This window comes from Bacteroides caecigallinarum, from assembly GCF_016901995.1.
Lineage (GTDB): Bacteria > Bacteroidota > Bacteroidia > Bacteroidales > Bacteroidaceae > Phocaeicola > Phocaeicola cellulolyticus.
On sequence record NZ_JACJLE010000009.1, the window covers coordinates 1 to 86296 of the forward strand.

69 protein-coding genes and 1 pseudogene are annotated in these 86296 nt (G+C 41.0%); 40 read left to right on the top strand and 30 right to left on the bottom strand.

Going from position 1 to position 86296, the window contains the following annotated elements; genetic code table 11:
* Positions 1 to 97: 97 nt before the first annotated feature.
* From pflB to H6A61_RS03550, 3 genes are all read left to right on the top strand, one after another.
* Positions 98 to 2320 carry a formate C-acetyltransferase gene (gene pflB, locus H6A61_RS03540; protein ID WP_204391035.1) on the top strand — a complete coding sequence of 741 codons (2223 nt, stop codon included), beginning with the start codon at positions 98 to 100 and terminating at the stop codon, positions 2318 to 2320.
* Positions 2321 to 2454: 134 nt separating this feature from the next.
* Positions 2455 to 3183, top strand: a complete 729-nt coding sequence (gene pflA / locus H6A61_RS03545) for a pyruvate formate-lyase-activating protein (RefSeq protein WP_204391036.1) — start codon at positions 2455 to 2457, stop codon at positions 3181 to 3183.
* A gap of 115 nt (positions 3184 to 3298) precedes the next feature.
* Complete coding sequence (locus H6A61_RS03550; RefSeq protein ID WP_154042975.1) at positions 3299 to 3532, top strand: hypothetical protein; 234 nt, start codon at positions 3299 to 3301, stop codon at positions 3530 to 3532.
* A 147-nt stretch (positions 3533 to 3679) separates the two neighbouring features.
* On the opposite strand, the gene H6A61_RS03555 is transcribed toward H6A61_RS03550, so the two are convergent.
* Both H6A61_RS03555 and H6A61_RS03560 read right to left on the bottom strand, forming a co-directional pair.
* The gene (locus H6A61_RS03555; RefSeq protein WP_154042976.1) at positions 3680 to 4285 is read right to left on the bottom strand and encodes a response regulator transcription factor; all 606 of its coding nucleotides are present in this window, start codon (positions 4283 to 4285) and stop codon (positions 3680 to 3682) included.
* The gene (locus H6A61_RS03560; RefSeq protein ID WP_204391142.1) at positions 4282 to 4977 is read right to left on the bottom strand and encodes a hemerythrin domain-containing protein; all 696 of its coding nucleotides are present in this window, start codon (positions 4975 to 4977) and stop codon (positions 4282 to 4284) included. The genes H6A61_RS03555 and H6A61_RS03560 overlap by 4 nt, the downstream gene beginning before the upstream one ends.
* 193 nt (positions 4978 to 5170) lie before the next feature.
* Here H6A61_RS03560 and uvrA point away from each other — a divergent pair, with 193 nt between their 5' ends.
* From uvrA to H6A61_RS03580, 4 genes and pseudogenes are all read left to right on the top strand, one after another.
* Entirely contained in the window at positions 5171 to 7945 is a 2775-nt protein-coding gene (gene uvrA, locus H6A61_RS03565) for an excinuclease ABC subunit UvrA (protein WP_204391041.1), read from the top strand.
* Between the two features lie 229 nt (positions 7946 to 8174).
* A complete protein-coding gene (gene xyl3A / locus H6A61_RS03570; protein WP_204391042.1) occupies positions 8175 to 10769 on the top strand; it encodes a xylan 1,4-beta-xylosidase in 2595 nt (864 codons plus the stop codon).
* A gap of 65 nt (positions 10770 to 10834) precedes the next feature.
* Positions 10835 to 12288, top strand: a pseudogene (locus H6A61_RS03575) (RapZ C-terminal domain-containing protein).
* On the top strand, positions 12285 to 13022 hold the full coding sequence (locus tag H6A61_RS03580) for a nucleotidyltransferase family protein (RefSeq protein ID WP_204391044.1): 738 nt from the start codon (positions 12285 to 12287) through the stop codon (positions 13020 to 13022). The pseudogene H6A61_RS03575 and the gene H6A61_RS03580 overlap by 4 nt, the downstream one beginning before the upstream one ends.
* 42 nt (positions 13023 to 13064) lie before the next feature.
* On the opposite strand, the gene metH is transcribed toward H6A61_RS03580, so the two are convergent.
* From metH to H6A61_RS03605, 5 genes are all read right to left on the bottom strand, one after another.
* Positions 13065 to 15824: a methionine synthase gene (metH, locus tag H6A61_RS03585; protein WP_204391046.1), complete on the bottom strand. Its 2760-nt coding sequence runs from the start codon at positions 15822 to 15824 to the stop codon at positions 13065 to 13067.
* A gap of 9 nt (positions 15825 to 15833) precedes the next feature.
* Complete coding sequence (smpB, locus tag H6A61_RS03590; protein WP_154042982.1) at positions 15834 to 16295, bottom strand: SsrA-binding protein; 462 nt, start codon at positions 16293 to 16295, stop codon at positions 15834 to 15836.
* A 35-nt stretch (positions 16296 to 16330) separates the two neighbouring features.
* A complete protein-coding gene (locus tag H6A61_RS03595; protein ID WP_154042983.1) occupies positions 16331 to 16900 on the bottom strand; it encodes a YIP1 family protein in 570 nt (189 codons plus the stop codon).
* Positions 16901 to 17130: 230 nt separating this feature from the next.
* A complete protein-coding gene (locus H6A61_RS03600; RefSeq protein WP_204391048.1) occupies positions 17131 to 17907 on the bottom strand; it encodes a hypothetical protein in 777 nt (258 codons plus the stop codon).
* Positions 17908 to 17990: 83 nt separating this feature from the next.
* Positions 17991 to 18500 (bottom strand): DMP19 family protein, encoded by a 510-nt coding sequence (locus tag H6A61_RS03605; protein ID WP_204391050.1) that lies wholly within the window; start codon positions 18498 to 18500, stop codon positions 17991 to 17993.
* A gap of 214 nt (positions 18501 to 18714) precedes the next feature.
* Here H6A61_RS03605 and H6A61_RS03610 point away from each other — a divergent pair, with 214 nt between their 5' ends.
* From H6A61_RS03610 to H6A61_RS03640, 7 genes are all read left to right on the top strand, one after another.
* Positions 18715 to 19755 (top strand): IS630 family transposase, encoded by a 1041-nt coding sequence (locus H6A61_RS03610; protein WP_239469094.1) that lies wholly within the window; start codon positions 18715 to 18717, stop codon positions 19753 to 19755.
* Positions 19756 to 20049: 294 nt separating this feature from the next.
* Positions 20050 to 22401 (top strand): DUF4922 domain-containing protein, encoded by a 2352-nt coding sequence (locus H6A61_RS03615; RefSeq protein WP_239469095.1) that lies wholly within the window; start codon positions 20050 to 20052, stop codon positions 22399 to 22401.
* Entirely contained in the window at positions 22383 to 23699 is a 1317-nt protein-coding gene (locus tag H6A61_RS03620; RefSeq protein ID WP_204391054.1) for a SpoIID/LytB domain-containing protein, read from the top strand. The genes H6A61_RS03615 and H6A61_RS03620 overlap by 19 nt, the downstream gene beginning before the upstream one ends.
* A 61-nt stretch (positions 23700 to 23760) precedes the next feature.
* Complete coding sequence (locus H6A61_RS03625; RefSeq protein WP_204391056.1) at positions 23761 to 25035, top strand: MFS transporter; 1275 nt, start codon at positions 23761 to 23763, stop codon at positions 25033 to 25035.
* A gap of 111 nt (positions 25036 to 25146) precedes the next feature.
* Positions 25147 to 25938, top strand: coding sequence for a hypothetical protein (locus tag H6A61_RS03630; protein WP_204391058.1), 792 nt, complete (start codon positions 25147 to 25149; stop codon positions 25936 to 25938).
* Positions 25938 to 30215, top strand: a complete 4278-nt coding sequence (locus H6A61_RS03635; RefSeq protein WP_204391059.1) for an AAA domain-containing protein — start codon at positions 25938 to 25940, stop codon at positions 30213 to 30215. The genes H6A61_RS03630 and H6A61_RS03635 overlap by 1 nt, the downstream gene beginning before the upstream one ends.
* Before the next feature lie 9 nt (positions 30216 to 30224).
* On the top strand, positions 30225 to 30965 hold the full coding sequence (locus H6A61_RS03640) for an SDR family NAD(P)-dependent oxidoreductase (RefSeq protein WP_204391062.1): 741 nt from the start codon (positions 30225 to 30227) through the stop codon (positions 30963 to 30965).
* Position 30966: 1 nt separating this feature from the next.
* On the opposite strand, the gene H6A61_RS03645 is transcribed toward H6A61_RS03640, so the two are convergent.
* The 12 genes from H6A61_RS03645 to H6A61_RS03700 all read right to left on the bottom strand — a co-directional run bounded on the left by H6A61_RS03645 (position 30967) and on the right by H6A61_RS03700 (position 46083).
* Positions 30967 to 32334, bottom strand: coding sequence for an MATE family efflux transporter (locus tag H6A61_RS03645; protein ID WP_204391064.1), 1368 nt, complete (start codon positions 32332 to 32334; stop codon positions 30967 to 30969).
* A 191-nt stretch (positions 32335 to 32525) separates the two neighbouring features.
* Positions 32526 to 34271, bottom strand: coding sequence for a phospho-sugar mutase (locus H6A61_RS03650; protein ID WP_204391066.1), 1746 nt, complete (start codon positions 34269 to 34271; stop codon positions 32526 to 32528).
* A 204-nt stretch (positions 34272 to 34475) separates the two neighbouring features.
* Complete coding sequence (locus H6A61_RS03655) at positions 34476 to 35168, bottom strand: response regulator transcription factor (protein WP_204391067.1); 693 nt, start codon at positions 35166 to 35168, stop codon at positions 34476 to 34478.
* A gap of 4 nt (positions 35169 to 35172) precedes the next feature.
* Complete coding sequence (locus H6A61_RS03660) at positions 35173 to 36495, bottom strand: sensor histidine kinase (RefSeq protein ID WP_204391069.1); 1323 nt, start codon at positions 36493 to 36495, stop codon at positions 35173 to 35175.
* Positions 36496 to 36547: 52 nt separating this feature from the next.
* On the bottom strand, positions 36548 to 39091 hold the full coding sequence (locus H6A61_RS03665; RefSeq protein ID WP_204391079.1) for a carboxypeptidase-like regulatory domain-containing protein: 2544 nt from the start codon (positions 39089 to 39091) through the stop codon (positions 36548 to 36550).
* 31 nt (positions 39092 to 39122) lie between these two features.
* On the bottom strand, positions 39123 to 39932 hold the full coding sequence (locus H6A61_RS03670; protein ID WP_204391081.1) for a GLPGLI family protein: 810 nt from the start codon (positions 39930 to 39932) through the stop codon (positions 39123 to 39125).
* A gap of 103 nt (positions 39933 to 40035) precedes the next feature.
* Complete coding sequence (locus H6A61_RS03675; RefSeq protein ID WP_204391083.1) at positions 40036 to 41601, bottom strand: ATP-binding protein; 1566 nt, start codon at positions 41599 to 41601, stop codon at positions 40036 to 40038.
* 295 nt (positions 41602 to 41896) lie between these two features.
* Complete coding sequence (locus tag H6A61_RS03680; RefSeq protein WP_154043000.1) at positions 41897 to 43261, bottom strand: PFL family protein; 1365 nt, start codon at positions 43259 to 43261, stop codon at positions 41897 to 41899.
* A 44-nt stretch (positions 43262 to 43305) separates the two neighbouring features.
* Entirely contained in the window at positions 43306 to 43578 is a 273-nt protein-coding gene (locus tag H6A61_RS03685; RefSeq protein ID WP_154043001.1) for an ACT domain-containing protein, read from the bottom strand.
* 90 nt (positions 43579 to 43668) lie between these two features.
* Entirely contained in the window at positions 43669 to 44457 is a 789-nt protein-coding gene (mazG, locus tag H6A61_RS03690; RefSeq protein WP_204391148.1) for a nucleoside triphosphate pyrophosphohydrolase, read from the bottom strand.
* A gap of 14 nt (positions 44458 to 44471) precedes the next feature.
* Complete coding sequence (locus H6A61_RS03695) at positions 44472 to 45374, bottom strand: LysR substrate-binding domain-containing protein (protein WP_204391085.1); 903 nt, start codon at positions 45372 to 45374, stop codon at positions 44472 to 44474.
* 127 nt (positions 45375 to 45501) lie between these two features.
* Positions 45502 to 46083 (bottom strand): DUF6621 family protein, encoded by a 582-nt coding sequence (locus H6A61_RS03700; RefSeq protein ID WP_204391087.1) that lies wholly within the window; start codon positions 46081 to 46083, stop codon positions 45502 to 45504.
* 261 nt (positions 46084 to 46344) lie between these two features.
* Between H6A61_RS03700 and clpB the strand changes: the two genes are divergently transcribed.
* On the top strand, positions 46345 to 48933 hold the full coding sequence (clpB, locus tag H6A61_RS03705; RefSeq protein WP_204391099.1) for an ATP-dependent chaperone ClpB: 2589 nt from the start codon (positions 46345 to 46347) through the stop codon (positions 48931 to 48933).
* A 35-nt stretch (positions 48934 to 48968) separates the two neighbouring features.
* On the opposite strand, the gene H6A61_RS03710 is transcribed toward clpB, so the two are convergent.
* From H6A61_RS03710 to H6A61_RS03730, 5 genes are read right to left on the bottom strand one after another with little or no spacing between them, the layout of a single operon-like run.
* Positions 48969 to 50615 (bottom strand): C69 family dipeptidase, encoded by a 1647-nt coding sequence (locus H6A61_RS03710; RefSeq protein ID WP_204391100.1) that lies wholly within the window; start codon positions 50613 to 50615, stop codon positions 48969 to 48971.
* A gap of 24 nt (positions 50616 to 50639) precedes the next feature.
* Complete coding sequence (locus H6A61_RS03715; protein WP_239469097.1) at positions 50640 to 52274, bottom strand: M23 family metallopeptidase; 1635 nt, start codon at positions 52272 to 52274, stop codon at positions 50640 to 50642.
* 22 nt (positions 52275 to 52296) lie between these two features.
* The gene (gene tatC, locus H6A61_RS03720; RefSeq protein WP_235340414.1) at positions 52297 to 53097 is read right to left on the bottom strand and encodes a twin-arginine translocase subunit TatC; all 801 of its coding nucleotides are present in this window, start codon (positions 53095 to 53097) and stop codon (positions 52297 to 52299) included.
* Between the two features lie 2 nt (positions 53098 to 53099).
* Positions 53100 to 53306 (bottom strand): Sec-independent protein translocase subunit TatA/TatB, encoded by a 207-nt coding sequence (locus H6A61_RS03725; protein ID WP_154043008.1) that lies wholly within the window; start codon positions 53304 to 53306, stop codon positions 53100 to 53102.
* A 14-nt stretch (positions 53307 to 53320) separates the two neighbouring features.
* On the bottom strand, positions 53321 to 53830 hold the full coding sequence (locus tag H6A61_RS03730; RefSeq protein ID WP_204391101.1) for an ECF transporter S component: 510 nt from the start codon (positions 53828 to 53830) through the stop codon (positions 53321 to 53323).
* A 373-nt stretch (positions 53831 to 54203) separates the two neighbouring features.
* On the opposite strand from H6A61_RS03730, the gene H6A61_RS03735 reads away from it, so the two are divergent.
* The 7 genes from H6A61_RS03735 (at position 54204) to H6A61_RS03765 (ending at position 59749) form a co-directional block, all read left to right on the top strand.
* A complete protein-coding gene (locus H6A61_RS03735) occupies positions 54204 to 54488 on the top strand; it encodes a LysO family transporter (protein WP_154043010.1) in 285 nt (94 codons plus the stop codon).
* Entirely contained in the window at positions 54478 to 55104 is a 627-nt protein-coding gene (locus H6A61_RS03740; protein ID WP_154043011.1) for a lysine exporter LysO family protein, read from the top strand. Before H6A61_RS03735 ends, H6A61_RS03740 begins: the two co-directional genes overlap by 11 nt.
* A gap of 103 nt (positions 55105 to 55207) precedes the next feature.
* Positions 55208 to 56236 (top strand): PhoH family protein, encoded by a 1029-nt coding sequence (locus tag H6A61_RS03745; RefSeq protein ID WP_204391102.1) that lies wholly within the window; start codon positions 55208 to 55210, stop codon positions 56234 to 56236.
* 39 nt (positions 56237 to 56275) lie between these two features.
* Positions 56276 to 57220, top strand: a complete 945-nt coding sequence (locus tag H6A61_RS03750; protein WP_204391103.1) for a phosphoribosylaminoimidazolesuccinocarboxamide synthase — start codon at positions 56276 to 56278, stop codon at positions 57218 to 57220.
* Positions 57221 to 57288: 68 nt separating this feature from the next.
* Positions 57289 to 58029, top strand: a complete 741-nt coding sequence (ubiE, locus tag H6A61_RS03755; protein WP_204391159.1) for a bifunctional demethylmenaquinone methyltransferase/2-methoxy-6-polyprenyl-1,4-benzoquinol methylase UbiE — start codon at positions 57289 to 57291, stop codon at positions 58027 to 58029.
* 18 nt (positions 58030 to 58047) lie between these two features.
* Positions 58048 to 58791, top strand: a complete 744-nt coding sequence (locus H6A61_RS03760; protein WP_154043014.1) for a shikimate dehydrogenase family protein — start codon at positions 58048 to 58050, stop codon at positions 58789 to 58791.
* 7 nt (positions 58792 to 58798) lie between these two features.
* Positions 58799 to 59749, top strand: a complete 951-nt coding sequence (locus tag H6A61_RS03765; RefSeq protein WP_204391104.1) for an alpha/beta hydrolase — start codon at positions 58799 to 58801, stop codon at positions 59747 to 59749.
* Between the two features lie 187 nt (positions 59750 to 59936).
* On the opposite strand, the gene H6A61_RS03770 is transcribed toward H6A61_RS03765, so the two are convergent.
* A complete protein-coding gene (locus H6A61_RS03770) occupies positions 59937 to 61874 on the bottom strand; it encodes an NAD(+) synthase (protein ID WP_204391112.1) in 1938 nt (645 codons plus the stop codon).
* Between the two features lie 176 nt (positions 61875 to 62050).
* On the opposite strand from H6A61_RS03770, the gene H6A61_RS03775 reads away from it, so the two are divergent.
* Both H6A61_RS03775 and H6A61_RS03780 read left to right on the top strand, forming a co-directional pair.
* A complete protein-coding gene (locus H6A61_RS03775; protein WP_204391114.1) occupies positions 62051 to 62473 on the top strand; it encodes a Fur family transcriptional regulator in 423 nt (140 codons plus the stop codon).
* 48 nt (positions 62474 to 62521) lie between these two features.
* Entirely contained in the window at positions 62522 to 63073 is a 552-nt protein-coding gene (locus H6A61_RS03780) for an NADH peroxidase (protein WP_154043018.1), read from the top strand.
* Positions 63074 to 63166: 93 nt separating this feature from the next.
* Here H6A61_RS03780 and H6A61_RS03785 read toward each other — a convergent pair whose 3' ends face one another.
* Positions 63167 to 63907 (bottom strand): UDP-2,3-diacylglucosamine diphosphatase, encoded by a 741-nt coding sequence (locus tag H6A61_RS03785; protein ID WP_204391116.1) that lies wholly within the window; start codon positions 63905 to 63907, stop codon positions 63167 to 63169.
* A gap of 130 nt (positions 63908 to 64037) precedes the next feature.
* Positions 64038 to 65819 carry a translation elongation factor 4 gene (gene lepA / locus H6A61_RS03790; RefSeq protein ID WP_204391120.1) on the bottom strand — a complete coding sequence of 594 codons (1782 nt, stop codon included), beginning with the start codon at positions 65817 to 65819 and terminating at the stop codon, positions 64038 to 64040.
* Between the two features lie 228 nt (positions 65820 to 66047).
* Between lepA and H6A61_RS03795 the strand changes: the two genes are divergently transcribed.
* The 10 genes from H6A61_RS03795 (at position 66048) to H6A61_RS03840 (ending at position 75035) form a co-directional block, all read left to right on the top strand.
* Positions 66048 to 66509 (top strand): hypothetical protein, encoded by a 462-nt coding sequence (locus H6A61_RS03795; protein WP_204391122.1) that lies wholly within the window; start codon positions 66048 to 66050, stop codon positions 66507 to 66509.
* A gap of 5 nt (positions 66510 to 66514) precedes the next feature.
* Positions 66515 to 67501 carry a DNA/RNA non-specific endonuclease gene (locus tag H6A61_RS03800; RefSeq protein WP_204391124.1) on the top strand — a complete coding sequence of 329 codons (987 nt, stop codon included), beginning with the start codon at positions 66515 to 66517 and terminating at the stop codon, positions 67499 to 67501.
* A 123-nt stretch (positions 67502 to 67624) separates the two neighbouring features.
* Positions 67625 to 68215 (top strand): imidazole glycerol phosphate synthase subunit HisH, encoded by a 591-nt coding sequence (gene hisH / locus H6A61_RS03805; RefSeq protein ID WP_154043028.1) that lies wholly within the window; start codon positions 67625 to 67627, stop codon positions 68213 to 68215.
* 15 nt (positions 68216 to 68230) lie between these two features.
* Positions 68231 to 68968: a 1-(5-phosphoribosyl)-5-[(5-phosphoribosylamino)methylideneamino]imidazole-4-carboxamide isomerase gene (gene hisA, locus H6A61_RS03810; RefSeq protein WP_204391126.1), complete on the top strand. Its 738-nt coding sequence runs from the start codon at positions 68231 to 68233 to the stop codon at positions 68966 to 68968.
* 2 nt (positions 68969 to 68970) lie between these two features.
* Positions 68971 to 69726, top strand: a complete 756-nt coding sequence (gene hisF, locus H6A61_RS03815) for an imidazole glycerol phosphate synthase subunit HisF (protein ID WP_154043030.1) — start codon at positions 68971 to 68973, stop codon at positions 69724 to 69726.
* Positions 69727 to 69764: 38 nt separating this feature from the next.
* Positions 69765 to 70376, top strand: a complete 612-nt coding sequence (gene hisIE, locus H6A61_RS03820; protein ID WP_154043031.1) for a bifunctional phosphoribosyl-AMP cyclohydrolase/phosphoribosyl-ATP diphosphatase HisIE — start codon at positions 69765 to 69767, stop codon at positions 70374 to 70376.
* Between the two features lie 3 nt (positions 70377 to 70379).
* Entirely contained in the window at positions 70380 to 71060 is a 681-nt protein-coding gene (locus tag H6A61_RS03825; protein WP_154043032.1) for a cell division ATP-binding protein FtsE, read from the top strand.
* Between the two features lie 115 nt (positions 71061 to 71175).
* A complete protein-coding gene (locus H6A61_RS03830; RefSeq protein WP_154043033.1) occupies positions 71176 to 72495 on the top strand; it encodes an aspartate kinase in 1320 nt (439 codons plus the stop codon).
* 103 nt (positions 72496 to 72598) lie between these two features.
* Positions 72599 to 73759, top strand: coding sequence for a diaminopimelate decarboxylase (lysA, locus tag H6A61_RS03835; protein ID WP_154043034.1), 1161 nt, complete (start codon positions 72599 to 72601; stop codon positions 73757 to 73759).
* Positions 73760 to 73874: 115 nt separating this feature from the next.
* The gene (locus tag H6A61_RS03840) at positions 73875 to 75035 is read left to right on the top strand and encodes a glycosyltransferase (protein WP_204391128.1); all 1161 of its coding nucleotides are present in this window, start codon (positions 73875 to 73877) and stop codon (positions 75033 to 75035) included.
* Between the two features lie 15 nt (positions 75036 to 75050).
* On the opposite strand, the gene H6A61_RS03845 is transcribed toward H6A61_RS03840, so the two are convergent.
* Positions 75051 to 77186, bottom strand: coding sequence for a DUF5686 family protein (locus H6A61_RS03845; protein ID WP_239469098.1), 2136 nt, complete (start codon positions 77184 to 77186; stop codon positions 75051 to 75053).
* Between the two features lie 181 nt (positions 77187 to 77367).
* On the opposite strand from H6A61_RS03845, the gene H6A61_RS03850 reads away from it, so the two are divergent.
* Complete coding sequence (locus H6A61_RS03850) at positions 77368 to 78069, top strand: Crp/Fnr family transcriptional regulator (protein ID WP_154043037.1); 702 nt, start codon at positions 77368 to 77370, stop codon at positions 78067 to 78069.
* 86 nt (positions 78070 to 78155) lie between these two features.
* On the opposite strand, the gene H6A61_RS03855 is transcribed toward H6A61_RS03850, so the two are convergent.
* On the bottom strand, positions 78156 to 79400 hold the full coding sequence (locus tag H6A61_RS03855; RefSeq protein WP_204391130.1) for an ABC transporter permease: 1245 nt from the start codon (positions 79398 to 79400) through the stop codon (positions 78156 to 78158).
* A 3-nt stretch (positions 79401 to 79403) separates the two neighbouring features.
* A complete protein-coding gene (locus tag H6A61_RS03860) occupies positions 79404 to 80606 on the bottom strand; it encodes a pyridoxal phosphate-dependent aminotransferase (RefSeq protein WP_204391132.1) in 1203 nt (400 codons plus the stop codon).
* Positions 80607 to 80774: 168 nt separating this feature from the next.
* Here H6A61_RS03860 and H6A61_RS03865 point away from each other — a divergent pair, with 168 nt between their 5' ends.
* From H6A61_RS03865 to H6A61_RS03885, 5 genes are all read left to right on the top strand, one after another.
* The gene (locus H6A61_RS03865; protein ID WP_154043040.1) at positions 80775 to 81254 is read left to right on the top strand and encodes a DUF4494 domain-containing protein; all 480 of its coding nucleotides are present in this window, start codon (positions 80775 to 80777) and stop codon (positions 81252 to 81254) included.
* Between the two features lie 14 nt (positions 81255 to 81268).
* Entirely contained in the window at positions 81269 to 81937 is a 669-nt protein-coding gene (locus tag H6A61_RS03870; RefSeq protein WP_204391134.1) for a YggS family pyridoxal phosphate-dependent enzyme, read from the top strand.
* A gap of 13 nt (positions 81938 to 81950) precedes the next feature.
* Positions 81951 to 82925, top strand: a complete 975-nt coding sequence (locus H6A61_RS03875) for a dihydroorotate dehydrogenase-like protein (protein ID WP_204391136.1) — start codon at positions 81951 to 81953, stop codon at positions 82923 to 82925.
* Between the two features lie 188 nt (positions 82926 to 83113).
* A complete protein-coding gene (locus tag H6A61_RS03880) occupies positions 83114 to 84772 on the top strand; it encodes an AMP-binding protein (protein ID WP_204391138.1) in 1659 nt (552 codons plus the stop codon).
* Between the two features lie 3 nt (positions 84773 to 84775).
* Positions 84776 to 86026 carry a hypothetical protein gene (locus H6A61_RS03885; RefSeq protein ID WP_204391140.1) on the top strand — a complete coding sequence of 417 codons (1251 nt, stop codon included), beginning with the start codon at positions 84776 to 84778 and terminating at the stop codon, positions 86024 to 86026.
* The last annotated feature ends 270 nt before the right edge of the window (positions 86027 to 86296 follow it).

The window sequence follows — 86296 nt, forward strand, 5'->3', positions numbered from 1 at the left end:
ATAATATACCTAATTATAGGTATTGTATAGTATAACAATTATTAGTACCTTTGCAGTGCTTAAAAATCATTTTTAAACATATAAAATATAAATCACTATGGTAATGAATTTCAAAGAAGGTCGTTGGAACCATGAAATCAATGTCACAGATTTTGTAAAGACAAACATCACTCCTTACGAGGGTGACGCTTCATTTCTGGCAGGTCCGACAGAACGCACAAAGGCAGTTTGGAACAAATGTTTGGAAGCTTTGGCCGAAGAACGCGCTAACAACGGAGTACGCTCGCTTGACCCTTCGACAGTTTCTACCATCACATCATTCGCTCCAGGGTATATAGATAAGGATAACGAGGTAATTGTAGGTTTGCAGACAGACGAACTGTTGCGCCGCGCAATCAAGCCTTTCGGAGGTATTAAGGTTGTAGAAAAAGCATGCCGTGAAAACGGTGTAGAAGTAGATCCAAAGGTTAAGGATATTTTCACTCACTATCGCAAGACTCATAACGACGGTGTATTCGATGCTTACACTGAAGAAATACGCTCATTCCGCTCACTGGGATTCCTTACTGGTTTGCCTGACAACTATGCACGCGGACGTATAATCGGTGACTACCGCCGTCTTGCACTTTACGGTATCGACCGTCTTATCGAATCAAAACAGGATGATTTACGCCATCTGACAGGTCCTATGACAGATGCCCGCATCCGCCAGCGTGAGGAAGTGGCAGAACAGATAAAGGCCCTGAAGGAAATCAAAGTTATGGGCGAGCAATATGGTCTTGACCTCAGCCGTCCGGCTACTAACGCTCAGGAAGCTGTTCAGTGGGTATATATGGCATATCTTGCTGCCGTTAAGGAACAGGACGGTGCTGCAATGTCTCTTGGTAACGTTTCATCATTCCTTGATATATATATTGAATATGATATGGCTCACGGTCTGTTGGACGAGATACATGCACAGGAATTGATTGACCAGTTCGTAATCAAATTGCGTATGGTTCGTCACTTGCGTATGCAGGCTTACACAGATATCTTCGCAGGTGACCCTACATGGGTAACTGAAGCTATCGGCGGACGCTTCAACGACGGACGTACAAAGGTTACAAAGACTTCATTCCGTTTCTTGCAGACTCTTTACAACCTCGGCCCATCACCTGAACCAAACTTGACAGTTCTTTGGAGCCCTGAACTTCCGGAAGGATTCAAGAACTTCTGTGCTCAGGTTTCAATCGATACATCATCTATCCAGTACGAAAACGACGAACTGATGCGTGAAGTACGTAACTCTGACGACTACGGTATCGCATGCTGCGTATCTTATCAGGATATAGGCCGCCACATCCAGTTCTTCGGTGCACGTTGTAACCTTGCAAAAGCTCTTCTTCTTGCAATCAACGGTGGTAGATGTGAGAACACAGGTACACTGATGGTTAAGGACATTCCTGTATTGAGCGGTGACGTTCTTCAGTTCGAAGAGGTTCTTGCCAACTACAAGAAGGTATTGAAGGAAATGGCTCGTGTATATAACGAAGCTATGAACATCATCCACTATATGCACGACAAGTATTACTACGAAAAGGCTCAGATGGCTTTCGTTGATACTGACCACGTGATAAATCTTGCATACGGTGTGGCTGGTATGTCAATCGCTGTTGACTCACTTTCTGCCATCAAATATGCAAAGGTTAAGGCTAAACGTAATGAAATAGGTCTGACTGAAGGTTTCGAAATCGAAGGTGAATTCCCATGCTTCGGAAACGATGACGACCGTGTTGACCACTTGGCTGTTGACCTGATTTATTATTTCGACGAGGAATTGAAGAAACTTCCTGTATATAAGAATGCAAAACCTACCCTTTCTATACTTACTATCACTTCAAACGTGATGTACGGAAAGAAAACAGGTGCTACTCCTGACGGTCGTGCCAAAGGTGTCGCTTTCGCTCCGGGTGCAAACCCAATGCACGGACGTGACAAGAACGGTGCTGTAGCTTCATTGAGCTCTGTAGCAAAACTTCGTTACCGTGACTCACAGGATGGTATCAGTAACACTTTCTCTATCGTTCCTAAATCACTTGGTGTAGATATGGAAAACCGTATCGAAAACCTTGTTACAATGATGGACGGTTACTTCGTGAAAGGTGCTCACCACTTGAACGTAAACGTTCTGAACCGTGAGATGCTGGAAGACGCAATGGAACATCCTGAGAAATATCCACAGCTTACAATCCGTGTTTCAGGATATGCAGTGAACTTCATCAAGCTGAGCCGTGAACATCAGTTGGAAGTAATCTCACGCAGCTTCCACGAACGCATGTAATAAACATACTTGTTTCTCGTCATTCAGACAAGAAAGATTGGCGAAGACATGACAAATACAGTAGCAGAGACCGCCAGTCAATAAGGTGGTCTCTGTTTATTTTTTCACCAACACAAATAATAAAAAATCTCATCATGATAAGAGTACATTCATACGAATCACTTGGAACTTACGACGGACCGGGCATCCGTTTGGTTGTTTTTCTTCAAGGATGTAATTTCCGCTGCCTGTATTGTGCAAATCCTGACACAATAGATGCCAAAGGCGAAAGCAAGGAAACAAGTCCAGAAGAGATACTGAAGATGGCAGTGAGCCAAAAGCCTTTCTTCGGCAAAAAAGGAGGTATAACATTCAGTGGAGGTGAACCTACTTTCCAGGCTAAAGCTCTTGTTCCTTTATTCAAAATGCTGAAAGAAGCAGGCATACATATTTGTGTAGATACAAACGGAGGTATCTGGAACGATGACGTAAAAGAGATGCTTTCACTGGCTGATCTGGTTCTGCTTGACGTAAAGGAATTCAATCCTTCAAGACACAAAACTCTGACAGAGCGCAGCAACGAACAGACACTTAAAACAGCCGCATGGCTTGAAGAGAACGGAAAGCCTTTCTGGCTAAGATATGTATTGGTTCAAGGTTATAGCGCATTCAACGATGACATGGAAGCCCTTGGTGAACATTTCAAAGATTACAAGCAGATTGAAAGAGTAGAGATACTGCCATACCACACGCTTGGAGTACACAAGTATGAAGCCATGAACATGGAATATAAGCTCAAAGGAGTGGAATACAACACGCCTGAACAGCTGGAAAATGCAAGGAATATCTTTCAAAAATACTTCAAGACAGTTTACGTAAACTGATTTTTCTAAAAAAATCTGCTTTTGGGTGCAGTAATATCGTCTATCAGCCATTTACTTAGTACAACAGCTCCATGGAACGATTAAAGACACAACCCAAAATAAATGAATAAAAAACATGAATAGAAGAACAGTGAACATTTCAAGCAAGAAGATTGAGCGCAAAATTACTACTGTAACCTCAATCCTGGGTTTCATAATAATGAACATCATCTGGATTGTTGGAAATGAAAATATGAATGAACAGCCACACACATCAATAACACAGACAAAAGAGAATGTGGGTAACGACAAGAAAATTGCAAACAACCAGTTGTTTGTGTCCTACCCTCAGGTAAAACTTGACTATTAAATGCGTGCACCCCGCGAATCACTTCGCAGGGTGCGCCCAACTAATAACTAACTTTTTTACTTTTGTGGTTTACGTAATTTCTATATGACTAACACTGCAAAGGTAATCACTCCAGCCATAACAGGCAATACCTAAAAATAGGTATTTTCAGAGTTTCATTTTCACCTCGCTTATATCTACAAGTTTGTTTACTATGGCATAAATTGTAAGTCCGGCAGCCGAATGTACCTGAAGTTTGCGTGTTATATTCCTTCTGTGAGTAATGACTGTATGTACGGATATATATAGCTTTTCCGCTATTTCCTTGTTCGTCATACCTTTCACCACACACCCCAGTATCTCCTTTTCACGCTGGCTCAATGAATCGGTATCACCGTCATCTTCTTCGACATTCATCATCAAGGATATTTTTGCCGACAGAGTCTCTATATTGTCAAAAAGGTTTATACTTTCATCATAACCTTTAAGTACATTTGAATCCACAACGGTACATATAAGTGAAATGAACTTCATTTCATGAACGTTATACTGCTGTTTCAGTTCCTCTACATTAAACCATCCGTCGAACATAGGATTTACAATGAGTATGTCCGGCCGGTGAGATTCCATACATAAATGAAGTCCCTCAGTGGAAGATATCTCCAGCGTTTGTATATTCAAGTCGGGCAAATGCCTTAATACTGATATTAAGCCGCTCCTGACTATCATAGACGTCTCTGCCACTGCAACATTTATAACATCATGCGATTTCATTTTGCCTCCTTTTCCAATTCTTTTATAGCCGGTACGAACAAGAAGTCTTCCACCCTGTTATGAGATGCCAGATCTTCTTCACAACTGAAAATATCGAATAATGTCGCGTTAAGCAGACGGTTGTTTCCGCCTGCAGGGAAATATTTGATAATAATGTTCTTGAGCTCTGTCAGTTTGGTATCTATATGCTCATGATGGCTGGCAAACACACTTATATTATATTCTTCCGAATGTTCTCCGCGCAAAAGTTTCTCTACATACGTAAACACGTTTTCGTTTTCATGTTCCATATGTTTCTTTACCTCGTCAACGTACGCATCGAAGAAACGTAATATAAGGAATGTAACATCTTTCTCTTTCGAGTCACCTATTGCCTCTATCAGTTTCTTTCTTATAGAAGGAAGCTGGAAATCAAGGAAATAGCTGTGTGCTTCTCTCAAATAATTCATTAGCGAAGGTATTGAAATGCCTTCCAGGTGGTCGTGCACTCTGTTGCCGTCTTCCACAAGGAAATTTACAACGGTGAGAAACGTATTACAATCCACATCGTTGATCTGGCAAACTTCGCGTACATTCTTGTCACCAAACCCTAAAGATATGCCAAAACGGCTAAGGACCTGAAGGAGACTGTAATTCTCGCATATCAAATCGCTCATCTTATCAGTGGGTTTGTATATTTTTGGTCTGTACATATCTAAAACATTATTCATAATTCTAATTCGGTTACAAAATAATACATAAAATATGAAGTTGAAAATACCTACTTTTAGGTATATTTCACTCTGACAAACTTAAAGAAAATAGACGAAAAAATCTAATTTCATACATTAATTTTCAAATTCTGATTGAATGTCCTATCTTTGCATATATCAAAAATGAAACAGAATGTCCGACAGCAAATACATTTCAATAAAAGGTGCAAAAGTAAACAACCTTAAAAACATAGACGTTGATATACCACGCAACAAACTGGTGGTAATTACAGGTCTGTCCGGCTCCGGAAAATCATCACTGGCTTTCGATACTCTGTATGCAGAAGGCCAAAGAAGATATGTAGAGAGCCTTTCTTCATATGCAAGGCAGTTCCTTGGAAGAATGGGAAAACCGGAATGCGACTTCATCAAAGGTATTCCGCCTGCTATAGCCATCGAACAGAAGGTTATAAGCCGAAACCCACGCTCCACAGTAGGAACATCTACCGAAATATACGAATACCTGCGACTGCTGTTTGCCAGAATCGGAAAAACATACTCGCCTGTAAGCGGTGAGCTTGTGAAAAAAGACAGCCCTGAAGATATAGTGAACTGTATGCTTTCCTACCCCAAAGGAACGAAATATACAGTACTGACTCTGCTCCTGCCGCGCGACGGACGCACACATCAGGAACAGTTGAACATGGATCTGAAACAAGGCTTTACGCGTCTGGAAGTTGACGGCGAAATAGTAAGGATAGAAGATTACAAATATGACGAAAGCGACAAAGTATATCTTCTGATTGACCGTATGAGCTGTAACGACGACAAGGATTCGATAAGCCGACTGACGGACTCTGCAGAAACAGCCATGTATGAAGGCGACGGCACATGTATGCTGCGTTTCTATATGCCCGACGGCGAAAGCAGGCTTCACTGTTTCAGTACAAAATTCGAAGCTGACGGCATAAAGTTCGAGGAGCCTACGGACCAGATGTTTTCGTTCAACTCCCCTATCGGCGCATGCCCAACGTGTGAAGGTTTCGGAAAAATAATCGGTATAGACGAACATCTTGTCATTCCAAACAGGGCATTAAGTGTTTACGACGGTGCCGTAATGTGCTGGCGAGGTGAAAAAATGGGCGAATGGCTTCAGGAATTCCTAAGAGAAGCACCTAAACACAATTTCCCTATATTTACGCCATACTACGAACTCACCGAAGAACAGAAGGACTATCTGTGGCATGGCCCGCGCGATAAAGTATGTATAGATACATTCTTCAAAATGCTGGAAGAAAATCAGTACAAGATACAATACAGAGTGATGCTGGCACGCTACAGAGGCAAAACAACATGTCCTACTTGCAAAGGCGGAAGACTGAAAAAGGAAGCCACATACGTAAAAGTAGGCGGGAAAAATATATGCCAGCTTGTTGACATGCCGGTATCGGAGCTGAAAGAATTCTTCCGTACACTACAACTTAACGAACATGACACACTGGTTGCACAAAGACTGTTGAATGAAATAAACAGCCGACTTAATTTCCTTATGGATGTGGGACTGGGATATCTTACACTGAATCGTTTGAGCAATACCTTGTCAGGTGGTGAAAGCCAGCGTATAAACCTTGCCACATCATTGGGTAGCAGTCTGGTTGGTTCGCTTTATATCCTTGACGAACCGAGTATCGGTCTGCACAGCCGCGACACAGACAAGCTTATCAAAGTGCTCAGACAACTTCAGCAATTGGGTAACACTGTAGTAGTGGTGGAACATGATGAGGAGATTATACGTGCGGCCGACTATATCATCGACATCGGTCCAAAAGCCGGACGTCTCGGTGGTGAGGTGGTATATCAGGGCGACATGAAAGACTTGCAGAAAGGAAGCAACAGCTATACGGTGAAATATCTGCTGGGCGAAGAGACCATCCCTCTCCCATTGAGCCACCGTTCATGGAACAACTATATAGAAATTAAGGGAGCAAGGGAAAACAATCTGAAAGGAATCGACGTCAAATTCCCGCTCAATATAATGACAGTGGTTACCGGCGTTAGCGGATCCGGAAAAAGTACACTGGTACGCGACGTGTTCTATAAAGCACTGAAAAGAGAATATAGCGAGACAAGCGAGCGTCCGGGTGAATTCGTTTCTCTGGAAGGAGATATAAAGATGATAAACGATATTGAGTTTGTCGATCAGAATCCTATCGGAAAATCATCACGCAGCAATCCTGTGACATACGTCAAGGCATACGACGAAATCAGAAAGCTGTTTGCAGAACAGCCATTGTCAAAGCAGATGGGATATACGGCAGGATATTTTTCTTTCAACACTGAAGGCGGAAGATGCGAAGAATGTAAAGGTGAAGGTACTGTAACTGTAGAAATGCAATTTATGGCAGACCTTGTTCTGGAATGTGAGTCATGTCATGGAAAACGCTTCAAGAGCGATGTGCTTGAAGTGAAATTCGAAGGAAAAAATATTTACGATATTCTGGAAATGACAGTAAACCAGGCCATAGAATTCTTTACTGAACATAATCAAAAGAAGATTGTAAAGAAACTTCAACCGCTACAGGAAGTAGGGCTTGGATACATCAAACTAGGGCAATCATCATCAACCCTGTCAGGAGGAGAAAACCAGAGAGTAAAACTGGCATATTTTCTAAGTGTGGAGAAATCGCAACCTACGATATTCGTATTTGACGAACCTACCACAGGTCTGCATTTCCACGACATAAAGAAACTGCTCGAAGCCTTCGACTCTCTGATAGCTAGAGGACATACCATAGTAATTATCGAGCACAACATGGATGTGATAAAATGTGCGGACTATGTTATCGACCTCGGACCTGAAGGTGGAGACAAAGGAGGAAATCTGGTAATAGCCGGAACACCTGAAGAGGTAGCCAAATGCGGAGCCTCTTATACAGGACAGTTCCTTGCCGAAAAAATAAACCAATAAGAAAAATATAATGAAAGAACGTGAAAAGGTTGTGTAACCAATAAGAGCGGTTACACAACCTTTTTCATTATAAATCAGCCCAAAATGGCAGAAAAATGAAACATACATATAAGAAAATGTTACATATGAAAAAAACATTATCGGTCAATAAAACTAAATTTGCGTCTGTTATTGCATAAGACACGATGCACAACAATTACCATGAAAAAACATAAAAACATTAACCGTTATGAATTTTAAAATCTTATTACGAACAGGCATCTTCTGCGCCTTAGTATCATCATGCGCACAAGAAAACAAATTCCCTTATCAAGACACATCATTATCTCCTGAAGAAAGAGCCGAAGACTTATTGAAGAGACTCACCCTTGAAGAAAAAGCCCTGCTGATGCAAAACGAATCGCCGGCAATTGAAAGACTTGGCATCAAGGCTTACGACTGGTGGAACGAGGCACTTCACGGAGTGGCAAGAGCAGGACTGGCAACCGTCTATCCGCAGGCTATAGGTATGGCGGCATCGTTCGATGATGAACTTCTGTACGATGTATTTACATCTGTATCGGATGAAGCCAGAGCCAAATCAACAGAATTCAGTAAATCAGGAAAGCTGAAAAGATACCAGGGACTTACGATGTGGACTCCTAATGTAAACATATTCAGAGACCCTCGTTGGGGAAGAGGACAGGAAACATATGGCGAGGATCCATATCTTACATCAAAAATGGGTGTAGCAGTAGTAAAAGGACTGCAAGGACCTGACGACAGCAAGTACGACAAACTGCATGCCTGCGCCAAACATTATGCAGTACATTCAGGTCCGGAATGGAACAGACATAGTTTTAACGCAGAGAATATTTCTCCGAGGGACTTATGGGAAACATATCTTCCTGCCTTCAAGGAACTGGTGCAGGGGGCTGACGTAAAAGAAGTGATGTGCGCCTATAACCGTTACGAAGGCGAACCTTGCTGTGGAAGCAACAGACTTCTTACACAAATTCTGCGCGATGAATGGGGATTTGACGGTATTGTAGTTTCAGACTGCTGGGCTATCAATGACTTCTGGACAAAAGGAAATCATGAAACACATCCGGACAAGAATCATGCCATAGCTGATGCTGTTTCAAACGGAACTGACCTTGAGTGCGGACCTAACTACTCATCTCTTCCTGAAGCTGTAAAAGCAGGACTTATAACGGAAGAACGTATAGACAAGTCACTGAAAAGACTTCTGAAAGCCAGATTCGAATTAGGAGAAATGGACGACAGGACTCCATGGAGTGAAATTCCTTATTCCGTAGTAGATTCAAAAGAGCATAAGGAACTGGCACTTAAAATGGCAAGAGAGACGATGGTACTTTTACAAAACAAGAACAACATCCTCCCACTGAAAGGTAATGAGAAAATAGCGCTTGTTGGTCCTAATGCAAATGACTCCATCATGCAATGGGCAAATTATAACGGTTATCCATCGCATACGATTACACTTCTGGAAGCTTTGCAGAATGCTATACCGGCAGGAAAGCTGATTTACGAACAGGGATGCGACCGCACAGAAACCACCACACTTGCAAGTACTTTCAACCAATGCAGCAACGACGGCAAACCGGGTTTCAAGGCTACTTATTGGAATAATACCGAAATGAAAGGCGAACCGGCTACAGTAACACACGTAAGTACACCTTTCCACTTCATCACCACAGGTGGAACGACTTTTGCGTCAGGAGTAAACATACAGGATTTTTCAGCCAAATATGAAAGTGTGCTGAAACCTGAAAAAGACACAGACATGAACTTCTGTTTCACTGCTCACGCACAGATCAAACTATACATTAATGGTGAAAAAGTGGGAGAAGGAAGATTTATCAAAAACAATGAAAGTCTTTATACCCTCAAGGCAAAGGCTGGACAGGAATACAATATAGCCATTGAGTACATTTTCAACAGTAACGACCGTGCCGCATCTCTCGACTTCGATATGGGTTACTATGTACCTGTAGATTTGCAGAAGAGCATAGACAAGGTAAAAGATGCTGACATCGTAATTTTCGCGGGAGGTATTTCCCCTACTCTGGAAGGTGAGGAAATGTCTGTCAAGATTCCAGGATTCAAAGGTGGTGACAGAACTGATATAGAATTACCTGAGATACAAAGAGAATTCATCAAGAAACTGAAGGCGGCAGGAAAGAAAATCGTTTATGTAAACTTCTCCGGTTCCGCAATGGGACTTGTACCGGAATCACAGAATTGTGATGCCATTATTCAGGCATGGTATCCGGGACAGGCAGGCGGACAGGCCGTGGCTGATGTTATCACAGGTAAATATAATCCGGCAGGAAGACTTCCTATAACATTCTACAAGAATGTAAATCAAATCCCTGATTTTGAGGATTATTCAATGAAAGGACGTACATACAGATATATGACTGAAAAGCCTCTGTTCTGCTTCGGACATGGGTTGAGCTATACAACTTTCGAATATGGAAATGCAAGTGTAAGCAGCAATACTCTTGATGATGACGATGAGATAAAACTGACTGTTCCTGTGAAAAACTCAGGAAAAATGGATGGAGATGAAGTTGTACAAATATATCTGAAATACAACGGCGACAAGGAAGGTCCGTCTCACGCGCTGAGAGCTTTCAAGAGAGTCAACATCGGAAAGGGAGAAACACAGAATGTAGAATTCACTCTTGATGACGACGATTTCGAATGGTTTGACACTCAGAACAACACAATGAATACCCTAGAAGGCAAATACACCATTTACTATGGTGGTACATCTGATTTGTCCAAACTGAAAAAACTCACTGTGGAAGTGAAATAAGAGATATTTCTTGCATTCAACGAAAAAGAGTTGTACTTTTGAATTCAAAGAATACAACTCAAGAAATGAATACAGAAACAATAAGTACATTATACAAACAAGTTACCGGTCAGCAGCACGATAATATCGAGCTGCTGACCGGTTCCGGTTCAAACCGTCAGTATTTCCGTATGACAGGAATACGCAACCTGATAGCCGTGCGTGGTGAGTCGATTGCCGAAAACCGTGCTTTCATATATATGGCACGCCACTTTCACGAAAAAGGAATACCTGTTCCTGAAGTCCTTGCCGTATCAGATGATGAAAGTTGCTACATACAGGAAGACCTTGGCGACACGTTGCTTTTCAATGCCATAGCCAATGGCAGAAACACAGGCATATTCAGCAATCATGAAAAAGAACTTATACGCAAAAGTATAACAGTTCTTCCGTCAATACAGTTCAAAGGTGCCGAAGACATGGATTTCGGGATGTGTTATCCATTGTCGGATTTCAACCGACGCACGGTGATGTGGGATCTGAACTATTTCAAATACTGTTTTCTGAAAGCCACAGGAATAAATTTTAATGAAAGTAATCTGGAAGACGATTTCGAAGAAATGACAGACATTCTGCTCAGTGCCTCGTCCGACACTTTCATGTACCGTGATTTCCAGAGCCGCAATGTAATTATCAAAGATGAAAGGCCTTACTTCATTGATTTCCAGGGAGGGCGCAAAGGTCCTATATATTACGACGTAGCTTCATTCCTATGGCAGGCAAAGGCTAATTTCAACAGCGAAATCAGAGAAGAAATGATTGAAACATACATTTCGGAAGCGAATAAATTCACAGAAATAAACTCTGAAGATTTCAAAAAAACATTACACCATTTCGTGGTTTTCCGCACCATGCAGGTACTTGGCGCATACGGATTTCGCGGACTGTTCGAACGCAAGACGCACTTCATAGAAAGCATCCCATATGCCCTGAATAATCTTCATGCACTATTCAAGGACCATTCAAACGAGTATCCTTACCTGAGCAAACTACTCATGCAACTTTCAGAAATGGATATAAACGATATAACAACATTAAAACAATGAATACAGACAAACAGCTTACAGTAAAAGTGATGAGTTTCTCCTACCGTAAAGGCATTCCTGAAGATACATCCGGCAATGGCGGAGGATACGTTTTCGACTGCCGGTATGTACACAATCCTGGAAGATATGACGAATACAAACCTCTGACAGGACTTGACAAACCAGTTATAGATTTCCTGGAAAATGACGGTGAGATAACAGAATTCCTTACTCACGTATATGCACTTACAGACGCACACGTAAAACGCTATATCGAAAGAGGATTTACCAGCCTGATGATATGCTTCGGCTGTACAGGCGGACAGCACCGTTCCGTATATTCGGCACAACATACGGCTGAACATATCCACAACAAGTTCGGCGTGAGAGTAGAGCTTCTTCACCGCGAACAGAACATAGAACAAATATTCGAAGCAAATAATACAGAAGTATGAAAGCAATGATATTCGCGGCCGGTTTGGGAACCAGACTCAAACCTCTGACTGACACCATGCCAAAAGCACTCGTACCTGTAGCGGGAAAACCGATGCTGGAGCATGTCATCATGAAGCTGAAATCATCCGGATTTGACGACATTATCATAAACATACATCATTTCGGAGAACAGATTATAGATTTCCTCAATGCCAACAATAACTTCGGAATAAATATCCATATAAGCGACGAAAGGGATATGCTACTCGATACAGGCGGAGGAATCAGACATGCCCTTGAACTCTTCCCTACCGACGAGCCTGTGCTGATTCATAATGTTGACATCCTGTCAGATGTAAATCTGAAAGAATTTTACAGTTTCCATCTCCAGTCCGGCAATGATGCCACACTTATGGTAAGCGAAAGAAAGACATCACGCTATCTTATATTCAATAAGGAAGACAGACTCTGCGGCTGGATAAACAAAAACAGCGGTGAGACGAAACCGGAAGGCTTCGTTTATGACTCTTCTGAATACTCAGAATATGCTTTCAGCGGAATACACGTGGTTTCGCCATCAATGATGAAATACATGGATGATAAATGGAGCGGAAAATTCCCTATAATGGATTTCTATCTCGGAACATGCCATAAGGCTAAATTCGGAGCATGCATAAGACCAGAAATCAAACTGATAGATATAGGTAAACCGGAAACACTTGAGAAAGCGAATGAATTTATAAATTCATTATAATATTAAAGGCGGTCTTCAAAAAACCGCCTTTAATGTTTATTATCAATCCCAAAGTTTAAGTCTGTTCTCGCGAGCCTCATCCAGAGATACCACATTCACCTTCTTTTCCTGATGGGCTTCAGTCAGAGCTTTATACTCGTCATACAGTTCTTTAACGAATATATCTTTCTGTTCCGGATTTAGCAGTTTTGCCGCTACAGGAGCATTTAGAGACGCATCCTTCAGATGAACTACCGGAGCATGATATGCAGGTACAATCTTCAAGGCCGTATGCAGTTTGGAAGTTGTAGCTCCACCCACTATAACAGGTATATCAAGTCCGGCACGCTCCATCTCCGAAACTGTATGTACCATCTCATCAAGCGAAGGAGTAATCAATCCGCTCAATCCTACTATATCAACTTTCTCACGTATGGCTGTCTCTATTATCTTATCGGCAGGCACCATAACCCCAAGGTCTATAATCTCAAAATTATTACATGCCATTACCACACCTACAATGTTCTTACCTATATCATGCACATCACCTTTCACTGTGGCAAGAAGAACTTTTCCGGCACTTGTGGCACCATCCTTCTTTTCCGCTTCAATATATGGTTGAAGTACAGCCACAGCCTTCTTCATCGTACGGGCAGTCTTGACCACCTGCGGAAGGAACATTTTTCCCGAACCGAACAGCTCACCCACATGGTTCATTCCATCCATCAACGGACCTTCTATTATACTTACAGCGTTTGGATACTTATCTAGAGCTTCGTTAAGATCCTCTTCAAGGAAATCGCTTACTCCTTTAACCAAAGCGTATTTTAATCTTTCTTCAACAGTAGTTCCTTCACGCCATACAATCTTAGACGAAGAAACCTGTTCACCGGTCTGCCCTTCCTTTTCTGCCTTCAATCTTTCTGCAGTCTCAATCAGTCTTTCCGCTGCATCCGGACGACGATTAAGCACCACATCCTCTATCCTTTCAAGCACATCTGCCGGAATATCTGTATATAAAACAGATGTCCCCGGATTTACAATGCCCATATCCATTCCCTGCTGGATTGCATGATAAAGGAACACAGCATGCATTGCCTCACGGATATAGTTATTTCCACGGAACGAGAAAGAGAGATTGCTGACACCACCACTGATGTGTGCTCCCGGAAGATTTTTCTTTATCCAACCTGTAGCACGGATAAAGTCAACGGCATAATTGTTATGTTCCTCTATTCCGGTTGCCACAGCCAGAACATTAGGGTCGAATATTATATCGTGTGGATTGAAACCTACAACCTCTGTCAGAATACGGTATGCACGTTCGCACACTGAAATCTTGCGTTCGTATGTATCTGCCTGCCCCTGCTCGTCGAATGCCATAACTATAACAGCGGCACCGAATGCCTTGACAGTACGTGCATGTTCTATAAACACCTCTTCACCTTCCTTTAGGGAGATAGAGTTTACTACACACTTTCCCTGCACACATTTCAATCCGGCGAGAATAACGTCCCATTTAGACGAATCAATCATCACAGGCACACGCGCTATTTCCGGCTCCGAAGCCATGAGATTAAGGAAAGTCGTCATCTCTGAAACTGCGTCAAGCAGACCATCGTCCATATTGACATCTATCACAAGAGCTCCGTCTTCCACCTGCTTGCGTGCGATGGAAAGAGCCTCATCGTATTTCTTTTCGTTTATCAGACGGAGGAATTTCCTTGAACCGGCAACATTGCATCTTTCGCCTACATTGACAAATCTCACTTCCGGTGTAAGCTCCATAAGTTCAAGACCTGAAAGCCACATGTACTTAGGTTTTGACACAGGTTTATGTGGAACAGCATCCTTTATAAGCTCCTGATATTTGGCTATATATTCCTCTGTAGTACCACAGCAGCCACCAATAATGTTCACCAGTCCTTCATTGATATACTCTTTCACCTCCTCTGCCATCTGTTCCGGAGTCTGGTCATACTGTCCCAGACTGTTCGGCAAGCCGGCATTAGGATACGCGCTTATATAATACGGCGCGCGGGCAGCCAAAGCTTCAAGGAAAGGTTTCAGCTGTTTTGCTCCGAACGAGCAGTTAAGTCCCACAGACAATATGTCTGCATGTTGTACAGAAGCAAGAAAAGCATCAAGAGTCTGTCCGGACAAAGTTCTTCCGGCAATATCAGATACTGTAACAGAAAGCATCAAAGGTACTTTTTTGCCAGTCTTCTGCATAGATTTCTCAGCAGCCATTATCGCTGCCTTGGCATTCAGGGTATCAAAAATAGTTTCTATGAGAATCGCATCTACCCCACCATCAATCAATGCCTCCATCTGGATGCAATATGCAGAACAAAGTTCATCGAATGTAAGTGCACGATATGCAGGATTATTCACATCCGGACTCATTGAACAAGTTTTGTTTGTAGGTCCCACCGAACCTGCTACAAACCTAGGTTTGTCAGGATTCATGGCAGTAAACTCGTCCGCCACTTTTCTTGCCAGACGTGCAGCCGCAAGATTTATCTCACGGCAAAGATGTTCGGCATGATAATCCGCCATCGACACCGGAGTAGCATTAAAACTGTTGGTTTCAATTATGTCCGCCCCTGCCTGAAGATATTTTCTGTGTATTTCCTCTATAACATCAGGGCGTGTAAGACAAAGCAAGTCATTATTCCCTTTCTGCTGTCCCGGAAGTTCCTTGAAACGCTCTCCACGGAAATCATTCTCTGCCAGTCCATATCGTTGTATCATCGTACCCATGGCTCCGTCCAGAACCAGAATACGCTCGCTTAATAATTGTTGTATTGATTTTGTAAGCATATATTATGTTTATCTCTTAAACATACGGTCCATCATTCTCTTGTCGTCTTTCTCTTTAAGCGTCTCGCGCTTGTCGTATTGTTTCTTACCTTTTGCAAGTGCTATAACCACCTTTGCAAGTCCGCGTTCATTTATAAACATACGTGTAGGAACAATGGTAAATCCGGTTTCCTGTATTCCACGCTGCAACTTGCGAAGTTCTTTCTTGTTGAGCAAAAGTTTACGGTCGCGTCGCGCCAGATGATTGTTATACGAGCCATAGAAATATTCGGCTATGTGCATATTCTTTACCCAAAGTTCACCCTTCGAAAAGAAACAGAAAGTATCTACAAGGCTCGCTTTTCCCTGTCTGATAGATTTTATTTCAGTTCCGGTAAGCACTATTCCGGCTGTATATGTATCTATAAATTCATAGTCGAACGAGGCGCGCTTGTTCTTTATATTTATATTGTTATTGGTAGTATTTTTCATCTTATCACTTATTTTATTCTACAACCACCTGTAAATTACCGTAATGTTGCAGACAATACATTAAACACTATTTCAATAAAAGAAGGACAGAGCAGTATTATTATCGTCGCCACAAGAGTGAAAAGCGTTACTTTATCCTCCCGCAATCGTAAAAAGCCTCGTGTACCTTCGAACACTACAAACAATGTATAAATTTGCAATATTATAAGCAGGAGTTTAAGCGAAAGAAGACTGCTTAGGATATCAAGAACAAATTTCACTGTCATGGAATATGCCACAAACACAGTTACCATATCCCTTGAAACTGTAGTTGAAAACCATTTCTGCAAAATCTTGTCAAGCAGATATACCGACAAGAAGAAACCTCCGAAAAGTGCAACGGCAACCGCACAGCAATGAGTCAGTGCTACCTGAAACACATCTGGAATAAATTCCTTACCGAAAAAAGTCCCTATGAATTCACTCACTCCACACAAGCCTATCATAGGATATACAAAATTCGCAAGAACCGATTTCGATTCTCCTTCTGTAGAAATCTGCTCCCATGCCTTGGCAGGCGAAGAAAGTATAAATAATGTCCTTGATAACAAATCTTTGTAATTCAATGTTCCTAAGTTTTAAGTTTCTAATCCTTTGATATTCCTTACTAATACCTTAATCTTTTTTATCGTCAGCAAAAAAAGATTTGAACCGCAAATTTATAAAAAAAGAACGAAAATATTCCGTTTGTTTGTCTGATTTTTCTTAATAATAGTAACAAAATAAAACGGGCCTTAAACACTTATTCATTTCGTGTTTAAAGCCCGTATAATCAGTATGAGAAAATTAAAAAAAATTATAAGCTAGAATTATTATTAAAATAAGTATCAATAATAGACTTATATTCTATCTCGATTTTACTGTCATCTGCCTTATCACCTGCTTCTATAGAACTGGAGTTCTGTTTGAACTTGATAAGTATTTTCTCAGGAACACTTCCTTGCAAAAGATAATTCAAATCAAAATGACGTGTCTCTGTACCTTTAGCCTTTCTATCCTCATTATTATCTGCATCTGCTACCATATGAGTTAAAAACAAAACCATTGTGTCATCTGTCACATCTTCATCTTCTTCTGCAGTAGCCTTTGTCAAATAAAAATCATGTTTACCTAACTCCTCAGTCAAATCATCTTGATCATTTGAACTCTCATAGTAATATGTCAAATCAATAAAGATATTGGTTTTATCATAAAATTTTACAGATTCAGAAACAGCAAACATTGCAGCGTTTGCTTCCATAGCTCCATAACCAGGTTCTATCTCATTTATTGGCAACAAATACTGTATCTCAGCATCAATAGTTTTATTATTCTCATTAATTACTGTAGTTCTAGTATCATATTTATATGTAACCCAAGCAAAATTAGCATCTATATTGGAATTAAATACACTAGAATTCGTTGGCTCTACAGAATAACCTGCTGAACTTTTAAAGCTATAAAGAGGCATGAAACCTTGAACCCTCATTATTTCTGTAACTGTATTATACGGATCAGGCTCACCCAAACAAGAACTCAATCCCAACACTGCCATAAATGCGGTAAGCAAAACCGCGAACTTTGTTTTCTTCATAAATATCTATTTTCTTTTTAAAATTAATAAACTATACAGTAAATGCACTATAAATGTAAATACTGCATGAAAAACAAAAAAAATTATTCTATTTCTGCAAAATCTTCCAAATGATTGTCCACATACTCTGCAATTGTAGCAGTCACCATCTCTTCCATATCCATGAACTGTTCTTCCAAATCGTCGAAGACTTCATAGTGTTCATACATAGCCATAAACTCATCATCAGTACGTTCTTTCTGCAAATCAACCTTGTTTGCATCATAAATGGCTTTGACATCGTATATCAATTTGGCTAAATCCTTGGCTCCAAACATACGCATAGCCTTGGCAAAAGGATTTTCGAATATATACGGACCATAACCATTCTGAATCAGCTGTACGAAACCTCCCTCAAGAACTTCCTCACGAAAGATATGATATCCCAACAAAGAATGCTGGAAACCATTAAGCAACGGCATAGTTTCAGCGTTAATCTCACCTCCGGTAACTTCAATATATTTATCTGTAAAAACTTTGAGGAAAGCATCCATTCCTTCCTCTGCACCCTTACGCAATTCTGCATCGGACACTGTTATTTTCTTTATTTCCATAACTTATGTTTATATTTCTACAAAGGAAATATTTTTTCGCCAAACATACAATATTTATGTAATTTAAGTTTAGTCTAGCAGACTTTAACTTAGTTGACCGCCGGTTCAGTTAGCCAGTGAACACAAAATCTATCTTTACCATGTTGAAAAGTCATTTTATAGTCAAAAGTAAGTGAAATGCGAAAAATCATTCAAAAAATAGTATCTTTGCACTATGGAAATTCAGTTGTCGACATCAGAAATGGAAGTTTTGCGTAAACTTCAACGGAATTTAGCCGGAAGTTCCGACTATGCCCGTGTGACTTGCATTCTGATGTTGGGCATGGGTAATACGCCCTCTTTCGTGTCCTCATGTCTTGGAATATACGTTTCCACTGTATACCGTTATCGTTCCGCTTATTTACATGGTGGTGCTGATGAACTTCTGGAAAACCGTTACAAGGGTTATTGGGGGCTTCTTGACAGCCGTCAGCTGGCAGCCTTGTGCAAGGAACTACGCGAGCACATATATACGGATGCCAAAGGTGTGGCGGCCTGGATAAAGTCCGCATTCGGCGTTGAATACACTCCCCAGGGGGTTGCAGACTTGCTGAACCGCATCGGATTTACCTATAAGAAGACATCGGAAGTCCCTTGTGAGGCTGATGCCTCAAGGCAGGCGGTCTTTGCCGGGAAACTTTCAGAAATTCTTTCCGGTATGCCGGAAGATGCGGTGGTTTATTATGCGGACGGTGTCCATCCGACCCACAACAGCCGTTCCACTTATGCGTGGATAGAGAAAGGCGAGAGACTTGAACAGCCGACCGTCAGCGGTCGTGACAGGGTGAACATCAACGGGTTGCTTAATGCATATGACGTGACAGATGTGATAGCGCATGACTGTGAGAGCGTCAATGCCGAATCCACCCGGGATGTTTATCAGTCAGACTTGGAAAGGCATCCCGAAGCTTCCGTCATCTATATCATCTCCGACAATGCCCGCTATTATCACAACAAAAAGCTCAAGGAATGGGTAAACGGGACGAAAATCAAACAGATATTCCTGCCGCCTTACTCGCCGAACCTCAATTTGATTGAAAGGCTTTGGAAGTTCCTCAGGAAGAAGGTCATTAACACCGGATTCTACAGGACAAAAGAGAAATTCAGACAGGCCGTCAAGGATTTCTTCGACAATATCGGAAACTATAAAGAAGAGTTGGAGTCACTTCTAACTCTCAAATTTCGTTTGTGTAATTCGCAAACCATTTCTTTTTAACTATAATCCTGACAATATATATAAAAACAGCAGTGTGATTTATAGTTTTTTTCCTGAAAAAAGCAATTTATTTCATGCTTGTACTGAAGTTTTCAGTAGCGGTATTTGTTTTTTCTTAATCCAAATTACGGCACTTCACAGTTCAAATACTGCTTAAACACTGTTTAAATGGTATTTATACGAAACCCGAAAAATGAAAATTTAGAATGTAGAATACTAAAAAATATATCCAATTACAACCGATGCAACACCTACTTTTATATCTTTGCATTATATAAGAAAAAAAGAATGACTATGAACAAAGACATAACTTGCTTCACCGTTTCCGAAGATGAAAGCATTGCAAGACACATAATGAAAGAATGCAGCAGAGTGAAGCAGACTATAGCATTGAAAATCAACGAAATGAACTCTACTCAGGGGATAAGAAAAATCTTACGGCAGGCAGAAACGGATTTTATACTGATATACACCAAACCATTTCCTATAAACCTGGGATATAAAGCCATAGAGCGCATGGCAGACTATCTTATGGCAGACAATGCCGGTATGACTTATGCCGACCATTACATCATGAAGGAAGATACACGTCTGCCTCATCCTGTTATCGACTATCAGAAAGGAAGTGTACGCGATGACTTCGACTTCGGTTCGCTGATAATGTTCAGAACTGATGTTTTCAGAAAAGCAGCCGAAAGCCTTTTGGCGCAAAAGGAATATTTATTCTCGGGACTTTATGCACTGCGACTGGCTGTTTCGAGAATTGCTGACATTATCCATATCAGGGAGTTTTTATATACAGAAGTAGAAGACGACTTGCGAAAATCGGGAGAGAAACAGTTCGACTATGTTGACCCCCGCAACCGAAACGTACAGATAGAGCGTGAAGAGGCTTTTACATATCATCTGAAACAAATAGGTGCTTACCTCCCGCAAAGAAACAGACTGATAGATACCGAAGAAGGCAATTTTGCATACGAAGCTTCGGTCATTATTCCTGTGAGAAACAGAGTGAAGACTATTGATGATGCAATAAAGTCGGTTCTGGAACAGGAAACAGATTTCAAATTCAACATTATAATAATAGACAATCATTCTACTGACGGCACTACCGAATGCATAGATAAGTATAAAAATAATAAGAATGTGATACACATAGTTCCGGAACGTACTGACCTAGGCATAGGCGGATGCTGGAATCTGGGTATTGAGCATCCTGAATGCGGACGTTATGCTGTACAACTAGACAGTGATGACATCTACAGCAGTCCGCACACACTGCAGACTATAGTGGATAAGTTCCGTACAGAGAAATGCGCCATGGTTATAGGCTCGTACAGGATGACAAACTTCAGTCTGGAGACGTTGCCTCCTGGAGTGATTGACCACAAAGAGTGGACAGACGAGAATGGCCATAACAACGCTTTGCGTATAAACGGACTCGGCGCTCCACGCGCTTTCTTCACTCCACTGTTGCGTGAAACAAGAGTTCCGAACACAAGCTATGGAGAGGACTATGCACTGGGACTGGCTTTTTCAAGAAATTACAAAATTGGAAGAATTTACGATGTGGTATATCTGTGCCGCCGCTGGGAAGGAAACTCTGATGCGGCATTGAGCATTGAGAAGATTAACCAGAACAATGCATATAAAGACAGTCTGCGCACTTTGGAGATAAACAGAAGACTCGAACTGGCAGAAAAAGAAGCTGAAGAATTCATTGCCGCACAGTTCGAAAAATGGGAGCTTTGTCGCAAAAATCATGAAGCGTTGAAAGGCATCAAAACCAAAAGTTTCAATATCGACGGAAACAATATCAAGGTGCAGTTCAATCCGGCAAGAGCAGTATCTACACTGGCAAAACTTGACAAATCATCCATCGAAGCACGTCCATGCTTCCTCTGCATGAAAAACAAGCCTGAAGAACAGTATTCAATAAGCATTGATGCAGGAATGAAATTCAGCATCAGAATAAACCCATATCCTATTCTGCCGGGACATCTGACAATTTCTTCGGAAGAACACATTCCACAGACACTGGCAGACAAAATGGATATGCAACTGCCGGGAAAGGTTCTTCAAAAAGTAGAGGATTATTTCGGACACGGATATGCCATATTCTATAATGGCGCTAAGTGCGGCGCATCGGCTCCGGATCATTTCCATTTCCAGGCTGCCAGAAAGGAGGATATTCCTTTTATAGCCCAATGGGAAGAAATCTTCAAATCTGCAGTCAAAGATGAAACTGTAGAAATGCAGAACGGAGATATATGTACAAGCTTCTCAGTCAATGGCTATATATGTCCGATAAAAGCTTTTATTTCTCACTCTGGTAACATTGATACAGAGCTACTCAACAGATATCTGAACTCACTGACTACACATGAAGGTGAAACTGAACCACGATTCAATATGTTTGCATGGAGAGATACAGACGGTAAGTTTATAACTGCATATTTTCCGAGAGAAGCGCACCGGCCATCATGCTATTTTGCGGAAGGCAAAGAACAGATATTTGTCAGTCCTGGAGCACTGGATATGGCTGGTCTTATAGTAACTCCGCGCGAAGAGGATTTCTTAAAAATAACAGAATCGGACATAAAAAAGATTTACAAGGAAGTATCATCATGGAAAAACCATATATAAATGTAGGTATAGTAACGGGGAAAGAAATCTCATTTACTCTGAATGGCAAATACCTGACACAAGAAGGTGAAGTCATAACGGGACAGCTTAAAGCATCTGCAACGGGAAATGGGGAAATCTCATTGGGCACAAAAAAAATTGAGTCCATAGAACTCACTCCGGAAGACAACAACTGTTCGTTTACACTTCATAATGTAACAATAGGTATCTCCTATCATTGGGAAAGGCAAGAGGAGCAGACTTTCACCGGAAAATTAAAACTGATTACAGATGGAGAGAATGTGATAGCCATAAACATATTGCCCGTTGAGGATTATCTGGTGAGTGTGATTTCTTCAGAAATGAGTGCCACCTCATCGCTGGAATTCTTGAAATCGCATGCGGTAATATCGCGTAGCTGGCTTCTTGCACAAATTGAAAACAGAGACAGGAAAAACGTACATAAATCTTTACAACAAAATTTCACAACAGATGAAAACTGTATAATAAGATGGTACGACCGTGAGGATCATAAACTTTTCGATGTATGTGCCGACGACCACTGTCAGAGGTATCAGGGAATCACAAAAGCCTCAAACCCGTCTGTAGCAAAAGCTGTGAAAGAGACTGAGGGCATGGTACTTATGTATGGTGATGAAATATGCGACGCGAGATTTTCAAAATGTTGTGGAGGTGTTTCGGAAACATTCGATACCTGCTGGGAAGATAAGGATTATCCGTATCTGCAACCTGTCATTGACAATTCTGAAAACAATGATATACCGGACCTCAGTATTGAAGAGAATGCCGAAAAATGGATTCGTACCACTCCTGCCGCATTCTGCAATACGCACGATGAAAAGGTTCTGAAACAGATTCTGAACAACTATGATCAGGAAACTACTGATTTCTACCGTTGGAAAGTGAAATACTCGCAAAAGGAAATATCGGAACTCATTCACAGGAAGACAGGTATTGAGTTTGGAGATATTAAAGATCTCATCCCAATGCAAAGGGGAAAGTCCGGAAGAATTTCAAGACTTAAAATAGTAGGGACTCTGCGCACTGTAACTATAGGCAAGGAACTGGAAATACGCCGTGCTTTGTCGGAAAGCCATCTGTTCAGTTCGGCTTTTGTTGTTGACAAGACAGAAGTTGCAGGCAGCGTTCCGTCAGAGTTTACTATAACCGGTGCCGGCTGGGGACACGGAGTAGGTTTATGCCAGATTGGTGCAGCCATGATGGGCGAAAAAGGTTATTCCTACGACAAAATTCTTTTACATTATTACAGGAATGCTGAAATAAAGAAAGTTTATTAGTTGTTAGTTATTAGTTGTTAGTTATTAGTTGTTAGAATTGGCTTTTGTACTTTAAAATAATATGAATGAAACAATAAAAACACGTTCGCCATGGACATGGGTACCTTCGCTTTATTTCGCCGAAGGTCTTCCTTACGTGGCTGTTATGATAATATCGCTCGTAATGTATAAGCGAATGGGAATTTCGAACACGGAAGTGGCTCTATATACCAGTTGGCTGAACCTTCCTTGGGTTATCAAACCGCTTTGGAGTCCGTTTATCGACATCATAAAAACCAAACGCTACTGGATTACCTCAATGCAATTGCTGATAGGTGCAGGACTGGCAGGAATAGCTTTCACTATTCCTACAGATTCATTTCTGCAAACCACTCTAGCAATATTCTGGCTGATGGCATTCAGCTCCGCCACTCACGATATAGCAGCTGACGGATTCTATATGATAGGACTTTCACAACACGAGCAGGCACTGTTTGTAGGAATAAGGAGTACCTTCTATCGTCTTGCCACAATAACCGGACAGGGTGGACTTATCATGCTTGCCGGTTATCTGGAAAGCAGCAGTGGAAATATCAGCCGGGCATGGAGCATTACTTTCTATATCCTGTCGGGACTGTTCATAGGCCTGTGGCTTTACCACAGATATATCCTACCCCGCCCATCTTCAGACATTAAAATAAGCAACAGCAATTCAGAAGGTATTCTGTCGTCATTCATAGGTACATTTCGTTCGTTCTTCAAAAAAGAACAGGCAGTCACGGCTATCCTTTTCATGCTTCTTTACCGCCTGCCCGAAGCTCAGTTGGCCAAAATGGGTATTCCATTTCTGCTTGACCCGTTGGAAAAAGGTGGTATGGGAATGACTACGGAACAGATTGGTTTCACTCAAGGTACCGTAGGAGTGATAGGCCTCACAATAGGTGGGATTCTTGGAGGAATTGCAGTTTCTCGTCACGGACTGAAAAAATGGCTCTGGCCTATGGTATGGGCTATATCACTGCCCGATATAGTTTATGTATATTTGAGTTTCTTTCAGAACAGCAGTCTGGAAGTAATAAATTTATGTATTTTCATCGAACAATTCGGCTATGGTTTTGGTTTTACTGCATATATGCTCTACATGATTTATTTCTCGCAGGGAGAAAGCAAAACAGCACATTATGCAATATGTACAGCATTTATGGCTTTGGGAATGATGCTTCCGGGAATGATAGCCGGATGGCTGCAGGAAACCATGGGATACCGTATGTTCTTTATATGGATAATGGTATGCACGGCTGCGACGTTCTGGGTTACATCATTGCTGAAAATTGATAACAATTTCGGGAAGAAATGAGTATAAACAGAAAAATGGGACATAACTTGCTTGAATATTACCATAAAATATCTTTTTGATTTTTCATTTAAACATATATCTTTGTGACATAATAACAAAAAAATGAAACATATGAAACGAAATCTATTATCAACTCTAATTGTAATTACTAATATATTATTAACAGCTTTCCTAGCCTCTTGCGGTGAAAGCTATGCTCCGATAACATTGGTCAGCGCTGACGGAAAGAGTCATATTACAAATAATGATACTATATATATCGATGCTTTCACAGAAGGACAGGATTTCTACATCAATGGAGGCAACGGAAAATATATACTGGAAAATCTGAACAAAGATATCGTCAGCTATGAATACAATGGAGAGAAATTATCGCTTACTCCAGTAAAGATAGGAAACGGCATTATGCGTATTACTGATTACGAGAAGAATGAAAGCAGATTTGTTATAACCGTTAAAAATCAGGCACGCATATTCCATGTAAATAATATCTCTACTGAAGTTATAGGAGGATCATTGACTCAGGATGAGACAAAAATGATTGAAGAAGATATAACAAACAGTGCAATAATGAAGACCGGAGGGTCTATAGAATTTACCTATACTGTAGAAGAGCTTAACGGAGGTAATGTAAGCATATACCCACAAAAAGGCGCAAGTGCAGTAACCGGAATTTTCAGTCAGAAAGAATCTTACGATCCGGAAAACGGAAACAAGATATTAAGTTTCGACATATCACTGGCAGGAAACAACAAAATAGAACTGGATCTGATTGATAAAACTGAAAATAATTACACATATAAGGTTCTTCGACATGATGTGACTGAAACATATCAGAGTCAGTATCCTAGACTTGAAAAGGCAACAATTGAATATATTCTGGAAGACACAACTGAAAACTGATGACAGACAGACCTGAACACATCGACATACAATCTTTTGATTTTTTCCAAAGAATAGAAAAAATACATACTCAGCCCGCAGCGTCGCAAGACAACCTGCGGGCTAAGTATATTTTGCTATATAAGGTTCTGCAACAGGCATGTTACGAACTCACCACAGGAGTGACAGCCTCATTTGCAAATATGTTCTCCAGGCTGGACTTTATATGCAAGGAGAAGAAGATGACTCCTTCGGACAGATACGCCATACAGACTATGAGGCGTAACTGTAATTCAGCAATGGGTGATAACTTCCAGCCGGACATGAACGAATATCTCTACGACCTAAGGGCAATAGTGAGATTCATATCACTCGGTTTTGAAGAAGACATACCGGCATCCATACTTCCGCAGATACCGCATTCCAACCGCCCGTACAGCGGAACACGCCTGTCGCATATTCCTTACGTGAGAGCATCGGTGAACAGCTGGAACGAAAATCTTATTTTCGCATCTACCGACAGCGATGAGGATCCGATGATAGTAATCAACTATGCCAAGGGAGGATTTAACGGCGACATGCTGTATCTGAATGATCTACTTGAGGAAAACATGCAGATAAACCTGCTTGGTGTGAAAGTAGATGAAGAAAACCACTATATACCGGAACTGATAATATTACATCCGGACTTTCTGATAGATATCAGTTCGCTGGCTTCATGCTTCAGGGAGTACGGACATCATCCGTTGAACTTTTTCATGAGCCGAATAAAGCCTAAGGCAAATACTCACCACATACTTATGGGTAACCTCGCCGGACTGTTTCTGGACGATTATATAAACGAAAGGAATACACAACCTGTGACATACGCAGGCAGCCTGAAGAAATTCTTCTCGGCTTCGGCACTTGATTTCTGTACCTGCCCTATACCTGACAATTTCCATACAATGGCACAGGCGCAGATGATTAATATCCGTTCCTTCGTAAATGATATTCTCCCGCACAGCATTCCTTCTTTCGACAGAAACAAGGTTATGCTTGAAGCATCGTTTATTTGCGAAAAGCTTGGTTTGCAGGGACGTGTGGACTTGCTTCAGAATGATTTCAAGGTACTGATAGAACAAAAATCAGGTAAAAAGGATGAGTACAACAAAAGGCATAAGGAAGACCATTTCATACAGATGATGCTGTATCAGGGTGTTTTGATGTATAATTTCGGAAAGGCAACCGAAGATATGCAGACCTTCCTGCTTTATTCCAGATATACGGACGGACTTATCATTGAACACTTTACCGACAAACTCTTCCGCGAAAGTATCAAGCTGAGAAACATGATAGTGTGCAACGAAATGGCTTTCAGCGAAGGAGCTATTTCGAATGTAACGGAAGAGATTGACACAGATCTTCTTAATGAATTGCAGGTGCACAACAAGCTGTGGACCGACTATCAGGAGCCTGAACTTTATAAAACAATTCAGACCCTAAAACACTGCTCACCACTGGAAAAGGCTTATTTCCAGCGTTTCTTTACATTCATATCAAAGGAATCGGTACTGGCTCGCACAGGCGGCAGTGACGACTCATCCAGAGGATTTGCCTCGGTCTGGAACACTCCGTTGGCCGAGAAAATAGAAAACGGTAACATTCTTACAGGTCTGAAAATAAAGGACAAACGCAAGAGTTCGCCCAACAAGGGATATGACCTGATAGAACTCAGCATACCTGCTCAAGGCGATGATTTCCTGCCCAACTTCAGAAAAGGAGATATAATAATATTCTATCCATATACAGAAAAACCAGACGTGAGAGACGAAATTCTCATGAAAGGAAACATAACAGAAATAACTCCCGACAATATAACAATAATACTGAGGAACGGACAGCAGAACAAGGACATAATAGGTGGAAATAACGATACTTTTGCCATAGAACATGATTCTTCGGACGTTTCCGCTTCGGCAGGAATAAGAGGGCTTTTCTCTTTCCTTTCTGCACATACAGACAGAAAGGAACTTCTCCTTGGGGCCAGAGAACCATCGTTTAATGAGGGAGTAAAGTTGAACGGCAGCTATGGACGTTTTGATGAAATCATTCTCAAGGAAAAACAGGCAGAGGACTACTTCTTGCTTGTAGGACCTCCGGGTACGGGAAAGACTTCGTGTGCATTGAGATTTATGGTTGAAGAAGCTCTTTCAGAGAAAAATACGTCCATACTGTTATTATCATATACCAACAGGGCTGTAGATGAGATTTGCAACATGCTTGTTGATTCCGGAATAGCATCCAATACCCCTTTTATTCGCATAGGGCATGAAATGTCGTGCGACAAAAGATTCGAACCTTTCCTACTGAAAAATCAGTTGGAAGACTGTCCGAAACTGACTGATATCAAAAAGAAAATTTCGGATACAAGGATATTCGTAGGAACGACTACCGCCATAAATAACAGACTCAATCTGTTCGATATAAAGCACTTCGATATGGCAATAATAGACGAGGCTTCGCAGATTCTTGAACCGGACCTGATAGGAATACTATCTGCAAGAAGTGGCAACTGCAATGCAATAGATAAATTCGTGCTTATAGGCGATTACAAACAGTTGCCTGCCATTGCACTCCAAAATGCGGAAAGCGCCAAGATTACAGACCCTCTTCTGAATACCATAGGACTGTATGATTGCAGAAACTCGCTGTTCGAAAGACTGTACAGACAGAGTGATGAAAAGGCAAAAAGCGTACTGAGGAAACAGGGACGAATGCATCCGGCAATCGCCGAATTCCCGAACACTACGTTCTACAGCCGTGAGTGCCTGGAATGTGTACCTCTCCCCCATCAGGAAGAGGAATTGCCGTATGCAAATATTCCGGAAAATCCGGATATGATAGAAAAGCTTCTAACTTCGAGAAGGATGGTTTTCATCACTGCGCCTACCCCTGAAAATATATCAGCATCATCGGATAAAGCCAACATAAACGAGGCTAAAATCATAGCCGCATTGTTGAAAAGAATCTACAGTCTGACGGAAAACTATTTTGATGCGGACAAAACTGTAGGAATCATTGTGCCATATCGCAACCAGATAGCAATGATAAGAAAGGAGATTTCATCTCTCGGCATTCCGGAACTGATGAATATCTCCATAGACACTGTAGAAAGATATCAGGGAAGCCAGAGGGATATTATAATATATTCCTTCACCGTAAGAAATACCAGCCAGCTGAATTTCCTTACATCGAATACTTTCCGCGAGGAAGATGCAATCATAGACAGGAAACTGAATGTAGCCATCACCCGTGCCAGAAAGCAGATGATAATGACAGGCAATCCGCAGGTGCTTAGCGCAAACATCACGTTCTATAAGCTGATGGAATATATCCGCATGAATAATGGGTTTATTGATACTAATACAAATGACTTCTGTAAAGGTAACTTTACTATACCTTCATACGACATGAACTGGGAAACGGATGGTAAATCGTATTCCATAAAACCGGAATTTGAACAAGCATTCAACGCCATTATAGAAAGACAATATTCGGAGATAGTCTATTTATCAGGAATGGATGTCGCACGTGCCAAGGAACTGATTTCATACGGGAGAACAGATTTCAACTCTTTACACGGCTTGAAAGCAGATGACTACGCCCTACTGTTCAACTTTCATGAAATGAGAAAACAATATTCGGCTGCCATGGCAATGTACGAGGACTGTGGAAACTGGCTGAGGAATGCCATACGAAATGTTTCGGGAAGAATGGTATTCTGCGATATATCATATGAATCGGCTGCATCAGGCCTGGCATTCATAGACCTGTGCAGGCAGCTGAACCATACGGATATATATTACTTGGGAATATACCCTAAGGAAGAAATGGGACAAACGAGCGAAAAATTCCTTACGTCAGAGAACTACAAACACGTGAAATGGAGTCTGTATCCACGCATCACGGCTGTAAGCGACAGTTTCTGGAAATCACACTCCGTACTTCCTGAACTTGTTATATTCAATATGTCGAACATTATGGGCTGCATATCTCCTATCGAAGCAAGACATCTTGCCATGTACATAAACCAACTGGTACACGCACGCCCAACGAACCACTACATCACCATATACAGGGATGATGCAGGAAACATGGCTAACAGAAATGCATATATGGCTTTCTGCAGTCACCTGGGCAGAGAGTTCATCAGCCTGAACGAACAAATGCCAATGACAGCAAAATATTATTTAGGGAAAAACACTAATATTCCTGAATATAAGGAATTTATTTACGAAATAAAATCAAACAGATAAAGAACAGCAATGACAAACAATACGAAACGTGCAGTAATTATGGGAGCTACTTCAGGATTAGGCTATGAAGTGGCACGACTTCTGCTTGCAGATGGCTGGAAACTGGGAGTGGCAGGCCGAAGAGAAGAGAACCTGAAGAAATTACAGTCGGAATATCCAGGACAGGTATGCATAAAAGCCATAGACGTAAAGGACTGCAATGCCGACAAGGCACTTCTATCTCTGATTGACGAACTTGGCGGTATGGATATGTATTTCCACAGTTCTGGTATAGGATATCAGAATACGAGACTTGATGCCGATATAGAACTGAATACACTTGAAACAAACGGAACCGGATTTACCAGACTGGTAGGTACTGCTTTCAGATATTTCAGAGAAAAAGGCAGAGGACATATTGCAGTGATAAGTTCCATTGCCGGAACGAAAGGTTTGGGTGTAGCACCTGCATATTCTGCCACAAAGAGATTTCAAAACACATATATTGATGCACTCGAACAACTTGCCGGAATGCAGAAGCTGAATATCCGTTTCACGGACATACGCCCCGGATTCGTCGCTACAAGTCTGCTTAACGACGGCAAGAATTATCCTATGCTGATGAAAACGTCATACGCAGCAAAGCTGATAGTAAAAGCCTTAAAGAGAAATAAAAGAATAGCTGTGATAGACTGGAAATACAGCATACTGGTATTCTTCTGGAAACTCATACCGCGATGCATCTGGAAAAGGATGAAAGTGAAAAACTAAATCATGCAGTATGCAGAACTTTCTCTTTTTCCACTATACGGCATAATCTGCGATATACATATCTGAATGCCGGAAGAAGAAAGGCCACGGCAAACATCCATGCCACAGGATCACCAAAGCATACCGCCCAGTATCCCCACATTGGAACAGCCACTACGCTGACCAATACACGGGCTATCATCTCTGCCACTCCGGAAAGCATAGACAACTGGGTATAACCGGCTCCCTGAATGGTATATCTGAATATACACACCATACCCAAAAATATGAAGAATGAAGCCGATACATGCAGAAACAATGCCGTGTCGGCCAATACTTCTGTTTCAGAGGCATCGACAAACAGCATGGCTATCTCTTCAGAAAAATTCCACAAAACCAGATTTACCATTGCTACATAGGCTACAGTAAGCAACATTGATGCTTTAACACCCTGCCATATTCTCTCCGGTTTTCCTGCTCCGTAGTTCTGTCCGCTGTATGTAGCCATTGCCATACCAAGACTTTCGAGCATACAGAGGAAGAACATCTTTATTCTCATAGCTGCAGTAAATGCCGCCACACATGCCGTCCCCAAAGCATTGTTGGAACCCTGAAGCATTATACTGCCAATGGCTGTTATGGAAAACTGGAGTCCCATAGGTGCACCTATGTAGAGCAACTGTTTCGCCAATTCAGGTCGGAAACGTCTGTCTGCAGGAGCAGTTTTAAGAATGTCAAACTTGCGATACATATACTTATAGCACATAAGTGCCGATACCCCCTGCGAAACAACAGTGGCTATAGCAGCACCGGCAACACCCCATCCCAACACCAGGATACATACCAGATCGAGAACAATGTTCAGTACAGTAGATATTAGAAGGAACCAGAACGGTGTCTTGCTGTCGCCCAATGCACGTATTATACTGGAAAGAAGATTATAATAGAAAGTACACGGAATACCGATAAAAGTTACCAAGAGATATAGATAAGCTCCTTCCATGATATTATCAGGTGTCTGCATCCATTTCAAGATATAGGCACAAAGCAGACTCGTAACAATGGCTATAGCAACAGACATCACTCCTGCCAGTTTCAGGCTGACCGATACAAATCTGCGCATAGTGACATAATCGCGTGCACCGAATTTCTGAGCAACAGGAATACCGAAACCACCGCAACATCCATTACAGAAGCCAAGGATAAGAAACACGACAGACGTGCTTGCACCTACAGATGCCAGTGCATTTATACCAAGAAACTTACCCACTATCGCAGCATCTACAAACGAATATGTCTGCTGAAGCAGATTTCCCAATAAGAGTGGAACTGTGAAATTCAATATAAGAGGCAGAGGAGCCCCGGATGTCATCTCTTTAGACTTTGCCATATATCCTGTACTTTTTACCGGGATGCAAAGGTAATGTATTTTCTACACTCATAGACTTAGGGTTATCAGGATTTTAACAAAAAATAAACTGCACCGGACGATATTGTTCTCACAATCATCATCCGATGCAGTTTGAATATTATTTGAAAATTGTTTGCAAAAGCATTGCAAAGCCTTTGCAAGACATCTTATCAGATACCAAGAGATTTCTTGACAGCTTCAATCTTTTCTTCAGCGTCAGCGCATGCTCCTGCATAGCACTTAGGACATGCCATTTCGCCCTTGATTTCCATATAGAACTTAATCTTAGGCTCTGTACCTGAAGGACGTACAGAAATCTTAGTACCGTCTTCTGTGAAGAACTGAAGTACGTTAGATGGTTCCGGCATATCAATGTCTGTTACATTACCGTTGCCGTCTGTTGCCTTAAGAGTCTTGTAGTCCTTAACAAGAGCAACTTTAGAACCGCCAAGTTCCTTAGGAGGACATGCACGGAAGTTGTCCATCATAGCCTTGATTTCATCAGCACCGCTCTTACCAGGTTTAGTAACGTTTACAGTCACTTCTTTAGAGAAACCGTATTCAACGTAGATTTCCATCAATATATCATACAATGTCTTGCCCTGATCCTTAGCCCAAGCACAGATTTCAGCAAGAAGAGCACATGCAGAAACAGCATCTTTATCACGAACGAAATCTTCAGCAAGGAATCCGTAGCTTTCTTCACCACCACCGATATACTGTTTGATACCTTCGTTCAGACGGATCTGACGTGCAATCCATTTGAAACCAGTGTAGCAGTCGTACATTTCGATATTGTTCTTGTCAGCCACAGCCTTGATAAGTTCAGTAGTAACGATAGTCTTAACAACGAATTCATTACCCTTCATCTTACCCATAGCGATACGGTTCTTGATGATGTAGTACAAGAAGATCAAGCAAGTCTGGTTACCGTTGATAAGTACCCATTCGCCTTCGCTGTTCTTGCAAGCCATACCAACACGGTCAGCATCAGGGTCAGAAGCCATAACGATATCAGCATCGATACTCTTTGCAAGGTTGATAGCAAGTGTAAGAGCCTCAGCATTTTCAGGGTTTGGAGAGATTACAGTTGGGAAGTCACCACTCTTAACCATCTGTTCCGGAACGCAGTGAACATTCTCGAATCCCCACATCTTAAGAGCCTGAGGGATAAGCATCATACCTGTTCCGTGGATAGGAGTATAGACAATCTTGAGGTCTTTCTGACGTTTGATAACTTCAGGGTCGATAGAGATTGAGTGTACTTTTTCCAAATAGATATCATCCACATCCTTACCGATAATCTGTATAAGGTCTTTGTTGCCTTCGAATTTGATATCTGCAGCAGAAGCAATCTTGTTAACTTCGTCAATGATACCCTTGTCGTGTGGAGCAAGAACCTGTGCACCATCATCCCAGTATGCCTTGTAGCCGTTATATTCCTTTGGATTGTGTGAAGCAGTAAGGATAATACCGCTCTGGCAGCCAAGATGACGGATAGCAAACGACATTTCAGGAGTTGGACGCATATCGTCGAAAAGATATACCTTAATACCGTTTGCAGAGAAAATATTAGCAGAGATTTCAGCAAACAGGCGGCTATTGTTACGGCAGTCGTGACCAACAACTACAGAGATATCTTTCTTGCCTGCAAAACATTTATTAAGATAGTTAGACAATCCCTGAGTTGCAGCACCTACAGTGTAGATATTCATGCGGTTTGAGCCAACGCCCATGATACCACGCAAACCACCTGTACCAAATTCAAGATCTTTATAGAATGCTTCAATCAAGTCTGTCTTGTCTTCGTTTTCGATCATACGTTTTACTTCTGCCTGAGTTTCGGCATCATATGCTGGTGTCAACCATTTTTGTGCCTTCTCAATACAAAGCTTAATTAATTCTTCGTTTCCCATGATTAGTTGTTATTAAAATGATTATTGATTATATGATTAATTATGCACAAAAATATAAAATAGAAACAAATTATCCTAATGTTTTTTTATCAAATAAGACGTAAAAACAAAAAGAACGACAACAGCAATCAAAATTGAAATAAAACCCTGTTGCTATTTCATCAGGATTACAGCAAGAAACATCTTTCAAATAAATACAATAAACTAATCCAATGAAAGTTTATATCCATTTCCCCTAATATTAATAATCTGGATACGTTTATCCTTCGACAAGCGATGCCGTATCCTTGTTATCAACACTTGCAGACTTCTTGTACAGAAAAAATCATCGTTTCCCCATAATTCCAGCAACACATTCTGCATGGGAACAATAGAATCGAAATTCTGACAGAATCTTTTCAAAACCTCTGTTTCTCTATTTGGAAGTTGTTCTGTTTCACCAGTAGGTATATATAAAAGAATACCCTTGTCCGCATCAAACTCATAATCTCCAATATTAAACATATGCTGTTCCGATTCCTCTTTTGAAGAAATACGTCCGGTCAGAGCTTTTATACGTACTATAAGCTCTTTCATGGCAAACGGTTTGCGGATATAGTCATTGGCACCGGTTTCAAATCCTGCCACTACGTCATCCACCTCCGTTTTTGCCGTCAGAAATATTACTGGTGTAGTTTTATCGGTGTTACGTATTTTCTTTACCACATCCAGCCCTGACATCTTTGGCATCATTATATCAGAAACCAGAACATCGGGTTTTGATTCAAAGAATAGTTTCAATCCCTCCTCGCCATCATAGGACATGCTAACGTCAAAGCCAACACTTTCCAGTGTATCTTTTATTATCTTCGCCAAAGTTATTTCATCTTCAATAAGCAATACTTTTATCTTTCCCATATCATTATAATTCAATTGTAAACGTACTTCCATTACCCGGAGTACTTGTCAATGAAATCTGTCCTCCATGTCTTTCCACAATCGTTTTTGCAAAATAAAGTCCTATACCATATCCTTTCACTTCATGTACATCGCCATGAGGAACACGATAGAATTTCTCGAATACATGTCTCTGATGTTCCTGTGCGATTCCAATCCCGTTGTCTGATACTGAAATAAACAACTTATCTGATTTTCTGATTGCTTTAAGCAGTATCCGTACCGACTCACCTGAATACTTTACCGCATTATCGACTAAAGTGGAAACCACGCTCAACATCAGTTTTGCATCGAATATAGCAGTCAGATTATCATCGGCCTCTATCTGTATATCACAGGCTTTTGCAGTACGTAATCTGGTCTCCTGTACTATTTTCTCAAACATGTCTCTTATATTTGTTTCCGATACTTCCAGCCGGAAATTACCTCTTTCCTTCATTGACATCGACAGGATACGCTCCACAAGGGCACTCAGTTTTTCCAGCTGTTCCTTTGTGTCAAGCAGATATTCCTCCCTTTTTACAGGATTGTCCGCCAAGCCATAATTCAGCAAAGCATCATTTGCCGCGTATGCCACTGCAATAGGAGTCTTCAGTTCGTGAGTGATATTGCTTGTAAAACTGCTTTTCATCTCGTCAAATTCCATCTGCTTTTTCAGAGTATTTATGAAAAACCAGAAAGAGAATATCACTATGGCGACAACCATCAACGAAGTGAATATAATGCCGGACATATTCAACAGTATATATCCGGTCATCAGCCCAGTATCAAATGAATAAAGTTTTTTACCAAGAGTTGATTTAACTATGATATATCCATTTCGAACAACAGAATCGGGATTTACATTAGATACAAACTCCTGTGTATCCAGCGGACGGAAGATTTCATCTATACCTGCCTCCTTAAAATTCTGAAAAAGTATGGAATCCATCATTTCATAAAATTCCGGAGAAGTTACTGAAGATGCCACCTGTTTATTAAAGTCGTCACGCCTATATACACTTATTGACCTAATTTTATTCCCAAAAGAAGAGTCTCTTTTTATTGATACAATCTTAGACAAATTATCATGACTCAAAAATGCTATGGAGTCTGTCAGTTGCTCTCGTTTTAACTGAAACGAATAAGCTGCAAGTTCAGACTTGGAAATCAATGAACTGATCTGCATCTCCAACGACTGTCGTTGAGACTTGTAAAGCCCCGAAAGCCAATACCCCTCATAAGCAGCAATCATGACAACTGAAATTACTGCAATAATCAGGAATCTATGTTTATTATCAATCTTCATACCAAATAAATCAGTTTAACAGAACAAAAGTAATAGTTTTAAGGCAATATAATCACAAATCCACACTCAACTTCATGAGATATTCACGTGGTCTGAGGCGGGTCATAGAGTAAAAACGAGTGATTGAACTTACATTAACCTGCTCATAAACAGAATTGCCTATAATATTGTCTGCCACAAGCGACAATTCCCACTTCTTCGATTTATACCCTATTGAGATATCACAAAAACAGTTCACACCAAAAGATTTTTCATTGCTGTGATATATCTCATTTTTCAGCGAAAACATCCATCCGCCTGCGGGATTGAAATTTATCCCAAGCGAGTGTGACCAGTCAATTACACCACTTTCATTGTATGGAGTTGTTTTTTCCAATCTATTGCATATCATCATTTTTGACTTACCCTGTATTGATATACCTTTCACAGGCTTCAATGAATAGTCAAACGACGCATGATACACGTTCATCCTGTTTTTAGCCAACACTCCGGAAACCAACATCTGCGATTCGGATGAGTTTACTCCCCCTCCAAATCCAAGAGTGGTATTTGCCCAAAAGAAATTCTTGGCTATGCGTCCGTCAACGATATATGCGTCTGTACTATAACGCCCGGATGTAGCCACCATATTATACACTCCGGAATCCAATTCTCCGCTATACAGAATATTACCTTTATTATGAATATACACAGGTCGCAGATAGGCGAACAGACCGTAAAGAGGATTACGATAAGTAAACGAAGCGCTCAGAGAATGTGCAAATTGGGTTTCAGGCTCTCCTATTCCTACAGTACATTGAGCATACGAAGTGAAAAGAGGTTCTGTAACAAGTTTCTTTGCATCATACGGATCGGCCGTCAGACGGTAATCAAGAATAAGTTTCGATGTGGGAGACATTTCCCATCTCCAGTTCAGATTAGGCTCAATCCAGAAGTCTGAAGAACGAAGCTTATCAGCAGCCCCATTCCCCGAATTATCCAAGAATTGATTCACATAGCTGACCTTGGTCTTTGCCGTTAACTCATGTCCTTTATGCCTCATACTCACAGACGGACTCCAATATAGCTGTTGAAGCTTCCAGTCAGTGCTGTTTATCTTCTGATAACGACTGTCAAATCCCATCATATTATCAAAATACAATGCTCCGAATTTCTTTTTATACTGCACATGATTTTTCGAAGAGAATAAATCCATATCAAGCAACTGACTGTTGCCGTTTATCGTAAGCAACTGTCCCGGCAAACGGGTATAACCGGTAGAAGAATTAAACTGAATGACATTGCCCCCTGCCGTAGTATGCGACAACAGTAAATCTTCCGAGACCATACGTTTATAAGGTTTGACTGAAAGAGCGGTAAGCCTGTCATTATAAAGTATATTGCCATGACTTACATTCCAGTCGGAATACACTTTCGAAATGCTTTTCAGATATGTCCTTTCCTTATTCAGCGTATATGTGATTTCTCCCTTTGCCTCCTTTCGTCTGCTTTCCACATTCCAATCCTCCGTGATTACCGGCGAACCGTCAAAATCCAGATATGTAGTGGAACTCTTTCTAAGCTGTTCCTCACTGTCAAACAGTCCGCTTGCCTGTATTCTCAGGTCTGAATCTTTTCCGGTCCTCCACAGCCAGTTACCGGAAAGAAGATGACTTTTATTGAATGTATATCTTTCGGCATCAAAGGCAGGACCGCCCAAATCGAGCAAACTGATAATATTCGCTTCTCCACGATATTCCAACAAGTCGGAAAGGCTTAAAATCTCATCTGCAATATTCGTCCCTGTATTTGCGTTCTTATAAAGCAATAATGTCTGGAAATTCTTCTTGAAATTCATCCCCATCAGACGGTTCTCATAAAGAAAGCCATTACTCTTTTCCGCCCATCCCAATCCTATATCAGCCAAACCCGTCCAGACAGACTTGGCATCATCTTTTAGAACTATGTTCAAGGCTGCTTTATCACTGAACTCAATGTCACGCAATGACTTTACAGCCTGATGATTTTCCAAGACCTGAACACTCTCCACCTTGTCTGCCGATATGTTATTGCTGGCCTGGACATACTGGCTTCCCATCAGATCAAGCCCCTCGATGTAAAAATGATTTATCGACTTTCCCTGATAAGATATACTGCCGTTAGGCTTTACTTCCAGACCTGGCATTTTCCTAATTACATCGGCTATACTGCGGTCCTGTATCTGCTTGAAACCTGCTACGGAATATGTCAGAGTATCACCCCTTTCACTTATACGTTCGGCCTTTACAGAAACCTCACGCAGCTGAAAGCTTGTTTCTTTCATTCTGACAACGACCTTATTTACCGAAGGATTATACTTAACTGTCTGTGTTTCATAGCCCAGAAAGCTGAATCTGACATAAGCAATTCCGCCTACAGGTTTAAGAGTAAAGTAACCCTCAGCATCTGAAATGGCATAACACAGCTGCCTGCCAGATTCATTATAAGCCACAATATTCACTCCATACATTCCATTTTCGGATGTATCAACCACCTTACCAAAGAAAACAGCAGAAGATTGCGCAGGCAGACACAAAGAAACAGCAAGGGAGAAACACAACAGAATGATTCTTACCATAACCATACGAATGATGTATTTTCAAATGACATTATTCCAGGTCAAGATAATTACTTGTAGGCTGGACTGTATTGGTTATATCTTTACCGTTGATATCAACAGCCTTTACCAGGTTGATACCCAATTCTTTTGCCGCTTCTCCATAAGTTTTTCCTTCCTCGGCTTTTCTCAGTTTCAGAAATTTCGAACGTGAACACTTCAGAGCCTTGTCCTTTTCGAACAACTCTATTCTGGCATCATAAACATTCTGTTCCAGACCTACAGCTACAAAATGAAAAAGATTGTCAGCATCGCATGCTTCAAGAATCACACCGGGCAAACCTTTCAGAACATAAGGACCTGCCGAAACAGGGATATCGGGTGTGTACCATACAGTCCATGTTCTGCCATAAACTGTCGCTACCGCCTTCTTGCACTGATAATCACAAATCGTTTTGGTACTGTCTGATAATGCCCAGTCTATTTGCGGAAGTTTCTCTGTGTATATAAACTTATTTGTCTTGATATACCTCATATAGGTATATTTATCAGACGATGGCGCACCCGTCAGAACTTCCAGAGAGTTCTTGTTTCCATACTTTTTATTTACATTCTGTGCCCTCACCAGGGCTGTTGCAATATCCGCTTCCTTGGAAATATTATCATACTCCGACGTCCATGCCCTATTATTAGGATTGTAGAAAACAGATTGGGTTTTGCCTACATCCAGAAACCATCTGTAGGTATTGCGTGTCTTACTATACAAAGCATCACAATCGTATGTGACGCGAAACAAGGCTGTTTCCTGCGCATTCAGCACAACAGCCGAAAGAAATAGAATAAAGGTAATAATCTTTCTCATAAATACATTCATTTAATGTTTATATGACAAAGATCGTATATTGGAACCAGATTTGCGGTTAACTCATAGCTAACACTCGGTTAACTAGAGTTAACTGAATCCTCTACTCTACCTTCCACTCCTCTATAGTCCCCGTCTCTGACGAGAACACAGCACCTATCTTATATACTCTACGGCTGTCAGACTCATATTCACGGACATACCCCTTTTCATCTATCTGACGCATAGCCTCATCGGCAGTTCCGTCAAGCTTGAATTCAAAAATATATACATAGTCCGGAGTTTCTACGATACAGTCCACACGACCGTGGCTCTGCACCTTCTCTGTATAGACTGTATAGACACTGATAAGGCGCATTATAAGATAGAATGTATAGTGGAAATATCTTTCCTTTTCGCGCTCGTTCTCTTTGCGTCGCATCGTATAGGGAATACTTGCAAGGAAAGCGGTCATACCGGTACGGAAATCGTCTATCTCACCTTTTTTCAATTGTGAGACAGTTTTCCTTATCCATGATGCAGTCTCCATTTTATCGCCAAAATAAGATGAAGCCACCATCGTAAGAAACCCGCGTTTTACTTCATTGTTTGGGAAATCAAGCAGAAATGTCATTTCTTCCAAATCGAATTTCTTTATAGTAAGGTAGCCACTCTGATATATCATAGGCAATGGCTGCTCAACATTGGCTTTGTAGTCTATAAATTCTTCAGGAGAATAATACTTCCCTGTTATCTCGTTCATATTCTCATCAGAATGCGACAACAGGCGGATAAGATATGTCGGAGTACCACTCTTGAACCAATAATCATTCATTTCACCTGAATCGAATGCATTAAGCAGACTGAAAGGATTATACACATCTGTCATTCTTTTACTGAAATGATAACCGTCATACTGCGATTTCAGTTTTTTCATCATTTCATCATACGTACAACTGTATTCATCAGCCATCTGTTCTATAGGCTCTCTGAAAAAACTCTCCAGTTCCTCCTGAGATATACCGCAAAGTGTCTCATACTTTGCATGCATACTTATATCCTTAGGCTGATTGAATCCGCTGAAAACACTCACCTGCGAGAACTTGGTTACACCTGTCAGGAATACGAACTGCAGGTATTCATCGGCTCCCTTGAAAGTGGAATAAAAACCTTTCAGGACGTTGCGATGCTCTTCCTCCAAATCTTTGTCATAATCCAGGACATCAAGGATAGGCTTGTCATACTCATCAATAAGTACCACAGCACGGAGACCGTTTTTTTTATAAGCTGCCTCGAGTATTCTCTTGAACCTGAAACCCAGATTAAGTTCTTCTTCGCCTTTTTCTATTTCGTACAGTTTCTCCCAATCTGTTATATAGCTTAGAATAGCACTTCTCAATGCACCTTTGATTGTATATTCTCCACCATTGAAATCAATATGAAATACCGGATACACCTTCCAGTCCTTCTCCAGCGCATCAATCTTCAATCCCCTGAAAAGTTCCTTTCTGCCAAGAAAATAGTTCTTCAGTGTCGATACAAGAAGACTCTTGCCGAAACGGCGCGGACGGCTGAGGAAGTATATTGAGCCTTCCTGCACTAAGCTATATACCATATCAGTCTTATCGACATAAACATAATCGTCCTCTATTATACGGTCAAAGCTCTGTATTCCTATAGGATATTTCATATTGGAGAATTAATAATTAAAAGTGAATAAAGACTATTTTGTAAACATTCTTGCCTTTTACAAAGATAGTGAAAGTTGAGAGCAGAGACAAATGAAAAACAAAGTTTTTCAAATTTAAACTATGCCGCAAACGCATCCTAGCTTATCAAAGATAGCGCAAACATAATGTAGTACAAAGCAAAAAAAGCTTTCAGACTTTTAATTCCGAATTGAAGCCTATCTTACGCAAATATAAAAAATGACGAGCCACCCTCTTAAAGAGAAAGACTCGTCATCTATACTAAATTATTTCTTTTTAGTTCTTGAAACTATGTATAGGAGCAGGAATACGTCCTCCTCTATTTACGAAAGCATCGCAGCTGAAACGGTTGATAGGCATAACCGGAGCATAACCCAAAAGACCTCCGAACTCTACAGTTTCGCCCACAGTCTTTCCTACAACAGGAATTACACGGACAGCTGTTGTCTTCTGGTTTATCATTCCTATGGCTGCCTCATCGGCTATCATACCTGCAATAGATGTAGCCGGTGTATCACCCGGAATTGCTATCATGTCAAGTCCCACAGAGCATACACATGTCATGGCTTCCAGTTTTTCTATTGTAAGGGCTCCTGCCACTACAGCATCAATCATTCCCTGGTCTTCGCTTACAGGGATAAACGCGCCGCTAAGACCTCCTACGTATGATGATGCCATCACACCGCCTTTCTTAACCTGATCGTTAAGCAAAGCCAAGGCTGCTGTAGTTCCCGGTGCACCAGGATACTCAAGACCTATCTCCTGAAGAATTTCAGCCACACTGTCGCCCACAGCAGGTGTTGGTGCCAGCGAAAGGTCGATAATACCGAAAGGAATACCAAGACGATGAGACGCCTCCTGTGCCACAAGCTGACCTACACGCGTAATCTTAAATGCTGTACGCTTTATTGTCTCGCAAAGAACTTCGAAACTTGCTCCACGTATCTGCTCGAGTGCATATTTCACTACTCCCGGACCACTTACTCCCACGTTTATAACAGCATCGTCTTCAGATACTCCGTGGAATGCACCTGCCATGAACGGATTATCATCAGGAGCATTGCAGAGAACTACCAGCTTAGCGCAACCCAGAGAGTCACGGTCTTTAGTCATCTCTGCAGTTTCCTTGATAATATCACCCATAAGACGCACAGCATCCATATTAAGACCAGTCTTTGTAGAACCCACATTGACAGAACTGCATATTCTATCTGTACATGCCAGTGCCTTAGGAATGGAACGGATGAACAGTTCGTCGCTATGGCTCATACCCTTAGATACGATGGCAGAATAACCTCCAATAAAGTTCACTCCCAATTCGGCTGCCACACGGTCAAGTGTCTGTGCAATCTTTACATAATCATCGGAAGTCTTACACGCAGAACCGCCTACAAGTGCTATCGGCGTGATGGAAATACGTTTGTTTACGATAGGAATACCAAATTCCTTTGATATTTCTTCGCCCGTACTTACCAGCTTTCCAGCAAGACGGGTTATCTTATTGTATATATTCTGACAAAGGACATCAAGATTACCATCAGCACAATCAAGAAGGTTGATACCCATAGTGATGGTACGGACATCAAGATTTTCCTTTTCTATCATTTTATTGGTTTCAATAACCTCGGATATATTTATCATGAGTTTCTGTTTTTTTAATCTAAAAACTAATAACTGACAACTCCTTAAATACGATGCATCTTATCGAAGATTTCTTCTCTCTGACACTTAATCTGCACACCCATTGTTTCTCCCAAAGCAGACATTTCAGTAACAATCTGCTCAAAAGGTTTTTCTATGGCTGACATATCAACAATCATCATCATGTTGAAATATTCCTGAACGATAGTTTGCGAGATGTCAAGTATGTTTACTTTGTTATCTGCAAGATATGTACACACTTTGGCAATGATACCTATAGTATCCTTTCCTACTACGGTGATAATTGATTTATTCATCTTTAATTGATTTTTAATAACTAATTTGTCGGCAAAGATAGTTAATTGATTTCAAAATGAAAGAGTTTCAATTCGAAATATCGCAAAAATCTACAGTCCTTTACTTTTTGCCTCATTCCACAATTCATCCATCTCATTGAGACTCATTTCATTGAGGTTTCTTCCTGCCTTGATAGTATGTTCCTCCAGATAGTTAAATCGGCGGATAAATTTCTGGTTCGTATGTTCCAGAGCATTGTCAGGATTTATCTTATACAGTCTTGCCGCATTAATCAGACTGAACATCACATCACCAAACTCTGCCTCGGCTTTTTCTTTATCCATATTGCCTACTTCCGACTCAAACTCGGTTATTTCTTCTTTTACCTTTTTCCATACATCTTCCCTGTCCTCCCAGTCGAAACCAACATTATGTGCCTTATCCTGTATTCGGTACGCCTTTATCAATGAAGGAAGGGCAGCAGGTACTCCACTCAATACAGATTTGTTTCCGTCTTTTTCCTTCAGTTTTATCTGTTCCCAGTTTTCTGAAACTTTCTCGGCTGTATCTGCTTTAACTTCTCCAAACACATGCGGATGACGGAATATAAGTTTGTCGCACAGTTTGTCGCACACATCTTTTATATCGAAATCACCTGTCTCACTACCAATCTTTGCATAGAACACGACATGAAGCAGTACATCGCCCAGTTCCTTACAAATGTTCTTCTTATCATTCTGAATCAGAGCGTCGCAAAGTTCATAAACTTCCTCTATGGTGTTGGGACGAAGACTTTCATTTGTCTGCTTTCTGTCCCACGGACATTTTTCGCGTAATTCATCCAGCACATCAAGCAAACGGCCGAACGATTTCATCTGTTCTTCTCTTGTACTCATTATTATATATTGTATTGTTATTTGTTTTCTTTACCAAGACTGCTACGTACGAAACGCATGAACAACTGTGCAGCCTCAATCTCCTGACCTTGTGCCGACACAAAGCAGAAATGACGTGTAAACTGAAGCCCAGAAACATCAATCACCCGGAACATTCCTTCGCCCAACTCCTTCACCAAAGCGGCAATTGAGATTATTCCCATGCAATCGCTGCATGCCAGAAATGACTTGATACTCTCGGTACTTCCCAAATGCATTCTCACATTGAGTGACGAAAGTTTCAGACCTTCCTCTGCAAGGACTGTTTCTATAGCATCGAGTGTTCCAGAACCTCTTTCCCTCAGAACAAGTGGGATCTTGCAGAACTCATCAAGGGTTATTTCCTCTACATCGGCTGGAAATGCTGACGAACGTACTACCGGAACGAGCTCATCACAAAGGAAAGCCTCATACTTCAGATTTGGAGTGCGGAACACTCCTTCCACCATACCAAGGTCTATAGTATGTTCCGACACGGCGTTCTCCACATTACGTGAATTGGTATCGATTAGCGACACTTTTATCTGCGGATATTTCTCAGTAAACTTTGCAAGTATCGGAGGAAGGATATATTGGGCTATTGTTGTACTTGCTCCAAGACGTAGTTCTCCCGCATATTCGTTATTAAGCAAATGCATGTCGTATTCCATCTTGCGATACTCCGTAAGGATACGCTCGCAATGTTCCATCATAACTTTTCCTGCTTCGGTCAGAGTTATCTTGTTGTTCATACGGTCGAACAGACGCACGTGGTACATGCTTTCCAGTTCGTGTACATGCTTTGTCACTGCCGGCTGACTGACAAACAGTTCCTGTGAGGCTTTTGTAAAGCTTAGGTTTTTGGCAACACTGTAAAATACTTTAAGACGGAAATCTGACATGACTATTTTATTTTTTAATGCCGTTTAAATATCTATATGCATTCTGCTGCCGACCATCGTGAGCAGAGGTGCCGACCATCGTCGGCAGTGGTGCTGACCATCGTCGGTACCAAGAGCTGTCTAGAAATCACAGCTCTTCCGCTTTTATTCCTAATGACTGAAGGACTGCAAAGCCTAGCATCTCAAAAGAATATACAGCCTCATCCTTTGGAGGGTTCATTCCGAAAAGCGTTATACTGTCTTTTCCTTTTATCTTGTTGAGTGTGGAATGAGTTTTCTGCTGATATGCGTCTTCATCGGCAACAGCTACAACACGTTTCACATCCTTGGATTCGCCTGCCAGCATAAGAGCCTCATTGAACAATTCCTCGCACGTTGCCATATCTGACGGCTGGAAAGAGTATATGGAAAATTCGCCAAGCTGACTCTTGAAGGCTACATTATTGAGTTCCTTATCCAAATCGGATGGGGTACAGAACGACATGCGTGGTTCTGCCGAATCATATATAAAAATTACTTGAACGGCATTATCCCCTAATACAACTCCTGCATCAAGCGCCAGACATTCAAGCAATGCAGCCAGATCTGCCTTCGGTAATTCTCTATTTAATATAGGTGAAAAATGTTCGGCCATATCGCGGCCTACTCTATCAAGATATGATGCATCTATAAGCATCACGTTTGGTGCAAATTCTATTTTCTTTTCCATAAAAATTCAATTACCGTGTAAAGATACTAAAAACTTTACAGACAAACTGTCCTATAAAAGGACAAAATTGCAGTCTTAGGCTCTAAGTTTCTGACATTTAGACATATAATTATTAAAAAACAGTTTTGGCAAGAAGTTTGGAGTATTATAAGCGTGATTAAAAACGAAAGGTAAAAACAAGGATAACAACAAGGTATTGGAACAATAGGTAAAAAGATTCTTGGATAACAATAAAGTATAAAATAAGAAAGGAGAATATATATGAATTTCAACAACTTTACAATCAAATCGCAAGAGGCTGTTCAGGAGGCTGTGAACTTGACACAAAGCCGAGGACAGCAGGCCATAGAGCCGGAACATATACTTGCGGGCGTATTGAAGGTGGGCGAAAACGTAACCAACTTCATATTCCAGAAGCTTGGAATAAACGGCCAGCAGGTAGCTACAGTTCTTGACCGTCAGATTGCATCTTTGCCTAAGGTTTCAGGCGGTGAGGCTTATCTGAGCCGCGATACGAACAATGTATTGCAGAAGGCAGTTGAGTACTCAAAAGAGCTTGGCGACGAGTTCGTTTCACTTGAAGCTATACTTCTGGCTTTGCTCAATGTTAAGAGTACAGTGGCAACTATTCTGAAAGATGCCGGAATGACCGACAAGGAATTGCGTGCCGCAATCAGCGAATTAAGACAAGGACAGAAGGTTACTTCACAGTCAAGTGAAGACACATATCAGTCACTTTCAAAGTATGCAATAAACTTGATTGAGGCTGCACGAACAGGTAAGCTGGACCCGGTAATCGGTCGTGACGAGGAAATCAGACGTGTACTTCAGATTTTGAGCCGCCGTACAAAGAACAACCCTATCCTGATAGGTGAACCGGGTACAGGTAAGACAGCCATCGTGGAAGGTCTGGCACAGCGTATCCTGCGTGGTGACGTGCCTGAAAACCTGAAGAACAAACAGTTGTTCTCACTCGATATGGGTGCGCTGGTTGCAGGTGCCAAATACAAAGGTGAGTTTGAAGAAAGACTTAAATCTGTAATCAACGAGGTAACAAAATCAGACGGTAACATAATATTGTTCATCGATGAAATACATACCCTGGTGGGTGCAGGTAAAGGCGAAGGCGCGATGGATGCCGCAAACATCCTTAAACCGGCATTGGCTCGTGGCGAACTTAGAAGTATCGGTGCTACCACACTTGACGAATATCAGAAGTATTTCGAAAAGGATAAGGCCCTTGAACGTCGTTTCCAGACTGTAATGGTTGACGAACCTGATACTCAGAGTTCTATTTCAATCCTTCGTGGTCTGAAGGAAAGATACGAAAACCATCATCAGGTACGTATCAAAGACGAGGCAATCATAGCAGCAGTTGAATTGAGTAACAGGTATATCACAGAACGTTTCTTGCCGGATAAAGCTATCGACCTTATGGATGAGGCAGCAGCAAAACTGCGTATGGAACGTGACTCTTTGCCTGAGGAACTTGACGAGATTGAACGCCGATTGAAACAGCTTGAAATCGAGCGTGAGGCTATCAAACGTGAAAAGGATGAAGCCAAACTTGCACAGCTTAACAAGGAGATTGCCGAACTGAAAGAACAGGAGACTTCTTACAAGGCTAAATGGCAAAGTGAGAAAGAACTTGTAAATAAAATTCAGCAGAACAAAAAGGAAATAGAACAACTCAAGTTCGAAGCCGACAAGGCTGAACGTGAGGGTGACTATGGACGTGTAGCTGAAATACGTTACGGCAAGTTACAGGCTTTGGAAGCTGAAATCAAGAATATTCAGGAAGACCTGAAACACAAGCAGGGCGACAGCGCCATGATTAAGGAAGAGGTTACCGCAGAAGACATTGCTGATGTGGTATCACGCTGGACCGGAATACCGGTAAGCAAGATGCTGCAAAGCGAACGCGAAAAACTTCTTCATCTGGAAGACGAGTTGCACAAGCGTGTCATAGGTCAGGACGAGGCTATCCAGGCTGTATCCGATGCTGTAAGACGTAGCCGTGCTGGATTGCAGGATCCTAAACGTCCGATAGGCTCATTCATCTTCCTAGGTACAACCGGTGTAGGTAAGACTGAGTTGGCCAAGGCACTGGCAGAATATCTGTTCGATGACGAATCACTGATGACGCGTATAGATATGAGTGAGTATCAGGAGAAACACTCTGTGTCAAGACTTATCGGAGCGCCTCCGGGATACGTCGGTTACGATGAAGGCGGACAGTTGACTGAGGCAGTAAGACGTAAACCTTACTCTGTAGTATTGTTCGACGAAATCGAGAAAGCTCATCCTGACGTGTTCAACATCCTGCTTCAGGTATTGGACGATGGTCGTCTGACAGACAACAAGGGACGTACGGTGAACTTCAAGAATACTATCATCATCATGACTTCAAACTTGGGAAGCTCATACATACAAAGCCAGTTTGAAAAAATCACTCCGATGAATCATGATACGATAGTAGAGGAAACCAAGAACGAAGTGATGAATATGCTGAAAAAGACTATCCGTCCTGAGTTCCTGAACCGTATAGACGAAACTATCATGTTCTTGCCACTGAACAAGAATGAGATAGAACAGATTGTACGTCTGCAGATAAACGGCATTAGAAAGATGCTTGAAGAGAACGGTGTACAGCTCCAGATGACTGACCAGGCTGTCGATTTCATAGCTACAGCAGGTTACGACCCTGAATTCGGTGCACGTCCTGTGAAACGTGCAATACAGCGTTATCTGCTCAACGACTTGTCAAAGAAACTTCTTTCACAGGAAGTTGACCGCACAAAACCAATCATAGTGGAACGTGGTGGAGACGGATTGAGTTTCCGCAACTGACAATAACAGAAAAAGAGGCCCTCGGGTCTCTTTTTTTATTTCAATTCAACTGATTTATATCTGTCGCCTGTAGCCTTAACTACTTCCTTCAAGAATTCTTCAGGATATCCAGGACGTTCCAATGGAGCGCAGTTTCCAGTTTCAGGAGCAACCATCTTTCCGTTCTTTACCAGTTTTCTCGCACCGTCGTTATAACGCACAATAAGGAACTCTGCAAGTTTCTTCCAGCGGTCAACTGTTGTACGGGCAGTCATGTCAGTATAGTTTGTAAGGAAATCCTTTGCCTTTTCAGGACTTTCCTGATACAACTTCAATGCCGAAGATTCTATTCCTGATTGAGCAGACTCGAAAGTATCTTCCAATTCTTTCTGTACGGCACGCATATCGTCTATCATCAGGCTGTAACGAGGACGGATCATGTCTGCCACCCAGTTGTAAATCCAGAAAGCTGAATCCCATGAGAATGTAACGCAATCGCCGTTTCCTTCAGCGTATGGAACAGGAATTCTGTCTGTACAGCAGTAAACCGGAGTAAATACAGTCATGTTTGCATCATCAAGTCCGAACCACAACACACCGCCTACAGGGTCAGGCAGGTTTGCACGCATCTGTGCCACGAAAGAGAATGCACTCTGTTGTGTAGAGATAGGGCGTTCGTTGAAGTATTCCACTCCGTCAACCTTGAATGTAAGAGGAGAAAGACGGTAAGGAGTTTCGAAAGGACCTGCACCCAAATCCTTAGTGATATCAAGCGGTGTACCTTCGTAATGGTCGCGCATTGCTCTTTGGACATCGCGTACAGAAAGTTTTGAATCGGCCTTTATATAAAGTGGCATTGGCTCTTTGCTCTCGCCAAGGATATATGGAAGATAAGCATCGCCTGTTGTCTTGCTGAACATATTGTAGAAACTCCATACACGCGCCTCGCAGAAACGAAGACCGCTGAAATCAAGTGGACAATATGCATCGGCAAAACTGAAATCAGAGTTCTTGCCAGTGAAATAGCCTTTTTCACGGGCGAACGAGATTACGTCCGGAGAATAAAGGCAGTTATCCTTGTCATTAAGATTGAATTTGTGGATACGACTCTGATTAGCATGAGCAGCGATACAGTCGTCAGGAATACGGACTGCCACCCAAACAGCACCTTTTATACCGGGACCCTTACCAATCATTTCCATTATCCATGCCTCATTAGGATCGGCAATAGAGAATGATTCACCGCTACTGTAATAGCCGTATTCCTTAACAAGATCTGTCATAACCTTGATGGCTTCCTTGGCTGTACGCGAACGCTGGAGAGCTACATATATCAGGCTTCCGTAGTCCATGATACCTGTTGTATCGACCAGTTCAGGACGACCACCGAATGTGGTTTCGCCGATAGTAACCTGATATTCGTTCATATTACCCACTACATTATATGTCTGCTTTGCTTCCTTGATCTGTCCGAGATATTTGCCTGTATCCCAGTCGTGAATATCACGCATGGCACCATCAGGATGTGTAGCTGCAGGATAGTGATAAAGCCATCCGAACATGCCGTATGAGTCGGCAGAATAAGACACTATTACAGAACCGTCGGCAGACGCTTTCTTACCGACAATAAAGTTGGTACAAGCCCAACCATTTACTACAAAGGCTGTAAGTAAAACCACAGCCATCAACAATCTGTTTGTCATAAGCGTTTGTGATTGAATAGTTATTTAGAAATTTAATTGTTTACTTGTTTCGTTTCCGCAATTGTCGGTCACCACGACTTCCAGTTTGTGAGGAACTCCCCTCTTTACTTTTTCCTTATCCTGAATTACAAGAATACCTTTATTCAGACCGAAGAGAACGAACTTTCCGTCGATATATACTTTGTAAGTTTTTATACCGGTAGCCCAATCATAAATCTTGAAGCGTATATTCAAGGTAGAACGCCATTTCGCCTTATCAATAGGAACTACTTTAGGAGGAACTGTATCGATAGCTACGGAATATTTTCCAAAGTTACGCACCTTTGCCCTCATCCAGCCATTGTCGTATTCGCCTCCTACATAATATAATCTTTTACCTTCAGTCTGTCTGATATAATATTTATCTGGAGATACAGTGTTCAATTTCCTCACTCCTATAGCCAAAGGACAATGACCGTGAAGTGGAGTATTCCCGGCATCAATATCATATTCAAGCGATACGGCTGCTGTATCTTCGGATGTAATGCCTACATTTACCTCCGTATCATCGTAAAGCATTCCTTTGGGTATAATGAATTCCATACCGGGACGCTGGATAATAGCCGTATGAGAAAACTGCAATAGTTCCTCTCCTTTCATACGGTATTCCGGAATATCCTGTTTTTTTCCTCTCACGGTAAAACGATATTTACTCTTGTTTCCGAAATTATCTTCGAGGACATAGACAAACTTATAATCCCTTTCGCTGTCTATATTCACAATACCCCTATCCTCGCCTACATGATGCAGACGCAGTTTGTTTCCGGGCGACTTGTACGAACGCATCATCAATCTGCGTGAACGCACAAGTTCGTCATAATCGGTAAAGGTATTAATCATTCTGTTTTCATCAGGAAGGACTCTGTCAGTCTTACTGTTGAACACTTCTACAGAATCCACATACAGAGTTACGGAATGTACTCCATAGAAATTGGACGTACCGTCCATATAATCTTTGGCACTGATGGCAACATATATCTGTCCCCAAGCTGTGACAGGAGACTTTATTGATGCTGCCGGATAAATCTTTTTATTGGTCGAGCCTTCCACTACTCCTTTACCTCTTACAGGATAAAGTCCGATAAAGTTTGCCTTAGGTGCCTTGGTATCCTTTATCTTGCTGCTGAAATAAGGCATAGGGTCAAGATATTCATCTGTACCGGTTTTTCTTATTTCAAGATGAAGATGAGGACCGGCAGATGAACCTTCATTACCGCTCAATGCTATGATGTCGCCCTTCTTGAACTTGAAACGTCCAGGTTCGGGATAGAGATAGCAGACGAAAGTCTCGTTGGCATACTGATATTCCCTTACGTATTTCTCTACTTCGGGAGCAAACGAAATGACATGACCATAGACGGATGTATGTCCGTCTGGGTGAGTGATATATATAGCCTGTCCGTATCCTCCATGCTGGACAGCCACACGCGACACATATCCGTCGGCAATACATCTTACAGGATGCCCTACAGTTCCTTTTGTCTTGAAATCAAGGCCGTTATGAAAATGGTTTGGTCTCAGTTCGCCGAAATTGGCGCTGAGTAATAGCGGAAAATCCAATGGCGCACAATACTTTATAGTATCACCGGCATATGAAGCCGAGGCAACACAACAAAGCATTGCAAAAAAAGTTTTTCTTAAATCAATCATCGACATTCTTATCAACCTTTCTTACTATAAGAATACTTGCTTCGTACAATACAAATATAGGTACTGAAACAAGCAACAATGTAAATATATCAGATGTAGGAGTAATCACAGCCGCCACTATAAGTGCCACAACATATGCATGCTTTCTGTATTTCTGCATGAATGAAGAATGCAAAACCCCTATTTTGGCAAGGAACCAACAAACGACAGGTATCTCGAAAACTATTCCCATTAACAGGCTCAGAAGCATCAGCGTGTCGATATACGATGAAAGCATTATTGTGTTCTGAACATCAAGGCTCACCTGATATGATGCCAAGAAACGGAATGTAAGCGGGAATATGATAAAATAGTTTACCAATACACCGATAATAAACAGCAGATATCCGCTCGTTACTACACGAACTGAATATTTGCGTTCATTCTCATATAAAGCTGGCGATATAAAATGAAACAATTTATAAATAATGTATGGTGAAGCTACTATCAGACCTGCATATATGGACACCATGGCGTGCATCATAAACTGACCAGCCAACTGGGTATTGATGAGCGTGGAGCTGAATTCACCAGGACATAACCCCGGCATACCAAGCAACTCGGACAAACGGCAAAGAAACCTATAAAAAATGAAATCGGATTCCTTAGGTGCCAGTACAACAGCAAAAAGCTGATCCTTGAAACAAAATCCAAGAATTGTAAATAGCGCTACAACAACAACTATACGAAACAGGACACTTCGCAATTCGTCCAAGTGATCCCAAAATGTCATTACTTTCTCGTCCTGTTCCACTTTTACTGCTCTTTCTTATCCTTGTTTTCTTTATCGGACATCTCGATATCGTCCTCTATACCTTTCACTCCATCCTTGAAACTCTTTACTCCTTTACCCAATCCTTTCATCAGTTCAGGTATCTTCTTTCCACCAAACAAAAGCAAAAAAATAAGTCCGATAAGCAGGACTTCCTGCATCCCTATCCCCAATAGTAATAATGTTGTCATATGTTTTTATGAATTTAAATTTTTGAAATCGATTTTAAAAGCCAATATCCTCCGAAAATCTGAAGAAGCATTCCCGGAACACCTATTCTGAAATCCTGAAGAGCTGCATCAAGACTGCCACTTATAGCCCATTCTGCCATCCCGCCTACTATCTGATAAAACAGTACGACACCTATCAGTGAGAATATAGAAAGCTTTCCGGTACGGCCAGCCAAAAATCCTGCAGCTACAGCAAGCAATACAGACTTACATATTATTGCCGGAAGCAAAGCCGGTACTGGCATTCCGAAGAAAAACGAATTTACTAAAGGAGAAAGGATTGCAACAAGCAGACCAAGCTTCATTCCATATTTATATGCCCCAACCAGAGTAAAAAAATAAATAGGCAACATAATAGGACCACCCAGATGAACCAGATGACACAACTGAGGCAGAAGAATATTTCCAATTATGAAGAGCACAGAAAACAGATATGTCCTACTCTGCCTGTAGGATAAAGAAACAAAGTTAAATGCTGTATTCATATCAAATATAAATGTTTTCATTATTAATAGTTGCAAAGTTATTACTTTCATACAATTATCAATCATATAATGAATGAAATAATTTCCGCTGAAAAGGAAAAACTTATAAATATTTGGAAAATATGCAATTTCATCATACCTTTGCATCGCAAAACAAAATAAACAGACTACCAATGAACAAACTTCTGACATACATACAGCCTCACACTCCGCTCCGAATTTATCTTACGTTCGGACATCGCAGTGCGTCCGTTCATTGGTTCAGCGGATTCGAATAAGCATAACTTCTACATATCATTTTTCTTTATTAAGAGGTACATTATATATGTATCCCAAGGCAATCATATTCTCTTATTTTTAATATAGTACGGTTATGTTTACAATCATAGGAACAATGTTCACAGGAATTATTTTGGGTTATATTTTCAGAAACCTGGATTTTCTGAAAAAAACAGAAAAGACTATCTCTTATACTATCATATTGCTTTTGTTCATAATGGGGCTGTCCGTAGGATCGAACGACAGGATAATAGAAAACCTGGGAAGTTTCGGATGGCAGGCGGCAATAATAGCGTTCTCGGCTACTTGCGGCAGCATCATCGCGGCATGGCTGGTACTGACACTGTTTTTCAAGAAAGGAGAAAGCCATGAAGGGTAGCATGATTGTTCTTCTGTTTTTTATGGCAGGTTGCATATTGGGAGTACTTGACATAATACCTCTCGACTTGCAGAAGAGCAATCTGTCAATGTATATACTGTATGCACTTATGCTGCAGGTGGGACTGAGTATAGGTTCGAGCAAGGATCTGAAGTCTATAGTAAAGGATATACGTCCCAAATATCTGCTCATACCTCTTGCCACTATTATCGGCACACTGCTGTTTTCGGCATTTGCCAGTCTGCTTCTTTCGCAATGGAGCATTTTCGACTGTCTGGCTGTGGGTAGCGGATTTGCCTATTATTCACTGTCTTCAATACTGATTACACAGTTCAAGGAAGCATCACTCGGTATTCAACTTGCCACAGAGTTGGGAACAATAGCCCTTCTTTCGAATATCTTCCGCGAGATGATGGCTCTGCTGGGGACACCGCTGCTGGTGAAATATTTCGGCAAACTGGCACCTATATCAGCTGCCGGAGTAAACTCTATGGATGTAGTACTACCTATTATAACAAGGTATTCAGGAAAAGACATGATTCCCGTAGCAATTTTCCACGGGATATTGATAGACCTTACGGTACCGTTTTTCGTATCATTTTTTTGCCGGCTTTAGTCACAAGCCGGCATTTTTTATACCTGTTTGTACATAACAATCAAAAGGATTCATTAAATTTGCAGAAAAATATACAAAACTAAAGGATATTGAATTTGACTGAATGATAGAAAAACATATTGTACTTGAAGATATCGATCCGGTTATCTTCTATGGCGTGAACAACGTCAACATGCAAATGATTAAAGCTCTGTTTCCCAAACTGAGGATAGTGGCTAGAGGAAATGTCATAAAGATAATGGGAGACGAGGAGGAAATGTGTGCCTTCGAAGAAGCTGTGACAGCACTGGAAAAACACTGCTCGATATACAATTCGCTCAACGAGGAGGTTATTCTGGACATAGTAAAAGGCAAAAACACAAAAATAGAAAAGAACAGCGAGGCAATCGTGTTCAGTGTCACCGGAAAACCTATCATTCCGAGAAGTCCCAATCAGCTGAAACTGGTAAAGGATTTCGAAAAAAACGATATGATATTCGCCATAGGACCGGCCGGTTCGGGCAAAACTTATACCGCAATAGCTCTGGCTGTGAGAGCTCTCAAAAACAAGGAAATCAAAAAAATCATATTAAGCCGTCCGGCTGTAGAAGCAGGAGAGAAACTGGGATTCCTGCCGGGAGATATGAAGGACAAGATTGACCCGTATCTGCAACCGCTGTACGATGCTCTGCAAGACATGATTCCTGCCGCCAAACTGAAGGAATACATGGAGCTGAACATCATTCAGATTGCTCCTCTTGCATTTATGCGCGGACGTACGCTGAATGATGCTGTAGTGATCCTTGACGAGGCTCAGAACACTACCACTCAGCAGATAAAGATGTTCCTCACCCGTATGGGTATGAACACCAAGATGATTATCACAGGCGATATGACGCAGATTGACCTTCCTTCGTCGCAGACATCAGGCTTGGTACAGGCAATGAAAATCCTGAAAGGAGTGAAAGGCATCAGTTTCATAGAGCTTAACAAAAAGGATATCGTAAGACACAAACTGGTGACAAGAATTGTGGAGGCTTACGAGAAATTCGAGGAGAAAGTAAAATCCGAGAAAGCGGAGAAAGCGAAAGCAGAAAAAGAAGAAAAGGACAAAGCTGAAAAAACAGAAAAGAAAGCTGCGTCAAAACAATAATGGAAACAACATATTTACTTCCTAAAATATATAGAAAAGATGAGTAAAGCATTAACAAAAACAGACTTCAACTTTCCTGGTCAGAAGAGTGTTTACCACGGAAAAGTTCGCGATGTTTATAACATCAACGGTGAAAAATTAGTCATGGTTGCAACAGACCGTATCTCGGCATTCGACGTTGTTTTGCCAGAAGGTATTCCTTACAAAGGCCAGATGTTGAACCAGATTGCAGCCAAATTCCTTGATGCTACAACTGACATCTGTCCAAACTGGAAACTCGCTACTCCGGACCCAATGGTTACTGTAGGTGTAATGTGCGAAGGTTTCCCTGTAGAAATGATTGTTCGCGGTTACTTGTGCGGTAGCGCATGGCGTGCCTACAAGAGCGGTGTTCGCGAAATCTGCGGTGTGAAACTTCCTGAAGGTATGCGCGAGAACCAGAAATTCCCTACACCTATCATCACTCCTACTACTAAGGCTGAAATGGGTATGCACGATGAGGATATCTCTAAAGAAGAAATCCTCGCTAAAGGTCTTGCAACTCCTGAAGAATATGCTACACTGGAGAAATATACTCTGGCTTTGTTCGAACGCGGTACAAAGATGGCTGCTGAACGCGGTCTTATCCTCGTTGACACTAAATACGAATTCGGTAAGCACAACGGTCAGATTTATCTGATGGACGAAATCCACACTCCAGACTCAAGCCGTTACTTCTACTCAGAAGGTTACGAAGAACGTTTCGAAAAAGGCGAACCTCAGAAACAGCTTTCTAAGGAATTCGTACGCGAATGGCTGATGGCTAACGGTTTCCAGGGTAAGGAAGGACAGACTGTTCCTGAAATGACTCCGGAAATAGTAAACTCAATCAGCGAACGTTATATCGAACTTTACGAACACATCACTGGTGAAACATTCGTAAAGGCTGATACAGCTGAACTTGCATCACGCATCGAAAAGAACGTTACTGAATACTTGAAATAATTATGACAGGGCGGGATTCTTCCCGCCCATCATATATTCTATCCACAAATCCTACACTAACTCACAACATGTCAAACTATCCTCAAGAAAACATCAAACCTTATAATCAAGACGAAAGCAAAGCCGCACAGGTAGAAAAAATGTTCGACAACATCGCTCCTACTTACGATAATCTGAACCACGTACTTTCGCTTGGCATTGACAAAAGCTGGCGACGCAAAGCCATCAACATGCTCAAGCCATACCGACCGATGCACATGATGGACGTGGCTACAGGAACTGGCGATTTTGCTATACAGGCATGCCGTGTACTTCAGCCTGAAGAACTTATAGGTACAGATATCTCGGAGGGTATGATGAATGTAGGACGTGAAAAAGTAAGACAGTCGGGGCTGGACAAACAGATATCCTTCGCCAAGGAAGACTGTACTTCTCTCACATTTCCCGACAACAGATTCGATGCCATAACAGTGGCATTCGGAGTACGTAACTTCGAGAACCTGGACAAAGGGCTGGCAGAGATGCACCGCGTATTGACCACAGGCGGACATTTGGTCATTCTGGAACTGTCCGAACCGGAAACATTCCCGATGAAACAGCTTTATGCCATCTACTCGAAAGTCGTAATTCCAACAATCGGAAAGTTACTATCGAAAGACAACAGTGCATACACATACCTGCCGCAATCCATCAAGGCTTTCCCGCAAGGAGAAGTTATGCAACAAATTCTTTACAAGGCAGGATTCAGCAAAGTGACATTCAAAAGACTTACATTTGGTATTTGCACTCTTTACTTTGCAACAAAATAACTTAAAATTTTTACTACAATGAAGAAATTTGGTTTAATCGGCTACCCTTTGGGACATTCATTCTCTAAAAATTTTTTCAATGAAAAATTTCATTCAGAAAATATTGATGCCGAGTACGTTAATTTTGAAATACCATCCATAGAGGAATTCAATAAAGTTATAAAATCCAACCCTACCCTCTGCGGACTGAATGTGACTATACCATACAAGGAACAGGTTATCGGATACCTGGATGAACTGGATGCCGACGCTGCTGCAATAGGAGCAGTAAACGTAATAAAAATAGAAAAGAACAAGGGCAAACTGAAACTTATAGGCTACAACTCTGACGTAATGGGATTCACCCAGTCTATCGAATCTCTATTGGAGCCTCACCACAAGAAAGCCCTTATTCTGGGAACAGGTGGAGCATCAAAAGCCATCAACTACGGATTGCACAAACTGGGACTGGAAACAAAATTCGTTTCAAGAGCCAAAAGAAATGAAAATACTATTACTTACGACGACATAACTCCGGAGATTATGAACGAATACAAGGTAATAGTAAATTGTACACCTACAGGTATGTACCCAAAAGCAGACGAATGCCCTAAAATACCATACGAATATCTCACTCCTGAACATTTACTCTATGATTTGCTGTACAATCCTGATACAACACTATTTATGAAAAACGGTGGAGAGAAAGGTGCAGTAGTAAAAAACGGTCTTGAGATGCTTCTGCTTCAGGCTTTTGGAGCTTGGGAAATTTGGAACAAATAAAACAGACATGAAACATAAGAAATTAATTATCAGCCTCACAGTTATTGTAGTAATAATAGTTGGCGGACTGATAGGTGGAAGTCTTTACATGATAGACTACTCACTTCGTCCTGAAAACAGAGGTAAGGATCTGGCCGGATCTGAAGCGTACATGCGCGAGACCTATCCTCAAATAAATGGATGGTTGGACAGCCTTCAGGGAAACCAACTGCTAAAAGATACATTTATAACTGCCAAGGATGGAATCAAACTGCATGCTTATTATGCATATGCATCACACCCGACCAAAAAGACAGCGGTAATTGTACATGGCTATACCGATAGCGCCATAAGAATGTTCCACATCGGATATATGTACAATCAGTCTTTGGATTACAACATTATAGTTCCTGACCTGAGATATACCGGACTGAGCGGAGGCGATGCCATACAGATGGGATGGCTGGACCGTCTTGACGTAAAGGAATGGATAAACCTGACTCCGGGTATTTTCGGCGACTCTATACAGGCTGTTGTGCACGGAATATCAATGGGGGCAGCAACCACTATGATGACTTCGGGTGAAGTCTTGCCTGAATATATAAGATGTTTTGTAGAGGACTGCGGTTATACCAGCGTTTGGGAACAGTTCAAAAAGGAACTTAAAGAACAGTTCAATCTGCCGGCATTCCCACTGCTATACACTGCCAGCTGGATTTGCGAAATTCAGAACGGATGGAATTTCCATGAAGCTTCAGCTATAGAACAAGTAAAGAAATGCGACAAACCGATGTTTTTCATACATGGCGACAAGGATGATTTCGTTCCTACATATATGGTGAACGAAGTATATGCCGCGAAATCAGAGCCGAAAGAAATATGGCTCGTGCCAGAAACGGACCATGCCACATCGTATAAAAACTATCCTGAAGAATATACAAAGAGGATAAAAGCGTTTACTGACAAGTATATTGACTAATAAAATCATTAGAAACCCTTATATAAAAAGCGTCACACGTACGTGTAACGACCGGAACACGTTCGTGTGACGATAGTGACACGTACGTGTAACGACCGGAACACGTTCGTGTGACGATAGTGACACGTACGTGTAACGCGTGTAACACGAACGTGTCACGATGATTTCATCATTGTACTCTATCAAATCAGCCTACAAGTTCCTCACATTCCTTGAGCCACATTGCCGCACTGGCATCACTAGGCATACGCCAATCGCCTCTAGGGCTGAGTGATACGGAACCTACCTTAGGCCCGTCAGGAAGACATGAGCGCTTGAACTGCTGATTAAAGAAACGGCGGCAGAAATTAGTAAGCCATTTCTTTATAGTAGTACTGTCGTATGTTCCTCTGAAAGCAATCTCTGCAAGATAGAAAATCTTTGCAGGACGCATACCGAATCTGAGGAAATAATACAGGAAGAAGTCATGGAGCTCATACGGACCAACCAAGTCTTCAGTCTTCTGCTTGATATTTCCGTTTTCGTCGGCAGGAATAAGTTCCGGACTGATAGGAGTATCTATAATGTCAAGCAGAGTGTTACGGGAAATTACATCTACACCGGTCTGAGCCACCCAGTTTACAAGATAGCGTACCAACGTCTTAGGAATGCTGGCATTCACACCGTACATAGACATATGGTCACCATTATAAGTTGCCCAACCAAGAGCAAGTTCAGACAAGTCACCGGTACCAATCACCAGACCGCCAATCTTGTTGGCATAATCCATAAGGATTTGTGTACGTTCGCGTGCCTGGCCGTTTTCGTATGTAACATCGTGAACAGACATATCGTGCTCAATATCCTTGAAGTGCTGTATGCAGGCGTCCTTGATGCTTATTTCTTTGGTAGTGACCTGAAGAGAACTCATCAGAGTAAGGGCATTGTTGTATGTACGGTCTGTTGTTCCGAATCCCGGCATTGTGATACCTACTATACCCTTGCGCGGCAACCCCAGCTTGTCGAAAGTCTTTACACACACAAGAAGAGCCAATGTAGAATCCAGTCCACCGGATATTCCCACTACCACAGTCTTGCAGTTTGTGTGTACAAGTCGTTTTGCGAGCCCTGCCACCTGAATTGAAAATATCTCTTCACATCTTTCGTCAAGAAGCTTTCCGCCTGCAGGTATGAACGGATGAGGATCTATATATCTTGTAAGCGACAAATCACGGCTGTTTACAAGCTCAGACTGAATACGCTGTACTTCTCCTGAAGCGTATGTCCTGACACTGGCAGCAAATGTGGTATTTACAAGACGTTCTCCACGCAGACGTTCCACATCTATTTCACTGACAACCAACTGCTCGTTGAATGAAAAACGTTCAGCCTCCGCAAGCAGGGTTCCATTCTCATAAATAAGTGCATTACCGGCAAACACCACGTCTGTTGTAGATTCTCCAAAACCGCTTGAAGCAAAAACATATCCAGCCAGACAGCGTGCAGACTGCTGTGCCAGCAACGAACGCAGATATTGATGTTTTGCGATGTTCTCAGTATCAGCAGACATATTGAATATTATCTCTGCTCCTTTTAATACCAGTTCGGAACTTGGAGGAACCGGAGCCCATACGTCCTCGCATATTTCTATTCCAAAACATGTATCCGACGTATCGAAAAGCAGATTCTTGCCAAACGGCACAACCTGTCCGCATAATCTTATTGAAGATACTCCAGTATATGTAAGTGATGATGCGAACCATCTCTGCTCATAGAATTCCTTATAATTTGGAAGATAAGTTTTAGGCACTACTCCAAGAATCTTTCCTTTCTGAAAGACTACAGCACAATTTGCCAAAGTTGAGTTAACCACTACCGGCATGCCTACTATAGATATAATATCCAGTTGGCGTGTATTATTCATAACCTGCATCAAAGCCATTTCAGCCTGTTCTATCAACAGTTTATGCGAAAAGAGATCGCCACATGAATATCCCGTTAAATTCAATTCAGGGAAAATCACTATCTGCACACCTTTACCGTCAGCCACCATAATCTGTGCTTCTGTCTGTTGCGCATTGAATTTACAGTCGGCCACCTTTACCGCCGGTATAGCAGCCGCCACTTTTACAAAACCAAATTTCATATAATTTGTTATATATAATGTATAGTCTGTGCAAAAATACAAATTATTCCTTTGCACAGCGGTTAAGTTAAAAGTAAAAAAAACAAAAAAGTAAGTTTGGAACTTGTAGTTTAGAAAAAAGTTTGTATCTTTGCCATCGAAATAAAATTGTAATAATTACATAATTGAAAGAGAGTATGAACGTTTACGAATATTTGCTTAATTACAACATCAAGCCATCCGTACAACGCATCGCAATTATGGACTATCTCCTAAAGCATCATACTCATCCGTGTATTGATGAGATTTATATGGCTTTGCATGATGATATTCCTACCCTTTCAAAAACAACAGTATATAACACTTTGAAGTTGTTTGTTGAACATGGAGCCGCAAAGATGCTTACGATAGACGAGCGTAATGCTTGTTTCGATGGCGATACATCGGCCCATGCACACTTCCAGTGCAAATGCTGCGGTAGGATTTTCGATATGCCAATGCATATAAACGAAAACGAAATGAACGAAATGACAGAAAAAGGTTTTAGCGTGGAAGAAGTTCACAGCTATTACAAAGGTGTCTGTCCTGAATGTAGAAATAACAACTCCGACAAAAACTAAAGTCGGACTGAAAATATTAATTTAACAACTAACTAACTTATTACTATTATGAAGAAATTTATCTGTACAGTATGTGGTTATATCCACGAAGGTGATTCAGCTCCTGAAAAGTGTCCATTGTGTAAAGCTCCAGCTTCTAAATTCAAAGAAATGGAAGAAACAGAAGGTGGTCTTCAGTTTGCAGACGAACACGTTATCGGTGTAGCTAAAGGTTGCGACGAAGAAATGATTAAAGACCTTAACAACCACTTCATGGGCGAATGTACAGAAGTAGGTATGTACTTGGCTATGAGCCGTCAGGCTGACCGCGAAGGCTATCCAGAAGTAGCTGAAGCTTTCAAACGTTACGCTTGGGAAGAGGCTGAACACGCTGCTAAGTTTGCTGAACTTCTTGGCGACTGCGTATGGGATACTAAGACTAACCTTGAAAAGCGTATGAACGCTGAAAGCGGTGCTTGCGCTGACAAGAAACGTATCGCTACTCGTGCTAAAGCTCTTAACCTTGACGCTATCCACGATACAGTTCACGAAATGGCTAAGGACGAAGCTCGTCACGGAAAAGGTTTCGAAGGTTTGTACAACAGATACTTCAAGAAATAATTTACTATTACAGAATAGGTTTATGCCAGGCATATCGGAAGGTATGCCTGGTATTTTTTTATCATCACATCAAAAAAAAGGAATAATTCAGAATTATGCCATCAGTACTTTCCAGCTCTGATCTTCATCTTCTATCAGAACAGATTTATTCTCAATCCAGTCGCCGGAATTAAGATAGCGGATATTTCCAAGATGAGTATCTTCAGGGTGATGTATATGTCCGCATATAATGCCGTCGTAATTATTTTTCACGGCAAAGTCTGTTATCTGTTTCTCAAAATTAGTAAAGTTTGAGACAAGTTTTTTTGTCCATCGCTTAATTACCTGAGCGAAAGAGAACGGCTGTTTATGGCGAAAAGCCCTGTATTTGTTATAGAATTCATTCAAGAAAAGAAGAAACTCGTAGCATGAAGCTCCAACTTTTGAGAGCCATGTGGCTTTACGGTTTACGGTATCGAAACAATCACCATGCGTAACAAGGAACTTCTTGCCTCCACTTGAGAGAGTAAAGTCTCTGAATACTTTTATACCTACTATCACCTTACCTACATACCTCTGCATGAAGTCATCGTGATTGCCGTATGTATAAATAACATCAGACGTGCTATTCTTCATCATCTCCGATATGGTACGGAACAGACGCATAAGGTCACTTCTCCAAGCGCACTTTGGATGCTTGTGTATGTACCACCCGTCAATAATATCACCGTTCAGAATCAACCGTTCGCACGATACCGAACGAAGAAACTGAATAAGTTCATTTACCTTGGCATGAGGCATTCCCAAATGAAGGTCTGATAATATTATTGTCTTATAATGTTTTTTCAACTGCATTGCCGTTTCTTTATAGTGATACAAACTTACAAAAAAATACTTATATAGTAAGTTTATAACAAGAAAAAAAACGAACCCACAACGGTATAAATCATACGTCATGGGTTCGTTTTACTATTCAGTAAATATATTAGTCAAGTTTCAATACTGCAAGGAATGCCTTCTGCGGCACTTCCACAGTACCAATCTGCTTCATACGTTTCTTACCCTTCTTCTGTTTTTCAAGAAGTTTACGCTTACGGCTCACGTCACCACCATAACACTTGGCAGTTACGTCCTTACGTACAGCCTTGATAGTTTCGCGGGCAATGATCTTCGCACCGATTGCAGCCTGAATTGCGATTTCAAACTGCTGGCGTGGGATAAGTTCTTTCAGTTTCTCACACATGCGTCTTCCAAGGTCGTATGCATTGTCGAAATGGGTAAGAGTAGAAAGCGCATCCACAGACTCACCGTTCAAAAGAATATCAAGTTTGACTAGTTTTGAAGGACGGAAGCCAGACTGGTGATAATCAAATGAAGCATATCCCTTGGAGATACTCTTCAGCTTATCATAGAAGTCAATCACGATTTCACCAAGCGGCATCTTGTAATGCAATTCCACACGGTTACCAGATATATAATCCTGACGAACCAACTCACCACGCTTGCCAAGACACAAGGTCATGATTGGACCGATATAATCGGTAGTAGTAATTATGGAAGCATCGATAAACGGCTCCTCAATATGGTCAATCAATGTTGGGTCAGGCATACCGCCAGGGTTGTGCACTTCCTGTACTCCACCCTGTTTGTCGTAAATCATATACGATACGTTAGGCACAGTAGTAATGACGTTCATATCGAACTCGCGGTCCAGACGCTCCTGAACGATTTCCATGTGAAGCAATCCTAAGAATCCGCAACGGAAACCGAATCCCAAAGCCAATGATGATTCAGGCTGGAATGTCAACGAAGCGTCGTTAAGCTGCAGCTTTTCCAATGATGCTCTAAGGTTTTCGTAATCTTCGGCCTCGATAGGATAAACACCGGCGAAGACCATAGGCTTGACTTCCTCAAAACCATCGATAGCCTTATCACACGGATTTGCTATATGAGTAATAGTATCTCCTACCTTTACTTCTCTGGATGTCTTGATACCGGAAATGATATATCCAACGTCGCCTGTACGAAGTTCCTTGCGAGGTACCATATCCATCTTCAGTACACCAATCTCATCGGCATCATATTCCTTTCCTGTATTAAAGAATTTTACCTTATCACCTGTACGCAATACTCCATTCTCAATCTTGAAATAAGCAATAATTCCACGGAAAGAATTGAACACAGAGTCAAAGATAAGAGCTTGAAGAGGAGCATCTTCGTCACCTACCGGATGAGGAATGCGTTCTACTACAGCCTTAAGTATTTCCTCAACACCCATACCTGTTTTACCAGACGCACGGATAATCTCTTCACGCTTGCATCCTAAAAGATCGATAATCTCATCTTCCACTTCCTCAGGCATAGCGCTAGCCATATCACACTTGTTCAGAACCGGAATAATCTCCAGGTCATGTTCTAGTGCCATATAAAGATTTGAGATTGTCTGAGCCTGTACTCCCTGCGAAGCATCTACTATAAGCAGAGCTCCTTCGCATGCAGCAATTGAGCGTGAAACCTCGTATGAGAAGTCCACGTGTCCCGGAGTGTCAATAAGATTAAGAATGTATTTTTCACCGTTGTAGGTATATTCCATCTGGATGGCATGGCTCTTGATTGTTATACCACGTTCACGTTCCAGATCCATGTCGTCAAGCATCTGTCCTTCAGTAACCTTGATTGTCTGTGTGTATTCCAGCAATCGGTCAGCCAAAGTAGATTTTCCATGGTCGATATGTGCGATGATACAGAAATTGCGTATATTCTTCATTCGTTTTTAATGCGTAAAATTAATTTTGAGTGCAAAGATAGCAAAAAATCACCTATTTTCAATGTATGGGAAAAGACATTTAAACACTAAACAGCTGATATTTCTCTAATTTATCAGTAATTGTTTCTATCATCATAGCAATGAAAAATCAGAATGAAGAATAACAATTCTATCAGAGTAATGAATATTTTTAGTTAATTTGCAGAACAAACAATAATGTAGTTAATTATGGAACCATCAACTCAACTTAACGCACACAACAAACAGGAATTTCCTCCTATGCACACCTGCGAACACATAATCAACAGAACAATGATAAACCTCTTCGGATGCGGAAGAGCTGTTTCGGCACATATAGAAAGGAAGAAAAGCAAACTGGACTATGCCCTACCACAGCCTCTGAACGATGAAGATATTACAAGAATAGAAGATACCGTAAACAGTGTTATAGCACAACATCTTGATGTGACAACAGAATTCATAACACAAAAAGAAGCTGCAGACAGATTTGACTTGAAACGCTTGCCGGAAAATGCCTCAGACACTGTGAGAATAGTAAAAGTAGGAGACTACGATGAATGCCTCTGCATAGGACTTCATGTCAATAACACATCAGAAATAGGAACATTCAAGATTATCAGCCACGACTATAACGATGGCATTTTAAGAATAAGATTCAAACTTATTTAAGTGATATGGCAAAAAAGAAAAAAGCGAAAAGCGGTATCAAGTGGAAACCGTTGCTGTTAATTATACTTATCGGATTATGCGCAGGTGGATACTATGTTTATTCAGAAAATAAAAACATAAATCTACCGGAACTTCCTGACAATAAAGAAATACAGAAAACATTAAAAAAAACTGTTCAGGAAGCCGACAAGATTAAGGATGAAATAGTAGCGCAGGCAGAAAACCTGAAACCGGTAATTGAAAAGATAAGATCAGGAAACAAGGAAGAGACAACCCCATCTGCCGAAGCCCCAAAACTTAATCTGGAAATACCAGTTTATACATATCCTGGAAGATATGAAAAGGAAATCATCATAAACAGAACAGGATATACACTATCATACAACCAGTATTATAAGAACCCTAATTGGGTGGCATGGGAATTGACCAGAGAAGAGACCAAAGGAGAAGCCGACAGATACGACAAGTTCATGCCCGATCCGGATCTACCAGAACCAAGGGTAGTACATAAAGATTATACCAAAAGCGGATACGACAGAGGGCACATGGCTCCTGCTGCGGATATGAAATGGAGCAAACAGGCTATGATAGAATCGTTCTATATGAGCAATATATGCCCTCAAGTAGGCAATCTGAACCGTGGTGACTGGAACGATCTAGAGGAACTTTGCAGAAACTGGGCAGATAAATACGGAAGGATATACATTGCATGCGGACCTATCTTCGATTCAAAATCACCAAAGAGAATTGGTGTACATAAGGTTGCCGTACCTGACAGATTCTTCAAGGTTATACTTATATATAATAGAAAGAATCCTATAGCTATGGGATTTATTTTCAAAAACACCGCCCATTCACAAGATATAGAGAAATACATGGTGACTGTGGATAGTGTGGAAAATGTTACTGGGATGGATTTCTTCTCAAAACTGCCGGACGATGTAGAAAATAAAATAGAGAGTACAGTTCCTGAGTTACCTAAAAAGAAATAACCATATCGTATATTGTAATAAAATATGCTATAAAGCAAACTTTTTGACATAAAAGTTAGGAATTAAATATTATTTAGTTACTTTTGCAAAAACGAATCAGGAAGGCAGAAATAAGACAAATATATGAATGTAGCAATCATAAAATACAATGCAGGAAACATTTTCTCAGTGGATTATGCTTTAAAGCGTATTGGAGTGACACCTGTCATAACATCCGACAAGGAGACACTTCTTAAAGCTGACAAAGTGATATTTCCAGGCGTAGGTGAGGCTGAAACCACAATGAAATATCTGAAAGAACAGAATTTGGATATATTGATAAAGGATTTAAAGCAGCCGGTTTTAGGAATATGCTTGGGTATGCAGCTTATGTGTAAATATTCCGAAGAAGGAAATACAGAATGCCTAGGAATTTTTGATACAGATGTAAAGAGATTCTGTCCGCAAAGACACATTGACAAGGTGCCACACATGGGTTGGAACACTATCGAGAATACCGTAAGCCCTCTATTTAAAGGGTTCGACAAGGATGAGTATGTTTATTTTGTCCACAGCTATTATGTTCCGCTGAACGATTTCACAGCCGCACGTACCAACTACATTCTTCCTTACAGTTCTGCGCTGCACAAAGACAACTTCTATGCCACACAGTTCCACCCTGAAAAGAGTGGAAAAACGGGAGAAAGAATCTTGAGAAATTTCTTAGAACTATAAACACATAATAATATTATGATAGAAATAATTCCTGCCATAGACATAATCGACGGAAAATGCGTCCGCCTCTCAAAAGGAGACTATGACTCTAAAAAGATATACAATGAAAATCCTGTTGAAGTAGCAAAAGAATTTGAGGCATACGGTATAAGACGATTACACGTAGTTGACCTGGACGGAGCCAAATCAAAACATATTGTCAACTATAGGATCTTGGAGCAACTGGCCGGAAGAACCTCTCTTATTATCGATTTCGGAGGAGGAATAAAATCGGATGAAGACCTTATTATAGCTTTCGATAACGGTGCACAGATGGTTACAGTGGGAAGTATAGCAGTAAAAAATCCTCAACTGTTCGAAAAATGGCTGAACAAATACGGTCACGAACAGATAATCCTGGGAGCCGACGTAAAAGACAACAAAATAGCTATTAACGGCTGGAAAGAAGAAAGCGACATTATGCTTGAAGATTTTCTGAACGATTATACAGCCAAAGGAGTATCTAAAGTTCTTTGCACAGACATAAGCAAGGACGGAATGCTGGAAGGCCCGTCAATAGAACTTTACAAAAACATAATGGCAAACCATCCGGACATGCATCTGATAGCCAGTGGAGGAGTAAGCTGCCTGGATGATATATACAGACTGGATGAAGCAGGTATTCCTGCAGTGGTATTCGGGAAAGCCATATATGAAGGTAAAATCAAACTAAAGGACTTGTCCGATTTATCAAACTCTGACAAACAAGACTGATTATGCTTGCAAAAAGAATTATACCATGCCTTGACATAAAAGACGGACAGACCGTAAAAGGTACAAACTTCGTAAATCTGCGTCAGGCAGGCGACCCGGTGGAATTGGGAAAAGCTTATAGTGAACAAGGCGCAGACGAGCTTGTTTATCTTGACATCACAGCCAGCCACGAAGGAAGAAAAACATTTACAGATCTTGTGAAGCGAATAGCTGCACAGATTAACATTCCCTTCACCGTAGGCGGCGGAATAAACGAACTTAAAGATGTTGACAGATTGCTCAATGCCGGAGCTGATAAGGTATCTATAAACTCCGCAGCAATAAGAAATCCGATGCTTGTGGATGAAATAGCAAAACACTTCGGATCACAAGTTTGCGTTGTAGCCATTGATGCCAGACAGACAGCCAATGGCTGGAAATGTTATCTTAACGGTGGAAGAGTGGAAACCGAAAGATACCTTTACGAATGGGCAAAGGAAGTCAATGACCGTGGCGCAGGAGAAATCCTGTTCACAAGTATGGATCATGACGGAGTGAAAACCGGATATGCCAACGAAGCATTGGCGCATCTGAGCGAGACACTGGACATTCCTGTAATCGCCTCAGGCGGTGCCGGAAAGATGGAGCATTTCAGAGACGCATTTACTTTGGGTAAAGCAGACGCTGCACTCGCTGCAAGCGTGTTCCACTTTGGAGAGATACCTATAATGAAACTGAAAGAGTATCTTCATAAAGAAGGTATTTCCGTAAGACTTTAAATATACATGCATATTAACCGAAAAAAGATTATAGAATTATGGAATTGAATTTTGACAAAATGAACGGACTGGTTCCTGCCATCATACAAGACAACTACACTCAGAAAGTACTTATGCTGGGCTTCATGAACGAAGAAGCATACCAGAAAACAGTAGAAACAGGCAAGGTAACTTTCTTCAGCCGCACAAAGAACAGACTTTGGACCAAAGGTGAAGAAAGCGGAAACTTCCTGAACGTGGTATCTATAAAGGCCGACTGTGATAACGATACTCTCCTCATAATGGTGAACCCTGTAGGACCTGTCTGCCACCTTGGCACAGATACTTGCTGGGGAGACAAAAACGAGCAGGACATAATGTTCCTTAAAGAGCTTCAGGACTTCATCTGCAAACGACATGAAGAAATGCCTGAAAAATCATATACAACAAGTCTCTTCCAGTCGGGAGTGAACAAAATGGCACAGAAAGTGGGTGAAGAAGCCGTTGAAACTGTAATCGAAGCATGCAACGGTACTGACGAAAGACTTATTTATGAAGGAGCAGACCTCCTCTATCACCTTATAGTATTGCTTACTTCGAAAGGTTACCGTATAGAAGATCTGGCAAGAGAACTGAAAGAACGCCACAGTGAAACCTGGAAAAAACATTAATCGATGAGCGAAGCACCACTTATATCATACAGCAATGTAAGTATCTGGCAACAGGAACAGGAGATTCTGGAAAATATCAATTTCAGCATCAATCCAGGAGAGTTTGTCTATCTTATAGGTAAGGTAGGAAGCGGAAAATCCACTTTCCTGAAATCCATATATGGCGAACTTGACATAAAGGATGGTAATGCTACAGTGCTGGGTTATGACATGAAAAGTATAAAAAGAAAACATATCCCTGCACTAAGAAGAAGAATAGGTATCGTTTTTCAGGACTTCCAGCTACTTACAGACCGTACGGTAAAAGAAAATCTGGAATTTGTACTGAAAGCAACCGGATGGAAAAACAATAACGACATCCAGGCCAGAATAACAGAAGTTCTTACGCAGGTAGGGATGGAAACCAAAGGATACAAGATGCCTAACGAACTGTCCGGAGGCGAACAGCAGCGAATTGTAATAGCCAGGGCAATCCTGAACAAGCCTGAACTTATTCTGGCAGACGAACCGACAGGTAATCTTGATGTAGAAACCGGTCATCGTATTGTTGAGCTCCTCAGGGAAATATGTTCTCAAGGCTCGGCGATAATAATGACCACTCACAATATAAACTTGCTTTCGGAATACCCCGGCAAAGTATATAAATGTGAGTCGCATAAGCTGGAAGAGCAGCAGAATTCATAAAAAAATCAAACATGAACGTAAAATCGGCATAAAAACAAAAAGAAATTGATTATTATTGCTAATTTTGCATTCTGATATTTAATTATTAACAATCCATTAAAATTCGAAACGTAAAATGAAGGTTTTAAAGTTTGGAGGAACATCAGTAGGCTCTGCACAGAGAATGAAAGATGTTGCCAAATTGATTTCTGACGGCGAGCAGAAAATAGTAGTACTCTCCGCAATGTCGGGTACAACTAACACATTAGTTGAAATTTCGGATTATCTGTACAAGAAAAATCCTGAAGGTGCGAATGAAATCATCAATAAGCTGGAAGCAAAGTATAAACAGCATATAGATGAACTTTATTCTACCGAAGAATATAAACAGAAGACATTGGAATTCGTAAAGTCAGTATTTGACTATATCCGTTCATATACAAAAGACATTTTCACTTTGTTCGAAGAAAAGGTTATCCTGGCTCAGGGAGAAATCATTTCTACAAACATGGTGACAAACTACCTTTGCGAACAAGGTATCAATGCTGTTCTTTTGCCAGCATTGGAATTCATGCGTACTGACAAGAACAGCGAACCTGACCTGACTTATATCCGTGAGAAATTAGCCCTTCAACTTGAAGCAAATCCAGGATATGAAATCTATATCACTCAGGGTTATATCTGCCGAAACGCTTACGGCGAAATAGACAACTTGCAGAGAGGTGGTAGCGACTACACTGCATCTCTGATCGGTGCGGCTGTTAACGCTTCTGAAATCCAGATATGGACTGATATCGACGGTATGCACGACAATGACCCTCGTATCGTTGAGAAGACTTCTCCTGTACGTCAGTTACACTTTGAAGAAGCTGCAGAACTGGCTTACTTCGGTGCAAAGATTCTTCATCCTACATGTGTGCAGCCTGCTAAATACGCAAATATCCCAGTAAGACTGCTTAACACTATGGAGCCAAGCGCACCTGGTACACTTATCTCTAACGAAACAGAGAAAGGCAAGATTAAAGCAGTAGCAGCAAAAGACAATATCACTGCTATCAAGATCAAGTCAAGCCGTATGCTGCTTACTCACGGATTCCTCCGCAAGGTATTCGAAATATTCGAAAGCTACCAGACTGCCATCGATATGGTTTGTACTTCAGAAGTTGGAGTATCGATGTCTATCGACAATACAAAGCACCTCAACGAAATTGTTGACGACCTGAAGAAATACGGTACAGTTACTGTTGATCAGGACATGTGTATCGTATGTGTGGTAGGTGACTTGGAATGGGAAAACGTAGGTTTCGAATCTAAAGCTCTTCAGGCTATGAAAGAAGTTCCCGTTCGTATGATTTCATACGGAGGAAGCAACTACAACATCTCTTTCCTTATCCGTGAAGAAGACAAGAAACGTGCACTGCAGTCTCTGAGCGATGTTTTATTCAACAATAAATAAAACTCTATAATACAAAGGCGAATGGCTGTGGATTGATATATCCAGACCATTCGCTTTTTTTGTAAAAACAGCTACAAACGAAAATAAAAAAACAGAACACTTTATGAAAGGTACATTCCCTATCGGAAAATTCCGCGAAATGGAAACTCCATTCTATTATTATGATGCAAATCTGCTTCGCGAAACTCTTCAGACTATAAAGGATGAAAGTGGCAAATACAATAAATTCTGCGTTCATTATGCCGTTAAGGCAAATGCCAATCCTAAGGTTCTCAGTATTATCCGCGAAAGCGGACTTGGTGCCGACTGTGTAAGCGGCGGAGAAATCAAAGCGGCTATAAAGGCTGGATTTCCTCCAAGCAAAATAGTATATGCAGGAGTAGGTAAAACAGACTGGGAAATCAATCTCGGACTGGACTACGATATTTTCTGCTTCAATGTAGAATCTGTTCCTGAACTTGAAGTCATCAACGAACTTGCAGCAGCCAAAGGCAAAATTGCAAGAGTGGCTTTCCGTATCAATCCTGATGTAGGTGCACATACTCACGCCAACATCACAACAGGTCTTGCAGAAAACAAGTTCGGTATCAGCATGAACGATATGGACTATGTCATCGACCGTGCACTGGAGATGAATAATGTGAAATTTGTAGGACTTCATTTCCACATCGGTTCACAGATTCTTGATATGGGTGACTTTGTTGCTCTCTGCAACAGAGTGAACGAACTGCAGGAAAAACTGTTTGCACGTCAGATTATCGTTGAACACATCAACGTAGGTGGCGGACTTGGTATAGACTACGCTCATCCTAACCGTCAGCCGATACCTGATTTTGCAGAATACTTCAAGACATACCACAAACATCTGCGCCTTCGTCCGCAGCAGACACTGCATTTCGAACTGGGACGTGCAGTAGTTGGGCAGTGCGGTAGCCTCATCACAAAGGTTACTTACGTAAAACAGGGAACAAACAAACAGTTTGCAATCGTTGACGCAGGTATGACAGACCTTATACGTCCGGCTCTGTATCAGGCATATCACAAGATAGAAAACATAACTTCAGACGAGGCTATGGAAACATACGATGTAGTGGGTCCTATCTGCGAATCATCAGATGTTTTCGGAAAAGCTATCGACCTTAACAAAACTAAGAGAGGCGACTTGATAGCCCTTCGTTCGGCAGGAGCATACGGTGAAATAATGGCATCGGCATACAACTGCAGAACACTTCCGCAAGGATATACATCCGACGAACTTATTTAAGAAACAAAACACACAAGCTAAGGCTCCTTCATGGCTAAATAAAAACCATCGAAGGAGCCTTTTTTCTGAAATTTTGAACTACTTTTGCATGACTTTTCAGAAAACAAAATAAGATATGATAAACATAGACTATAATTCGGCTATTCTATTTTTGCAGATATTCTGCGGACTGACATTTTTAATACAGTTATACTATTTTCTTGTTCCGTACAGCAGATTATTCAAAAGCAACAAAATACAGAACAAACTTCAAGAAAACACAAACTGTCCTCCCCTATCTGTCATTATAGTTACAAAAGACTCTGCCAGCATGCTTAAAGACAACCTGCCGGCAATCCTCGAACAGGATTATCCGGAGTTCGAAGTAATCGTAGTAAACGATGAATCGGCAGGTGAAGATGAGGATATACTTAAGATTCTTGGCAGCAGATACCGTCATCTATACCGCACATTCATTCCTAAATCTGCACGATACGTCAGCAGAAAGAAACTTGGAGTGGCAATGGGTATCAAAGCCAGCAAATACGACTGGATTGTTGTGACAGAGCCTTATTGTAAACCTGAAAGCAAAGACTGGTTAAAAAGTTTGTCAAGAAACTTTGTACCGGGAACAGACATTGTACTGGGCTACTGCAATTACAGCTATGGCAAAGGAATATTCGCTAAAAGAATAATAACGGACATGCTGATGGTTTCAATGCGCTTCCTAGGAAAAGCTATCGGCGGAAATCCGTATATGGGAATAGGAAGAAATATGGCATACCGCAAGGATATATACTTGCAGCACAAAGGTTTCTACAATCAGCTTACACTGTCAAGAGGTGACGATGATTTGTTTATCAACGAAATCGCAGACAGCAGAAACACAAAAGTATGTGTAGATTCAAACAGCATAATGCGTATGCCCTTACCTAAATACAGGAAGACATGGAGAGACGACAAAATAGGATATGAAGTAACCGGAAACCATTATAAAGGAACAGCCAGAATATCAAACAGCCTGGAAACATGGTCTGCCTGGCTGTTTAATCTATCGGTAATAGTAGCTTTGTGTATTGGAATATTGAATAAAGAATGGATCTTCACCTCATGTATCTTCGCTGCATGGCTGATAAGAACAATAACAGCTATGACAGTTTTCTTCAAGACAGCAAAAGCCATGGGAGAAAAAGTTTCTGCATATCTTTTTATATATGATATTATGCGCCCACTATACAGTCTGAGCCTGAAAATAGGATATATCACCCGCCACAAGAGTGACTACATGAGAAAATAGTCACACACTTATACATTATTTATTGAACAATTCGAACGTAAACTTACAACCTACAGAGGTAAATTTTCCACGTTCATTCCCAATAAATACACCGGCATCAAATATGTGTGTACCTATACCATAGCCTATTTCGAAATAAGGATTAAGGTGAGGCATAAACAATATTCCGGCATATATTCTTTCCTTCTGAATGAAGGAAAGAAGCTTGCTGACAGGATAAAGCAATATGAACGGTGATTCATAAGTCATATTTCCACGTACATAATGGCTTGAAGCATTATACCATCTTCCATCGAGCATCTGAAAAGTACCTCCAATATCATCATTCCATCCCTGAGGAAGATTTCTGTTTGCAAAATTTACATAGTCCACAAAATACACATCCTCCTGATTCAGAAAGAATCCGCATCCTACATGATATGCAATGTTGTGAATATCCCTGACCTTGATAATTTGTTCTGCAGACAACTCCAGACGCTCATACTCACCTGAGCTTTTAAAGACCTTGATACCTCGCTCATAGTCAGCTATGAAAGTTGGATAATACGAACCCACATTAACCTTTCTGTTTCCATTCATATAATAATACATTCCAGGAGTCCATTCTATCCTCACACGTGGAGCGAAACTGTTATATTTTGAACGAACCCTTGCATCCAACTCCGGAGTGCTTTTCGTATATCTCCAATGCATTGAAAGACCCGTCCAAAGATTCAATCCGTTTATTATCTCTATATTATGTGAAAGACTTACGTATATATCCTTGAAATAATCCAAATTCAATCCGTCAAAAGAAAATGTACTGTCAGGCATAGCAGCAAGCTGATCAAGCACAACACTACTATAAATTCTGTTACCATTTCCAACATGCAATTCCAAAGCGCCGTGTTTCCTTGGATTATAAACATACTCTACGTCAGCCTTGGCGTACAGCTCCTTCTTGGTAAAATTGAAACCTATCTGGGGGGCTATCCTCAACAAACGCCCGTCATAAAACAATTTGTTATATTTATAAACCTGCCTGTATGATATACCATTGCGATGACTGTAACTAAGCAACAGAGGATTAATTATAGGCGAACAGTTAATACTTCCCACTTTGGGCAAGTCAATATCATAGGAGTTTATCAAAGCATCACCCACCTGTCCCAGGAAGACCTGACTTTTCGGCTTCTTCAGGTTCTCTATAGAATCTTTCACCCATTTTTGCCTGTCAATCATCTTCCGGTCTATTTTATCCTTATAGAGCATCTCTTCTTCATATGTAAGCGGGAAAGGCCTTATTTTTGAAAACGAATCAATATCGGTCACCAGACGTGTGGTATCACAAGTCAATGTATATGAATTCGACAGATTATATTTACTTCTGTCTTTTTTCAGATATATAATCTCTCCAAGTTCAGTGAATTTTACCTCAGTATAATCCAGCCATCCATAATACCTCATCTGCAAATGATTTTTCAAAAACTTGAAATTCATATCAATATCCATATAGCACGGGAGAAATTTCGTCTGCGGAGTATTACCCATGTTGGCCTTTATCCTGAAATCTATCAAATCATACTCTCCTTCAAAATCAAAACTGTGTACTGACCAATCATCGGCATAAAGCCACATATAACCGTCAACAAGTTTCGTACTCTTATACTTAGGCTGAACACGTATCTTACAGCAAGGCTTATTGTCTATTATCGACACACTGTCCAGCATATATTTATAATGAACTTTAGACTGGCTGTTTAACGGCGACAACACCTTATCGCCCATTAATGACGACGAATAAACATTGAACTTCATATAGTCCATGATATCAAATATCTGCCCTCTCTGGCTCCTGAAAGTAGATACCATAGCCTTTATCTTTCTGTCATAAATGGAAGGAGCAGTATATTGAAGTTCACTTATTGACTCGTGCATATAGTTACGGATACTATCCTCAAGCTTGAACATCGACGGGATATACTTTATAATCCTGTTACGGTTATGCACTGTTATAGTACCTTTCAGATACATATTTGCCTTGTAACTCTTTACCTCATTGGAATAAATGGATGCCGACGAATACATCTTACCCAAAATAGAATCAGGAACAACACGGTCTTTGGGAAATAGCGAAACGATATTCTCTGATTTCCCAAACCACGGCATCATTATACAAAAGCATATTAAAAACAGACGCACTAAATTCAACCTTGTATATTTTAGCATATACGACATAACAGAAACAAAAATAATCAAAACCCGTTGAAACTGTTATTTTTAATCGTAAAAAAACAGTTTTTTAATTTTTTATTCTTACCTTTGTGCTATATAACACGTTTTTATAACATCTATGGTAAAAAAAGAATTATCTGAGACTGAGATTGCCGAAAGTATTCCCGATTTATGGCAACCATTAACAGACGCTCAAAGAGATTATCTAGCGCAAAACTTTACAATTCAAAAGTATAAGAAAAACGAAACAATCTATTGTGAAGGGGAAACTCCTAAGCACTTAATGTGCCTGCTTAAAGGAAAAGTAAAAATCTATAAAGACGGGGTCGGCGGAAGAAGCCAGATAATAAGAGTTATCAAAGACAAAGAATACTTCGCCTACAGGGCATATTTTGCCAATGAAAATTTTGTTACTGCAGCAGCTGCATTCGAGCCTTGTACAATATGTCTTATACCAATGACATGTATAGTAAAGCTTCTGGAGGAAAATGCACAGCTTGGACTTTTCTTCATCAGACAACTTTCTATAGATTTGGGTATTTCGGATGAAAGGACAGTAAGCCTTACACAGAAACATATACGCGGAAGACTTGCAGAATCTTTGCTGTTCCTGAAAGATACATACGGAGTGGAAGAAGACCAATGTACACTTAGTATATACCTCTCACGCGAAGACTTGGCAAACTTGTCGAATATGACAACATCGAACGCAATACGTACGCTTTCAAACTTTGCCTCAGAAAAACTTATAATAATTGACGGAAGAAAGATAAAACTTATCGACGAAGAAAAGCTGAAAAAAATCAGCAAGATAGGTTAATCCCACCAAAAGATGATATATAAAACGAAATGTCCGATACAAAGTAATAACTATTGTATCGGACATTTCGTTTTATATCACTTTTATTATTCATATCTGATGGAACGCGCAGGATGAATTCTGCTTATAAGATAAGATGGGCCCACGAGCATCAATACAGATACAATCAATGTAAATAGATTAAGCAAAATATAAATCAGAACATTCAGCTCAATAGGCACAGAGCTTACATAATATACAGACGGATCAAGCTTCACCGGTTCGAAGAAATACTGTATCAGACAAAGTGAGAGTCCAATCACATTTCCCCACAACATTCCCCTGCCTATCAGGAACACTGAGAACGAAAGGAATATCTTCCTTATGGAATTATTGTCCGCCCCCATAGCTTTCAGCACACCAATCATGTTGGTACGTTCAAGTATTATTATCAGCAAACCTGAAATCATGGTAAAACCTGCCACTCCGGTCATAAGTATCAATATCACCCAGACATTGAGATCAAGCAAATCGAGCCATGCAAATATCTGTGGATTTGCCTCAACTATGGTACGCGAGAAATAGTTCTGTCCGTATTTATCAGAGGATTCAAATAATCCGGTACGAATATCATCATTCACAGCATCAATACGCGAATAGTCATCCACATTTATTTCTATACCGCTCACCTGGTCAGCTTCCCATTTATTGAGACGGTTCACTGTATAAATGTCTGTCAGCAGGAAATAATCATCAAAAGCCGAGAAATTTGTCTGGTAAATAGCCGAAACAGTCAACCTTCGTGCACGTACGTTATCATCAACATAATAAGTATAAATCCTGTCACCGGTCTTAATATTCAGCTTGTCGGCTATAGATTTGGAGATTATCACACTATTGGTGGCAACAGTATCTGTAAAAACCGGTATCTCTCCTTCAACGATATGTTCACGGATATAACTCAGGTCATACTCCTGCCCCACTCCTTTCACCACCATACCCTGGAAATTGTCTGATGTCATTATCATACCCGGTTTGACCGAATACCGCTGTACATGAGTTATATCAGGCTTTTGGGACAACACCTCCATCAGGCTGTCGCTTGCCTGAATAGGAGCCGTCATATAAAGCTGCGCATCGTCAAGGCTGGTTATGATAACATCAGAAGCAAGTCCTACCACCTTGTCGCGCACCTGATTTTTGAAGCCGATAACCACTGCCACCGAGACAATCATCACGGCAAGACCAATAGAAATGCCGGCCATAGCAATGCGCACAGCCGGCTTTGATACCTCTTTGTTTCCGTCGTTATTCTTGTAGATACGACGGGCAATGAACAATTTCCAATTCATATTTTATTCGTCAACTCTTCCCGGATATGCCTCCAGTGCCTTTCTCAGAACGAAAAGCGAACGAACCAAATCTTCTTTCTTCAACACATAAGCCAGTCGGACTTCATTCTTTCCGGCTCCCAGTGTAGTATAGAAACCGCTTGCAGGGGCAAGCATAACTGTTTCACCCTCATATTCGAATTCAGACAGACACCATGCGCAGAACTTCTCACTATCGTCAACAGGAAGTTTAGCTACAGTATAGAAAGCACCCATAGGTATAGGTGAATATACACCTGGGATTCTGTTCAGTCCGTCTATCAGACATTTTCTGCGCTCGACATACTCGTCATAAGTCTCACGTGAGTATTCTTCAGGCTCGTCAAGGGAAGCCTCGGCAGCAATCTGACCAATCAATGGAGGACTAAGCCTTGCCTGACAGAATTTCATCACAGCCTTACGTACATCAGGATTCTTGGTAATGAGGGCACCGATACGGATACCGCATTCAGAATACCTCTTCGATACAGAATCTATCAAGACCACATTCTGTTCAATACCCTGAAGATGGCATGCAGATATATAAGGTGAACCTGTATAGATAAACTCCCTATAGACTTCGTCCGAGAACAGGAACAGGTCATACTTCTTCACCAAATCGCGTATCTGGTTCATCTCCCTGCGTGTATAAAGATATCCGGTCGGATTATTAGGATTACATATAAGGATACCTTTCGTACGTTCGTTTATGAGTTCCTCGAACTTTTCTACCTTAGGCAATGAAAATCCTTCCTCAATGGTAGTTGTTACGGTTCTGATAATAGCACCGGCTGAAATTGCAAAAGCCATATAGTTGGCGTATGCAGGTTCAGGAACTATAATTTCGTCACCCGGATTAAGGCAACTCATGAAAGCGAACAACACGGCTTCCGATCCACCTGTGGTGATGATAATGTCGTCAGCAGTAAGATTTATGTCGTATTTTTTATAATAACCTACCAGTTTTTCACGATAGCTCCTATATCCCTGGCTCGGACTGTATTCCAGAACAGTACGGTCAATGTTACGAATTGCCTCAAGGGCCGCTCTTGGAGTAGGCAGGTCAGGCTGACCTATATTCAAGTGATACACATGAATACCTCTTTCTTTCGCAGCTTCGGCCAATGGTGCCAATTTTCTGATTGGCGATTCTGGCATTTCGTTTCCTCTAATGGATATTTGTGGCATAATTTATTATGTTATATAAAATTTTGACTGCAAATATAAACTGATTAGCTAAATAAAACAACTAACCGACAAGAAAGTTTTGTCCGTTTTCGTACACCGTTAACAAATAAATACTATCTTTGTCAAACTAAATTATACGTACTATTTAATTTAAAAAAGTAAAAAGACATGATGCATAATTGGTTTGAATGCAAAATCAGATACGAAAAAGTAGCGGAAAACGGTATGAACAAAAAGGTGACAGAGCCTTATCTGGTAGATGCCTTGAGTTTTACTGAAGCTGAATCAAGAATAATAGAAGAAATAACACCATTCATAAGCGGTGAATTCACTGTCTCAGACATAAAGAGAGCCAACTACAGCGAACTCTTTTTCTGTGAAGACGATGAAGCCGACAAATGGTTCAAATGTAAATTATATTTCATCACTCTTGACGAAAAGAGTGGAGCAGAAAAGAAAACAGCAACAAACGTACTTGTACAGGCTGCCGATCTGAAGGATTCAATCAAGAAACTTGACGAAGGCATGAAAGGAACAATGGCAGACTATGTCATAGCATCTGTAGCCGAAACAGCTATCATGGACGTGTATCCATATTCAGCAGAGCCTGACGTGAAACCTGAGTTTCCGGATGCAGCAAACAGATAAGGAGAAAACCAATCATGGATATAAAAGCAATATTGAGTGAGATAAAGGCAGAGTTGCCACAAACCACGCAACTCGTAGCAGTATCGAAATTCCATCCGGCAGAAGCCATAAAAGAAGCTTATGATGCAGGACAGAGAATTTTCGGAGAAAGCAAGGTACAGGAGTTGGAGGAAAAGCACACCATCCTTCCGAAAGACATTGAATGGCATTTCATAGGTCACTTGCAGACAAACAAAGTGAAATACATTGCACCATATATATCTATGATTCATGCCGTAGATTCATACAAGCTGCTGGCAGAAATAAACAAGCAGGCGGCAAAAGCAGGCAGGATTATACCTTGCCTGCTTGAAATACACATTGCGCAGGAGGAAACAAAATTCGGATTCACTCCCGAAGAATGCAAAGAAATGCTCAAAGATGGCAGCTGGAAAGAACTGAAGAATGTATGCATAAGCGGAATAATGGGTATGGCAACAAATACCGATGATGACGCAATGATAGAAAGCGAATTCACCAAGCTTGCCGCATACTTCAACGAGCTGAAGTCAACAGTTTTCAAGGACTGCGACTCATTCAGAGAACTGTCAATGGGAATGTCGGACGACTATCATCTGGCAATAAAGCATGGCAGCACACTTGTAAGAATCGGAAGTAAAATTTTTGGAATAAGAAACTATTAAAATCATATTTATTATGACACAATTATCAACAACTTTTGCAGGATTAAAACTTAAAAATCCTGTTATCGTAAGCAGTTCAGGTTTAACTAACAGCGTAGAGAAAATCAAAAAACTGGAAGCTGCAGGTGCAGGTGCCGTTGTTCTGAAATCAGTATTCGAAGAACAGATAAACATACATGCAGGACAGATGAGTGGATACGGAGCTCCTGAAGCCGACGATTATCTTAATGCATATGTACGTTCGAATGCGTTAAACGAACACATCGAACTCATTAAAGAAGCCAAGAAATCTTGCAGCATACCTGTAATAGCAAGCATCAACTGCTACTCGACAAGCGAATGGACAGACTTTGCAAAGCATATGGAAGAAGCAGGTGCAGACGCACTTGAAATCAATATCCTTTCATTGCAGTCAGAAAAAGACTATACATACGGAAGCTTCGAACAGCTGCACATCGATGTATTGAAAAACATCAAGAAAGCTGTAAACATTCCTGTGATAATGAAACTGGGCAGCAACCTTACTAACCCTGTAGCACTCATCAATCAGCTTTATGCCAACGGAGCCGCAGCAGTAGTATTGTTCAACCGTTTCTACCAGCCTGACATCAACATTGACACAATGACTTTCACAAGCACTAACGTGATGAGTGAATCAAATGAACTTGCTGAAAAAATCAGATGGACAGCTATAGCTTCTGCATCAGTTCCACAGATAGATTACGCTATCTCAGGTGGTGTTCACTGCGGTAAAGGTGTAATCAAATCAATTCTTGCCGGAGCAAGCGCCGTAGAAGTATGCAGCGCAATCTACAAGTACGGCGAAAAGGAAATAGCTGAAATGCTTAGAGAGCTTACTTCATGGATGGAATCAAAAGGCTACGAAAACATTGAAAGCATGAAAGGCATCATGAACGCTAAAGCTGCAGGAAGCGTAAACCCATTCGAAAGAACACAGTTCATGAAATACTACAGCAACCACGAATAATGTAAATATACAAGCTTGATATAACACGAAAAGGTGTTCCCGATAATAGTTAAAAAACATTATAAAAACTATTATTCGAGAACACCTTTCATTTTATTACGTTTTATTGACAAATAATTGGAATAGTAATAACTAAATTGTATATTTGCACTACACACTGAATTTTGTGCACAATCAAATAATCAATTATGGAAAAAAGTTTTATAGCTTTCATCGAAGAAAGTATCAAGAAAAATTGGGATCTTGATGCTCTGACAGACTATAAAGGCGCCACACTCCAATATAAGGACGTAGCCAGAAAAATCGAAAAACTTCATATTCTTTTAGAAGAAAGCGGTGTCAAACCGGGTGACAAAGTAGCCCTGTGTGGTAGAAACAGCTCGCACTGGGGAGTAGCATTTCTGGCTATTCTTACATATGGTGCTGTCGCAGTACCTATTCTTCACGAATTCAAGCCGGACAATGTACACAATATAGTAAATCACTCTGACGCACGCATCTTGTTTGTGGGCGATATGGCATGGGAAAACCTCAATGAAGCAGAAATGCCGTCACTCGAAGGTATCATACTTATGACAGACTTCACTCTGCTGGTATGCAGAAGCGAAAAGCTCCTTTATGCCAGAGAACATCTTAATGAAATGTTCGGTAAGAAATTCCCTAAGAACTTCCGACGCGAACATGTGTCATACCGTCGCGACAATCCTGAAGAACTTGCAATCATAAACTACACTTCAGGTACAACAAGTTTCTCTAAGGGAGTAATGCTTCCATACAGATCATTGTGGTCTAACACACAGTTTGCATTCGAAGTACTGTCACTCAAACCAGGCGACAGAGTAATATCAATACTTCCTATGGCGCACATGTACGGTCTGGCATTCGAATTCATATACGAAATGTGTACAGGATGCCACGTATATTTCCTTACACGTATGCCTAGTCCGAAAATCATATTCCAGGCATTTGCAGATGTCAAACCGAACATTGTAATATCAGTTCCTCTGATTATTGAAAAAATAATCAAGAAAAATGTACTTCCTAAACTGGAAACCCTCAAGATGAAAATACTGCTCAAAGTACCTATCATCAACGACAAGATAAAAGCTACTGTCAGAGAGCACATGGTACAGGCCTTCGGAGGAAATTTCTACGAAGTAATCATTGGAGGTGCAGCATTCAATCAGGATGTGGAAAAACTGCTCAAGAGTATAGAGTTCCCATACACGGTAGGCTACGGAATGACTGAATGCGGTCCTATAATCTGTTACGAAGACTGGCAGCGTTTCAAACCGGGCTCATGCGGTAAAGCCGCTCCGCGTATGGAAGTAAAGATAGACAGTCCCGATCCTGAAAACATTGTAGGTGAAATCATTACCCGAGGTGATAACTTGATGCTTGGATATTACAAGAATCCGGAAGCCACAGCCCAAGCAATAGATAAAGACGGTTGGCTTCACACCGGCGACCTTGGAATAATGGACAAGGATGGCAATATCACAATAAAGGGAAGAAGCAAAAACATGCTTCTGGGACCTTCAGGACAGAACATATATCCTGAAGAAATAGAGGATAAACTTAACAATATGCCATTCGTGTGCGAAAGCATTATCATACAACAGGAAGACCATAAGCTGGCTGCTCTGATATACCCTGATTTCGATGAAGCCTATTCACACGGAATGAGCAATGCAGATATAGAAAAAGCAATGGAAGAAAACCGTACAACACTCAACTCCGAACTTCCGGCTTATTCACAGATTGCACGAGTTAAGATTTACCCTGAAGAATTCGAGAAGACCCCTAAGAAGAGTATAAAACGATTCTTGTATCAAGACGTTAAATAATAAATGAAAAAACACTCTACAAATATCAGAATGTTCCTGTCAGCTATAATCCTGACAGGAACAATGTTATCCCCGATATATGCTCAAGAATACGGCTTAAAGAAGGGAAGGAATATTTCCTTGAGCATAAACAGCCACAAACCCGATACACGCAAGACATATTTCAATCTTGGCTTGTTCAGTAATTACCAGAATCTTAACGGAACCAGCATCAATGTCATCTCCGATGTAGTACACCAAAGATCATCAGGACTCCAGTTGTCAGGATTTGTAAACATCGTAGGCAACAGAAGTTCCGGAATGCAGGTGGCTGGTTTGGCCAATATATCCGGAATAAAATCTCACGGACTAAGAATTGGAGGACTATTCAACATCAGCGGACGATCAACATTCGGTGCCCAGATTTCCGGTATAGGTAACCTGGCAGGCAACAATCAGAAAGGTCTCATGATTACCGGACTCATGAATATGGGCTCAGTAGATATGAAAGGTCTTATGATATCAGGCCTTGCCAATATAGCAGGAAACGAGCATAAGGGAATTGGTATAGGCGGTCTTACCAATGTAAGTGGTGGAGACATGCGGGGAGCACAGATTTCATCATTGATGAACATAGCCGGAAACAGTAATAAAGGTTTACAGTTTGCGGCACTGAGCAACGTGAGTGTAATTAATCAGGGAGTACAGATCGGTGCTATTGCCAACTACTCCGGTGATAACAAAGGATTGCAATTGAGTATAGCCAATGTAAGCAATAAATGCAGCAAAGGTGTACAGATAGGAATATTGAATATAAACGGCGACAGTTGCGCACGTCAGGTAGGTATAATCAATATAAAACCACAGACACGTACACAACTCATAATATCCGGCGGCAATCTGAATAAAGCCAATGTTGCCGTAAGATTCAAAAACAAAATGATTTACACACAGCTGGAAGCCGGAATGATACTTGGTGAACTTACCGACAAAGCTTCTGTGGCAGGTACATACAGAACAGGTCTTGCATTTCCGCTAATAAAAAACAGACTTCACCTGAATACCGACATAGGATATAGCCATATTGAAACACTTGGCAATACCAATGTACCAAACAGGTTATATTCAATTCAGCCGAGAATAGGACTGGAATACAATCCTCTGAAGAGATTGGGAGTTTTCATTGCCGGTGGTTATTCATGGACAAGAACATATAAGAATAACCAGGCATACTCAAAAAATCCAACTGTTGAAGCAGGTCTGGTAATCTTCTAACAAATCATTTTATAAAAAATCAAAACGGCATTCAAGCCTTTTTCATAGCCGAAAAAAAAACGTGCGCACGTTCAAAGTAAAATGTGCGCACGTTTTGTATTGAATGTGCGCACGTTTAAAATGAAATGTGCGCACGTTTTATTTTTATCTATAAATATAAATGAAGTGTACTGAATTTGGTTGTCAGTTTGTGTTGTAACTCCTGACCAAGTTGACTGGTTAAACATTATATTCCTAACAAGGTTGTCAGTTATGCAAAAGTACAACAAA

What these genes read in the sequence shown, in the direction of transcription:
- pflB (WP_204391035.1), top strand. Translation starts at nt 98, where the DNA reads ATGGTAATGAATTTCAAAGAAGGTCGTTGGAACCATGAAATCAATGTC.
- pflA (WP_204391036.1), top strand. Translation starts at nt 2,455, where the DNA reads ATGATAAGAGTACATTCATACGAATCACTTGGAACTTACGACGGACCG.
- H6A61_RS03550 (WP_154042975.1), top strand. Translation starts at nt 3,299, where the DNA reads ATGAATAGAAGAACAGTGAACATTTCAAGCAAGAAGATTGAGCGCAAA.
- H6A61_RS03555 (WP_154042976.1), bottom strand. Translation starts at nt 4,285, where the DNA reads ATGAAATCGCATGATGTTATAAATGTTGCAGTGGCAGAGACGTCTATG.
- H6A61_RS03560 (WP_204391142.1), bottom strand. Translation starts at nt 4,977, where the DNA reads ATGTACAGACCAAAAATATACAAACCCACTGATAAGATGAGCGATTTG.
- uvrA (WP_204391041.1), top strand. Translation starts at nt 5,171, where the DNA reads ATGTCCGACAGCAAATACATTTCAATAAAAGGTGCAAAAGTAAACAAC.
- xyl3A (WP_204391042.1), top strand. Translation starts at nt 8,175, where the DNA reads ATGAATTTTAAAATCTTATTACGAACAGGCATCTTCTGCGCCTTAGTA.
- H6A61_RS03580 (WP_204391044.1), top strand. Translation starts at nt 12,285, where the DNA reads ATGAAAGCAATGATATTCGCGGCCGGTTTGGGAACCAGACTCAAACCT.
- metH (WP_204391046.1), bottom strand. Translation starts at nt 15,824, where the DNA reads ATGCTTACAAAATCAATACAACAATTATTAAGCGAGCGTATTCTGGTT.
- smpB (WP_154042982.1), bottom strand. Translation starts at nt 16,295, where the DNA reads ATGAAAAATACTACCAATAACAATATAAATATAAAGAACAAGCGCGCC.
- H6A61_RS03600 (WP_204391048.1), bottom strand. Translation starts at nt 17,907, where the DNA reads ATGAAGAAAACAAAGTTCGCGGTTTTGCTTACCGCATTTATGGCAGTG.
- H6A61_RS03605 (WP_204391050.1), bottom strand. Translation starts at nt 18,500, where the DNA reads ATGGAAATAAAGAAAATAACAGTGTCCGATGCAGAATTGCGTAAGGGT.
- H6A61_RS03610 (WP_239469094.1), top strand. Translation starts at nt 18,715, where the DNA reads ATGGAAATTCAGTTGTCGACATCAGAAATGGAAGTTTTGCGTAAACTT.
- H6A61_RS03615 (WP_239469095.1), top strand. Translation starts at nt 20,050, where the DNA reads ATGAACAAAGACATAACTTGCTTCACCGTTTCCGAAGATGAAAGCATT.
- H6A61_RS03620 (WP_204391054.1), top strand. Translation starts at nt 22,383, where the DNA reads ATGGAAAAACCATATATAAATGTAGGTATAGTAACGGGGAAAGAAATC.
- H6A61_RS03625 (WP_204391056.1), top strand. Translation starts at nt 23,761, where the DNA reads ATGAATGAAACAATAAAAACACGTTCGCCATGGACATGGGTACCTTCG.
- H6A61_RS03630 (WP_204391058.1), top strand. Translation starts at nt 25,147, where the DNA reads ATGAAACGAAATCTATTATCAACTCTAATTGTAATTACTAATATATTA.
- H6A61_RS03635 (WP_204391059.1), top strand. Translation starts at nt 25,938, where the DNA reads ATGACAGACAGACCTGAACACATCGACATACAATCTTTTGATTTTTTC.
- H6A61_RS03640 (WP_204391062.1), top strand. Translation starts at nt 30,225, where the DNA reads ATGACAAACAATACGAAACGTGCAGTAATTATGGGAGCTACTTCAGGA.
- H6A61_RS03645 (WP_204391064.1), bottom strand. Translation starts at nt 32,334, where the DNA reads ATGGCAAAGTCTAAAGAGATGACATCCGGGGCTCCTCTGCCTCTTATA.
- H6A61_RS03650 (WP_204391066.1), bottom strand. Translation starts at nt 34,271, where the DNA reads ATGGGAAACGAAGAATTAATTAAGCTTTGTATTGAGAAGGCACAAAAA.
- H6A61_RS03655 (WP_204391067.1), bottom strand. Translation starts at nt 35,168, where the DNA reads ATGGGAAAGATAAAAGTATTGCTTATTGAAGATGAAATAACTTTGGCG.
- H6A61_RS03660 (WP_204391069.1), bottom strand. Translation starts at nt 36,495, where the DNA reads ATGAAGATTGATAATAAACATAGATTCCTGATTATTGCAGTAATTTCA.
- H6A61_RS03665 (WP_204391079.1), bottom strand. Translation starts at nt 39,091, where the DNA reads ATGGTAAGAATCATTCTGTTGTGTTTCTCCCTTGCTGTTTCTTTGTGT.
- H6A61_RS03670 (WP_204391081.1), bottom strand. Translation starts at nt 39,932, where the DNA reads ATGAGAAAGATTATTACCTTTATTCTATTTCTTTCGGCTGTTGTGCTG.
- H6A61_RS03675 (WP_204391083.1), bottom strand. Translation starts at nt 41,601, where the DNA reads ATGAAATATCCTATAGGAATACAGAGCTTTGACCGTATAATAGAGGAC.
- H6A61_RS03680 (WP_154043000.1), bottom strand. Translation starts at nt 43,261, where the DNA reads ATGATAAATATATCCGAGGTTATTGAAACCAATAAAATGATAGAAAAG.
- H6A61_RS03685 (WP_154043001.1), bottom strand. Translation starts at nt 43,578, where the DNA reads ATGAATAAATCAATTATCACCGTAGTAGGAAAGGATACTATAGGTATC.
- H6A61_RS03695 (WP_204391085.1), bottom strand. Translation starts at nt 45,374, where the DNA reads ATGTCAGATTTCCGTCTTAAAGTATTTTACAGTGTTGCCAAAAACCTA.
- H6A61_RS03700 (WP_204391087.1), bottom strand. Translation starts at nt 46,083, where the DNA reads ATGGAAAAGAAAATAGAATTTGCACCAAACGTGATGCTTATAGATGCA.
- clpB (WP_204391099.1), top strand. Translation starts at nt 46,345, where the DNA reads ATGAATTTCAACAACTTTACAATCAAATCGCAAGAGGCTGTTCAGGAG.
- H6A61_RS03710 (WP_204391100.1), bottom strand. Translation starts at nt 50,615, where the DNA reads ATGACAAACAGATTGTTGATGGCTGTGGTTTTACTTACAGCCTTTGTA.
- H6A61_RS03715 (WP_239469097.1), bottom strand. Translation starts at nt 52,274, where the DNA reads ATGCTTTGTTGTGTTGCCTCGGCTTCATATGCCGGTGATACTATAAAG.
- H6A61_RS03725 (WP_154043008.1), bottom strand. Translation starts at nt 53,306, where the DNA reads ATGACAACATTATTACTATTGGGGATAGGGATGCAGGAAGTCCTGCTT.
- H6A61_RS03730 (WP_204391101.1), bottom strand. Translation starts at nt 53,830, where the DNA reads ATGAATACAGCATTTAACTTTGTTTCTTTATCCTACAGGCAGAGTAGG.
- H6A61_RS03735 (WP_154043010.1), top strand. Translation starts at nt 54,204, where the DNA reads ATGTTTACAATCATAGGAACAATGTTCACAGGAATTATTTTGGGTTAT.
- H6A61_RS03740 (WP_154043011.1), top strand. Translation starts at nt 54,478, where the DNA reads ATGAAGGGTAGCATGATTGTTCTTCTGTTTTTTATGGCAGGTTGCATA.
- H6A61_RS03745 (WP_204391102.1), top strand. Translation starts at nt 55,208, where the DNA reads ATGATAGAAAAACATATTGTACTTGAAGATATCGATCCGGTTATCTTC.
- H6A61_RS03750 (WP_204391103.1), top strand. Translation starts at nt 56,276, where the DNA reads ATGAGTAAAGCATTAACAAAAACAGACTTCAACTTTCCTGGTCAGAAG.
- ubiE (WP_204391159.1), top strand. Translation starts at nt 57,289, where the DNA reads ATGTCAAACTATCCTCAAGAAAACATCAAACCTTATAATCAAGACGAA.
- H6A61_RS03760 (WP_154043014.1), top strand. Translation starts at nt 58,048, where the DNA reads ATGAAGAAATTTGGTTTAATCGGCTACCCTTTGGGACATTCATTCTCT.
- H6A61_RS03765 (WP_204391104.1), top strand. Translation starts at nt 58,799, where the DNA reads ATGAAACATAAGAAATTAATTATCAGCCTCACAGTTATTGTAGTAATA.
- H6A61_RS03770 (WP_204391112.1), bottom strand. Translation starts at nt 61,874, where the DNA reads ATGAAATTTGGTTTTGTAAAAGTGGCGGCTGCTATACCGGCGGTAAAG.
- H6A61_RS03775 (WP_204391114.1), top strand. Translation starts at nt 62,051, where the DNA reads ATGAACGTTTACGAATATTTGCTTAATTACAACATCAAGCCATCCGTA.
- H6A61_RS03780 (WP_154043018.1), top strand. Translation starts at nt 62,522, where the DNA reads ATGAAGAAATTTATCTGTACAGTATGTGGTTATATCCACGAAGGTGAT.
- H6A61_RS03785 (WP_204391116.1), bottom strand. Translation starts at nt 63,907, where the DNA reads ATGCAGTTGAAAAAACATTATAAGACAATAATATTATCAGACCTTCAT.
- lepA (WP_204391120.1), bottom strand. Translation starts at nt 65,819, where the DNA reads ATGAAGAATATACGCAATTTCTGTATCATCGCACATATCGACCATGGA.
- H6A61_RS03795 (WP_204391122.1), top strand. Translation starts at nt 66,048, where the DNA reads ATGGAACCATCAACTCAACTTAACGCACACAACAAACAGGAATTTCCT.
- H6A61_RS03800 (WP_204391124.1), top strand. Translation starts at nt 66,515, where the DNA reads ATGGCAAAAAAGAAAAAAGCGAAAAGCGGTATCAAGTGGAAACCGTTG.
- hisH (WP_154043028.1), top strand. Translation starts at nt 67,625, where the DNA reads ATGAATGTAGCAATCATAAAATACAATGCAGGAAACATTTTCTCAGTG.
- hisA (WP_204391126.1), top strand. Translation starts at nt 68,231, where the DNA reads ATGATAGAAATAATTCCTGCCATAGACATAATCGACGGAAAATGCGTC.
- hisF (WP_154043030.1), top strand. Translation starts at nt 68,971, where the DNA reads ATGCTTGCAAAAAGAATTATACCATGCCTTGACATAAAAGACGGACAG.
- hisIE (WP_154043031.1), top strand. Translation starts at nt 69,765, where the DNA reads ATGGAATTGAATTTTGACAAAATGAACGGACTGGTTCCTGCCATCATA.
- H6A61_RS03825 (WP_154043032.1), top strand. Translation starts at nt 70,380, where the DNA reads ATGAGCGAAGCACCACTTATATCATACAGCAATGTAAGTATCTGGCAA.
- H6A61_RS03830 (WP_154043033.1), top strand. Translation starts at nt 71,176, where the DNA reads ATGAAGGTTTTAAAGTTTGGAGGAACATCAGTAGGCTCTGCACAGAGA.
- lysA (WP_154043034.1), top strand. Translation starts at nt 72,599, where the DNA reads ATGAAAGGTACATTCCCTATCGGAAAATTCCGCGAAATGGAAACTCCA.
- H6A61_RS03840 (WP_204391128.1), top strand. Translation starts at nt 73,875, where the DNA reads ATGATAAACATAGACTATAATTCGGCTATTCTATTTTTGCAGATATTC.
- H6A61_RS03845 (WP_239469098.1), bottom strand. Translation starts at nt 77,186, where the DNA reads ATGATGCCGTGGTTTGGGAAATCAGAGAATATCGTTTCGCTATTTCCC.
- H6A61_RS03850 (WP_154043037.1), top strand. Translation starts at nt 77,368, where the DNA reads ATGGTAAAAAAAGAATTATCTGAGACTGAGATTGCCGAAAGTATTCCC.
- H6A61_RS03855 (WP_204391130.1), bottom strand. Translation starts at nt 79,400, where the DNA reads ATGAATTGGAAATTGTTCATTGCCCGTCGTATCTACAAGAATAACGAC.
- H6A61_RS03860 (WP_204391132.1), bottom strand. Translation starts at nt 80,606, where the DNA reads ATGCCACAAATATCCATTAGAGGAAACGAAATGCCAGAATCGCCAATC.
- H6A61_RS03865 (WP_154043040.1), top strand. Translation starts at nt 80,775, where the DNA reads ATGATGCATAATTGGTTTGAATGCAAAATCAGATACGAAAAAGTAGCG.
- H6A61_RS03870 (WP_204391134.1), top strand. Translation starts at nt 81,269, where the DNA reads ATGGATATAAAAGCAATATTGAGTGAGATAAAGGCAGAGTTGCCACAA.
- H6A61_RS03875 (WP_204391136.1), top strand. Translation starts at nt 81,951, where the DNA reads ATGACACAATTATCAACAACTTTTGCAGGATTAAAACTTAAAAATCCT.
- H6A61_RS03880 (WP_204391138.1), top strand. Translation starts at nt 83,114, where the DNA reads ATGGAAAAAAGTTTTATAGCTTTCATCGAAGAAAGTATCAAGAAAAAT.
- H6A61_RS03885 (WP_204391140.1), top strand. Translation starts at nt 84,776, where the DNA reads ATGAAAAAACACTCTACAAATATCAGAATGTTCCTGTCAGCTATAATC.